Genomic DNA, 113,857 nt, shown 5'->3' on the forward strand with positions numbered 1-113,857 from the left:
GCGGACTGCCCAGCGTCTCCGGCGGCTACGGCCCCATGCACCTGGTCGACGCGCGCCTGATCGGGGCCCGTACGGCCGCCGCACCCGGAGGCCATCACGGCGGCGGGGAGGATCCGCGCGGCGACGAGACGCGGCCGCTGCCCCGGCCGCCCGCCCTCCCCGGGCCCGCCGCCGCCCCACCGGAGGACACCCTCCGGCTGGCGTCCCGGCTGACCGGCATCTCCCCCGGGCGGCTGCGCGACGACCCGGCCGCCAACATCCGGGGCGGCGCCGCGCTGCTGGCCGAGTACCGGCGGCGGGCGGGCGGCCCGGCCGGAGACGGCCCGGCCGGCTGGTACGGCGCGGTGGCCCGCTACTCCGGCTCGGACGACGCCGGGGCGGCGGAGTCCTTCGCCGGCGAGGTCTACGCGACGATGCGCACCGGGGCGGCGCGCACCACCGACGGCGGCGGGCCGGTGGTCCTGTCCCCCGACCCGTCGGCGGTCCCGCCCGGCCCCCTGCCGGCCCGCCTGTCCGGGCGGCTGGGCATGCGCCGGTCCGCCGCCGCGTCCGGCCCCGACTGCCCGGCCACCGTCTCCTGCTCCTGGCTGCCCGCCCCCTACCAGCGGCTCGGCAGGAAGGGCCGGTACGGCAACCACGACCGCTACCCGGGACGCAGGAGGATCGACTACATCGTCATCCACGACGGCGAGAGCAGCTACCGGTCCATGGTCAACTCGGTGCGCAACCCGCGCTACCTGAGCTGGCACTTCACCCTGCGCTCCGGCGACGGCCAGATCGCCCAGCACCTGCGCGCCCGGGACGTCGGCTGGCACGCGGGCAACTGGGACGTCAACTCCCGCTCCATCGGCCTGGAGCACGAGGGCTACCTGGCCAGGGGCGGCGCCTGGTACACCGAGGCGATGTACCGGGCCTCGGCCAAGCTGGTCCGCCACCTCGCCTGGAAGTACGGCGTGCCGCTGGACCGCGCGCACGTCGTCGGCCACGACAACGTGCCCGGCACCACCCGGGCCACGGTGCGGGGCATGCACACCGACCCGGGACCGTACTGGGACTGGGAACGCTACTTCCAGCTGCTCGGCCGCCCGCTGTCGCGGGCCGCCCGCAAGGGCGGGCGCTCGGTGCTGATCCTGCCCCGATACGCGGTCCAGCCCTTCACCGGCTGCCGCGGGTCCGGCGGGTGCCCGCCGCAGGGCGCCTCCACGGTCTGGCTGCGCTCCCGGCCCGCGCCCGGCGCCCCGCTGGTCAAAGACGTCGGCAGGCATCCGAAGGGCCGCTCCACCCAGAGCGTCTACGACCACGCCGCACGCGCCTCGGCCGGACAGCGCTACGCCCTCGCCGATCGCCGGGGCGACTGGACCGCCATCTGGTACCTCGGCCAGAAGGCGTGGTTCCACGACCCCCGGGGCGCCCGCACCTCGGAGCGCGCCTCCGGCCTCCTGGTGACGCCCCGGCCCGGACTGTCCTCGGTGAAGCTGTACGGCAGGGCCTACCCCGAGCCGTCGGCCTACCCGCGGGGGGTCAGGCGGCAGAAGCTCGCCCCGCTGCAGTACTCGTTCCGGGCCGGGCAACGCTACAGCGTCGGCATGACCCTCCGCGGGTCCTACCTGCGCGCCGTCACCTTCGACACGGCCAAGCACCGGATGATCGTGGGCGGCACGGTCTACCACCAGATCCAGTTCGGGCACCGCTTCATGTTCGTCCGCGCCGAGGACGTCGTCGCCCTGCGAAGCTGACGCCCCGTCCCGCCGGAGGACGGGTCAGAAGGTGATCAACGGGTCGCCCGCGAAGTCGGCGATGAAGTTGACGAAGAAGAAGCCGAAGAACAGGAAGTTGAGGACCAGGATGACGTAGTGCCACCAGCGGGGGCGGGCCGGGCGGGGCAGGCGGCTGTTGAGGTACATCAGCAGGAAGGGGTAGATCAGCGCGCCCAGGTTGGACATGTTCGCCGACCACTGGACCAGGCTGACCGGCAGCGCCTGGAAGATGATGACGCCGATGACCACCAGCAGCACGATCATGAAGGGGTAGTAGAACCGGCGCGGGTCGCCCTCGATCAGCGCGCGGAGCCGGGGGCTGGTGGCGTGGGCGGCGTCGGTGGTCACCCGGACCATCGCCTCGAAGATGCCCAGCTGGGTGGAGAACAGGATCAGCACGCCCAGGACCAGGACGATGGAGAACATCGCCGGGCCGTACTCGGCCCGCAGCACGCCCGCGACGAAGGTCGGGACGTTCGCCTGGGTGGGCCGCCGGCCGGAGAGCTCGACCGCGCGGGCCATCAGGATCGTGGGCAGCAGCATGCCGAGCATGGCGCCGACGAAGAACACGCCCCACATGTCGATCATCAGCAGGCGGTACCAGCGCTTCCACATGGCCGCGTTCCGCGCGTCCTCGGGGAAGGTGACGCCGCTGGCCAGCAACTCCCGGCGCTCGCCCCGCAGGCCGGAGATGAACCCGGCCCGGTGGCCCATGCCGTACCCCTTGTCCCGGTAGTGACCCATGACGTACCAGTTGAGGCCGGAGGCCAGCGCGGTGAACCCGGCCAGCGCGCCGATCTGGGTCGCGGTGATCCCGGCGGGTGGGGCGGCGGGGGTGACGAAGCCGCGGATCGCCTCCCACCACTGGCCGAACGGGACCACGAACAGGTCGATGAGGAGCAGGCCGGCGAGGATCGAGCCGACCATGACCCAGTTGGCCAGTTCCAGGGCGCGGCTGATCCGCCGGGCGGCCGCGGTGATGAGGAAGACGAGCACGAGCAGCGCGATGGCCCACCACTTGGGCTCCGCCGAGCCGGCGGGCGGCACCGCGCCGTGGATGAGCGCGTAGACGCCCTGTCCGGCGGCGCCCGCCCAGCCGCCCGCGATGAAGGCGAAGATCACGATGAAGACGGAGACCGGCACCCAGAGCAGGTAGCCGGGCGGCACCCGTCCCCAGCCGACGACCGGGACCTCGCCGGTCGCCATCACGTAGCGCGAGCACTCGACGTTGTAGAAGGTCTGCAGGATCGCGGAGACGACGATCACCCAGCCGACCCCGACGAACCCGTACTGCCCGACCGCCTGCGGGCCCAGCAGCCACTCGCCGCTGCCGATGGAGATGCCCAGGGCGATCAGACTGGGCCCGACGGCGAACTTGAACAGTTCCTTGGCACCGATCCTGCTGACGCCGAAGACCTCCTCGGGCGCGGGGAGGTCGGTGACGGCCAGCGGCGGGCGGCTGACCCCGAGCGGACGTTCGAGCATGGGTTCCGTCATGGGGCGCCTCCTGGTTCTCCAGCCGTTCCCCAAGGTCACTTCGAGCGTGCGCCCCCGTCTCCGGCTCATCAAGACCCAACCCGCGCGCACGCACCTCCGAAAAGGCGCTAGAGTTTTCCCGTGCCCCGGCGGATCCGCCGGGCAGCACGCGGAAGTGGCTCAGGGGTAGAGCATCACCTTGCCAAGGTGAGGGTCGCGGGTTCGAATCCCGTCTTCCGCTCCGGCAGGTCCTTCAGGGCCTGGCTGGTGGAGTGGCCGAGAGGCGAGGCAACGGCCTGCAAAGCCGTGTACACGGGTTCAAATCCCGTCTCCACCTCAGCGCACGGTCATCGGAGCCTCCGGGATCCGGTAAGGTGGTGCACACCGCGAAGGGGCGACCCGGAGCGGACACGCGGAAGTGGCTCAGGGGTAGAGCATCACCTTGCCAAGGTGAGGGTCGCGGGTTCGAATCCCGTCTTCCGCTCTGGGTTCACCCGAGGACGATTAGCTCAGCGGGAGAGCGCTTCCCTGACACGGAAGAGGTCACAGGTTCAATCCCTGTATCGTCCACTCACCGTCTCCCCAGGTCGCAAGGCCTGGGGTTTCGTGTTTCCCCACCCGGTTCTCCGGTTTTCCCACCCGGTTCTCCGGCCCGCTCCCCACCCGTTGCCCGGCCCGCTCTCCCGGCCGAAGCCGCGGCCCGCCCCGGCGGTTCCCCCCGAATGCCCGGTAAGGCGTCACGCATCTCCCAACACGAGGCACCATGGAAAGACGCATCGCCCGGAATCGGGTGATGCATGTGCTTTCGGCTTCGGCGAAGGGGGCAGGCCGTGCTGCGTGTGGTGGTCGATCCGGAGGTGCCCGCGGATGTGGCCAACGTCATGCGCCGGAACGGGCCGCTGCTCTCCCGGTTCCGCAACGGCTGGAACCCGGAGGCGGGAACCGGGATCCCCGGCCCGGTCCTGGGCGTGTTCGGCGCGACGCTGCTGCTGGCGATCACGACGCTGATCGCGGTGGGCGCTGTGCTCGCACCGCTGATGATCTTCTTGGCGGGGGTGGAGCTCTTCGTCCTCTTCCTGATGTACATCATCAGGAAGCCTCCTCCCGCGGACTCTCCGGAGCGCGTCCTGTACCGCCACGCGTCCCAGTGGCAGGGCCGTTTCCTGGTGCTGGAGGACTTCGACGTCCCCTCCCGGCAGCTGATGGGCCGGGTCCAGCGGGCGATCGACCAGATCCTGCGCTCGCGGGTCAACGTCATGGGCCTGCTCGACAGCGTGCGCAACTCGGTGATGCTCCCCGCCGAGGAGTGGGAGATCGCCAAGCTGCTGACGAAGCTGTCGGCGCTGCGGGCCAGGCACCACGACCTCGCCCGCGGCGGCAGGACTCCCGAGGTGGTCGCGGCGATGGAGCCGCTGGAGCGGGCGCTGGCCGCCAGCGAGGCCGCCGTCGTCGCCCGCGTCGAGGCCATGGAGCGCTACGCCGGTCACGTGGCCGACGCCGACCGCGCCCTGGTCTCGCACCACCAGATCGAGGCCATCCGCGCCCACCTGCCGGAGTACGAGCAACTCCTCGCGGAGGCGGGGGCCGGGACGCTGCTGGCCCCGGAGATCGGATACCTGGCGCAGGACGCCGACCAGCTGCAGAGGGCGCTGCGCGACAGTGTTCGCTCCGCACACGAGGCATTCCGCTATCTCGATGGATAGCCGAAAATATAAGCTTTCTTGACTACGGGCCTACCGCGAGGACCGGAGGAAGGGGGCGGGCCGGTGCACCATGTGGTGGTCGATCCGGAGGTGCCGGCGGAGGTCGCCGAGCTGTTTCGCCGGAACGGTCCCCTGCTGTCCCGAATCCGTGCCGGGTGGACCCCCGAACCGCACTCCGGCTCCTCCAAACTCGCCGTCCGCGCCCTGCAGGTCTGCGGAGCGCTCGCCGGGCTCCTCCTCCTGGGCGTCGTCCTCGTTGCGCAGGGCGGGCAGATCTTCCTGTTCGTCGCCGCGCTCTTCCTCTTCGTGGCCGTCATCGGGCACCTGGCCGCCAAGGAGCCGCTGGAGCCGGAGACCTACGAGTACGACGTCTACCGCCAGGCCCGCTGGTACGAGGGGCGCTACCTGCTGCCCGAGGACTTCGACCACTCCGCCGAGCTGTTGCGCGAGCGGACCCGGCAGGCGGTCGACTACGTGCTCGGCTCCGAGGTCAACGGCAAGGGGATGCTCGACGACGTGCGCAACTCGGTGATGCTCCCGGCGCAGGAGTGGGAGATCTCCCGGCTCCTGGCCAAGTTGTCGGCGCTGCGGGGTGAGCATCGCGACCTCGCCCGCGGCGGCGGCTCCCCGGAGGTGTTCGCGGCGATGGAGCCGCTGGAGCGGGCGCTGATCGCCAGCGAGGCCGCCGTCGTCGCCCGCGTCGAGGCCCTGGAACGCTACGCCGGTCACGTGGCCGATGCCGAGCGGGCGCTGCGCGCCCAGGAGCAGATCGAACTGCTCCGCTCCCGCCTGCCCCGTTACGAGGAGCTGCTCGCCGAGACGGGCGCCGACGCGTTCGCCGTACCGGAGATCGACGGCCTGTCCCGGGACGCGGCCAGACTGGAGCAGGCGTTGCGCGACAGCGTCCGCTCCGCGCAGGAGGCGTTCCGTTACCTGGACGGCCCCGCCGAGACCTAGGTCCCTTGCCAGGACACCGCAAGGAAGCGAGGATGGCTCACATTCCTTGAGGCATTCCTTGGCGGCATTCCTCGGAGGTGGGCATGCGGATCCGCCTGGACGTCACCCTGGGCGTGGTCGTACTGGCCGACGTGCTGCGGGTCTTCCTGCCGTCGCTGATCACGCTGTTCGGCCGGGCGGGCAGCACGCCCGCCGAGCTGATGGGCCTGTACGCCCTGGGCTGGTTCGCGGCGGCCTTCCTCACGGTGCCGCTGGCCCGCCTGGTGCCCGCGCCCCGGATCGCGCTGGGCGCCGGGATCCTGCTGCTCTCCGCCCGGGCCGCGCTGCAGCTGACCGGCGGCGGGAGCCCGCAGCTCTACCTGGCGAGCGCGGGGCTGCTGGCCGGACTGGCCTGGCTGGTCGCCACCGCGATGGCCGCCGGGGACGCCCGGCCCGCGATGGCCGGGGTGGCCGCGGGGCTCGCGGCCTCCACCGTGATCCACGCGACGCTGGACGGCGTCGACCTGATGTGGCGGGCGGGGCCGGTCCCCTGGCTGCTCCTGGCGATCGAGCTGGCGCTGTTCGCGGTGTTCCTGGCCCGCTCCCGGACCCCGGCCCCGGCCCCGGCCCCGGCTCCGGCCCCGGCAGGGGAGGGGTCACCCGCGGTCTCCCCCGGCGCCGCGGACGTCGGACGGCCGGAGGAGACCGCGGGCGGGCCGCGTGCCTGGCTGCTGGTCGGTCCCGCCCTGCTGCTGTGGGGCCTGTACACCGGCAACGGCGCCTACGCGCAGTCCACGGTCGACGCCCCCGGTTGGGTCGCGGCGGTCGTGGCGGGGTTCGCGGTGCTGTCGCTGCTGCCCGCCGTACCGCCGTGGCGGTGGCACCCGCTGGTCCCGGGCGCCGTCCTGGTCGCCTCCGCCGCCGCCTTCGCCCTCCTGCACCCGGCGATCGGCGGCATCCACGGCGTCTCACCGCAGGCGTTGATCGCCGCCCAGGCCCTCGGCCAGCTGTCCCTGGTCGCCTGCCTCGCCCACACGGCCGCGTCCCCCTCTCCGGCGTCCAGGGGCCCCGGCGCGCCCGCCCGGCGCGGCCTGGCCGCCGCCGGGGGCATGCTGCTGTTCGTCGTGCTCGTCTTCGCCTACTACGCCGCCTACGACCTCTACCTGCCCAACGACTGGGTGCCGATCGCCGCCGCGCTCCTGGTCGCCGCGCTGAGCCTGCCCGGGGCCTCCCGGCTGGCGGGCAGGGTCGGGTCCTCCCGACTGGCGGGCGGGGCCGGGTGGCGGACACCCGCCGCCGCGGTGGCCGCCGCGGCGGCGTCCGCCGCGCTCGTGGCGTCCGCCCCGCTCTGGCGGGGGCCGGTCCCCGCCTGGGAGCCCGCCGGGGAGGGGCTGCGGGTGGCGGCCTACAACATCCGGATGGGGTACGGCGAGTCCGGCCGGCTCTCGCTCGACCGGCAGGCCGACGCGCTCAGGGAGCTGCGGCCGCACGTGGTCGTGCTCAGCGAGGCCGACCGGGGCTGGCTGCTCAACGGCGGCCACGACGACGTGCGGCTCATCGCCGAGCGGCTGGGCATGCGGTTCGTCTGGGCCCCGGCGGCCGACGAGGTCTGGGGCGACGCGGTCCTGACGAACCTGCCGGTCACCTCGGTCCGCAACCACGTGCTCGTCCGGGGCGGGCCCACGGGCGCGCAGGCGCTGGAGGTCGGGCTGCGCTGGCGGGGACGGGACGTCACCCTGATCGGCACCCACCTGCAGCCCCCGCCGGGCTGGCGCGAGCTCGACCAGGTGGAACAGCTCGCCGGGATCGTCCGGGAGGCCGCGAAGGACCGGCCGGTGGTCCTCGCCGGCGACCTGAACATCGAGCCCGCCGACCCGGCCTGGAAGGTGCTGCTGGACTCCGGGCTGACCGACCCGATCGCCCCGGTGCGGCCGTTCCGGACGATCCCCGGCGGCTCTCCCGAGCAGATCGACCACGTCCTGGTCACCCCGGGCTTCACCGGCAGGGACCACGCGAACCCGGACGTCGACCACTCCGACCACCGCCCCATCGCCATCACCCTTGTTCCCGTTAAGTAGTGTTCGTCCTATGACGAACCAACCGGTGATGGTCGGTGATGGCGGCCCCGGGTTCCGCGGGGTGGCGGCCGGCTCCCTCCCGGTGGAGCGGCGATGAGGGCGCTGCTCACCGGGTTCGAGCCGTTCGACGGCTCGGCCGTCAACCCGTCGTGGGAGGCGGTCCAGCTGGTCGAGCGCGAGCAGGCCGTACAGCAGCTGGTCGTGCACTCCGTGCTGCTGCCGTGCGTGTTCGGCGAGGCGACCTGGCGCCTGCGCGAGGCGATCGTCGAGCACGAGCCCGAGGTGGTCATCTGCGTCGGGCAGGCGGGCGGGCGCGAGGCCGTCACGGTCGAGCGGATCGCGATCAATCTCGACGACGCCCGCATCCCGGACAACGCCGGAGAACAGCCGATCGACCAGCCGGTGGTCCCCGGCGGCCCGGCGGCGTACTTCTCCACGCTGCCGGTGAAGGCGTGCGTGGCCGCGGCGCGGAAGGCCGGGGTCCCGGCGAGCGTGTCGCACAGCGCCGGGACGTTCGTCTGCAACCACGTCTTCTACGGCCTCATGCACCTGATCGCCACCGAGTTCCCGGAGGTCCGCGGCGGTTTCGTGCATGTGCCGTACGCCCCGGAGCAGGTCCTCGACCACGCCGCGCCATCCATGCCGGTCCCGCTGGTCGCCGAGGCGCTGACCGCGATCGTGACGGCCGCCGTCCTGCTCCACGACGACCTGCGCCTGGTGGGCGGCGCCATCCACTGAGGCGCCATCCGCTGAGGCGCCATCCACTGAGGCGCCATCCGCTGAGGCGCCATGCCCCGGGGTGCCGCGCGGCTACAGCGGCACGGCGTAGATCACCCTGCGGCCGGGGAACTCGCTCACGCTCCACACCCGTCCGCCGACGAGGGTGAGGTCCTCCGGGCCGATCGGATACTGCCTGCGGACGAGCTTGTCACCGGCCACGATCAGGGTGCCGTTCCGCTGTGAGCCCGCGGACTGGCTGAGGTACCAGGTGCGACCCCGGGAGAGCGCCCCCTGGATCTTCTGCGCCGGCAGGTCGTAGGCGTCCATGGCCGCCGCGACGCCGTTCGCGTCGGCGCGCAGCGTGCCGTCGGCCTCCAGCGGCCAGCGCGCGACCCGCCCGGTCCGGGCCGGATCGCTGACGAACTCCCCGGAGATCAGCAGGTCGGGGTCCCCGGTACGGTCGACGGCGGCGAAGGAGAACACGGCGCCGGCGGCGGTGACGGTCCAGGAACCGACCTGCGGCATCACGTAGCGGTAGCCGAAGGCGTCGTACAGCCCGTCCTTGCGGCGGCCGATCGTCTCCTCGTCCGTGCCGTTGACCTCGTAGATGTGCCGGACGTCGAAGACCCGGAAGCCCTTGACGGTGTCGGCGACGTAGAGCAGGTCCCCGTACCAGGCCACGCCCCCGGCGTGGATGTTGATCGGGGCGATGCCCCCGTCCGGCCGGACCGCGACGAGCAGGACGTGCCGGTAGCGCAGAGCCGCGGCGTCCATGAACGACAGGCGTATCCCCCGCTCCGGGCCCTGGGCGTTGTCGGGATTGAAGTACCAGCTGACCACGAACACGTTCCCGGAGACGCCCGCGTCGGCGGCGCTGGTCAGGCCCTGCGGATACCAGGCGACGGCGCCGTTGTCGGCGGCGTTGAAGGTGTACCAGTCGGCCGGGCGGGGCCTCATCGAGCCGAACGCCCCGGTCCCCCTGGTTCCTTTGCGTTCCGTGACCCGGTTGGCCTTGGACAGCACCGCGCCCAGCGGCGCCTTGTCGAGCTCCCGCGCCAGCACCTCCAGCCCGGCCGGAGGGCCGTCGGCACCGCGCTTCAGCTGGAACGGCCCCGCCGGTACGGGCGTCATCGTACTCACACGAACTCCTTCCCCCTTTTCCACCAGTCTGGCGGATCATGGTGCGGAGTTCAGAAGTATGACGTTATTACCCTCCTGTCACGATCACCGGGGCCAGGTGTGCACCGGTTCCCCGGTCAGCGCCAGCTCCCGGTAGCGGGTCACCATCCGGGCCGCGTCCCCGCCCGCGGCGGCCAGCGCCTCCCGCTGCCAGACCGACCCGGTACGGCGCCGCATGGCCCGCTCCCGGACGATCTCCAGCATGCGTCCCGCCTCGCCGGACTCCACGCCGACCCGCTCAAGGCCGGCCGCGGCCACCGGCAGCAGGTCCTTGACCAGCTCGACCGCGGGCGCCTCCCCCTCCCTGCCGGGCCAGGCCAGGGAGGCGTCCAGGCCGTTGATCGCCGCCCGGTAGAAGTTCCGGTAGGCAGAGGCGAAGGGGAACTCCTCCACCGGCTCGACGGCCAGGGCGGAGGTGAGACCGAGCAGGAAGGCGGCGTTGGCCACCATGTCGACGGGAGTGGGCCCGGCGGGCAGGGCGCGCATCTCCACCCGCAGGTGGCCGCCGTCCCCCGGGTCGTACACCGGTCGGTTCCACTGCCACACCGTGCCCTGGTGCAGGCGGAGCTCGTCCAGCCGGGGGACGTCCTCGTCCCCGGCCGCCTCGTCCTCATGGAAGGTCATCGGCAGGATCGGCTCGTAGTCGCGCACGCATGCCGCGAACAGGTCCTCGGCGCTGCTCACCCAGCCGGACCCGAAGGCCACCCGCCGGTCCCTGCGCCCGAGCCGCTCCAGGTCACGGTCGTCGGCCGACTCCTCGAACAGGGCGATCCTGGTCTCCTCCCACAGGCGCCGGCCCAGGAAGCCCGGGGAGTTCCCGCTGACCGCCAGGACCGGGCCCATCGCCAGCTGGGCGGCGTTGTAGACGCGGGCGAAGTCGGCCGGGGGCGTGCGGAGGTGGATCTGCCAGGAGGTGTTGGCGCTCTCCAGGATCACGCCCTGGACCTCCAGCTCCAGCTTCTCCACCCCGTCGATGCGGACCAGGAACGGCTCGACCCGCAGCCGCCGCATGCCCCGGCTCAGCGCCCGGTAGCGGCTCTCGTCGCTCATCGTCTCGTGGGTGAAGTCGAGTTCGCCGAGCGTGGGCAGGATGCCGATCGCCACCGCCTGCCCGCCCTGCCCGGCCGCCGCGGCGTCCACCTTGGCGATGACCTCGCGCACCTCCCGCTCCAGCGCGGTGAACGGCCTGCCCGGCAGCGGCAGCGGGGTCAGGTTGGCCTCCAGGTTGAACCGGCCCAGTTCCAGGGTGAGCCGGTCGTCGGCGGCGGCGTCGCGCACCTCGTGGTTGCGCGGGAGAGGACGGCCGTCCGGAGTGATGAGGAACATCTCCAGCTCGGCGCCGATGGTCGCGGGCCCCGTCCCGAACCCCGGCCGGGCGAGCAGCTCGTGAAGCCGGGCGAGCTGCTCGGCCAGCCGTTCCCCGAAACGGGCGAACTCCGCCTCGGAGTAGCGATCCTTGTCGACTCTCTGCCCCATTACGCCTTCCGATCGATCGGCTCTCGTCCCTCCCCCTCTCTCCTGTAGGTGGCCTTCTAATCTGGGAGAGAGCTAAATCACCACGGGACGGGGCCGTCGTCCCCCAGGTGGGCTCCCGTCGGGCCGTCCGCGTCCAGCAGCGCCAGCCGTACGGCGACCGCCGCGCCCTGCTCGGCGGTGCGGGGGCCGCTGTGGCCGTTGATGTCGGTCGCGCAGTAGCCGGGGTCGGCGGCGTTGACCTTGATGGGGGTGCCGGCCAGTTCCTTGGCGTAGGACACGGTGATCATGTTCAGCGCCGCCTTGGAGGAGTTGTAGGCCAGGTAGTTGCTGGCCCAGAACTCGTCCTGCGGGTCGGTCAGGCGGGTCAGGGAGGCCAGCCCGCTGGAGACGTTGACGATCCGGGCCGCCGGCGCCCGGCGCAGCAGCGGCAGCATCGCGTTGGTGACGGCGACCACGCCGAAGACGTTGGTCTCGTAGGTGGCGCGCAGCGCCTCCACCGGGGTCGAGCTGGGGGCCGCCGGGTCGTCCTGCGGGACCATGACCCCGGCGTTGTTGACGAGGACGTCGAGCATGCCGTACTCCTCCTCGATCCACTTGGCGGCGGAGGCGACGGACTCGGCGGAGGTCACGTCGAGTTGGAGGAACCGGGCCCCCAGTTCGTCGGCGGCCCGCTGCCCGCGCCCGGCGTCCCTCGCCCCGACCAGGACGGTGACGTCCTGCTCGGTGAGCAGCCTGGCGGTCTGGTATCCGATGCCCTTGTTGGCACCCGTGATGAGAGCGATCATGCGTCTCACCGTGCCGGGACCCCCGGCTGGGCGGGAGAGATCCGCGGAGGCTGGGATCGGGGGTACCACCCTCCAAGCGGCGTGCCCGGCCGGATATCGGCCATGCTGGAGGCATGAACCGCAGCGAGCTCGCCGAATTCCTGCGCAACCGCCGCGCCCGCCTGACCCCGCGCGAGGCCGGGCTGCCCGAGGGCGGGCGCCGGCGCACCCCCGGCCTGCGCCGCCAGGAGGTGGCCCAGCTCGCGGGGATGTCGATCGACTACTACATCCGGCTGGAGCAGGCCCGGGGGCCGCGCCCGTCCCGCCAGGTGCTGAGCGCGCTGGCCCGCGCGCTGATGCTGACCGGCGACGAGCGCGCGCACCTGTTCCACCTGGCCGGGGAGGCCCCGGCCTCCGGCGGCGGGCCGTCCGGGGAGGTGCCGGAGGGTGTGCTGTACATGCTGGCGTCGCTGGAGGACACGCCCGCCTACGTGATCGACGCCAAGTACGACGTCCTCGCGTGGAACCGGCTGGCGGGCGTGCTGCACGATCTGGACGACGCCGCGCCGCAGGAGCGCAACGTGATCCGCCAGGTCTTCGGCTCCTCCGATCTGCGCATGGGGATCTGCGAGCCGGGGCGGGGCCTGTTCGCCCGGGCCGCGGTCGCCGATCTGCGCGCCGCCGCCGCGCGCCATCCCGGCGACCCGTCGATCGGTGAGCTGGTGGCGGAGATGCTGGCCGTCAGTCCGGAGTTCGGGGAGATGTGGGCGGCGCACGAGGTGGAGGTCCAGCGCGACCAGCGCAAGCAGATGCACCATCCGCTGATCGGCGTGATCGAGGTGTGGTGCCAGGTGCTGCACGTCCCGGACCGGGACCAGCGCGTGATCCTCTACACCACCGCCCCGGGCTCCCCGTCCCACGACGCGCTGCGCATGCTCAGCATGCTCCAGGACACCCCGCGCTGAGCGCACCGGAGGCGCCCCGCGCCCGAACACACCGCGCCTGATATATAGCGCTATGCCAGATGCGCCGTGCCGTACCGGACACGGGTGGGAGTCACGGGATCAGGCCGGGTCCCTCAACGGGCACGCGCAGGGTGTTCAGGACGACGGCGAGCATGTCGTAGTGGGCGACGAGCATGACGATCTCGATCCGGCCGGGTTCGTCGTAGCGGTCGCACAGCGCCCGCCAGGTGGCGTCGGTGAGATCGCCGCGCGCGTGGAGCTCGTCGGCGACGTCGAGGACGAGGCGGTCGGCGGGGTCCCACCGGTGCCCGCCCCCGGTCTCCCGGACCTCCGGCACAGCCGTCCCGTCCCCGACCTCCGCTCCCACCGTCCCGTCCCCGACCTCCGCTCCCACCGTCCCGGTCCCGCGGACGGCCTCGATCTCCGCGTCGGTCAGCCCCGCCTCGCGCGCCAGCCGTACGTGCTGGGCCCACTCGTAGGCGCTGCCCCGGTGGTGCGCGGTGCGCAGGACGGCCAGCTCCCGGTCCCGGGCGGGGAGCATGCCGTACAGCAGGGCGGCGCCGAAACCGATCCAGGCCTGGAACAGGGCCGGGTGGCGGGCGAGGGTGGTGAAGACGTGGTAGGGACCGGTGCCCTCGACCACCCTGGTGAGGAACGGGTCCCACTCCCCGGGCGGGAGCGGCTCGACTCTGGGATTCACGGATCAGAGATTACTTACTACGATCACCTGTGTGAACGATCGCTTGGTAGGCAAACGTGTGCTCGTCGTGGGAGCGGGCACCCGTCCGTCGTCCGACCCCGACCCGCCGGTCGGCAACGGACGCGCGATCGCGGTCGAGGCCGCGCGCCAGGGCGCCGCGGTCGTCTGCGCCGACGTGGACGAGAAGTCGGCGGCGGAGACCGCCGCGTGGATCACCCGCGAGGGCGGGCGGGCCGAGGTGCTCACCGTGGACCTCGCCGACGCCGCCGCCTGCGAGGCGCTGGCCGGACAGGCGGGGGCCGGACAGGCGGGGGGCGGGCTGGACGGCATCGTGCTCAACGCCGCGATCGGCGCCGGGCTGGCCCTGGCCGGGACCGGCGCCGACGACTGGGACCGGGTGTTCTCGGTCAACCTGCGCGGCCACTTCCTGGTCTGCAGGGGCGCGCTGCCGCTGCTGGGCACCGGCGCGTCGATCGTCTTCATCGGATCGGTGGCCGGGCTCCGGCCGGGCAGCCTGATCCCGTCCTACGACGCCTCCAAGGCCGGCCTGATCGGTCTGGCCAGGCACGTCGCCCTGGAGGGCGCGGGCCTGGGGATCCGGGCCAACCTGGTCGCGCCCGGCCTGATCGACACCCCGCTCGGCCGGGACGCGGCCAAGCTCTGGGAGCACCGCGACCGGGTGATGGTCCCGATGGGCCGCCAGGGCACCGCCTGGGAGGTGGCGAGCGTCGTGACCTTCCTGCTCTCGGCGGAGGCGAGCTACGTCACCGGCCAGGTCCTCGCCGTGGACGGAGGGCTCACCCTCCTGTGAACCCCGTCCGGCCCGCATGATCGACGCACGCCGGGTCCCGCCGTACGATGCCATGATCGCCGCGACTGCGAGGGAGAGCCCATGAGCCCCGACACCCCCGTCACACGGAGCGCCGTCACCGTCCTCGCGGCGCTGGCCGCCGGCCTCCTGCCCGTGAGCGCCGCCCACGCGCAGCCCGCCGCTCAAGCACGGCCCGCCGCCCACGCGCAACCCGGTGATCACGCACAGCCCGGCGCCCCCGGGTTGAAGATCAGAGAGAACCGGTTCCGGGTCACGGCGATCGGCCCCGGCTTCGTGCTGAAGCTGTCACCGCGCGCCGTCGGCGTGCGCATCGACGAGGAGAGGTTCGGCGACCCGTCCGGCGGCAACCCGATCGAGCGGCAGACGATCGACCTCACCGGGCGCACGCTGCGCCCCTTCGAGTGCGAGAACGGCACGTACACGATCAAGACCGGCACCTTCGAACGCACGTGGCGGATCTCGCAGTTCGCCAGGCGGCCGCTGCCGTACACCGAGGGCTTCGCCACCGGCTCGCCGGGCATCTTCACCCCGTTCGTCGGCGTGCTCGAAGGAACCGTCGCCGACGCCGAGGGCAGGACGCTGCGCTTCCTGATCTCCGATCTGGTGCAGGAAGTCCTGACCGAGGACGGCTTCTCCGCCACGGCGCCGATCCACGGCTTCTTCGTCGACGAGAAGGGACGGGTGCGGGACCGCATCTCGCTCATCGGCCGCTTCAACTCCGGGCGTGACGGCCGCAACGCCGTCTACGGGATCGAGGACCGCGGCACCTGCCGGCAGATCGCCGATCTCCCCTTCGGCCCGGGCAGCGAGCGCGCCGTGGTGACGGGACCGCTTTTCGTGCTCCCGTTCAGCGCGCCCGTGACGGTGCCCAGGCACCGCTGAGTCCTCCCGGGTCCTCCCGGGTCCTCCCGGTCCTCCCGGTCCTCCCGCCGCGCCGGGGAGACGGGTCGCGGCGCGCCGTACGGCGCGCCGCGACGGCCGCTCATCTAGGACTCGTGCAGGCGGCGGACCTCCAGGCCCGCGCCCCACCGCTCGATCGCCTCGTCGTCGGCGAAGGCCAGCGCGCGCAGCATGTTGCCGCCGTTGCCGGCCCTGACGCTCTGCCGCAGGCGCCGCCGCAGCGGCTCGGACAGCTTGGTGGTGCCCGCCTCGATGGTGTCTCCGTAGAAGGGCGCGAAGGCCACCCCGGCGAATCCGGTACGGCGCAGCAGCGCGGGCATGGTCTCCGCCGAGTAGAACATCAGGTGGTTCTTGGTGAACCCGTTCCACTTGCTGCCGACCGTCTTGAGCTGCAGGGACGCGGCGTTGACGGTGAGGATCAGCAGCACCCCCCCGGGCGCGAGCAGGCTGCGGAACTGGCGGAAGTCCTGGATCGGCCGGGGCAGGTGGGCCAGGACCGACCAGAGGGTGATCACGTCGAAGCCGCCCTCGGCGATCTCCGGGACCTCCGCCGGAGTGCCGTGGTAGGCCTTGGCCCGGGTGAGCCGCCGGTTGGCCTCGGCCACCGAGTCGGGCGACAGGTCGATGCCGAGCGCGTCGAACCCGCGCTGCTCGGCCAGCTCCAGGAAGAGCCCGGCTCCGCACCCGAAGTCCAGCAGCCGCCGCTGCCTCTCCCCGTCGTAGCCGCTGTCGAACACGGGGCTGAAGGCGTCCATGGTCAGCCGGTAGCGGCGCTGGCGGCCGGCGGCGTAGTTCCCGGTGAGGAAGCCGCTGTAGTTGTTGGAGTACAGGTCGCCCAGGCGCTCGGGCCGGATGTTGGGGTTGCGGTAGAGGAAGCCGCACGCCGGGCAGCGCACCACCCGGTAGGTCCACTTCTTCCCCTTGCCGCCGGTGGGCTCGAACAGCGGCTGCTGGCGCGTGTCGCCGCACATGTGGCAGGTGACGAACTCCTCGATCTCCCCGAGGTCCGTCCGTTTGCGGTAATCCTCCAGCGTGATCACCGGCGCGCGGCGGAGCCGCATCCGCCACTGGATCTCCCGGGCGATCCGCTCGCCCGGGCGGACGTAGATCCGTTGCTCCCAGGGGACCTTGTCGTAGCGGGAGCCGTACACGACGCGAGAGATCATCTGTTTCGCGGAGACCACTTGGTGTCCATTCACCGGCTTTATCCCAACGTGTCATGACTTCATCGATCACTCAAGCGGTACCCGGCACCCGTTCTGGACAGCCTCAGGACCCGGCATACCGTTCCCCACAGGAGACTCAAGATCGCGTATGCCTCCTGCCCTGCGGTGGTAGCCTCCCGGGGCATGCGTCCAGAAGATCTCGCCATGCTCCGCGTCCCCGGCGCCCTCGACCTCCACGACGATCTCCTCCTGGCCGACGTCGCCCATCCCGACCTGGAGGCCGACGCCTACCGCGGGAGCCTGTGGCGGATCCCGCAGGACGGCCCGCCCGTCCGCTTCACCCACGGCGACCACGACACCGCACCGCGGATCTCCCCCGACGGCGCCTGGGTGGCCTTCCTCCGGGCGAGCGGGGGCGGCAAGCCCCAGCTGCACGTGATGCCGACCGGCGGCGGCGAGCCGCGTCCGGTCACCGACCTGCCGCTCGGCGCGGGCGCGCCGGTCTGGGCCCCCGACTCGCGGCGGATCGCCTTCGTCGCGCGCGCTCCCGAGCCCGGCCGCTACGGCACCGAGGAGGGCGTGGGCGCCGCGGCCGAGGCCCCGCGCCGGATCACCGGTTTCCGCTACCGGGGCGACGGCGTCGGCTTCGTGCTGGACCGCCCCCAGGTGCTGTACGTCGTGAACGCGCTGGCGGACATCCCCCTGCCGGTGGCGCTGACCGACGGCCGCTGCGATGTCGAGGCCCCGTGCTGGTACGGCGAGCACGTGCTGGTCTCGGCCCCGCGCGACCTCGACCCGGAGAGCCTGCACACCGATCTCTACGCGGTCCCGGCGGGCGGCGGCGAGCCGGTCCCGGTGGTCCGCGGCGAGGGCTCCGCGGCCCTGCCGGCGGTGCTCCCCGACGGGCACGTGCTCTACCTCGGCACGGAGTTCACCGGGATCCACGCGGTGGCCCGCAACACCGGGCTCTACCGCGCTCCCCTGCGGACCGACGCCGATCCCGCGGCCGGGACCCGGCTGACCGAGGAGGAGTCGGTCGACTGCGAGGCGCTGCCGCCCGTACCGGTCGAGGACGGCACGCTGGTCGCGGTGCGCGTGCGCGGCGCGGTGGAGCTGCGCCTGGTGCCCCACGGCTCAGCCGGGACGCCGCTGGAGAAGCTGCCGGTGGTGCTGGGCGAGCGGGCGAGCGTGAAGGCGTTCGCGTCGTACGGCGGGCGCACCGTCGCGGTGGTCTCCTCCCCCGAGCATCCCGGCCAGATCGTCGAGACCGGATCCGGGCCGGACGATCCCGGACACGCCGTTCCCGGCGGAAGGGTGATCGCCGACTTCTGCGGGCCGCTGCCCGGCACCCGCCCGCTCCGGGAGATCACCGCCGTCGCCCCGGACGGCTACCCGGTGCACGGCTGGCTGGCCGTACCCGAGGGCCAGGGCCCGCACCCGGTCCTGCTGAACGTCCACGGCGGCCCGTTCCACCAGCACGGCTGGGGTTTCCTCGACGAGACCCAGGTCTACGCCGCCGCCGGATACGCGGTGGTCCTGCCCAACCCGCGCGGCTCCGCCGGGTACGGCCAGTCCCACGGCCGCGCCGTGATCGGCGCGTTCGGCACCGTGGACGCCGACGACGTGCTCGCGCTGCTGGACGCGGCGCTGGCCGAGCCCGAGTGCGACCCCGAGCGGGTGGGCGTGATGGGCGGCTCCTACGGCGGCTTCATGACCAGCTGGCTGGCCGCCCACCGCGGGGCGCGCTTCAAGGCCGCCTGGAGCGAGCGCGCGGTCAACGCCTGGGACTCCTTCACCGGTTCGTCCGACATCGGCTGGTACTTCGCCGAGGCCTACTGCGGCCCCGACGCCGAGACCCAGCGCGCGATGAGCCCGCTCTACCACGCCGACCGGATCACCCTGCCGTTCGCCGTGGTCCACTCGGAGGAGGACTGGCGCTGCCCGGTCGAGCAGGCCCAGCGGATGTTCGTGGCCCTGCGCAGGAACGGTGTCCCGGCCGAGTTCCTGCTGTTCCCCGGCGAGGGGCACGAGCTCACCCGGAGCGGGCGGCCCCGCCACCGGCTCCAGCGCTTCGAGGCCGTCCTGGAATGGTGGTCGCGCCACCTCGCCCCCTGAGGGGCGTCACGCCAGGCAGGTCAGCGGTCTGCCCCCGTTGAAGTCGATCATCTCCAGGATCGCGGTCACCACGTCGATCGGCGCTCCCGCAGGCAGGCCGTCGAGATCGGCGTAGGCACGGTGCAGGTTGCCGACGATGCGCTCGGAGTCGCGCATCCCGCCGTACTCCCCCAGGTCGGTCTCGCGCGCCGTCTCCAGCGGCGAGAGACCGGCCTTGCGGCCGCGTTCGGCGGTGTCCAGCACGAACCGCAGATATCCCCGCACCTGGCCGAGGGCGCCCGGCCCGCAGACCCCGCCGTGCCCCGGCACGATCGTCCGGGCGCCCAGGGCCTCAAGGTCGTCGAGCACCCTCAGCGCGCCCACGACCGAGCCCATCAGGACGAACGGCGTGCTCTCGTTGAAGACCAGGTCTCCGGAGAACAGCACTCTCCGCTCCGGGATCCACACGATCGAGTCGTTGGTGGTGTGCGCGGCGACGCCCACGTGCCGGACCTCGCAGCGCAGGTCGTCGGAGTAGAGGGTGACCCCGTCGGTGTAGGTGAGGAAAGGCGGGTCGGTCCTGAGGTCCCCCCATTCGACGGGGGTCCAGGCCACGTCGAGGTATTCCGAGATCCCCTCCTCGATGACCCGCTCCCGGGTCTGCTCGTGGCCGACGATGGTCGCCTCGGGGAACGCGAAGTTCCCGAAGGTGTGGTCACCGTGGTGATGGGTGTTGACCAGCGTGGTGACCGGCCGGTCGGTGACCGCCCTGATCGCCTCGCGGTAGGCCGTGGTGCGCCGCTCGGTGGCGCAGGAGTCGATGCTGATCACACCGCGCCGCCCGGCGAGGAAGCCGGTGTTGTTGATCCACCAGCTCCCGTCGGGCTGGATGTAGGCGTAGACGCCGTCGGAGACCTCTTCCACGCGGACCGGAGGCAGGGCGTGGTCGTGCCGCGATGAGCTCATACCCGGCATTCTCATCCTTGAGGCGGGGCAGACCACCATGGTTATAAAACTTTCCATTAAATGCCTAATCTCTTTCCCATATCGGATCTCCGATCAGCCCGATGGCGGACAGGAACGGTGAATCCGAAGGAATCCATCCACACCAGCACGGCGATGTCATGAGAGACTGGATGGAATCCCTTGATGCGCCCGCTTCGCCGGCAGGCTCCGTACGAGGGCCAGCGGACGCACAGATAAGGGTGATCGTATTTCCGGGCCAACCGTGATAACCCCACCGTCAGACGGCTCCACCGGACCGCCCGAGCCGGGGGCCGGTGTCGCGGCGACGATCCAGTCCGTGCTGGACGGCATCCCGGCCCAGGCGGCCTGGTCGGTGCCGATCCGCGGGCACGACGGCGAGATCCTCGACTTCGAGATACGGGCGGCCAGCCCCTGTGCCCAGGACGTCCACGGCAGGGTCGGCAGGCAGATGATCGGCACCCGGACGTTCGGCTCCTACCCCTCCGTCGCCGTCGGCCCCCTTCCCGCGCTCTACATGCGGGTCATGGAGACCGGCGAGTCGGGGGAGTTCACCCGTTATCTGCACACGGAGGTCACCCAGGGGGTCCCCCACCGCTCCGTCTACTCGGTCAGGGTGGTCAAGGCCCTCGGCGGGCTGCTCGTCACCTGGACCCGCGACGACGACGGCGACCGGCTGGCCACCCGGCTGGCCCACACCGAGCGCCTGGGCAACCTCGGCTGGGGCCGGTGGAACCTCATCACCGGCGACATCGAGTGGTCCGAGCAGCTGTACCGCATCCACGACCGGGATCCGGCCGGCGGGCCGCTCGGCCTGAAGCAGTACCGCGAGATCGTCCACCCCGACGACCTGCCGGTCGTCGACCGCGCGCTGGAGGACCTGGCCACCACCGAGGTCCCGTACGAGTACGAGCTCCGGATCCGGGTCGGTGACGAGTACCGCCTCCTGCGCAACATGGCCGAGGTCAGCCGGGACGGGACCGGCCGGCCCGTGGAGATCCACGGCGTGATCCAGGACATCACGGACTGGCGGCGCACCGCCGACCAGCTCGCCGCCGCCGAGCAGCGGCTGGCGGAGGAGTCACGCCTCACCGCGGAACTGCAGCACATCGTCCTGCCGGTGCAGGAGGAGTTCCTCACCCTGCCGGGCCTGCGGGTGGCCGTCCGCTACGACGCCGCGGCGACCGCCCCGCTCGGCGGCGACTGGTACCAGGCGATCGGGCTGGACACCGACGAGACGCTGCTCGCCGTCGGCGACGTCGCCGGGAGCGGCCTGGCCGCCGCCTCGGCCATGGCCAAGCTCCGCCACGCGATCACCGGCCTGGCCTTCGCGGACCAGGCCCCCGAGCAGATCCTCGTGACGCTCAACCGGCTGCTCCGCCGCATGCGTCCCGACGTGCTGGCCACCGCCGTCGTCGCCCGGTTCCGGCCGGAGGACCGCAGGCTGACGTTCACCCACGCCGGTCACCCGCCCATGCTCCTGGTCAGGGACGGCATGGTGCAGCGGCTGCTCCAGCCCGGCGTGCTGCTCGGCGTCTTCGACGACGTCGACTACGCCGCCGCGAGCATCCAGCTCGAACCCGACGACCTGCTCGTGATGTTCACCGACGGCCTGATCGAACGCCCCGGCCGCGATCTGTTCGAAGGCCTGGACGCTCTCAGCGCCACCATCACCGCCGTCCTGCGGACGGCGCCCGCCGACCGGCTGGCCGCGGTGATGAACGCCCTGGCGCCGAGCAACACCAGCGACGACACGTGCATCCTGATCGCCCACCTCACATTGAACATCCCGGAAGCGGCATGATGTCCGAACCTCACATCTTGACCACCGCCCTTCAGTTCGCCTCCACCGACGCGGGGAAGGCCGGGGTGCTGACCGTGAAGGGAACGCTCGACTACACGACGTACCAGCTCGCCATGGAGTTCTTCGACCAGGCGTTCGCCCGGTTCGGCCCGGACCTCGTCGTGAACCTCCTTGAGACCGACTTCCTCGACTCCCGTGCGACGGGCCTGCTCGTCTCCTGCTGGAAACGGGCCGAGGAGGAGGGCGGCCGGCTGTCGCTGGTGGCGGTGGAGCAGGGCACCACCCGCGTACTGTGGATCACCGGCGTGGTCTCCCGGATCCCGGTGTTCCCCACGGTCGAGGCCGCCCTGACGGCACCGTCCTCCGGCCTGACGGCACCGTCCTCCGGCCTGACGGGCACGACCACGGGCACGACCACCGCGGACACGACGCCCTCGGACACGACGCCCTCGAACGTGACACCCTCAGGCGTGACGACCGCGGACGCGGCGGCTCCGTTTCTGTCGGTGACGGATCCTACGATGACGGAATGATCATTGTTTCTGGGTGGATCACCGTCGATCCGGACGCCCGTGAGACCTACCTGAAGAGCTGCGCCGGTGTGGTCGAGCAGGCACGGGCCTTCGCCGGCTGCCTCGACTTCGCGCTCGGCGCCGACCTGGTCGACGCCGGGCGGATCAACGTCTACGAGCGGTGGGAGTCCGAGGAGGCACTCGCCGCCTTCCGGAGTTCCGGGCCGGAGGAGGGACAGACGGCGATGATCCGCAGCGCCGAAGTGCTCCGCTACCGGATATCCGGAGCCGGTCCGGCATGACGGTCATCTCGGTCCGGCCGTTTTCCGGCCGGGCCGGGGAGGGAGGCGCTCCAACCGGTCACGGAGATCGTCGATGTCCGGCACGAACCAGGTCTGGGTGCCCCGGTCGCACTCACGGACGAAGTCCCGCAGGGCGGTGCTGACGGCCGTGTGCGGGGAGACGTCCCCGAGGATCGCCAGGCCCACGCCGTACGTCACGAACTTCTGGACGATCTCACCGGCGACGCGGGTGCGCAGCCGGAAGAAGTCGGCGTTCAGCCGGCCGGCGGGGATCGCGACCCAGTCGGCGCCGCCGTACCAGGCCTCACCGATGAGGTCCACGGCGTCGCGCTCCCCGTGCACCTTCGGGCCGTCCGGCCCGCACACCAGGACCGTGGCGCCGCCGATGCTCCGAAGCACGTCAGGCATGGCGCGGGGCTCCCTTCGCCGCGTTCAGGAAAGCGGTGATCTCCTCGGTCCGCTCCGGCAGCAGGTGCCCGGCCTCGGGCAGGAACCGGACCTCGGCGTGGGGTACGGTCTCCTCCAGCCGGCGCCGGGTCTCGGCGGAGTCGATGATGGCATCCCGCCCGCCGGCGATCGCCAGCACCGGCATGGTCAGCCGCCGCAGGACGTCGTCACCGAAGACGGGGAGCTTCTCGCGGCGGGGCCGGAAATGCGCGTGGATGAGCATCATGTACTCGTCGCGGGCCACGGCCTCCGGCGTCGTGCCGGAGGCGGCGGGGTCCAGGACGAGGTGCATCGCCCGGCGGTCCGCTCTCCCGGGGCGCCGGGTGGCGTAGTCCACCGCCAGCCATCCGCCGAGCGGCACCCCCACGAACGACGCGCGCTCGACGCCGGGCACCGGCCACCGCTCCAGCAGCTCGCGGTAGCGTCGCTCGACGATGCGGGCGCCGTCCGCGGACGTGTAGCGGACGTCCCCGGCCCCGGCCGGGGTGCGGACGCCGGTCATGGGTGCTCCCTCACGAGCGCATTGATGATCTTGATCAGTTCCGCGGCGTCGCCCAGGCCCCCCAGGATGATGATCTTCATACTGGCTCTCCCCTCGTCGTAGACCGTCTCGACACGGAGGTTTCCATCCCCGTACGGCCGGACCGAGACGGCGGCCAGGAGCGTGTTGCTCAGCCGGGTCATCTCCTCGCGGCCGATCGCGTCGATCTGCACGATGCCGGACATCTCAACGTGCCGGCTGCGCCGTACCGTCTCGGCGACGGGCGGCTCCACCGGATGCCCGGTGAACGCCTCCAGATCCTCGCGCGCGATCCTGTACTGCTTGCCGATGCGGACGGCTTTCAGCCTCCCGTCGCGCACATAACCGCGTACCGTCTTGACGTGCAGGCCCAGCAGGTTGGCCACCTGCTCGACCGAGTACGGCTGCTGGGACACGATCCCCTCTCCGGAGTGTCGATGCATTCCCTAACGTACCCCATCATCCCCCTTCATGGGGGAGGTTAGGGAATCATAGGGAGTTTTCGTGAGGAGGAGACCGCGTCGCAGGGTCCGGCGGAGGCGTGCCCGGAGACGCGGCGAACTCCGGGAGAGCGGGCACACCGGGAGAGCAGGGACACCGGGAGCACCGGCAGTCCCTTACAAGTAATGATCAAGCGATCGACAAGCCGGATCCCGTAGCTTCCCCCGCATGGGCAAGCGATCCTCCATCCTCGCAGCGCTGGCGGCGGCCACCGCACTGGCCGCCCCGGCACCGTCCGCATGGGCCTCACCCGCCTCGGCGTCGAACGCCACGGCCTTCTCCTTCCGGGGCATGAACCTGAAACTCCCCTCTGGCTGGAAGGTGCACCGTGACGGGGACCGGATCGTGGTGGCGACCGGTAAGTGCGCGACACCGGCCCCCTTCGCCCCGGATTGCCGGGGATTCTGGATCTTCGGTCCGAAGGCGTTCACCAAGGTCCCGGTCGGGGGCGGTTCCTTCACCTACACGGGCAAGCAGCAGTTCTACCCCTTCAGCGGCCTGACGACCTGCCCCTTCAGCTCCAAGACCGCCTGGTCGCCCGGCGAGAAGGCCGCCTCGACGGGTCTGCGCGCGGTCGGGCGGGGGCACCGGGCGACGCACACCGCCTGGCCCACCACATGCGTGACGCACAACGGCGGACGGCACACGGCGAGCTTCACCCAGCGGGAGTGGTTCCTGCCCACGTCGAAGATCCTGGTGGTGGACGTGTGGAGCACCCGGCAGCTGCCGAGCGTGCTGAAGAACGCCACCTGGAGCCGACCTCCGAGCCCGCGCGATATCGGGACGCGCGACCGCCCGGGCGCACGGTAGCCTCTGGCGCCCCCGCAGCTCCGCGGGAAGCTCCGCACGCCCGGTCTCGACGGCTCGCGGACCGTCGCGGCCGGGCCGGCGTCCACTGATCGACAGACAGGAGAAAGCCCATGTCCACGCCCCCCGTCAGGTACAGGTCCGAGGACGAGGACAGCGGCCGGTGGGACCGGTTCCCCTTCCGGCAGGGCGACATCGTCATCAGCACGCGCTCGAAGAGCGGCACGACGTGGATGCAGATGATCTGCGCCCTGCTGGTCTTCCAGACCCCCGACCTTCCGGAGCCGCTGTCGGCGATGTCCCCCTGGCTGGACCACCTGGTCACCCCGGAGGAGGAGGTGTACGCGCGGCTCGCGGCCCAGCGGCACCGGCGGTTCGTCAAGACGCACACGCCGCTCGACGGGGTTCCGGTCGACGAACGCGCCACCTACATCGTGGTGGCACGCCACCCCCTCGACATGGCCGTCTCGCTCTACCACCAGGGCGACAACATCGACGGAGAGCGGCTCCGCGCGCTCACGGACCAGCCGGAGCCCGCCGGACCGCCGGCGCCGAAGCCGTCCCTGCGCGAGTGGCTGCTCCGGTGGATCGGCAAGGACGTCTCCCCCGCCGAGGAGATGGACTCCCTGCCCGGGGTGATGTGGCACCTGTCGGACGCCTGGGAGCGGCGCCTCCGGCAGCCGAACGTCCTCCTGGTCCACTACGACGACCTGCTGGCCGACCTGGAGGGCGAGATGCGCGGGCTTGCCCGGTCACTGGATGTCGACGTGCCGGAGGAGGTGTGGCCGGCGCTGGTGGAGGCCGCCACCTTCGACAGCATGAGGTCCCGCGCCGACCGGCTCGCACCGAACACCGCCGGCGTGCTGAAGGACACCTCCGCGTTCTTCCGCCGGGGCACGTCCGGCTCGGGCCGCGAGCTGCTCACCGGCGACGAGCTGGCCCGCTACCACGAGCGGACGCGCCGGCTGGCCCCGCCGGAACTGCTGGAGTGGCTGCACCGCTGATCTTCCATTTCCCCTGCAACCCGATATTCCATCTGAAATGAGGAAATGAAATGAAGAGCCTGACCGCCCGGCGGCTGAACCGTTCGGCACTGGTGGCGGCGCTGGCCGGAGGCGTGCTCCTGGCCGGGGCCGTCCCCGCCGCCACCGCCGAGACCACCGGGTCCGCCACGCGCGCCGCCCACGCGAAGAGCACGCTGGGCCCGTTCGGGTACGGCGGTGTGAAGCTCGGGATGAGCGCCAAGCAGGCCAGGGCCACCGGGAAGATCACCCGTACGGACAGCTCGGGGCCGTGCTCGGCCTGGGCCCTGAAGGCCCACCCGACGGGCCAGGGCCTGCTCATCTCCAGGCGGGTCGGCGTGGCCGTGATCTTCGCCCCCAGAGGCGTCGCGACCCCCCAGGGCATCAAGCTCGGCTCCACCGCCAAGCAGCTGAAGAAGGCCTACCCCCGCCTGAAGGAGTCCGCGAGCGGGTATCCCTACGCCTCCGTCCCGGGCAATCCGAAGGCCCACTACATCTTCCTGCTGAGGAACGGCAAGATCTACCAGCTGGGCCTGGCCCTCAACCGGCAGGACTGCGCCAACTAGCGCTCCCGCGGGCCCCGCCCCCGCCCTCGCTGTCCCGCCCCCCGGTCAGCCGCCCCGGCCGGGGGTACGGCCAGGCCCGCGCAGCAGGAGCACGACCAGCGCGGCGACGGCGGCCATCAGCACGGCGCCGACCCCCGCGGCGATGTGGAATCCGTGCACGAAGGCGGCACGGGCCACCCCGAGAAGCTGCTCCGCCGATCGCGAGGGAAGATCCTCCGCCACGGCGACGGCCGCGGCGAGATTGTCACGCGCGGCTTCGGGGACGCCCGTCGAGGAGGTCTGCCAGCGGTAGGCCGCGGTGATGATGCTTCCGATCACGGCGATGCCGAGCGCGCCACCGAGCTGGGGAGCCGTCGAGGAGATCGCCGCGGCGGCGCCGGCCCGGTGCGCGGGAGCCGAGCCGACGACCAGATCGGTGGCCAGCGCCATCATCGGCCCGAGCCCGGCCGAGACCACCACGGCACCGGTGACGAGCACCGCCAGCCCGCCGGTCTGGGTGAGCACCACATATCCGGCGGCGGAGACGGCGAGCCCGGCTGCAATGATCATCGGTGGACGCGCCACGCGCGTGAGCCTCGGGGCCAGCGTCGAGCCGGCGATGACGCCCACGGCCGACGGAGCCGTCCACAGGCCCGCCTCCAACGGCGACAGTCCTTGGACCAGCTGCAGATACTGGGCGATGGCGTAGTTGGACCCCCACAGGACGAAGATGCCCAGTGCCAGCGTGGCCGCCGCCGTACTGAACACCCGGTCGGAGAACAGCCGCAGGTCGACGAGGGGATCGGCCAGCGTGCGCTGCCTGGCCACGAACACCAGCGCCACCAGGCCGCCCGCCAGCACCGCGGCCGACGGCAGCGGCGCCGGGCCGTCGGCCGCGATCTGCTTGAGCCCGTACACGACGGGGAGCACCGCCCCCAGCGACAACAACGCGCTGAGCACGTCCAGCCGCCCGGGCTGCGGGTCACGGTGCTCAGGAAGCAGCAGAGGTCCCAGCACCAGCAGAACCGCCATCACGGGTACGGCGAGCAGGAACGCCGCCCCCCACCAGAAACGCTCCAGCAGCCACCCGCCCACCAGCGGGCCGATCGCCGTACCGCCCGACACACTGGCCACGATGACGCCGATCGCGACCGCCCGCTGCCGCGGATCGGTGAACATCGAGGTCACCAGCGACAGGACGGAGGGCATGAGCGTCGCCCCCGCGACTCCCATCAGCGCGCGGGCGGCGATCAAGCTGCCCGGATCCGGGGCATACGCCGCCAGCGCGGAGACGATCCCGTACGTCGCCGCCCCGATGAGCAGCAACCGCCGCCGGCCGATCCGATCACCCCAGGCTCCCATCGTGATCAGCGAGCCGGCCAGCAGGAAGGCGTACACGTCCACGATCCACAACAGCTGGGTGCCCCCGGCTCCCAGGTCGCGGCCGATGGCGGGCAGGGCCAGGTTCGTGACGGTCAGTTCCAGGGAGGCGAGCAGGGCCGGCAGGGTGAGCACGGCCAGGCCGATCCACTCGCGCCGACCGGCCGCCGCGGTCCTCGAAGACGTGATCATATAACCAAGGATGAAACCTCAACATAAATTGAGATCAAGATGCTGAAGGCGGCACCCCGGTAACCCGGCCGACGGGCGGGCCGTCCGTCGCGCGGCGCACGGCCGGTGGTCGCCGGGCCGTACGGCGGTCGTAGGCTGGGGCGGTCAGCAAGATCGGGAGGGTTTGCGATGGAGTACGTCCGTCTGGGCTCGACGGGAACGAAGGTCTCGCGGGTCTGCCTGGGCATGATGAGTTACGGCAGTCCGGACCGGTGGGGCGAGTGGGTACTGGACGAGGCCGCGGCCGAGCCGATCGTCCGGCGGGCCGCCGAGGCCGGGGTGACGTTCTTCGACACCGCCGACGTCTATTCCGGCGGGGCCAGCGAGGAGGTCACCGGCCGGCTGCTGAGCCGGATCTTCCCGTCCCGGGAGGACTACGTGCTGGCCACCAAGGTGTTCTTCCCGGTCGGCAAGGGGGTCAACGACCGGGGCCTGTCGCGCAAGCACATCATGGCCGGCATCGACGCCTCGCTGCGCCGCCTGGGCACCGATTATGTGGATCTGTACCAGATCCACCGATGGGACGACGAGACGCCGATCGAGGAGACCATGGCCGCGCTGCACGAGGTCGTGCAGGCGGGCAAGGCCCGCTATCTGGGCGCCTCCAGCATGGCGGCCTGGCAGTTCGCCAAGGCCCAGCACACCGCCGAGCGCAACGGCTGGACAAAGTTCGTATCGATGCAGAATCACTACAATCTGCTCTACCGCGAGGAGGAGCGGGAGATGATCCCGCTCTGCCGGGACCAGGGGGTGGGGCTGATCCCGTGGAGCCCGCTGGCCCGGGGCCTGCTCGCCCGCGCCGGGTCGGAGGAGACGACCGTCCGCACCGGCAGCGACGCGCGCATCGAGGCGCTCTACACCGACGCCGAGAACAACCGGCAGATCCTCGACCGGGTCGCGCAGGTGGCCCGCGAGCGCGAGACGCCCGCGGCCCGGGTGGCGCTGGCGTGGCTGCTCCACCAGCCGGGCGTGACCGCCCCGATCGTGGGGGCGACCAAGGACCGGCACGTGGACGACGCCGTCGCGGCGGTGGACCTGGCCCTGACCGAGAAGGAGATCGCGTTCCTCGCCGAGCCGTACCGCCCCCGCCCGATCGTCTACTGACGGATCACGCTCCGGATCCCCGCGTGGGACGGCCGGCCGATCGGTTTCCCGCCCGGCCGGCCGTCCCCGCGCGCAGGGCGGCCTTATTCCATTTCATTCTGTTTTATTCCGTTGAGGCGGCCGTACGGCGGGTCGTAGACTCGGCGGAGATTGCTTCCGCCGGGCGGTGTGCCCGGCCGATCACGAGAAGGCGATGCCATGGTTGCCCCCCGGTCACACCGGGGCGGATGACGGAGCGGCCGTTCCGGCGGCCATCGCGGCGCGTGCGAACGCGTCCGCTCTCCGGCGTGTGAACGCGCCTGCTCGTTGTGCCCCGGTTCGTTGAGGATCTTCTGTCTTCCCGCGCGGCGACGGTTCGCCGCGCACTCGATCTGGAGCACATCAAGTGTCGAACGACTCTCTGTCCGCGTGGTACGCGGACTTCTTCACCGAGCTGCCCAACGCCTTCTGGCGGGCGGCCGTCCCCGAGGCGGCCACCGCGGCCGAGGTCTCCTTCGTCTCCCGCCTCGCCGGGCTCCGGCCCGGGTCCCGGGTGCTGGACGTGGCCTGCGGCAGCGGGCGGCACGCCCTCGGACTCGCCCGGCGGGGCCACCGGGTCACCGGGCTGGACGTGTCGGCCGAGGCCATCGCGTACGCCCGTGACGCCGCCGCCCGGGAAGGGCTCGACATCGATCTCCGGGTGGGCGACATGCGGGAACTCCCCGCCGGCGTCCGGGCCGACGCGGCGATCTGCATGGGCAACGCCTTCGGCTACCTGGAGCACACCGGCACCCAGGAGTTCCTGTCCGATCTCGCCGGGATCGTCGTGCCCGGCGGCTCCCTGGTCCTGGACTACGCCTTCGTGGCCGAGTCGCTGCTGCCGAACCTGGAGATGGAGGAGCCGCCGATGACGATCGGCGGGGTGGAGGCGGTCTCGGTCAACGAGTACGACGTCGTCAACAGCCGCTGGCTGACCTCCTTCACCTTCCGCCGGGGCGGACAGGAGCACCGGGGGACGTCCGTGCAGCACGTCTACACGACGGCGGAGCTCGTCCGGCTGGTCACCGCGGCCGGGTTCACCGGTGCCGAGCTGTACGGCGACGCCGACGGCACGCCGTACCGGTTCGGCAGCCCCCGGCTGCTGCTGGTGGCCCGGCGGCCGTGACCCACCGGCCGGTCGGCCGTAGGGGCGCCGGCAGATCCTCTTGACCCCGCGGCCGGGATCCCGGAACCGGTCCTTCCGTCCGGGACCCCGGCCGCGGGCACTCCCAGGGAGTAAAAGGACACGGTGGTACGGGGCACCGCTCAGGACGCGGGCCCGGCCACCCGCTCGTCCCAGGAGATCCGGTAGTCGTGCATCCAGCCGAGTGCGTTCTTCTTCTCCACCCATCGCATGAACATCGGCATCATGAGATCACGGAAGAAGGCTCCGGCGGCACCGGGAGCCTTGCCGTCCCCGTTGCGCCTGCCCTGGACCACGATCCGCTCCACCCGGTCCCGCCGCAGCCGCTCGTAGGCGGTGAACGCGTCGCGGGTGCCGGGGACGTCGCGCAGGCACTTGGCCAGCACCACCGCGTCCTCGATCGCCATGGAGGCGCCCTGCCCCGAGGAGGGCGAGGCGGCGTGCGCGGCGTCGCCCACGATCACCATGCGCTCGTTGGACCACCTCGGCACGGTCGGGAGGTCGTAGGTGTTCCAGCCGGGCGGGATGTGCTCGGTGGCGGCGATGATGCCGGACATCGGCCCGGTGTCGCCGGCGAACAGCTCCGTCAGCCGGGCGCGCCACCGTTCAGGGGTGATCGCCGCGAGTTCCTCCCGGGTCGGCTCCTTGCGGCTGGGCGGGTTGGCGAACCACCACACCTCCCCGTCCGGGTGGATCAGATATCCGAAGAAGCACTTCCCGCCGAAGACGAAGTAGTACGTGCCCGGCTCGCCCGGGACCGTGACGCCGCGCGCGAAGCCCCCGGTGTTGAGCAGGCCGACGTGCCGGGCACGGGGCGCGGCGGGATCGATGATCGTGCGGGTGCGCGAGCGCAGCCCGTCGGCGCCGATCAGCAGGTCGCCCTCGGCGGCGTCCCCGTCGGCGAAGACCGCGCGCACGCCGTCCGGGGTGATCGAGGCGTCGTCGAGGCGCTTGCCGTAGTGGAACCGCACGCCGCGCCGTACGGCCTCGTCGCGGAGCACCCGGTAGAGGTCGGCGCGCCTGAGCGTGCGGCCGGGCTGCCGGAGGGAGGCCAGCCGCCTGCCGCGGCCGTTGAGCATCTCCATGCGCGGCGAGTCCATGCCCAGGTCGCGGACCGGGTCGTGCAGGTCGAGGACGCGCAGCGCCTCCAGCCCGTTGACCGCGAGGGTGAGGAAGACGCCGACGCCGTCGGAGCCGTGGTCGTAGGCCTCGAAGACCTCGCTGTCGATCCCCGCGCGCCGCAGGGCCATGGCGGTTACCGGACCGGCGATGCCCCCACCGATGATCAGAGCTTTTTTAGTCATGTCATGACTATACATATCATGACTAATAATGGGCCAGACCTACCATGGGACCCATGTCGACGAGGCGTTCTCCCCTGGCCGTGGCCCTGCTCTGCCTGGTCGCCGAGGAACCCATGCACGCCTACCGGATGCAGCAGCTGATCAAGGAGCGGCACAAGGACGACGTGGTCAACGTCGCCCAGCGCAACAGCGTCTACCAGACGATCGAGCGGCTGCTCCGCGACGGGCTCATCGCGGTCCGCGGGACCTCGCGCGAGGAGAACCGTCCCGAGCGGACCGTCTACGAGCTCACCGGGACCGGCCGCGAGACGCTCAAGCAGTGGATGCGGACGATGTTGTCCACCCCCGCCCGGGAGTTCCCCGAGTTCCCCGCGGCCCTCGCCTTCCTGCCGGGACTGGAGCCCGGCGAGGCCCTCGCGGCCCTCCGGGAGCGCCTGAACTCCCTGGAGGCACGGCTGTCCACGCTGGACGGCGAACTGGCCGAGGGCAGGACGTTCCTGCCCCGGGTCTTCCTCGTGGAGACCGAGTACCAGCGGGCCGTGGTGGAGGCGGAGCTCGGCTACGTCCGCGCGCTCGTCGACGACCTGCGGGCAGGCGAGGTCACCTGGGACTTCCGTTTCTGAACCGGCCGGGCGCCCGGCGGGCCGGCGCCTGGCCGGCCCGGCTCTCGCCCGACTCCGGCCCGGCTCTCGCCCGGTTCTCGCCCGGCTCTGGCCCGGTTCTCGCCCGGCTCTGGCCCGGTTCTCGCCCGGCTCTGGCCCGGACGCGGCGCCGGGCCGTACAGTCGGCTGGTGGACCCTCGCGACCGGGCGGTAGAGCTGTTCCATCGGGTGGCGGCCTCGGTGCCCGCCTACGGCGCGTTCCTCGCCGAGCACGGCGTGGACCCCCAACGAGTTCTGACATATCAGGATTTCGTACGGCTCCCGCTGACGTCCAAGGACACCTACATCCGCCGCTTCCCCCTTCCCGAACTCTGCCGGGACGGCGTCATCGGCGACATGATCGCGGTGTCGTCCGGTTCGACCGGGACGCCGTCGTTCTGGGCCCGGTCCGCAGCGGACGAACGGGTGATCGCCGACCGCTTCGAGGAGGTCTTCCGGGACGCCTTCGCCACCCGCGGGCGCCGCACCCTGGCCGTGGTCTGCTTCGCGCTCGGCACCTGGGTGGGCGGGCTGTTCACCATCGCCTGCTGCCGCCATCTGGCCGAGCGCGGCTACCCCGTCACGGTGGTCGCCCCCGGCAGCGACAGGCGGGAGATCCTGCGGGTGATCCCGGAGCTCGCCCCGCACTTCGACCAGGTGGTGCTGCTCGGCTACCCGCCGTTCCTCAAGGACGTGATCGACGCCGGGACCGCCGCGGGCGTCCCCTGGCGGGACTACGCGGTCAAGCTGGTGACCGCCGGGGAGGTGTTCAGCGAGGAGTGGCGGACCCTGGTGGCCGAACGCACCGGGATGACCGACCCGGCCCTGGACACCGCCTCCCTGTACGGCACCGCCGACGCGGGCGTGCTCGGCAACGAGACCCCGCTCTCCATCGAGATCCGCCGCTTCCTCTCCACCCGCCCCGAAACCGCCCGGGAGCTGTTCGGCTCCTCCCGCCTGCCGACCCTCGTGCAGTACGACCCGGACGTCCGCTTCTTCGAGGAACACGGGGGCACCCTGCTGTTCACCGGCGACAACGGCATCCCCCTGATCCGCTACCACATCGCCGACGAGGGCGGGCTGACGCCGTACGACCGGATGCTCGCCTTCCTCCGCGAACGCGGCTTCCAGCCCGCCGCCCCCGGACCGGAGCGCCCCTTCGTCCACGTCTTCGGCCGCAGCCACTTCACGGTGTCCTACTACGGTGCCAACGTCTACCCCGAGAACATCTCTGTCGGCCTGGAACAGCCGGAGGTCAGCGCCTTCGTCACCGGCAAGTTCGTCCTGGAGGCCGTCGAGGACTCCCGCCGCGACCGGCGCCTGGCCGTCACCGTCGAACTCGCCCCCGGCGTGACCCCCTCCGACAAGATCGCCCGAGCCGCCGGCGAGTCGGTCCTGACCCACCTGCTCCGCCTCAACAGCGAGTACGCCGCCTACGTCCCCCAGCACCGCCAGACCCCGGACATCCGCCTGCGCGAAACCGGCGACCCCGACTACTTCCCACCCGGCGCCAAACACCGCTACACCCGCGGCTGACGCCTGTACGCTCAGCCCAGCGGTTCGAAGGGATCGATCACGGACACGTCTGCTCCCGCGAAGTCCTTCACGTTTCTGCTCACCAGGGTCCAGCCGTGAACCCTGGCCGTCGCCGCGATCAGTCCGTCCATCGTCGGAAGCGGGCGGACGGCGTTCATCCGTCCCCATTCCTCCGCGACCTCCGGCGTGACGGGAACGATGCGATCGCCGAACTGCCGGTGGAGGGTGTGCAGCCAGCGTTCCAGAAGGGTCGCCTGGACGGGATCCTTGCGCCTGCGGAGCTCGACTCCGCAGCGGATCTCCCCGACCGTCAGGGCGCTGAGGTAGAGCGTGGGCCCGTGGGCTCCGCCGATCCAGTCCCGGACGTGCGGGCTCCCGTTTCTCCTGCGCACTTCGGAGACAACGTTGGTATCGAGCAGGTAGCCGACACCCATCAGTCGAAGTCCACTTCTCGGGGGAGGTCCCGGTTCCGGGAGAACTCGACGTCGTCATCCCAGTCGGGGTCTTCCAGGAGGAACCGCCCGAAGTCGGGAGTCTCCCCCTTGAGACGGCGGTACTCGGCGATGTCGATGACCACGGCCACTTCCTCCCCGTGCCGGGTGACCACCTGAGGGCCTTCGCTGACCGCTCGCCGTACGACCTCACTGAAGCGCTGTTTCGCCTCCTGCACTTGCCAGCCGCTCATGAAACCCCCTGTCTAGTCTGTCTAGATTGAGTGTAGGTCAATGCAAGATCACATGCGGCCATAGCGGCACATCAGCTCTGACCAGGCGAGTTACGCCCGCTTCAATCACTGCATCAACTCATGCTCTACCCGGAGAACATGTCCATCGGCCTGGAGCAGCCGGAGGTCAACGGGTTCGTCACCGGCAAGTTCGTGCCGGAGGTCGTCGAGGACTCCCGCCGCGACCGGCATCTGGCCGTCACCGTCGAGCTGGTCCCCGGCGTGGCACCGTCCGAGAAGATCACCCGGATCGCCGGGGAGGCGATCCTGACCCACCTGCTCCGCCTCAACAGCGAGTACGCCGCCTACGTCCCCCAGCACCGTCAGACCCCCGACATCCGCCTGCGCGAAACCGGCGACCCCGGCTGCTTCCCGCCCGGCGCCAAACACCGCTACACCCGCGGCTGACAGAACCCCTCCGCCCTTGGCCGCTGCACGTCCAAGGGCGCGGACACCGTGGTCGAAGGCGATGGCATCGATTTCGAGCGCGAGCGGAAGGAGAACGTGATGGGCTATCGTCCGATGACGCTTTCCGACCTCGCCGCGCGCCTGACGGCGGACACCGGTGACAAGATCCGCTGGAAACTCGTGTGGGAGTTCCTGGAGGAGTACCGCTGGGAGCCACCGGAGGTTCAGCCGTCGTTGCTGCAGGCCGAACCTGAATCCGTCGGGCAGGCCAGTGTCTACATCTCCGGTAAGGCCCCGGAAAGCTACGAGGCCGGGCTCTACCTCCGAGGCTCGGTCATGTGGCTGAAGCTCCTCACCTCAACCACATGATCCGAACCTCGAACAGCTCCTAGTCGGTGAGAAGCTCCACGGCGTCGGTGGTGAGACGGCTGAGGGTTCCGTCGGGGCGCAACAGGTTGCGGCAGCCGTCGAGCTCGACGTATGCCCGCGCGAAGTGACCGGTGTCGAGCACCGCGAACCGGGCGTGGCCGCCCCGGCAGTCACTGGCCGGCGCGGTGTCCAGGGCGGTGAGCAGGGCACGCAGGCGCTCGCCCTTCAGGATGCGCGAGGACTCGAACTTCCCTTCGACCATGCCGGAGGCTTTCTTCCCGGTGTGGAAGACGCACACCCGCAGGCCCTTCGGCGGAGGGTTCCAGATCGGCGCGGCCGTAGCCGGCCGGCCGAGGACGTGGAACAGGTCGGCGGCGCCGTCGCCGCAACCGGCGCGGAAGGTCTTCTCACTCTCGACCCGCCGGACGGGAGTCTCGCTCTCGACCCGGTACGGCAGGCGGTGAAGGGCGTCCAGCGCGGACTCGGACGGCTTGTCGCACGCGCCGGTCGGCACCTCGGGCAGCACAGCCCTCCCGGAGGAGTCCACCACGACGAAGTAGTCGACGATGACGGCCTCCAGCGTGCACATCTCGCCGAACAGGCCGAACAGTGAGAACGGCCGCTCGGACGGGCGGCGCAACTCGGCTGTCAGCTCGCTCGCCGGACCGTCGGCACGCTCCTCGATCGCGACCTCCCAGCGCCCCTTCCCCGGCAGGTAGCGGGTCTCCCAGCGGCAGCGGACGACCCGGACCGGGATGAACTCGTCGGGAAACTCCTGCCGCGTCATGGAAATCAGGTCCGGGCTCGTCCTCCGCGGGCACGACGCGGTGACGGCATGATCCGACTGCTCTCTCCCGCCTTCCTGCCGGTCGCACCCGGCGAGGGCGATGGCGGCGAGCAGAGCGAGGACCATCCGGAAAGAACGCACCTCATTGAGACGTATCGTTCGCCCTGCCCGGTTCACCATGATGCACCGGGATGTCAGGGAGGCGACGCGAGCGAGCGCAGGTAGCCGCCGGCGGCGGTGAGGGCGGCGCGCAGCCGTTGCGGATCGCGGGTCGTCTTGGCCAGCAGCAGACCGCCCTGGATCGTGGCGAGGGTGAACTGGGCCAGCGTCGCGGTGTCGGCCTCCGGCCGGATCAGGCCGCGGTCGCGCAGCCGGTCGAGCACCGCGCGAAGCTGCGCGGCCCAGCTGTCGAACGCGCGGGCCAGATCCTGGCGGGCCGGCTCGTCCGTGTCCGCGAGTTCGGCGGCGAGCGATCCGATCGGGCACCCGACGTGGCAGTCCAGAGACCGCTGGTGGGCGACGAGGGCGTCGAACCAGGCGTCGAGGCCGGCCCAGGAGTCGACCCCGGCCAGTTGCTCCGCCGTGCCGTCCACGACCGTCGCGGTCTGCCAGGCGATGACCGCGCGGACCAGCGCCTGCTTGTCGGCGAAGTAGTGGTACAGCTGGCTCTTGCTGGCCTGGGCCTCGGTCAGGACCTGGTCGAGGCTGGTGGCCTCGACTCCCTGGCGCTCGATGAGGCCCGCGGCGGCGGCCAGGATGCGTTCCCTGGTGCGCCGTCCGCGCTCGGTCTTGGGTTCCTCCGGCACGTTCCGACCCTACCATCCGATTGGACCGTATAGTCCAGTTGTGTTTAAAGTGGACCAAACAGTCCAGTCATTGTCCGGAACGAGGTCCTCATGCAACTCACCGACTCCCGCGCCCTCGTCACCGGCGCGACCTCCGGCATCGGCCGCGCCATCGCCGAGGCCTTCGGCCGCGAAGGCGCCCACGTGCTCGTCGCCGGGCGTGACGCGGCGCGGGCCGCCGAGGTCGTCGCCGGCATCGTCGCCTCCGGCGGTACCGCCGCACCGGTCATCGCCGATCTCGGCGCGCCCGACGGGATCGCCGTGCTCGTCGAGGCGGCGAAGGCGCACGGACCGATCGACGTGCTCGTCAACAACGCCGGGATCTATCCGATGAGCGGCACCGCGCAGACCGACGAGGCGACGTTCGAGGCCACCATGAACCTCAACGTGCGGGCCCCCTTCTTCCTGACCGCCGCGTTCGCCCCGCTCATGGCGGCGCAGGGCCGTGGCCGAATCATCAACATCAGCTCGATCGCGGCCCACCTCGGCACGACCGGCATGGCGCTGTACGGCGCCTCCAAGGCCGCGCTCGAACTGCTGACCAAGGCGTGGGCGGCGGAGTTCGGACCGGCCGGCGTCAACGTCAACGCGATCGCGCCCGGCCCGACCCGCACCCCCGGCACCGCGCCCATGGGCGCCGGGCTCGACGAGTTCACCAGCGGGTTCCCCGCCGGACGGCCGGGCGTTCCGGAGGAGATCGCCGGTGCCGCCGTCTACCTCGCCGGGCCGGGCGCGGCCTTCGTACACGGCGCCACCATCGTCGTCGACGGTGGCCGGATGGCCATCTGACGTCATCGACGACGGCCGGACGGCCATCCGGCCGAGGGCCCGGTACGGCGCTGGAGCGCCTGCCGGGCCCGAGCCTTTCCGCCACCACGGCCTTCCAATAGTGTGTGGCACACACTATTGTGTCAGTCATGCTGGACGATGAGCTGCTCTCGACGCACCTTCAGGAACTGCGGCGAGGGACCGTCGTGCTCGCCTGCCTGCTCGTCCTGAAGCAGCCGAACTACGGATACGCCCTGCTCGACCTGCTCGACAGGTCGGGTTTCGCCGTCGACGCCAACACCCTCTACCCGCTCCTGCGCCGCCTCGAGAAACAAGGGCTGCTGACCAGCGACTGGAACACCGAGGAGTCCAGGCCGCGCAAGTTCTACCGCACCAGCGACCTCGGCGCCGCGCTCGCCGACGCCCTCAACCGCGACTGGGACGAGCTCGACACCGCACTGCGCACCCTGAAAGGGGGGTCATGACCACCACGCGCACCCTCACCGACCGCTACGTCGAGGCGACCCTGAGCCGCCTGCCCGGCAGGCAGCGCCCCGACATCGAGAAGGAGCTACGCGCCTCGATCGCGGACGCCGTCGACGACCGCATCGACGCCGGAACCGATCCCGCCGAAGCGGAACTCGCGGTGCTCGCCGAACTCGGCGACCCGGTGCGGCTGGCCGCCGGCTACGCGCAGCGCCCGCTCCAGCTCATCGGCCCCGCGCTCTACCTCGACTACACGCGGCTGCTGACGGCCCTGCTCACGACGGTCGTGCCCGCGGTCGCCGTCGCCGTCGGGCTCGTGGGCGGCCTCCAGGGCACCCCCGCCCTCCGCGTGGTCGGCGACACGCTCAACGCGGCGCTCACGACCGGCGTGCACATCGCCGTCTGGACCACCCTGCTCTTCGCGATCATTGAACGCGCCGCCCCGCACCGGACGCCGGCCCGGCCGTGGACCCCGTCCGCGCTCCCGGAGCCGCCCAGCCGCCGCCTGCGGTACGCCGAGCTGATCACGGAGTCCGTCGCACTGGTCTTGTTCACCGCCTTCATATTGCTCTCACCGCTGGTGAGCACCCGGACCGACGCGGACGGCGCACCCATCGGCGTGTTCTCGCCCTGGTTGTGGGAGACCGGCGTCGTGTACGCGTTCATCGCCCTGCTGGTCGCGAGCCTCGGCTTCTCCTACGCCAAGTACTACCTGCGCTGGAGCGTTCCCCTCGCCGTCGCCGGGTCGCTCGTCGACATCGCCTGCCCGGTCACGTCGATCTGGCTCGCCGCCAACGGAAAGGTGCTCAACCCGGCCTTCGTCCAGGCGGCCGGCTGGCCGGCGGACGTCCCCCGGTGGATCGGCACCGGGATCGTCGTGATCTCCATACTCACCGTCGTCCACACCGTCACCGAGGGGATCCGCCGAGCGCGTCACCGCTGAGCTCACCGCTGAGCGAACGCCGGTCCCCGCTCCCGACGGCCCCCGCCCCCGACCACAACGCCGGACGAACCCCGCCGGCGCGATGCCCCCTGCCCGGAAACCGTCCCGTCCGTCACCGAAACGAGGAACGTCCATGAAAGCGATCATCCGCCAGGAGTACGGCTCGGCCGAGGTCCTGCGCTACGCCGATGTCGACAAGCCCGTCCCCGCCGACGACCAGGTGCTCGTGAGGGTCCGCGCCGCCTCGATCAACTACGGCGACCGGGTCGACATGCACGGCTCCCCCACCATCGCGCGCCTGGTGCTCGGGCTCCGGCGGCCCAGGCAGCCCGTCCTCGGCCGCGCCGTCGCCGGGACGGTGGAGGCGGCCGGGGCGGAGGTGACGGGCCTGCGGCCCGGCGACGAGGTGTTCGGCGAGACGAACCAGCAGGGTTTCGCCGAGTACGTGGCGGTGCCGGAGACGCGCCTGGCCGTCAAACCCCCGGAGGTGACCTTCGCCCAGGCCGCCACCCTGCCGATCGCGGCGACGACCGCGCTGCAGGGGCTGCGGCTCGCCGAGGCCGGGCCCGGCCGGACGGTGCTCGTCAACGGGGCCTCCGGTGCGGTCGGCACCTTCGCCGTACAACTCGCCACGCTGCTCGGCGCGGAGGTGACCGGCGTCTGCAGCACCCGCAACGCGGAGCTGGTGCGCTCGATCGGCGCCCACCACGTGATCGACTACACCCGCGAAGACCTCACAAGCGGCACGCGCCGATTCGACGTCGTCTTCGACCTCCTGGGCAACCATCCGCTCTCCGGCTTCCGCCGGATGCTCGCCCCCAAGGGCGTCCACATCGCCTCCCACGGCAACATCGGCACGTTCTTCGGGCCCCTGCCGCGGTTCGCCGCCATCGTCGCGATCTCGCCGTTCCTGAGCCGGCGGCTCCGCGTCCTGAACAACAAGCCCACCGCCGAGGACCTGGCCTTCCTCTCCGAACTCGTAGCGGCGGGGAAGCTCACCCCGGTGATCCAGCGGACCTACCCCCTGAGCGAGACCGCCGACGCCGTCCACCACCTCGAAACGGAACACGCCCGCGGCAAGATCGTCCTCACAGTGTGACCCCGGCCCGGCGGAGACCGGCGCGGGCGGGGAGGGCGTGCCGGGGCGGGTCACCCGACATCCGGGCGGGAGCCGTACCGAATGATCAGGCGACTTCGGTGCCGTGACCGGCCGATCGGTCTTCGCAGGGTCGTTCCGGCCGGCCAGCGGGGTCCCGGCGGCGAGCATCAGCGCAACGCCCAGCATGAGCGTCAGCCGGTGGCGCCTTGTCCGTCCCGACCTGAACCACAGCGGATCTTTCCTGATCATTCGTCCTCCCCGATGCGTGCGGGCAAGTTCGGCGTCTCATGATTCCCCACCATGATCATCGAAGTGGAGGGGCGGGAGGCCCGGACGTCATCGACCGGCGCGTGGTGGCCGTCCCGGCCCGGGCACGGGGGCCACTCACCGCCGTGACCTGCACGAGGACGGGCGACTGTGCCGGACCCCACGCGGCGGTGCGATCTCCATCGGACCTCTGCGAGATGTGGGCTGACTCCGCATGAGGCGGCCAGGTAGGCCGCCGGTTCGCGGAGGTCCTGCCCGGGCCGTCGGGCGAACGGATTCTCTTCCCCGGGACGGCCGTGCTCTACTGGCGCTCCCTGCCCCGTCACGGAGGTTGTCCATGGCTCGACTGCACCTTCGCCTCGGCCTTGACCCCGCCCGGCCGGACGCGCCCGTCGTGGCCCTTGTCGCCGATCGCGACGGCACGCCCGGCGAGCGCGCCCTCGATCGGCTCGGCGGCTACTGCCACGAGTGGGATGACGCGCTCTACCTGCTGCAGACCGATGGCTGGGCCGAGCGCACCCTTCTGGAGGACGACTGCCTGGTGGTCGACGTCGTGGTGTACCCGGTCGCCCTCCGGCATGGCGCACCCGACGTGGACGTCACCGCCTTCCCCTGCCGCTCGGCACTCGACCCGCGGGCGGTACGGGTCCTGCGGGCGCAGGCCGTGGTGGACCCGCAGCTGTATGCGCGAGCGGTGCCTGAGACCGCGGTGTTCATCGCGGCCCCGGAGCGCACGCTCGATGATGTGCTCGCTTGTGCCGAGGACCGGCCGATGGTGCTCGCTCCCCCGCCTGAGCGGTGAGCTCAAGCGACCTCGGCCACTGCCCGCCCGGCGCCGGACACCGCTGCATACGGGGATGACCGTCCGGGCCGACCGCCGGCGCGCGCCGGACGTCCGCCCTCGGCCAACACGGCGATGGCTCTGTCGGCGGGAGGGCAGAGTGTGGGACGAGGCGGATGTCGCGCCCATGCTCCCCGATCCGGAGGTACGGCGGATGGTCGTCCAGGAGCAGCCCGCCCTGCCGCTGTCCTACTACGAGCAGCACGTCCCGGTCCCCGACGGCTGGGACGACCACCCCTGCTCCTACCTGCTGTTCAGTCCACCGTACGACGACCTCGCCGCCGAGGCGCGCGATCGTGGCTGGCGCGTGGCGCACCTGCCCGGCACCCATCTCCATCAGGTCGTCGAGCCCGCCGGCACGGCCCGGCGCCTCGTCGAACTCGCCACCGAGCCGTAACCGCCCTCATGGTCAGGCGCGCCGGGTTCGATCTGCGTCAGCGGAGTGGGCCTCACCGCGGCGGGACCGTACCGGAAGATCACTCGTTCCGCCCCCGGCTGGCTAGGATCGGTTCAACGACCCCGTTCCGTGGAGACTGGTGAGCGAGCACACGCATCCGGACGGCCGCCCGCGTTCTTCCCTCGCGGCGGCCGCGGCGGCGCTGTCCCGGCTGGGCCGCCTGCGGGACCTGCCGGTCATTGTGATGCTGGTGTGGACGGGCTGGCTGGCCGTCCCGTGGCCGGCCGGAGGTCCCGGCCAGACGCGCGAGGCGTCCGTCACCGCGGCCTCCGGGACGGCTGCGGCGACGGCCTCCGGGACGGGCGGCGGAGCGGTCACCGGGACGGGATGCGGGGCTGCCGTCGCGGAGGCCGTACACCGGGGGCCGCTCACCGGGGCGGGCCGGCCGCCGGTCGGCGGGCCGGAACCGGCGGGCCTTCACGGAGCGGCGGACGTCCAGGAGCTGATCGCCGCGGAGCGGGCGCGCATCGCCGGTGAGGTGCACGACGCCGCCGGGCACGGCCTGGCGGCCATCGCCATGCAGGCCGGGATCGCCCTGCTCATGCTCGACGAGGACCCCGGCCGGGTCCGCGAGTCGCTGGAGGCGATCCGCTCGACCAGCACTCAGGCGCTCGGCCAGCTCCGCGCCGCGCTCGACCGCATCGACCCCGCCGCCCCCGATCACGATCTGCCCCGGCTGATCGACGGAGTGCGTGCGGCGGGGCTTGCCGTCGACGTCGAGCCCGCCGAGCCGGTCGTCCCCGCGCACCTTGAGGGCACGGTCTACCGGGTCGTCCGCGAGTCGCTGACCAACGTCCTGCGGCACGCCGGTTCGGCGAGGGCGGTGGTACGGCTGGCCGGCGGCCCGGGCGAGTTCGTCGTGGAGGTCGCCGACCGGGGAACCGGCGTCCCCGGGAACACCGTCTCCTCCGGTGCCGTCTCTCCCGGTGTCTCCTCCCCCGGCTCCCCGGACGCCGTCTCCGTGAACGGCGCTCCCGGTACGGCCGCTGGCCGGGGGCTGGCCGGGATCCGGGCCCGGGTGGCGGAGGCGGGCGGAGTGTTCAGCGCGGGGCCGCGGGAGGACGGCGGTTTCCGCGTCCGGGCCCGGTTCCCGGTGGACACCGCGTGACCACCGGACCGGACCCGTCCCCCGGGACGAGCCCATCCTCCGATCCGGATCCGTCTCCAGGGACGGGCACGGCCACCGGGCCGATCCGGGTGGCGGTGGCCGACGACCAGGCCATCGTACGCATGGGGCTGCGGGCGCTCATCGACCGCGAGCCCGGCCTGGAGTTCGCCGGTGAGGCCGTGGACGGCGCCGCGGCGCTCCGCCTGCTGCGCGACGTCCGTCCCGACGTCCTCCTGCTCGACATCCGCATGGACGGCATGGACGGCATCGACGCGCTCCGGGCCATCGCCGCCGATCCCGCGCTCGCCGCCACCCGGGTGATCATGGTGACCACCTTCGAGGTGGACCAGTACGTCTTCGCCGCCCTCCAGGCCGGGGCCAGCGGGTTCGTGCTCAAGGACAGCGCCCCCGAGGAACTCGCCCGGGCGATCAGGGTCGTCGCCTCGGGCGAGGCGCTGCTCTCCCCTTCCGTGACCAGGAAGGTCATCGGTCTGTTCGGCCGGCACGAGGGGACGCCGGTCGAGGGCCTGGACACCCTCACGCCCAGGGAGCGCGAGATGGTCGCCTGGGTCGCCACCGGCCGGTCGAACGGTGAGATCGCCGCGGAGCTGTCCATCAGCCCCGACACGGTCCGCACCCACGTCAGCCGGGCCATGGTGAAGCTGCACGCCCGCGACCGGGCGCAGCTGGTCGTCTTCGCCGTCAGGTCCGGCCTGACGATCCCCTGAGGACCTACGGCTTCCCGGGGGCCGGCGGCTCCCTGAGGAAGCCGCCGTAGGAGTGCTCCCCGGCCTGCGCCTCGATCCGCTTCACCGTGTCCAGCCCCACCCCGACCATGATGAGCAGGATCGTCCCGCCGAAGGGGAAGTTCTGCTGGGTCCCCGGGTCGCGCAGGATCACGAACGCGACGACGGGGATCAGCGACAGCACACCGAGGTAGGCCGCTCCGGGCGCGGTCAGCCGCGCGAGCACGTACCGCAGGTACTCCGCGGTGGGCCGCCCCGGCCGGATGCCGGGCACGAATCCGCCGTACCGCCTCATGGCGTCGGCCACCTCCACCGGATCGAAGGTGATCGACACGTAGAAGTAGGTGAAGCCCACGATCAGCAGGACGTACCCCGCCATGTGGACGGGGTGGTCGCCCGAGACGAGATGGCGCTGGATCCATCCCGCGACCGGCCCGGTCCCGCCCGTCAGCTCCACCGCCAGCTGCGGCAGCACCAGCAGGGACGAGGCGAGGATGAGGGGGACGACCCCCGCCTGGTTGACCTTCAGCGGGAGGTAGGCAGAGGTCCCGCCGTACGCCCTGCGCCCGGCCGTCCGCCGGGCGTACTGGACCGGGACGCGCCGCTGCGCCTGCTCGATGAAGACCACCGCCGCCACCAGGAGGACACCCGAGGTCAGCATCGCCACCAGCGCGAACGGGCTGCGCACGAAGATGCCCGACAGGTAGGAGGGGAAGACGGCGACCACCTGGGCGAAGATCAGGATGGACATGCCGCTCCCGACTCCCCGTTCGCTGATCAGCTCGCCCAGCCGCATGACCGCGCAGGTTCCCGCCACCAGGGTGACCACGATCATCGCGACCGTCGGCAGACTCTGGTCGTGCAGCATCTGCCGGTCGCAGGTGGGGAAGATCCGTCCCGCTCGGGCCAGTGACACGACCGTGCCGGCATGGGGCAGGGCCAGGGCCAGCGTCAGGTATCTCGTGTACTGGGTGATCTTCGCCTGTCCCCGCCGCCCCTCCTTCCTGAGCGCCTCCAGCCGGGGGATCACCGCGGCGAGCAGCTGGACCACGATGCTCGCGGTGATGTACGGCATGATCCCGAGGGCGAACACCGAGAGTTTCAGCATCGCCCCGCCGCTGAACAGCTGGAGCATCTCGACGAGCCCGGTGCGCTTCCCCCTCAGGCATTCCTGCACCGCGGCCACGTTCACGCCGGGCGCGGGCAGGACCTGCCCGAACCGGAACAGCACGATCATCGCCAGCGTGAAGAGCAGCTTCTTCCGGAGGCCGGGCACGCGGAAGGCACGGATGAGCACGGTGAGCATGCGCCCGAGTCTGGCCGCGCGGCCCCGGTCCGGAATCCGCTCGCCGGAGGCTTCGCCGTACGCAGATCCGCGTATCCCACACGGCGGAGCCTCCCGTGACGCCGGTCCGGTCAGAACGCGGCGGCCACCTCGCGGGCGCGGGTCAGGGCCCGCTTGCGCTCCAGGTCGGCGTCGCCGGTCACCGTCGGGTGGTAGCCGATGCCGGTGATGTCGGTGATCCCGGCCCAGCGGAGCCAGCCGTCGAAGAACGGCGCCTGGAAGTCGTCGCCGAAGCCGGGCGGCAGGCCGGGGGCCCAGACCGCGCTGGTGTAGACGACGGCGGCCTTCTTGCCCTTCAGCAGCGGGATGTAGCCGGTCTCCGGATCGAAGCCGAAGACCATGCCGGGCTGGCTGACGACGTCGATGAACTGCTTGAGGACGTACGGCACGCCGGAGTTCCACATGGGGACGCTGAACAGGTAGCGGTCGTGGGCGTTGAAGCGCTCGAACGTCCTGACCGCCGCGGCCCAGGCCTCTCCCTCGGGGGCCGCGCCGCCGAACACGGCCATCTTGGCCGCGACCGCCTCGGGGCCGAAGGCGGGCAGCGTGCCGTCCCACAGGTCGAAGTGGTCGATCTCGGCGCCGGGGTTGGCACGCCGGTAGGCGTCGAGGAACTCTCCGGCGATCGTCAGCGACTCCGAGGCGGAGCCGCGCGGCGAGGCGGAGATGTGCAGGAGTCTCATGGTCCGTCCTTCGAACGATGGTCTCGACATAATCGGACTGTAGTCCGTTTACTGGGCACGAATATACGGACCGGAGTCCGCTTAGTCAACGGCCCAGGGGCGGTACGAGCCCTGGAGAGGGGCGGGCTCCCGGAGGGGCCGCGGGCCGGAGCGGGCGCGAGCCGGGGCGGGCGCGGTGCCCGCGAGCGGCCCGGGAAACGTCGGTGCGATCTTCTAGGCTGGGGCGCATGGCGAGAGCGAATGACGGTGTGGCGGCGGCTCTGGAGGAATACGCCGAGCTGTTCGCGATGACGGGCGGCGACGCGTTCCGGGTCCGCAGCTACCAGAAGGCGGCCAAGGCCATCGCGGGCTTCCCCGAGGACATCGCGTCCGTGCCCGTGCGGAGCGTGCCCGGGGTCGGTGAGGCGATCGCCAAGAAGGTCGAGGAGTACCTCGGCAGGGGCAGCTTCCGGCAGCTCGACGACCTGCGCGGGAAGGTCCCGGAGGGGGTGCGGAGACTGACCCGGGTGCCCTCCCTGGGGCCGAAGAAGGCGGTCTTCCTCTTCCAGGAACTCGGCATCGACTCCCCCGAGGCCCTCGGCGAGGCGATCCGGCAGGGGCGGCTCAAGGGCGTCAAGGGCTTCGGCGCCAAGACGGAGGAGAACCTGCTCAAGGGCATCGAGCAGCTCGGCCGGACCGACGCCAGGGTGCACACCGGCGTCGCGATGGACCTGGCCGAGCGGATCATCGCCTCACTGCGGGACGGGGCCGAGCGCATCGCCTACGCGGGTTCGCTGCGCCGGATGAAGGACAGCGTGGGCGACATCGACATCCTGGCGGTCGCCCCGGAGACGCTGATGGACGTCTTCAAGGCGCAGCCGTACGTCGCGGAGGTCATCGCCTCCGGTGAGAAGAAGACCTCGATCCGCACCCCGCAGGGGGTCCAGGTGGACCTGCGGCTGGTCCCCGCCGAGTCCTGGGGCGCCGGGCTGCAGTACTTCACCGGCTCCCAGGCGCACAACGTGCACCTGCGCGAGATCGTCGTGAAGAAGGGCTGGAAGCTGTCGGAGTACGGCCTCTTCGACGGCGAGCGGGTGATCGCGGCCGAGTCGGAGGAGGACATCTACCGGGCCCTCGGCATGGAGTGGATCCCCCCGGCGCTGCGCGAGGACGGCGGGGAGATCCAGGCCGCGCTCAAGGGCGGACTGCCCGCCCTGGTCACCGTGGACGACCTGAAGGGCGACCTGCACACCCACACCGACCTGACCGACGGCATCGCCTCGCTGGAGGAGATGGTCGCCGCCGCCCGCGCGCGCGGCCACTCCTACTACGCGGTCACCGACCACGCCCCCGACTTGGCCATGCACCGGATGACCCTGGACAAGGCCCTGGCACAGCGGGAGGAGATTCGCCGACTTCAGGGTAGATACCCCGACATGCGGATCCTGCACGGCACCGAGCTCAACATCGGTCCCGACGGGTCGGTCGACTGGCCCGCCGAGATCCTGTCGGGCTTCGACGTGTGCGTCGCCAGCGTCCACTCGCACTTCGGCCAGCCGCGCGAGGAGATGACCCGGCGCCTCATCGCCGCCTGTGAGAACCCGCACGTCCACATCATCGGCCACCCCACCACCCGCCTGGTGGGCAGGCGCCCCCAGGTGGACGCCGACTGGGAGGCGGTCTTCCGCGCCGCGGCCCGGACCGGCACCGCGATGGAGATCGACGCCTTCCCCGACCGCGCCGACCTCCCCGCCGACCTCGTGCGGCTGGCGCGCCACCACGGTGTGCGCTTCTCCATCGACAGCGACGCCCACGCGGTCCCCCACCTGGCCAACCAGCGCTTCGGCGTCGGGACGGCCCAGCGGGGCTGGCTGACCGCGGACGATGTGATCAACACCTGGCCGCTGGAGCGGCTGCTCGACTTCCTGAACGGCTGAGGCGGCGCTTTCCCCTCCCCCATGTTTCATGCTTTTCAAGTAGGAAATAGATGGCAAAGGAGGGGGTGATGGCTCATGCCGTACAGGAAGCCGACCGGCACGGTGGCCGTCCCGCGGAGGACGGCCGCCCCGGGTGAGACGACGGACCGGGCAGCGGCCGCGGGGCCGGAGGCGATCCCGCCCGGGATCGTCAAGCCGCTGCCGCGTGAGCTGTTCGTCGCGCACGGCACCAACGCCGAAATGCGCTGGGAGGCCATGCGCGGCGCCGGGTACCACGTGCCCGACGACCGTTTCTTCGTGCGCAACCACACCTCGACCCCGATCATCGACGCGGCGGCCTGGCGGCTGCTGCTGCACGGCTCCGGCCTGCGCGCCCCGCTGAGCCTCGGCTACGGGGAACTGCTGGCGCTCCCGGCGGTGACGCGGGACGTGATGATCGAGTGTGCCGGCAACGGCAGGAGCCTCTTCCTCACCCAGCAGCACCAGGAGGTCTCCGGCACCCCGTGGCGGCTCGGCGGCGTCGGAGTGGCCCGCTGGCGCGGAGTGCCGCTGGCCACCGTACTGGAGCGTGCCGGGATGCTGCCCGAGGCCGTCGACGTGATGGCGCAGGGCCTCGACGCCGCCTACGTCGCCGAGGGCGTCGACCACGGCCGGGTACGGCGGCCGATCCCGATCGCCAAGGCGCTCGACGACGTGATCCTCGCCTACGAGATGAACGGCCGCCCGCTCCCGCCCGACCACGGCTACCCGGTCCGCATGGTCGTCCCGTCGTGGATCGGCCTGGCCTCGATCAAATGGGTGGGCGACATCGAGGTCTCCGCCTCCCCGCTGTCCTCCCCGTGGACCACGGAGTTCTATCGGATGTTCGGTGACGGCTACCCGCCGGGAGGCGGCGCCCCGCTGACCGTCCGGGGCATCCGCAGCGCCTTCGAGCTGCCGTGGGAGGCGAGGCTGGCCGCCGGGCGCCCGCACCTGCTGCACGGGCGGTCGTGGTCGGGCCACGGCCGGATCACGGGGGTCGAGGTCAGCTTCGACACGGGCGCCACCTGGCACCGGGCCCAGCTGCACGGGTCCCGTGTCGTCCCGGCCTGGACCCGCTGGCACATCTCCTGGAACCCCGGCGGCTCCCGGGCGAGCGGCGCGCGCACCCTCATGGCCCGGGCCCACGACGAGACCGGGAGGGTCCAGCCGATGGAGAGCCCGCACAACGAACTCGGTTATCTCTTCGACGCCGTCGTCCGCCATCCCGTCACGGTGATAAATGTCTGACGAAAACTCTTTGACGCTACAGAAATATCACCTCTCCACGCTCCGGGGAATCCCCTCCCCCGAGACGACGAACAACCGCTGATCAGGCACGATAAATTACCAAAACAGGCGTTTATGAACGCCGATTTCATCTGAAATACTCCTTCGGTCGCTCCGGGGAAACACGGGGGAAACGAAGCGGGGCGATGATGCCGGTGACCGTTCCCGACTCTTTCCGCAGGAGGTTCAGAGATGCGCCAGCTGACCCCGCTCGACGCGCAGTTCCTTCACGCCGAATCGGCGACCACCACCGCCCACGTCGCGGGGGTGGCGATCCTGGACCCGGCCTGCGCTTCCACGGGCGTGGTCACGCGGGAGGCCCTGGTCGGGCTGCTCCGCCGGCGGCTGCACCTGGTCCCCGCGCTGAGCATGCGCCTGGCGGACGTGCCGCTCGGCCTCGACCATCCGTACTGGACGGAGGACCGCGCCTTCGACGTCGCCGACCACGTGCACGAGACGGTCCTGCCGATGCCCGGCGACGAGGCCCAGCTCGCCGAGGCGGTCGCCGCCATCCACGAGCGGCGGCTGGACCGCGGCCGCCCGCTCTGGGAGATGCACCTGATCCACGGCCTGACCGGGGGCAGGACCGCCCTCTACGCCAAGGTCCACCACTGCGCCGTCGACGGCGTGTCGGGCGCCGAGACCCTGACCGCGCTGCTGGACCTCACCCCCGAGCCGCGCGCGGTCGAGCCCCCGCAGGAGCACCCGCCGACCGTCGCTCCCGGGCTCGCCGGGATGCTCGCCGGTGCCGTGACCCGGTCGGCGGCCCATCCGGCGCGGGTGCTGCGCTCCCTCGGCCGGACGGTGGCCGACCTCGACGTGGTCCCGGTGATCGCCACTCTGCCCGGGGCCCGGACGGTGGCCGCCGCGGCCCGCAGGCTCTCCGGCGACGGCCGGGACCTGCCGCCGGCGCCCTCGTTGTCTGCCCCGCGCACCCCGTTCAACGGCCCCATCAGCGCCCGGCGGCGCTTCTCCTACGGCTCGATCCCGCTGGCCGACGTCAGGTGGGTGGCCAGGTCCTCCGGGATCAGCGTCAACGACGTGGTCATGACGCTGTGCGCGTCGGCGCTGCGCTCCTGGCTCCTCGATCGCGGCGCGCTGCCGGACCGGCCGCTGATCGCCGCGGTCCCGGTCGCGGTCCGTAGGGCGAGCGCCCGGGAGGTGGTGGGCAACCAGCTCTCCGCCATGATCACTCCGATGCCGACGGACGTCGCCTGCCCCCTGGAACGCCTGCGGATCGCGGGTGAGACGATGCGCGCGGCCAAGCGGCGCTTCGCGCGCTCCCCCGCCACCTGGCCGAGCGAGCTGTCGTCGATGGTGCCCGCGGCGGTGACCGCGCTGGCGACCTCCGTCGTCCTCCGGCTGGCCTCGATGGCCGCGCCCCCGGTCAACCTGCTCGTCTCCAACGTGCCGGGACCGCAGTTCCCCCTGTACCTGTGCGGGGCCCGGGTGCTGGCCTACTATCCGATGTCGGTGCTGACCGACGCGAGCGGCGGGGTCAACATCACCTGCTTCTCCTACGACGGCTCGCTCGACTTCGGCATCGTCTCCTGCCCGGACCGGCTGGAGGACGCCTGGCGGCTGATGGGGCACATCCAGGAGGCGATGGACGAGCTGCTGACCCTCACGGAACAGGCCACGGGGACCGCGCCGCCCTCCGCCGGGCGCGTCGGACGGGCCGGGCCGCGCCCGGCGGCCGCGGCCCCGGTCCCGGTCCCGGTCCCGGCCTGAACGTACGGCCTCGGCCCCGGCCCGAACGTACGGCCTCGGACGGACGACCCGGGCGGACGGCCGCCGTCCTGGGGGTCAGCGGGCCCCGACCGCCTCCAGGAGCATGGGCAGGGCCCGGCGCAGTTCCCTGTTCCAGTAGGTCATGTTGTGGCGGCCCGCGTAGAAATGCGTCTCGACGGGGATGCCGAGCTCCTTGAGCCGGTCCGCGAACGCGGTGGCCGCCTTGTGGGCGAGTTCCTCGGTGATGTCGCCGAAGAGCTCGCCCTCCCGTTTGCTCCCGTCGCCGGCCGCCACGTAGAGGCGGACGCCCCGGAGCTCGGCCGCCCGGTGGTAGGGGTTGTGCTCCTCCCATACCCGCCGGTCGCCGCGCGGGTCGCCCCAGATGCGCTTCCAGTCGGTGCCGAAGCAGCCCGCGGAGGTGCCGAGCATCACGGCGATGTCCACCCCGGGCAGCAGGGTGTGCACGGCCCCGCTGAAGGAGGCGGCGGCCTTGAACTTCCCGGTCGCGGCGTAGAGCATCGCGCCCTGGCCGCCCATCGAGTATCCGGCGACCGCCCGTTCCCCGCTCGCCGCGTAGCGGCTCTCCAGCAGCGGCAGCAGCTCCTTCAGGTGGTAGGTGGCCCAGCGGGGCGGGCCGCCGTCGCCGCCGTTGTACCAGTCGGAGTAGCTGCCGCACCGGCCGCCGTCGGGCATCACCACGATCACCGGCGCGTCCTCGGTCAGCTTCTCGGCGTCCGATCGCGACCAGGCCCGGTAGTCGTCCAGGCCGCCGTGGAGCAGCCACAACGACGGCCAGGTCCTCCCCGAGTCCGCGGACCAGCCCTCGGGCAGCAGCAGCCGTACCGTGGTGAGGTCGCCGAGGGCGTCCGAGCGCAGGGTCAGCTCCATCCGGCGCTCGCCGAGCCGCCGTTCCCTGACGACCTCGACTCCCTTCGGGGGCTCCGGGGGCCGCGAGCTCTCGTCCGGCCGCTCGGAGGAGGTCCCGTCCGGCCGCTCGGAGGCCGGGGGCCGGGTCGGCTCGGCGACGGGGTGGCGCTGGTTGGCGATCAGCGCGATCGTGGCCGCCACCACGAGGACGAACAGCCCGGCCGCGACCACGGCTCCGACGATGAATCCGGATAGCCGTGAACCGGGTGCCATGGGAGCCTCCGACCGTCTTATTGACGCGGCACATAATAGTGTCCCATCGATCTCGGCGGCTGCCCCGAAAGTGAGTGACTATTCGCTAATAGAGTGGCGCCCATGAGCTTTTCTGAGCTGAACCTCTTCCCGCTCTGCCTCGGGGGCAACGTCTTCGGCTGGACCGCCGACCGTGACGCCTCCTTCGCGGTCCTGGACGCGTACGTCGAGGCGGGCGGCAACTTCATCGACACCGCCGACGTCTACTCCCGCTGGGTTCCCGGGCACGTGGGCGGGGAGTCGGAGACGATCGTCGGCGAGTGGCTGGCCGCCCGCCGCAACCGCGACCGGATCGTGCTGGCGACCAAGGTCGGCATGCTGGACAGCCGCCCGGGGCTGTCGGCGGCGAACATCCGCGCGGCCCTGGAAGACTCGCTCCGCCGCCTGGGGACCGACTACATCGATCTGTACTGGGCGCACATCGACGACGAGGAAATCCCGCTGGAGGAGACCCTCGGCACGTTCGACGAGCTGATCCGCGAGGGCAAGATCCGCAACATCGGCGCCTCCAACTACGAGGCCGACCGGCTGGCCGAGGCGCTGGCCGTCTCCGAGCGGGAGGGCCTGGCCCGCTACGGGGTGGTTCAGCAGCACTACAACCTGGTGGAGCGCGACTACGAGGGCGCCCTGCGGGAGGTGGTGGACGGAGCCGGGCTGACCAGCACGCCGTACTTCGGGCTGGCCCGCGGCTTCCTGACCGGCAAGTACCGGCCGGGCGCGGACGTCGACAGCCCGCGCGCGGCCAAGGCCTCCGAGTACCTGGCCACCGAGCGCGGCCCCCGCGTCCTGGACGCGCTGGAGAAGGTCGCCGCCGCCCACGACGCCGTCCCGGCGACGATCGCGCTCGCCTGGCTGGCCGCCCAGCCCACCGTGGCCGCGCCGATCGCCAGCGCCCGCAACGTCGAACAGCTCCGGCCGCTGCTCGCGGTCGCCGAGGTGGAGCTGACCGAGGACGAGCTCACCCTGCTGGACGAGGCGTCCCGCTGACCTCGGCGCACGGAGGGCTCCGGCCTGTCCCGGCCGGGGCCCTCCGCTCTATCGTCAGCGGCTTTGCCGTCTCTAGTGCTCGGCCGCCTTCTCGGCGCCGACGCCGGTGAGCGAGCGGACCTCGATCTCGGCGTACTTGGCCGCGTTGTACTCCTTGCTGAGCTTCGTGCCGATCCATCCGGCCAGGAAGCCGATCGGGATGGAGACCAGACCCGGGTTGCTCAGCGGGAACCAGGCGAAGTTCGCGTCCGGGAAGAGCGAGGTGGCCTTGCCCGACACGACCGGCGAGAAGATCACCAGGACGAGTGCGGAGACCAGGCCACCGTAGATGGCCGCGACCGCGCCCGCGGTGTTGAACCTCTTCCAGAACAGGCTGTAGAGGATCGCCGGCAGGTTGCCCGAGGCCGCCACCGCGAAGGCCAGTGCGACCAGGAAGGCCACGTTCTGGCCCTGGGCGAGGATGCCGAGGCCGATGGAGACCGCGCCGATGACGAAGGCGGAGATCCGGGCGACCAGAACCTCCTCCTTCTCCGTGACGTCGCCGCGCTTGAACACGTGCGCGTACAGGTCGTGGGCGAAGGAGGAACTGGAGGCCAGCGTCAGGCCGGCGACGACCGCCAGGATCGTGGCGAAGGCGACCGCCGCGATGATGGCCAGCAGGATCGTTCCGCCCACCTCGCCGAAGATCGCCTGGCCGATCGCCTGGGCGAGCTGCGGGGCCGCGGTGTTGCCCGCCGCGTCCTGCGCCGCGATCGTCTTGCTGCCCACCAGCGCCGCCGCGCCGAAGCCCAGCACGAGGGTGAGCAGGTAGAAGGTGCCGATGATGCCGATGCCCCACAGCACCGACTTGCGGGCGTCCTTGGCGGTGGGCACGGTGTAGAAGCGGATCAGGATGTGCGGCAGGCCCGCGGTGCCGAGCACCAGGGCCAAGCCCAGGCTGATCAGGTCGAGCTTGCCCGCCAGGCCCTGCGCTTCGGTGGCGTACCTGCCGCCGCCGCCCGTGTAGGTCGTGGGGTTGCTGCTCTGCGCGGCGGCCTCTCCCATCAGGGAGGAGAGGTTGAAGCCGTACTTGCCCAGCACCAGCAGCGTGACCAGGGTCGCACCCCCCATGAGCAGCACGGCCTTGACGATCTGCACCCAGGTGGTGCCCTTCATGCCGCCGACGACCACGTACACGATCATCAGGATGCCGACGGCGACGATCGTCCACGCCTTGGCCGCCGGGCCCTCGATGCCGAGGAGCAGGCCGACCAGCGCGCCCGCGCCGACCATCTGGGCCAGCAGATAGAAGATCGACACAGTGATGGTGGAGACGCCCGCCGCGGTGCGGACCGGGCGCGGGCTCATCCGGAAGGCCAGCACGTCGGCCATGGTGAACTTGCCGGAGTTGCGCATCAGCTCCGCGACCAGCAGCAGCGCCACCAGCCAGGCGACCAGGAAGCCGATCGAGTACAGGAAGCCGTCGTAGCCGTAGAGCGCGATGAGACCGGCGATTCCCAGGAAGCTCGCCGCCGACATGTAGTCGCCGCCGATCGCCAGGCCGTTCTGCGCGCCGCTGAAGGACCGGCCTCCGGCGTAGTAGTCGGCGGCCGTCTTGGTCTGGCGGCTCGCCCAGAACGTGATGCCCAGCGTCGCGGCGACGAAGAGCAGGAACAGGACGGTGGACAGTGCCTCGGAGCTCATTCCGGCCTTCCCTCGATCTCGTGGCGGATCTCGTCGGCGATCGGGTCGAGCTTCTTCTCCGCGTGCCGGGCGTAAGCCCAGGCGATCCCGAACGTGGAGACGAACTGGAGCACGCCGAAGATCAAGGCGACGTTGATGTTGCCCAGCACCTTGATGCCCATGAAGTCACGTGCGAAGCCGGACAACACCACATAGAGCAGGTACCACACCAGGAAGGCCGCGGTCATCGGGAACGTCCAGGAGCGGAAGTGACGCCTCAGTTCCTGGAAGCGTTCACTGGCCTGTACCTGTTCATAGACCGATGAGTCATGTTGTCTGGTCGTCACGAGGAGACCTCCCGCGCATGTGATCTGGATCACGAACACCGTAGGAGGGGACGCTACCCGCCGAGGAGACCTCCGGGCGGACTCTTCGCCCAGCCGCCGCCGAGCCGCGTTCAGTTGGGTGGCACTTGCGATGAAAGGTCCTTATCGTGCGACGAACGGTCCATCACGATCCGCCGAGCGGCCGAGCGGCCGGTCGGACGCGTCAGGTGTGGCGGGGCCGCCAGTCCCCGCGGTCGAGGTTGAGGTTCTCAGGGGTGTGCAGGCGGACCATCGTCCGGGCGACGCCCGGCGGGATGCGGCCCGGGGTGAGCAGCGAGACGACCACCATGACCGTGAAGGCGATCGGCACCGTCCAGGCCGCGGGCTGGGCCAGCAGGGCGCCGGTCAGGCCGGTGTGCGGGCCTCCGCCGATCGTCGTCAGGACCGCGGCGCAGGCCAGCCCGCCGCCGGTGAGCAGCCCGGCCGTCGCCCCCGCCGAGGTCAGCCTCCGCCACCAGATACCGAGCACCAGCAGCGGGCAGAACGACGAGGCGGCCACCGCGAAGGCCAGGCCCACCACGTCGGCGACCGGCAGCGTACGGGCCCCGATGGCCAGGGCCAGCGGCACGATCACCGCCAGCACCGCCGCCGTCCGGAACGAGCGCACCCCGCCCTTGAGGAGGTCCTGCCCGATCACGCCCGCCACCGAGACGGTCAGCCCCGAGGAGGTGGACAGGAACGCCGCGAACGCGCCCGCCGTCACCAGCGCCGTCAGCAGATCTCCCGCCACTCCCCCGATCAGCCGTCCCGGCAGGGTCAGCACCACCGTGTCGCTGCCCTCCAGCTCCGGCACGTAGATGCGGCCCAGCGCCCCGTACAGGGCGGGCAGCAGGTAGAACGCGCCGAGCAGGGACAGCACCACCAGTGTCGTACGGCGGGCGGCCCGGCCGTCCGGGTTGGTGTAGAAGCGCACCAGCACGTGCGGCAGGCCCATGGTGCCCAGGAAGGTCGCCAGGATCAGCGAGTAGGTCGAGTAGAGGCCGTACTCCCTGTCGCCCGAGAGGGGCAGCGCCCAGGTGACCGCGTCGTGCGCGCTCAGCCCGGGGGATCCGTCCGCCCGCCAGGCCAGCACCAGGAACACCAGCGGCACGGCGAGCGCGGTGAGCTTGAGCCAGTACTGGAAGGCCTGCACGAACGTGATCGAGCGCATGCCGCCGGACATCACGTTGACCGCGACCACCACCGCCACCAGCAGCGCCCCCACCCAGACCGGGGCGCCGGTGACGGTCCGCAGCACCAGGCCGGCGCTCTGGAACTGCGGCATCAGGTAGAGCCAGCCGATCAGCACGACCAGCACGCTGGCCACCCGCCGTACCGCCATCGACTCCAGCCGCGCCTCGGCGAAGTCCGGCAGCGTGTAGGCGCCCGAGCGGCGCAGCGGCGCGGAGATCAGGACGAGCAGCACCAGATAGCCGCCGGTCCAGCCGACCGGCAGCCACAACATGTCGGCGCCGTAGGTGAGGATCAGCCCCGCGATGCCCAGGAAACTCGCCGCCGACAGGTACTCCCCGCCGATGGCGGAGGCGTTCCACAGCGGGGAGACGGTCCGGGAGGCGACGTAGAAGTCGGAGGTGGTCCGCGACAGCCGGATGCCGAACGCCCCGATCAGCACCGCGGCCAGCACCACCAGCACCACCGCGGTCATGCCGTAGGCCGTGCTCATCGTTCGCGCTCCACCAGCTCCGCGAAGTCGCGCTCGTTGCGCTCGGCCTGCCGTACGTAGAGCCAGGCCCCGAGCACGAAGAACGGGTAGATCAGCCCGGCCAGCACCGCCCAGGGCAGCGGGATCCCCAGCAACCGGACCTCGCGCAGCTCCGGCACGAGCAGGAACAGCAGCGGCAACCCGCCGACCACGCAGCCGAGCACCGTGCAGACGAACAGCGCCAGCCGGAACTGGGTGCGGACCAGCGAGCGCATGTAGACCTCGCCCAGCCGGGTCTGCTCGTCGATCTCCCGGCTGGCCGGGTAGCGGGAGTGACGGGCGGCCGTCGTCCGCGGGCTGGTCACCACCTCCCTGCGCGGCCGTTCACTCTCCTTGCGGAGCCACTCACCGCGCGGCCGTTCACTCTCCTTGCGCGGGCGCTCGCTCTCCCTGCGGGGCCGCTCGCGTTCCCGGCTCACTCCGCCCGTCCCCTGCGCGCCCGGCGGACCAGCAGGTCGCGCAGCTCGCGCGTGTGGCGGCGGCTGACCGGGATCTCGGTCTCGCCGATGCGGACCACGCAACGTCCGGAGTCGATGTGCAGCTCGTCGATGTGCTTGACCGCGACCAGGTGGCTGCGGTGCACCCGGATGAAGCCGGCCGAGGCCCAGCGCTCCTCCAGCGTCGCCAGCGAGATGCGGACCAGGTGGCTGCCGGTCGCGGTGTGCAGGCGGGCGTAGTCGCCCTGCGCCTCGACGTAGCGGACCTCGGTGCTGGCCACGAACCGGGTCACGCCGCCGAGTTCGACCGGGATGGTCCCGGGGTCGGTACGGCTCGCGCCGTCGCCGTCCGGCAGCTCGGCCGAGACGCACACCCTGCGGATGGCCTCGGCCAGCCGCTCCGGCCGGACCGGCTTGAGCAGGTAGTCCTCCGCCTTGAGCTCGAAGGCGTCCACCGCGTGCTCCTCATAGGCGGTCACGAAGACCACCCTCGGCGGGTTGGCGAACTGCGACAGCAGCCTACCGAGTACCACCCCGTCCAGGCCGCGCATTCGGATGTCCAGGAAGACCGCGTCGATCGGCCGCCCGTCGGCGATGGCCCGGTCCAGGGCGCGCAGCGCCGCGGCGCCGTCCCTGGCGAGCGCGACCTCCCCGATGCGGGGATCGACGCGGAGCAGGTAGGCCAGATCCTCCAGCGCGGGGAGTTCGTCGTCCACCGCCAGGACGCGCAGGCCTGTCACGCTTACTCCTCCGGGTCCGTTCGCTACCGAGTCCCTAGAGGGTGATGAACCAGACATCAGGTGTCAACAGTATCCGAGCTGTTCAGCGTGTGCAGCAGGGCCCGGTGACGGTACAGGGTCAGCGCGAGCGGAACCATGAGCGCCAGCAGCAGGAGCCCTCCGGACACCGCGAGGGTCCGCAGCCCGAACGCGTCGGCGACCAGGCCGCCGGTCAGCGCGCCGAGCGGCATGAGACCCCACAACAGCGTGCGGATCGCTCCCAGCACCCGGCCGAACAGGTGCGCCGGGACCAGGGCCTGGCGCACCGACATGATCAGCACGTTCCACACCATGATCGATCCGACGCTGACCGTCAGTGCGGCCGCCGTCGCCACCGGGTACGGCAGGGCCCCGATGACGACGAAGCAGAGCGCCGGGATCGTCAGCGCGACACTCATGACCGCGGCCCGCGGCCACATGCGGACGAGCACCGGCACGACCAGCCCGCCCACCATGCCGCCGATCCCGGAGACCAGCACGAACACACCGAACGCGGCGGCGGGCAGCCCCAGCACCTCCGTCACGAACAGCACCATCACCGCCATGATGCCCTGGAACACCGCGCCCATCAGGGCCCCGATCACGGTGAGCCCGCGTAGCAGCCGGTGGTTCCAGAGCCAGCGCACGCCCTCGGCCATCTCCGCGCGCAGGCTCGCGGGCCGCTCGGTCTCCGTCTCGGCCCGGTAGCGGCCGGGCAGGAAGAGCAGGAGCACCCCGGCCAGCAGGAAGAGCAGCGAGTTCGCCAGGAACGGCAGCGCGGCGGCGGCCACGAACAGCGCGCTGGCCAGCGGGGCGCCGAGGAAGTTGTCGGCCACGACGCCCGCGGCCTCGACCCGGCCGTTGGCTTTCTCCAGCTGGTCACGCCGGACCACCACAGGCGTCACGGAGTGCACCGCGCCGTCGTAGACGGTTTCGACGGCGCCGAGTGCGAAGGCGGCGGCGTAGAGCATCCACAGCGCCGCCTGATCGGCCAGCACCGCCACCGCGAGCATCCCCACGATCACGGTCCGGGTGAGCTGCGCGGCGATCATCGCCCGGCGCCGGTCGACCCGGTCCACCAGGGTGCCGCTGACGATCGCGAACAGCAGCCACGGCAGGAAGGTGAGCGACGTCAGCGCCGAGACGAGCACGGGGTCCCGGGTGAGGGTCACCGCCAGCAGCGGCAGGGCCACCCGGCCGACGCCGTCGCTCAGGTTGGAGACGGTGCTGGAGGAGAAAAGCGTCCAGAACCGCCGTCCCAGCCCCCGTGGGGCCGGGGTCGCGCTCTTCGGGTCGGTCGCGGGGTCCGGGGCGTCCGTACGGCCGAGACTCATGATCCTCCAGGGGGCGGCAGGCACACGACAGGACAGCGGTCCTTCACATGACTTCCGATCTTCACAGGACTTCATGAAAGTTGTACAGCCCCTCCGGCGCTCCATTGACGTCACGGCCGCAGGCGCGGGATCACCGCGGACCGGCGGGCGCACGGGCCCGCCGGATGCCGACGGGGCCGGTCAGCGGGCGGAGACGCCGGGGCGGTACTTGGGCAGCCGGACGCTGACCTTCGTCCCCGCTCCCTTCCCGGTCTCCACCACCAGGCCGTACTCGTCGCCGTAGACCTGCCGCAGCCGCTCGTCCACGTTGGCCAGGCCCACTCCCCCGGTCCCGGACCGCTCGTCGGCGTCCCCGGCCAGGATGCGGCGGAGCCGGTCGGGGTCCATGCCGACCCCGTCGTCCTCGACGCCGATCCGGCACTCGGACCCGGCGTCCTCGGCGACGATGGAGATGCGGCCGACGCCGGGCTTGCTCTCCAGGCCGTGCCGTACCGCGTTCTCCACCAGGGGCTGCAGGCACAGGAACGGCACCGCCACGGCGAGGACCTCCGGCGCGATCCGGAGCGTGACCTGGAGCTGGTCGCCGAAGCGGGCGCGCTCCAGGGTGAGGTAGCGGTCGATGGAGCGCAGCTCCTCGGCGAGCGTGGTGAACTCCCCGTGCTGGCGGAAGGAGTAGCGGGTGAAGTCGGCGAAGTCCAGCAGCAGCTCGCGGGAGCGGTCCGGGTCGGAGCGGACGAAGCTCGCGATCGTGGTCAGCGAGTTGTAGATGAAATGCGGGGAGATCTGCGCGCGCAGGGCCCGCATCTCGGCCTCCATCAGCCGGGTCCGGGAGCGGTCCAGCTCGGCGAGCTCCAGCTGGGAGTCCACCCAGCGGGCCACCTCGTGGGCGGCCCGCACCAGGCCCGCCGAGGCGTTGCCGCCGTAGGCGGCCAGCGAGCCGACCACCCGGCCGTCGGTGGTCAGCGGCACCACGACCGCGTACCGGATCGGGCACTCGGGCAGGTCGCACGAGACGGCCTCCGGTCCCAGCACCTGGGTGCGGCCGTCGGCGAGGGTGCGGGCGGCGTTGGCGAACGCCTCGTGGGCGTGGTGGTCGCCCTCGCCGTCGTAGACCAGCAGCCCCTGCTCGTCGGTGATCGCCAGGGCCGGGGAGCCGAGCAGCGCGCGCAGGTGCCGGGAGGCCTTCTGCGCGCCGGCCTCGGTCAGCCCGGCCCGCAACGGCGGCGCGGCGAGCGAGGCGGTGTGCAGGGTCTCGAACGTGGCCCGCTCGGCCGGGCTGCTGCCCAGGTCCCGCCGCCCGTGCAGCACCCGCCACAGCACCAGGGCGGGAACGCCGACGAGGACGACGACCAGGAGCACGGCGACGACGGGTTCCACGCTCCGGACCTTATCCGCTCACCCCCCGATCCCGGGGCCGCGCCCCGCCGCCGTGGAGGCCGGCTTCCGGCCGGAGTCCCGCTCCGGCCGGGAACCGGATCACCAGCCGACCTTGGCCGCCTCCGAGATGAGGGCTCTGGCGATGACCATCCGCTGCACGTCGTTGGTGCCCTCGCCGATGGCCATGAGCGGCGCGTCGCGGTAGAGACGCTCGACCACGAACTCCTGGGAGTAGCCGTAGCCGCCGTGGACGCGCATGGCCTCCATCGTGGTGCGCAGCGCGACCTCCGAGGCGAAGTACTTGGCCATCGCGGCCTCGGCGTTCACCGCGCCCGCCTCCGAGCGGACGGCCGCCCAGTAGGTCAGCAGCCGGGCCGCCTGGATCTCGGTGGCCATGTCGGCGAGCTTGAGCTGGATCGCCTGGAAGTCGGAGATGGGCTTGCCGAAGGCGTGCCGCTCGCGGGCGTAGTTCAGCGCGGCGTCGTAGGCGCACTGGGAGACGCCGACGGCGCGGGCGGCGATGTTGACCCGGCCCAGCTCCAAGGCGGACAGGGCCTGCTGCATCCCCCTGCCCTCGACCCCGCCGAGCAGGTTCGCCACCGGCACCCGTACGTCCACCAGGGAGATCTCGCAGGTCTCGGTGCCCTTGTAGCCGAGCTTGGGCAGGTCCCGGCTGACGGTGTAGCCGGGGGTCCCGGCCTCGACGAGGAGCAGGGACATGCCCCGGTGGGCGGGCTCGGCGATCGAGGTCTTGACCAGGACGGGCATCGGGTCGGCGTGACGGGCGTTGGTGATCCACGTCTTGGTTCCGTTGATCACATAGTGGTCGCCGTCGCGAACCGCCCGGGTCCGGATGCCCTGCAGGTCCGTTCCCGCGCCCGGCTCGGTCAGCGCGATGCCGGTACGGCGGGCGCCGGTGGCCAGGTCCGGCAGGTAGGCCTTCTTCTGCTCCTCGGTCCCGTGCCGGGCGATCATCCACGCGGCCAGCGAGTGCGAGCCGAGCACCCCGGCCACGCCCATCCAGCCCCGCGCGATCTCCTCGAAGACCAGCGCGAACGAGACCCGGTCCAGCGCCAGCCCGCCGTACTCCTCCGGGACCGTCATCCCGAACAGCCCGAGCTCCTTGAACCGCTCGACGATCTCGGTGGGGTAGCGGCCGGTCCGCTCCCACTCCGGGGCGACCGGCACGATCTCGGAGTCGACGAACTCCCGCAGGGTCTGGCGGAACATGCGCTGCTCGTCGTTCAACTCGAAGTCCACCACTGGGTCCTTTCAGCCACGGGGGGTGGGGCGTCCCGGCTGGTCGCCGCGTTCCTTCAGGTAGGCCTCCGTCGGAACCATCACCCTGCGGCGGAAGACGCAGACCAGGGTGCCGTCCTGCTTGTAGCCCCTGGTCTCCACCAGGACGATGCCGCGGTCTTCCTTCGAGGCCGATCTCCTCTTCTCCAGTACGGTCGTCTCGCCGTAGATCGTGTCCCCGTGGAACGTGGGGGCGACGTGCCTGAGCGACTCGATCTCAAGATTCGCGATCGCCCTCCCGGAGACGTCCGGGACGGACATGCCGACCAGCAGGGAGTAGACGTAGTTGCCGACGACGAGGTTCCGGCCGTGGTCCGTGGTCGCCGAGTAGTTGTCGTCCAGGTGGACGGGGTGGTGGTTCATGGTCAGGAGACAGAACAGGTGGTTGTCGTACTCCGTCACCGTCTTGCCGGGCCAGTGCCTGTAGACCGCGCCGACCTCGAACTCCTCATAGGTGCGCCCGAACTGCATGCCTTCCCCTCCGCCGTGGGGCCACGCGCCGCCCGGCGCTTCGGCCGCACGGACTGGAACATTGTTCCACCGGAAGGACGTTACCCTGCGCCGTCCGGCGCGGTCTACAACGAGGCCGCCCGCGCCGGGGCCGGCGGGGCGTCACCCTTGCTCCGGGAGGTGGATGACGCCCCGACCCGCTCACCAGGTCTTCATCTGCGTGAAGCCACGACGGCCGCCTACGTCAGCACGCCGACCGGGACCGGGATCGACTGGTCTCCGGCCTTCCCGGGTTCCCGGCCCAGCCGCCTGACCGGCTTGATCAACAGCAGTGCCGCCACCACGCCGACCGCCACCAGAGCCGATCCCAGCATGAAGGCGCGCGGTTCGACCAGCGCGGTGACCGGACCGGCCAGCGCCTGGCCGACCGCCATGCCCGCGACCGACCCGGCCACCTGGTAGGCGTTGACCCGGTTCAGCACGTCCGGCGCGACCTGCGTCTGCACGCTGGTCGACCACATCACCGACCAGAACGCCCACGCGCACCCCCCGAGCAGGTGCCCGGCCATCAGCAGCGGCAGCGGCAGCCCCAGCGCGACCGTCAGCGGCACCGCCACGTACCCGCTCAGCGCCACCGCCCCGGCCGCCAGCGGCCTGCGCGGCCTGAGCCTGATCGCCACCAGCCCGCCCAGCACCGTGCCGAGGCCGAGCGCCGCCATCACCCAGCCGTAGTCGGCTCCGATGACCTGCGACGACAGCGGCACGTACGGCCCGACCACCAGAACGCCCCAGAAGACCCAGACCAGGATGACCGACCACATCCAGTTCCTGGCCCTGAACTCCTGCCAGCCCCTGCGCAGGTCGCTCAGCACGTCGGAGGGCTCCGGCATGGGGACGGCGACCCGCACCAGCAGCAGGCACACGCCGCTGACCAGGAAGGTCGCGGCGTCCACCGTGTAGACGACGACCGGCCCGGCGACGACGATGAGGACTCCGGCCAGTGCGGGACCCGCCAGATGGGTGACCGCCTCGGCGATCTTCAGCGTCGCGTTGGCCCGCTGCGGATCACCGGCGACCAGGGGGACCATGCCGTTGACGCCCGGTTCGAACACCCCGGCGGCCATGCCCGACAGGAACGCCGTCACCAGCAACAGGGCGTACGGCGGAGCGCCGTCCAGGAAGGCGACGGCCACGACCCCCTGGGTGACGACTCTGACCGCGTCCGCGCCGATCATCAGGCGCCGGGCGCCGATCCTGTCGGCGACGACTCCGCCGAACAACATGACCAGCACGGCCGACGCGGTCCAGAGCGCGAGCACGTAGCCGACGCCCGCGATCCCATAGACCTCCCCGATCGCCAGCGCCGAGGCGACGGGCATCATCGCGTCACCGAGCAGCGAGATCGTGCGGGCCCCGAAATAGAGGGTGAAGTTCCTCGTCCACATGAACCCCAATTCTGAATTTTTCCAGATCAGAGCGCCGGTGTCTCAAATGACATCATTGGGTACATTCGCGCCATGCCCTCGTCCCACCCGGAAACGCCCCCAGACCCCCCCGGCCCGCATCGCGTGGTCGCCCTGGTCGCCCCGGAGCAGGAGCTCTACCCGATCACCTCCGCCGCGGCCGTCTTCGGCTACCACGGCCCGGACATCGCCCGGCACTACAGCTTCAGCCTGTGCGCCGAGCAGCCCGGCTCCCTGCCCACCACCCTCGGCGGCCCCATTCAGGTGGACCGCGGCCTGGAAGCCCTCGACGACGCCGACACCGTGTTCATCGCGAGCTGGACCCTCATCCCCTCGCCCGCCGTACTGCACACGGTGTCCCGTGCCCATGCCCGGGGGGCCCGCATCGTCGCCGTCTGGGCCGGGATCTTCGTCCCCGCCGCCCTGGGCCTCCTGGACGGCCGCCGCGCCTCCGTCCACTGGGAACTGTCCGCCGAACTCGCCGCCCGCCACCCCCGCGTCATCCCCGACGACACCGTCATCTACGTCGATCACGGCGACGTCGCCACCGCCGGGGCCTCGGCCGCCACCCTCGACCTCTGCCTCCACCAGGTTCTCCAGGAGCATGGCGCGGCCCACGCCATGCGCATCGGCCGTCAGCTCGCCGCCGGGCCGCACCGCGAGGGCTGCCAGCGGCAGTACCCTCCGCTGCCCACCACCGGCCCCATGCCGGACTCCCTGGCCCCCCTGCTCGAATGGCTCCTGTCGCACCTGCCCGACCAGATCACCGTCGAGGACATGGCCGCCTACTCGGGCGTCTCCCCCCGCACCCTCACCCGCCAGTTCACCGACCAGCTCGGCGTCCCACCCGCCCGCTGGCTGCTGGAACGCCGCCTGGCCGCCGCCCGCGCCCTGCTGGAGGAGACCGACCTGCCCGTCGAGACCATCGCCGTCCGCGTCGGCCTCTCCTCGGCGGTCAACCTCCGCCGCCGCTTCCACACCGCCCTGCGCACCACCCCGGCCGCCTACCGCCGCTCCTTCCACTGAAGGTGCCGCGCGATTCCGCCACGGTCACGACCGGTGGCGGAACCCGACGCCGGCCGGCAGATCACCGCACCGCCGACGGCCGGTGCGGGCAGAACCGAGCCCGGTCCGGCGGAATTCCGCCGGACCGGGCTCAGAGGCGCTCTTATCGGTTCTCCGGTTCTCCGGGCGAACCCTCCCTCTTCCTCCGGCGGGCCTTCCGATCCGCCACCTACCGGACCTTCCGGATCCGGAAGGCGGGGCGCGGGTCGAGGGCGGCGCGCGGGTTACGGGCGGCGCTGCGCACCATCCAGAAGAAGGAGCCCGAGTCGTCGGCGGTGCCGCGCATCCTCCGGCGGCGCATGACGCGGACCACGAGCAGCGCGAGCGCGCCCGCCACGGCCATGGTCGCGACGGGCCGCTTGCCCGCCTCGGCCGAGACCCGTCCCGCCGCGTTCCTGACCTCGGTGGGGGTGGCGTCCCTGACCTTGTCCATCATCTCGGGAGCCGCTCCCTTGACGCGGTCCACGAGGCCGGTGGCGGTGGCGGTGGTGGCCGTGCCCATGCGCTTGAGGTCGTCGCCCACGTTCGCGGCGGTGTGCTGGACGCGCTCCTTGAGCTGGTCGCCCATGCTGGCGGCGGTGTGCTGGACGCGGCTCCTCACGTCGGTCTTGTGCACCAGCGCCTCCACGGTGTCGCCGAGCTCGCGGCGGGTCTCCTCGATGTCCCGCCGTACGGCCTCCTCCACCGTCATCCCGGCGGGCACTCCGGTCGGCCGGGACGTCCCGTCCCGCTGCTCGCGCGGGATCCCCAGGTCATCGGACGGCGTTCCGGCGTCTCCCGGCCCGGTGGCATCGGCGGACCCGGTGGACGCCAGGCCCGGATCGTTGGGCGGAAGGTTCAGCGAACCGCGTTCGTCGGCGGGCACGGGCGTGCCGACCTCCCGCCGGCGGGAACCGGCCGTCCCGGCTTCCGTCTGCTCCCGGTCGTGCCTGCCCGGGTCGGTCTCGGTCATCGGTGTGCTCTTTCCTTGACGGCGTTGATGTCGTTCTTGACGCTCTGGATGGTCCGCTCAGGAGTCGGCGAGCCCATCTCTGACACCTGGCGTTTGCCCATGAGCCCGAGGACAGCGGCCGCGATGAGCAGCACCGCGCCCACGACCGCCGCGGCGGCCCACGCGGGCATCACCATGGCGAGCAGCAGGATCACGGCGGCCACCATCGATCCGGCCCCCAGCAGGGCGATGACCCCGGCCCCGCCGAACAGCCCCGCGCCGATGCCGGCGTGCTTCCCCTTCTCCGCGAGCTCGATCTTGGCCAGGCGAAGCTCGTCCCTGACCAGACGGGACATCTCCTCCGAGACCTGCCGGATCAGCTCGGCGGTGGAGAGATGCTCCTTCGTACTGTGCGTCATGACACGCCTCCTCCCTACAGAAGTAGGCGTTTACCCGCTCTGGCCACGGCAAACCTCCTCCGGGCCGCGCGGGCTCCCCCCGAGGACCGCGCAAGTGCGACCCGGCCTGGCGCGGAGCGGGGAGGGAGGAGGACAGGAAATCAGGTGACGCGGCGTGGCCGGAGGGGTCCGGGGCGCGGCGAGGCTCGCTAGCGGCTCGACCTGAAGATGACCACCAGCACCCGCAGGCCCAGGATCGCGCTGATCAGCAGCAGGTTGTAGCCGATCAGCTGGAAGAGGCTGACGTCGGGGGTGATGGACGGGCCGCCGCCGGTGCCGAGCAGGAGCGCCGCCATGATCCCCGTGGTGGCGGCCAGGACGGTGAGCAGCACCTGGTGGAGGAGGCCGGTGACGTGCCGCCGGTCGCGTTCGTCGGCGAACAGCCGCACGTTGACGCCGAACCGGCCGTGCTCGGCCGCGCCGGCGATCCGCTCCAACCGGCGGGGCAGCCGCCGCACCATGGGCAGCAGGTGCAGCGCCTCCTCCATGACGGCCTCCCGGATCCGCCCGGGGCCGCTCCCCTCGGCGACGTGCCGGGCGGAGAAGGACCGCGCCTCCGCGACGATGTCGAAGCCGGGAGCCAGCCGGGCCAGGGTGCCCTCAAGCGTCGCCAGCGCCCGGAACACCGCCGCCACCTCCGGCGGGACGGACAGCCCGTGCCCGGAGACGATCCGGAACAGGTGGCCGAACATCTGCGCGTCGGGGGTGACGCCGGTGACCAGGTGGCGGGCCATGAAACGGCCGAGCTCGCGCTCCAGCGCGCGCTCGTCGATCTCGTCGGGCCGTGCCACGACCTCCAGCAGCGCGTCGCTCACGCCCAGCGGGTCACCCCGGTCCATCGCCAGCAGCAGGCGCTGCAGCGCCCCGCGGAGCGAGGCGTCGAGCCTGCCGACCGAGCCGAAGTCCAGCAGGGCCAGGCGGCCGTCGGTGAGCAGCATGAGGTTGCCCGGATGGGGGTCGGCGTGGAAGATCCCGTGCAGCATGATCTGGCGGAGCAGCGTGTCGAGCAGGGTCCCGGCGAGCCGGGCCCGGTCGGTCCCCTCCGGTACGGCCCCGCCGAGGGAGACGCCCTCCAGCCGCTCCATGACGAGCACCCGCCGCCCGGACAGCTCGGGGCGGGGCGCGGGGACCACGACCGGCTCGCCGGCGGAGGCCGCCGCCACCGCGGCCATGTTCGTGCTCTCGACGCGGAAGTCGAGCTCCTCCCGGAGCGCCTCGGCGAACCCGCGGGACAGTTCCACCACGCCGAGCGTCCGGCCCCAGCGGGTCCGCCGCTCCAGCGACCGGGCCAGCCGGGCCACGATGTCGAGGTCCCGCTCCACCACCTCGGCGACCCCCGGTCGCTGGACCTTGACCACCACGTCCTCGCCGGTCCGCAGCCGGGCCCGGTAGACCTGCGCGATCGAGGCCGCCGCGAGGGGTTCCCGTTCGAACGCGGCGAACACCTCCGTCACCGGCCCGCCGAGCTCGGCGGTGAGCACCGGCTCGACCTCCGCCCACGGCGCGGCGGCCACCCGGTCCTGCAGCAGCCGCAGCTCCTCGACGAACTCGGGGGGCAGCAGGTCGCTCCGGGTGGACAGGATCTGGCCGAGCTTGACGAAGGTGACGCCGCCGTCGTCCAGGGCCTCGCGCAGCGACCGGGCCAGCCGTGTCCGGCCGGAGGGACCGCCGAGGGCCGGGTCGCGCCCGCGGAGGTAGGGGCCCAGTCCGTGCCGGACCAGGATCCGGGTGATCGCCAGGTAGCGGCGCGACCTGACCAGCCGCCGCCGTACTCCCCTGACCAGCTCCAGCGGCCCGGGGACCGAGCCCGGCGGCACCAGCACCTCGGCCACCACCAGGACCACCATCCCGGCCAGCAGCGCGCAGACGACCGCCAGGATCAGGAACCAGAGCGGGGTGATCCCGGGATCGCCCGGATCGACGGCCCCGGCGAACGCCCGCATGAGCGGCCCGCCGATGGCGAGCACGAGGGCTCCGGCCAGCAGCGTGCGGACCAGCCCGAACCTCAGGTCGAGCAGCCGCCGGGCGGCCACCGCGAACCCGGTCAGCAGCACGGCGACCGTCACCAGGAGGACGACCGTCAGCGTGAAGTCCATGGCATCCCGTCTCGTCGTGGGCAACGGCGGTCAGACTAGATCATTCCGCCCCCGGCGGCACGGGCGCGGAATTCGCGCAAGGATGAGACCCTTGTTCCGTTGAGGACCGTGCGGCCCCGGGGGCCGGTGAGAGAGGCGGCGCGCTCGGATGGCACAGATCGTCGGTGGCGGACGCCCGGTCAACGACGCCGAGCGACGGGTCATCGCGCACCTGCGGGACAACGCGCCCGGCGACTGGCTGCTGCTGCACAACATCGAGGTCCCGAGGGACGGCGACGTCTTCGAGGTCGACCTGGTCGTGCTGACCGGCCACTCGTTGTGCGTCATCGACGTCAAGGGGACGCGCGGCCGGATCGAGGTCTCGGGGACGCGGTGGTTCCCGGCGCGGCGCGGCGCGTTCGGGTCCCCGGTGACCAAGCTGCGGGGCAACGGGCGGGCGCTCAAGGGCGTGCTCGTGGGCGAGCGCCGCGAGCTGGAGCGGGTCTACGTCGACAGCGTCGTCGTGCTGACCGGCCCCGACGCCGAACTGGTCGACCCGGCCGGGCGCGACTCCCGGCACGTCACCGACCTGGCGGGCCTGATCGGCACGCTGGGCGACGTCTCACGGGTACGGCGCGGCTGCACCACCGACGTCGCGCCGTACCGGACCGCGATCATCGAGGCGCTGAACGGCAGCGTGCGGCGCTCGACCGCGCCGCCCCGGTTCGGCAACTGGGAGGTCGAGGAGGAGCTCGGCGGCGACGCCCGGGTCACCGAGTACCGCGCGGTCAACGCGACGGTCCGGGGCGGCGAGACCGTGCTGCTGCGGGTGTACCGGGCCGACCCGCTGGCCGAGGAGGGGCCCCGGGAGGCCGAGCGGCGGCTGATCACCAACGCCTACCAGGCCCTGACCAGGATCCCGCCGCACCCGTGCGTCGTCCGCTCCCGCGACTTCTTCGCCGTCGACGACGAGAGCCGGTTCGTGCTCGTCCTGGACGACGTGCACGGCCAGGCCCTGCACCTGCACCTGCCCTCCCATCCGGGGGCGTCCGGCCGGCCCGCGCTCCCGGCCGGGACGCGGCTCGCCGTGGTCGAGGACATGCTGCGCGGGCTCGCCCACGTCCACGCCAACAACGTCATCCACCGGGCGCTCACCCCCGCGTGCGTGCTGGTGGCCGAGGGCGGCCACGCGATGCTGACCGGCTTCGACTACGCCAAGCCCGGATCCCGCCCGCACACGGTGGTCAACGAACTGCCCAACGTGCTCGACACCCACTACGTGGCCCCCGAGTGCCGCGCCCGGCCCGACCTGATGACCCCGGCCTCCGACGTCTACGCGGCCGGGGTGATCGCCTTCCAGCTGCTGACCGGCTCCCTGCCGCCCGCCGGCCCGGACGCCGAGCCCGCCGACGGGACGGCGGACGGCGTCGCGCCCGAGGTGATGGACCTGCTGCGCCGCATGCGCGACGACACGCCCGCCAAGCGGCCCTCCGCCGCCGAGGCCCTCGCCGCCCTGCTCCGGGCCCGCGGCGGCCCGCCCCCGGACGCCGCGCCGTTCCCGGCCCCGGCTCCGGTCAGCCCGGTGCCGGAGTCGCCCGTACGGCGGGAGCCCGGACGTCTCGACAGGTTCCGCAGGATCTTCCGCCGCGGCTCCGGCGACGGCTGACGACACCGGCCCGGACGTCCTGGCGGGGCCGTACCGGCCGGTGCCCGGCACGGCCCCGCTCCATAAAACCCTAATTACCTACCAATTGTGTTGACTTTACTCGCCGGCCGTCCTACGTTGAGAACGTGACGAACGCGGTTATGTTGACCACCCGCGGTCACGTGGACCTCTGTCGCGTGGCCAGCGCGCTGTGTCGCCCCTTCCAGTCGCAGATCCCCGCCCCGACTCCGGAAGGACCTCACCAGCCATGACCTCCTCGACCTCTCTGTCCATCACTCCCATCACCGGCCGGATCGGCGCCGAGATCGCCGGCGTGCGGCTCGGCGGCGACCTGCCCGCCGACGTGGCCGCCGAGATCCGCCTGGCCCTGCTCACCCACAAGGTGGTCTTCTTCCGCGGCCAGGAGCACCTCGACGAGGACGGCCAGACGGCCTTCGCCCGGCTGCTCGGCGAGCTGACCACCGCCCACCCGACCGTGCCCGCCCTCGACGGCAGGGCCCACATCCTGGACCTCGACTACAGCGGCGGGCAGAAGGTCGACCGCTGGCACACCGACGTCACCTTCGTCGACCGGCCGCCCGCGGCCTCCGTGCTGCGCGCGATCACCGTGCCCCCGGCGGGCGGCGACACCCTGTGGGCCAACACCGTCACCGCCTACGAGTACCTCCCGGCGGAGCTGCGCGACCTGGCGGACCGGCTGCGCGCCGTACACACCAACCAGTTCGACTACGCGCGCGTCGCCGCCTCGGAGAACCCGGAGCGGGCCCGGGCCTACGCCGAGGTCTTCTCCTCCACCGTCTTCGAGACCGAGCACCCCGTCGTGCGGGTGCACCCCGAGACCGGGGAGCGGTCGATCCTGCTGGGCGACTTCGCCCGGCGGCTGGCGGGCCTGTCCACCTCGGCCTCGGCGTCGATCATCCGGTTGATCCAGGAGGAGGTCACGGCGGTGGAGAACACCGTGCGCTGGCGGTGGGCGCCGGGCGACGTGGCCGTCTGGGACAACCGCGCCACGCAGCACCGGGTCGTGCACGACTTCGGCGACCGGCCGCGCCGCCTGCACCGCGTCACCATCGCCGGAGACATCCCCGTCGGTGTGGACGGCCGGCCCAGCTCCGTGCTGGCCGGTGACGCCGCCGCCTACTCTCCCATCGCTGCCTGACCCGCTTCACAAAAAACGTTTTAACAACGCGTGAGGAGGGGTGCTCCGGATATATACCAGATAATATATGACATCCCTGTGAAGAGGGATGTTTCATCTCACGGGTGTGGCGTGTGGGGTGGTGACACGTTTTAATGATCGTGTCACCACCTCTCCCCCGGAAGGGCGCCCATGCACCACGCCTCCTTCACCCTCGATCCCGCCTTCTCCATCGGAGCCGTCGACCCCCGGCTGTTCGGCTCGTTCGTCGAGCACCTGGGCCGCTGCGTCTACACCGGCGTCCACGAGCCCGGTCACCCGTCCGCCGACGAGCACGGCCTCCGTCGCGACGTGCTGGAGCTGGTACGTGAGCTGGGCGTCACGGTCGTGCGTTATCCGGGCGGCAACTTCGTCTCCGGCCACCGCTGGGAGGACGGCGTCGGCCCGCACCGCCGGGTACGGCTGGAGCCCGCCTGGCGGTCGATCGAGACCAACGCGTTCGGCCTGGGCGAGTTCGCCGCCTGGGCGCGCGAGGCCGGGGTCGAGCCGATGATGGCGGTCAACCTCGGCACCCGCGGCGTGCAGGAGGCCTGCGACCTGCTGGAGTACGCCAACCACCCGGGCGGCACGCACCTGTCCGACCTGCGGGCCGAGCACGGCGCGGCGGAGCCGTACGGCATCCGGCTGTGGTGCCTGGGCAACGAGATGGACGGCTCCTGGCAGATCGGGCACCGGCCCGCCGCCGACTACGGGAGACTCGCCTCGGCCACCGCCCGGGCCATGCGGATGATCGACCCGGGCCTCGAGCTGGTGGTCTGCGGCAGCTCCCACCACGACATGCCGACCTTCGGCGCGTGGGAGGCCGAGGTCCTGGAGGCGGCCTACGACGACGTCGACCACGTCTCGCTGCACGCCTACTACCGGGAGGAGGACGAGGACCCGGCGAGCTTCCTGGCCTCCGGCTCGGCGATGGAGGCGTTCATCGAGGACGTGGTGGCCACCTGCGACCACGTCCGGGCGAAGCTGAAGCGGCCCAAGCGGATCAACCTGTCGTTCGACGAGTGGAACGTCTGGTACATGCGGCCGGTGGAGGAGGAGGCCCGGCCCTGGGAGCACGCGCCCAGGCTGCTGGAGAACGTCTACTCGCTCACCGACGCGGTGGCCGTGGGCGGCATGCTGATCGCCCTGCTCCGGCACGCGGACCGGGTCAAGATCGCCTGCCAGGCCCAGCTGGTCAACGTGATCGCACCGATCATGACCGAGCCCGGCGGCCCGGCCTGGCGCCAGACGATCTTCTACCCGTTCGCCCAGGCCGCCCGGTACGGCCGCGGCGAGGTGCTGCGGGTCGAGCCCGTCTCCCCCGTCGCCGAGACCGCCAAGTACGGCGAGGCGCCGCTGCTGCACGCGACGGCCGTGCGGGACGGGGAGAGCGGAACGATCACGGTCTTCGCCGTCAACCGCGCGCTGGACGCGCCGATGGAGCTGACGGTGGACGTGCGGGCCCTGAACGCCCCGGGCGGTGCCCCGGGCGGGCTCCGGGTGCTCTCCCACGAGGTGCTCGCCGACGACGACCGGCACGCGGAGAACACCCGCGAGAACCCCGACCGGGTACGGCCCCGCACGCTGGACGGGGCCGGCGCGGCCACGCTGGACGGCGGCCGGCTCCGAGCCGTGCTGCCGCCCCTGTCCTGGAACGTCATCCGCCTCGGCAGCTGATCGCCGGCCGCCGGGAGCCGTCCCCCCACCCGCTCCGGGCGGGGGTCACGCGAAGGGGATCCTGTCTCCGGCGAGGGCGAGCTCCGCGGCGCAGGCGGCGATCCTGCTGTGCGCCTGGATCATCGAGACGCCGGGGAGCACCCGGCCCACGTCGGCGGCCGATGGAGAATAACGTTTCAATCCGGCACCGTCCCCCGAGGAGATCATTTTGTTCGTCGACATGCCGCTCGACCAGCTCCGCGAGTACCTTCCGGCCCGCCGGGAGCCCGCGGACTTCGACGAGTTCTGGAAGTGGACCCTGTCCGAGGCCCGCGAACACGATCTCGGCGCCGTCTTCACCGAGGTGGAGACCGGCCTGGCCGAGGTGCGCTGTGCCGACGCGACCTTCGCCGGCTTCGGCGGACACCCCGTCCGCGGCTGGCTGCTGACCCCGGCGCGGGAGGACTCCGGGCCGCTGCCGTGCGTGGTGCAGTACATCGGCTACAACGGCGGGCGCGGTTTCCCGCACGACTGGCTGCTGTGGCCGAGCGCGGGCTGGGCCACGTTCGTGATGGACTCGCGCGGCCAGGGGTCCGGCAACCGGCACGGCGACACCCCCGACCCGGCCGCCGCCGGCGGGCCCTCCGCGCCCGGGCGGCTCACCCAGGGCGTCTCCTCCCCCGAGGACTACTACTACCGGCGGCTCTACACCGACGCCGTGCGCGCCGTGGAGGCCGCCCGCTCCCACCCGCTGGTGGACCCCTCCCGGATCGTCGTCTCCGGCGGCAGCCAGGGCGGCGGCATCGCGATGGCGGTCGGCGCGCTCGTGCCGGACCTGCTCCACGCCTTCATCGACGTGCCGTTCATGACCCACATCCGGCGCGCCACCGAGATCACCGATGCCGAGCCGTACGCGGAGCTGGCCCGGTTCTTCACCGCCCAGCGGCACCGGGTGGAGGAGGTCTTCGCCACCCTGGACTACTTCGACGGGCTGAACTTCGCCGCGCGCGGCACGACGCCGGCGCTGTTCTCCGTCGCCCTGCGCGACGGGGTCACCCCGCCCTCGACGGTGTTCGCGGCCTACAACCACTACGCCGGGCCGAAGGACATCCGTGTCTGGCCGTACAACGGCCATGAGGGCGGCGGCTCGGCGCAGGTGGCCGAGCAGCTCGCCGTGGCCGCCAAGCTCCGCTGAGAACGCCCGGGCCGCTGAGGACCGCCCCGGCCTGAGCGCCGGGGCGGGGTCCTCTGATCATCGGGGCCGGGAGCGCGGCGACGGAGCCGGGGCCTCGGTAACGGGGCCGGGGCCTCAGTAACGGGGCCGGGACCGCTTGCCCGTCAGCCGGGCCAGCAGGGACCGCGCCCTCTGCTGGTTGCGCGGGTCGCGCGCCATCGTCTTGGCCTTCTCGAGGTTCCTGCGCCCCTGCGGAGTGCTCAGGTAGGCGCGGACGCGGGATATCAGGGATGCCATGTCTCCTCCATCGTCTGTGAAGGAATGGCTACCCCGCGGATCCCGGTCCAATCAGCGGCCCGGCCACGCCACGGCGCCGTCACCCACCCCGTCCGGCGCCGCACCCCGTCCGGCGCCGGCTTCCTGGTCCGGGTACGCGCCGTACGCCGGTCAGGAGTCGACGAAGCTCTGCGGGACCATGACACGCAGGCCGTTGGGGACGGTCCTGATCGTGATGGGGGTGCGCAGGCGGACCTCGCCGTCGACGTCGGCGGCCATCGGCGGGTCGGTCTCCAGGTACATCTCGGTGCCGATGACGAACGGGCCGCCCGCCAGGCTGCGCCAGCGGCCGGTGCTGGCCCGCACCAGGGTCTCCAGCAGCAGCCGCAGGCGCTTGCCCGAGCCCAGCTGGTAGGCGACCAGCATGCCGTCGTCGATGCTGATGTCGCGCGCGACCTGCCAGCCGCCGTGGAAGCGGCCGTTGGCGATGTTGAGCTGGTGGGTGAGCAGCTCGTGGCGCTTGCCGTTCACCGTGAGGAACGCCCGGAACGGCCGGTGGCCGGGCAGGACGGTCAGGGCGGTGAGCGGGTAGACGGCCCGGCCGAGGACCCGCTTGAGCCAGGGCTTGACCGTCCCGGCGACCTCCACCGAGACGCCGAAGCTGGTCAGGTTGGCGAACTCCCGGTCGCCCGCGATGCCCAGGTCGATGTCGGCGACCTTGCCGGTGCGGAAGACCCGGATCGCCCCGGTCAGGTCCAGCGGCAGGCCGAGGCTGCGGGCGAAGTTGTTGGTGGTGCCCAGCGGGAGCACCCCGAGGGCGACGTCGCGGTGGGCGACGTGCTTGACGGCGGCGCTGAGCGTGCCGTCTCCCCCGCCCACCACGAGCAGGTCGGGCTTGGCGTCCAGGGCCGTGTCCAGGGTGGCGCGCAGGCGCTTGGGGTCGTCCACGGGGAAGACCCCGAGCAGGTCGAAGCCCTCGGACCGGAGCGTGCTGACCACCCGCGGGTAGCGGTGGCGGCCACGCCGGGACCGCGTGTTGACCACCACGCACACCCTGCGCTCGGCATGGATGGCCGCGGTGTGCTCGGCCTTGCTGCGAAGCTCGCTCACACTTCACCTTTTCATGGAGATGTTCCCGGTAAATGGTAGAGCCCCGCCGTCGGTCGACGGCGGGGCTCCCTGCCCGGTCACATCACGGCCGCCCGGTCACGTCCCGGGTGCCCGGATCACGTCCCCAGGAGGTCGGGTTCGGGTCCCGGGCCCTACTTCGCGGGCGGGGTGACCTGGACGATCACTCCGAGGTTCCCCGGGAGCGGGGCGATGAGCTTCATCTGCACGCCCAGCGCCTTGCCCTCGTCCCCGGGGTTGCCGGTGCCGAGGACGTGGCCGCCGCCGATGTCCGTGCCGTACATCTCGGTGGCGGGGGTGCCGTCGGGGTTGACGACCCGCGTGCTGTACGGCTGGCTGCCCTTGGAGGGCACGACCGCCGAGGCGTCGCGGTGGCGGTAGAACAGGCTGCCGTCACGCACCTCCAGGCCCGGGTACCAGGTCTTGGCGTCGGTGAAGGTCTTCACCCCCGGGAGCGCCGGGAACTTCGTGCAGTACTCGGTGAAGGGCTCACCCTCGATGCACTCGGTGAACGGGTACGTCTTGCCGAAGGTGAAGGCCGCGTTGGAGGACTGCGGGCGCGAGGGGAGGTTCTTCAGCGCCGACGGGTCCTTCTCGGCGGCCTCGCCGGTCCGGCGCAGCGGCTCGTAGTGCGAGTCGACCACCAGGATCTCGCCCTTGGGGCCGACCGAGGGCAGCTCGAAGGTGTGGGCGTCGCCGTCGTTCTCCGGGTAGGCCGCGTCGCGGTACCAGACCAGCAGGCCGGGGGCGTTGTACTTGAGCTTCTCCACCTTCCAGGCGTTCTCGTGCGCCCAGGTGGTGTCGTAGGCGTACTGCAGGCCCCTGTCGAAGCCGTCGAAGGTGCGCCACTCGGCCAGGTAGTACTGGGCGCTCTGCACGCTGCCGCCGTGGATGTGCCAGCCGGTGCCGGTGGTGTCGGTGAAGGTGCCCTTGGCGGCGGTCCAGCCGTTCTCGCCGCCCTCGACGTCGTCGCTCCACACCGTGGCGCCGCCGGCGGTGACGGAGAAGTCGTCGGAGAACCAGCCGGTCTCCTCGGTGCCGGCGTCGGTGGCGTAGCGCAGCCGCAGCTGGACGGTCTGGCCGGCGAACGGGGCCAGGTCCACGTAGTCGTGGCGCCAGCCGGCGGTCGACCCGGTCAGGCCGTACTTCTTGTCGCCGCCCTCCGGGACGCCGTAGTCGTGCAACCGGCCGTTGGGGTCGGCGTAGTCGTCGCCGGTGGAGACCAGGGCGCCGGAGGAGTCGTAGACCTTCTGCTCGGCCCAGGTGACCCCGCCATCGGTGGAGACCTCGACGAAGCCGTAGTCCCAGTCGGCCTCGACGGCGTAGTGGTTCCACATCCAGAACCGGGCGTCGCCGCCGGCCGGGACCTGGATCGTCCGGGTCAGCTTGACGTCGGCCCAGGCCTGGTCGTTGCCGGACCACCACATCTTGCCGCCGCTGTGCGGGACGGCCATCGTGACGGTCTTGTCGGGGAGGTTGACGCGGATGCCGTCGGCGGTGTGCTTGGGCGTGCGCGAGGCCTGTCCGACGGTCACGGCCTTCCTGCGGTCACCCGGGTTGAGGACCGCCGGGTCGGCCCAGCCGAGCAGCCACTTGGCGTACAGGCCCATGTGGGTCGGCATCGACTGGATGAGCGGGCCGGCGTGCGATCCGGAGGACATCAGGTCCCAGAAGTCCACGCTGGTGTCGCCGCCGCCGGTGGCGTCGTAGAAGTCGGGGATGCCCAGGTCGTGCCCGTACTCGTGGGCGAAGATGCCGACCCCGGAGTCCTCCGGCTGCACGATGTAGTTGGAGATCTTCTTGTCGGTGCCGGGGACGGTGTAACCGCCGGCCACGGCGCTGGAGTGGGCCCAGATGGCGTAGGTGCCCTCGGCCCCGCCGCCGCCGGACTTGTCGGCGCCGGCGTGCACGAGCACGAGGTGGTCGATCACGCCGTCCGGCTCCTGGAGGTTGCCGTCACCGTCGGCGTCGGAGACGTCCTCGACGTCGTAGTCGGCCCAGGGGAAGTCCGGCCGCTGATGGGCGAGCACGTTGACCGCGTCGATGGGGAGCGCGCCGGGGCCGGCCGGGTTGTCGGGGTGGCCGGACATGTCCTGCGGCCGGGTTCCGCAGCGGCCGGCGCCGTACCACGCCTCCGAGTGCGGGACCTTGATCCAGCCGATCGCCTCGCCGGTGACGCTGTAGGCGCCCTTCGACATCTCCTCGTACATCTTCTTCATGGTGTAACCGGAGATGTCGATGCCCTTCTTACCGTCCCGGGGGTCGGTGAGGTCCATCCGGACGCGCTGGGTGATCCCCTTGTCCGAGTAGAGCATCTTGTTGTAGTGCTCCGGGCTGAAGTCCGGAACCCACATGGTGTTGTTGTCCTTGCCCGCGCCGGAGTCGGCGGGGTTGGGGATGTTGTTGTGCAGCGGGCCGTTGAGCTTGGTGCCCGGCGGCTCGGTCACGCAGTCGTTGACGTCGTCGATCGACTTGGGCCGGCTGAAGCCCGAGAAGTCGTCGTTGGCGTTCTCGTTGAACTCGACCAGGAGCGTCAGCAACTTCGCCTGCTGGGTCTGGCCCGCCTTCTTGAAGATGAAGTCGAAGGGGTTCTTGCCCGTCCTGATCGCCCGGGTCTCGCGTGAGGCGAGGACCTTCGCGGCGGCCGGGTTGCCCTCGGCGTGCTTGCGGTCGACCTCCTGGGCGTGGGCGAGCCCCGAGCGCGTGCGCTTGGCGGCCCCGGGCCGGAACCGCTCGTCGATCGTGGTGCTGTCACCCTGGACGTACGGGGGCGCGTAGTTGATGTAGTAGTCGCTCGGCGCCGGGACGTACCGTGCGACCGAGTCGTCGGCCTGGGCCGACGCGCCGTTCACGGACAGCCCCGCGGCTGCCAGCCCGAGCACGGGCACGAGCGCGAGCAGGCGCCTACCGGCGCCTCTGCCTCTGCTGGACAACGGAATACCCTCCCTGCCCGGGTTCGCCGGGCGCGGACGTTCCCCGGCACGCCGGTATAGGCGCGCCGTCCGGGACGTTAGAGGAGAAGGTAAAGGAGAAGTAAAGCATCCGACTTATGTTGTCAAAGTGTGATCGATCGTTTATGTCGGAGATAGCCGATTTGGCCGGTCGGAGCGATGCCGGCCCGGCCGGCCGGGGTGACGTCGTACAGTCCCTGTGTGACCGCTATCGCTGAGCTCGTCGCCGTTCTCGGCCCCGGGAAGGTGCTGACCGACCCCGACGTGACCGACTCCTACGCCCGGGACCGGACGTTCCTGGAACCCGGCAAGCCGCTGGCCGCCGTACTCGCCGAGAGCCGGGACGACGTGGTCGCCGTCATGCGCTGGGCGAGCGCGCACCGGGTGCCGGTGGTGCCGCGCGGGGCCGGCACCGGGCTGGCCGGCGGGGCGACGGCCGTCGAGGGGTGCGTCGTGCTGGCGCTGCACCGGATGGCGGCGATCAGGGAGCTCTCCCCCGCCGACGAGATCGCCGTGGTGGAGCCCGGTGTCATCACGGCGGACCTGGACCGGGCGGCCCGCGAGTTCGGGCTGATGTACGCCCCGGACCCCTCCTCCTACGAGATCTCCACGATCGGCGGGAACCTCGCCACCAACGCGGGCGGGCTGCGCTGCGTGAAGTACGGCGTGACCCGCGACTCGACGCTGGGCCTGGAGGTCGTGCTGGCCGACGGGCGCGTCCTGAACACCGGCCGGCGGACCGTCAAGGGCGTGACCGGCTACGACCTGACCGGGCTCTTCGTCGGCTCGGAGGGCACGCTCGGGGTGATCACGGCGGCCACCGTACGGCTGCGCCGGGCTCCGCTGGTCTACCCGGCGACGATCGCGGCGGAGTTCGGCTCGCTGCGGGACGCGGCGGCGGCCGTGGCGGCGATCATCGCGGCCGGCTGCCAGCCCTCCCTGCTGGAGATGCTCGACCGGGCCACGCTCAAGGCCATCGACGACTGGAAGAACATCGGCCTGGAGCCGTCCGTCCAGGCGATGCTGATCGCCCAGTCCGACGCGGTGGACGGGCAGGCGGTGGCGGAGCGGATGCGCGAGCTGTGCGAGGACAACGGGGCGTCGTTCGTCGCGGCCTCGGCCGACCGGCGGGAGGCCGAGGAGCTGATCGGCCTGCGGCGGATGGCCTACCACGCCAAGGAGCGGCTCGGCTCGTGCCTGGTGGAGGACGTGTGCGTGCCGCGCTCGGCGCTCCCCGACATGATCTCCGCCATCGAGGACATCGCAGCCCGGCACGGGGTGCCGATCTGCACGGTGGCCCACGCCGGGGACGGCAACCTGCACCCGGTCTTCGTCTTCGACCGGGGGCTGCCGGAGCCGCCGCCGGAGGTGTGGGCCGCGGCCGACGAGGTCTTCCGCGAGACGTTGCGCCGGGGCGGCACGCTCACCGGCGAGCACGGGGTCGGGCTGCTGAAGCAGCGCTGGCTGGCACTGGAGACGGGGCCGGTCACCGAGGAGATCCACCGGGGCGTCAAGCAGGTGTTCGACCCGCTCGGCATCCTCAACCCGGGCAAGGCCGTCTGATCTCCGGCCCGCGCGACGGACCGGGACCCTCACCGAATAGATCTCCGCATCACGGCTCACGCTGGTAGCGTGCTGCCCCACGTGACCGAATTTTGTAGGTTTGCCGGGGGTTAACGTGGTACAGCCGCTCGTGGCGGGGGATCCTCAGCGGTTGGGCGCATTCGAGCTGACGGGGCGGCTCGGCGAGGGCGGCCAGGGCATCGTCTATCTGGGGCGGGGCCCCGGCGGCGAGCAGGTCGCCGTCAAGCTCCTCCACCACGGGCTCGCGGCGGACGCCGAAGCCCGCACCCGCTTCCTGCGGGAGGTGGCGGTCGCCCAGCGGGTGGCCCGGTTCTGCACCGCACCGGTCCTCCACGCCGACCTGGAGGGCAGCCAGCCGTACATCGTCAGCGAGTACGTGCCGGGCCCGTCCCTGCGCCAGCTCGTCGACCGGGAGGGCCCGCGGCGCGGAGCAGCGCTGGAGCGGCTGGCCGTCAGCACGGCGACCGCCCTGGTGGCGATCCACCGCGCCGGGATCCTGCACCGGGACTTCAAGCCCGCCAACGTGCTGATGGGTCCCGAGGGCCCCGTCGTGATCGACTTCGGTATCGCCAGGGCGCTGGACGCCCCCGGCATGACCGCGACCGGGATGGCCATGGGGACGCCGTCCTACCTGGCTCCCGAGCAGCTCGGCGGGGGCGAGGTGACGCCCGCCGCCGACGTGTTCGCATGGGGCGTCACGATGGTCTTCGCCGCCACCGGCGCGCCCGCCTTCGGCCAGGACTCGATCCCCGTGGTCATGAACCGGATCCTGACCGTGGAGCCGGAGCTGGGCGGCCTGGACGGGCCGTTGCGCGACGTGGTCGCGGCCTGCCTGGCCAAGGACCCGGCGGCACGGCCGACCGCCGAACAGCTCGTCGCCCACCTCATGGCCGGTACGGCCCCCGCCGCCCCGGCTCCCCGGGACGCCTCCGCCCTGCCGCCCGCTCCCGGCTCCACCTCTCCGTCCGCCTCTGCTTCCGCTCCCGCATCCGCCTCCGGCCCCACCTCCGCCTCCCCCGCGCGGCGGGAGCCGGCGCGCGGGCGCCGCCGCCCGGCGGGCCTGCTGCTGGCCGCGGCGGCGGGAGTGGCCGCGCTCGCCGTGTCCGCCGGGGCCGTGGTCGTCCTCCAGGACGACCAGAAGGCCTCCGCCGCGCAGGCTCCCGCCTCGGGTGAGGCGTCCGTGCGGGAACAGCAGCAGCGGGCCGGGACCCCCGAGCCCGGGCTCATCCCCGACGACCCGCCCGCGGTGGAGGAGCCGGCCGCGTCCGGCGGGGAGAGTCCCGCGCCGGAGGAGGGCTCCCTGGTGGCCAAGCCCGCATACGACGCGGAGCCGGAACCCGAGCCCGAGCCGAGTCACCGCCCGACGGAGAAGGCCTCCCCGGACGAGGACGGCTCCGGGGACGATGCCGGGGAAGAGCCGCCGGACCCGGACGGCACGCCCTCGGAGAGCCCGACGTCCAGGCCGAGCGTCGAACCGACGCCCACGCCGACCGTCAAACCGACCGTGAAGCCCACCGTCAAGCCCACCGTCAAGCCGACCGTGAAGCCGACGCCCACGCCGACCGTCAAACCGACCGTGAAGCCCACGGTGAAGCCCACGGTGAAGCCCACCAAGCCCACGGTGAAGCCCACCGTCAAGCCGACGCCCGCGCCGAAGCCGAACCCGTACCAGGCGGCGGCGCTGTGCGGGTCGGGGTTCAAGCAGATCAACGCGCACGCCCTCGGCTCCGGCGCGACCGTCTACCTCTTCTACAGCGCCGCGAGCGGGAAGAACTGCGTCGTCACCATGTCCAGGTACGTGGTCCCCCAGAAGGTCAAGATGAACGCGATCCTGCAGGTGCAGGGCGGATCGACGGCGAGCAACCCGGGTGCCTTCACGGCCTACGCGGGCCCGGTACGGCTCGCCGCCACCAAGAAGTGCGTCATCTGGGGCGGCACGTACGGCACGGTGTCCTGGAAGAGCGGCTGGAGCCACTGCGGCTGACCCGGGCGTTCCCGGCGCCGCTTCCGCCGCCGGGACGGCCGGCGGGGGACAATCCCAGGGACATCCTCTGACAAGGGAGGCGGTTGGTGAGCCGGTTGGACACCTCCTCGGACGAGTACCGGGCCCGGCGTGAGGCGATGCTCGCCAAACTGGCCGAGCTGGAGACCGAGCAGGCCAAGGCGGTCGCGGGCGGCGGCGAGAAGTACGTCGAGCGCCACCGGCGGCGCGGCAAGCTGCTCGCCCGCGAGCGGATAGAGCTGCTCCTCGACCCCGACTCGGCGTTCCTGGAGCTCTCGCCGCTGGCCGGGTGGGGCAGCGACTTCCCGGTGGGGGCGAGCGTGGTCACCGGCATCGGCGTGATCGAGGGCGTCGAGTGCGTGGTCGTCGCCAACGACCCGACCGTGCGGGGCGGCACGTCCAACCCGTGGACCCTGCGCAAGACGCTCCGGGCCGCCGACATCGCGCTGGAGAACCGGCTGCCGCTGGTCAACCTGGTCGAATCGGGCGGGGCGGACCTGCCGACGCAGAAGGAGATCTTCATCCCGGGCGGCCGGATCTTCCGCGACCTGACGCGGCTGTCGGCCGCCGGGATCCCGACGATCGCCCTGGTGTTCGGCAACTCCACCGCCGGAGGCGCCTACGTGCCCGGGATGAGCGACCACGTGGTCATGGTGCGGGAGCGCGCGAAGGTCTTCCTGGGCGGCCCGCCGCTGGTGAAGATGGCCACCGGCGAGGAGGCCGACGACGAGTCGCTGGGCGGCGCGGAGATGCACGCCCGCGTCTCCGGGCTGGCCGACTACCTGGCGGCCGACGAGCACGACGCGCTGCGGATCGGGCGGCGGATCGTGCGCGGGCTCAACTGGGTCAAGCGCGGGCACGCGGCGGGCGCCGTGCGCGAGCCCCTGTACGACGAGGACGAGCTGCTCGGAATCGTGCCGGAGGACCTGCGGATCCCGTTCGACCCGCGCGAGGTGATCGTGCGGCTCGTGGACGGCAGCGTGTTCGACGAGTTCAAACCCCTGTACGGCGCCAGCCTCGTGACCGGGTGGGCACGGCTGCACGGCTACCCGGTCGGGATCCTGGCCAACGCGCGGGGAGTCCTGTTCAGCGAGGAGGCCCAGAAGGCGGCGCAGTTCATCCAGCTGGCCGGCCGGGCGCGCACACCGCTGATCTTCCTGCAGAACACGACCGGTTACATGGTCGGCCGGGAGTACGAGCAGGGCGGCATCATCAAGCACGGCGCCATGATGATCAACGCGGTCTCCAACTCGGCGGTCCCGCACCTCACGGTCGTCATGGGGGCGTCGTACGGCGCGGGCAACTACGGGATGTGCGGCCGGGCCTACGGCCCCCGGTTCCTGTTCAGCTGGCCGAGCGCGAAGTCGGCCGTCATGGGGCCCGCGCAGCTGGCGGGGGTGCTGTCCATCGTGGGCCGGGCCGCGGCGCAGGCGCGCGGGCAGGTCTACGACGAGGAGGCCGACGCGGCGATGCGCGCGGCGGTGGAGGCGCAGATCGAGGCCGAGTCCCTGCCGTTCTTCCTGTCCGGGCGGCTCTACGACGACGGGGTCATCGATCCCCGAGACACCCGTACCGTCCTGGGCCTGTGCCTGTCCGCCGTCAACAGCGCCCCCGCCCCGGAGCCCGCGGGCTTCGGCGTCTTCCGGATGTGACCGTGTCCTTGATCACCCGTCTGCTCGTCGCGAACCGGGGCGAGATCGCCCGCCGTGTCTTCCGCACCTGCCGCGCCCTCGGCATCGAGACGGTCGCGGTCTTCTCGGACGCCGACGACGGCGCGCCGCACGCCGCCGAGGCCGACCACGCCGTACGGCTGCCCGGCGCCCGGCCCGCCGACACCTACCTGTCGATCGAGAAGATCGTCGAGGCCGCCCGGCGCGGCGGCGCGGACGCCGTCCACCCCGGTTACGGCTTCCTGTCGGAGAACGCCGCCTTCGCCCGCGCCGTCCTCGACGCCGGCCTGGTCTGGGTGGGCCCGAGCCCGGAGTCCATCGCCGCGATGGGCTCCAAGATCGAGGCGAAGTCCCTGATGGCCGAGGCCGGAGTCCCCGTCCTGCCCAGCCTCGCCCTCCCCGCCACCGGCACTCCCGGCGCGGCCGGGGACTGGCCGTACCCGCTGCTGGTCAAGGCGTCGGCGGGCGGCGGGGGCCGGGGCATGCGGATCGTCCGCGCCCCCGGCGACCTCGGCCGGGAGATCGAGGCGGCGCGGCGGGAGGCGGAGGCGGCCTTCGGGGACGGGACGGTCTTCGTCGAACCGCTGCTGGAGCGCACCCGGCACATCGAGGTGCAGATCCTGGCCGACGCGCACGGGACGGTCTGGGCGCTGAGCGAGCGGGAGTGCTCGATCCAGCGGCGGCACCAGAAGGTGGTCGAGGAGGCCCCCTCCCCCGCGGTCTCCCCCGCACTGCGGGCCCGGCTGTGCGAGGCGGCGGTACGGGCGGCCCGGGCCATCGGATACGTCGGCGCGGGCACCGTCGAGTTCCTGGTCAAGGACGACACGGTCGCGTTCCTGGAGATGAACACCCGCCTGCAGGTCGAGCACCCGGTCACCGAGTGCGTCCACCGGATCGACCTGGTCGAGCTCCAGCTCCGGATCGCCGAGGGCGAGCCCCTGCCCCCGGCTCCCCCGGAACCGGACGGCCACGCCATCGAGGTGCGCCTGTACGCCGAGGACCCGGCCCGCGACTGGCGCCCGCAGAGCGGCGTGCTGCACCGCTTCGATGTCCCCGGCGTGGACGCCCGCTTCTCCCCCGTCACTCACGGCCTGCGGCTGGACTCCGGCGTCGAGGACGGCTCCGAGATCGGCGTGCACTACGACCCGATGATCGCCAAGGTCGTCGCGCACGGCGCGAGCCGTGCCGACGCCGCCCGCAGGCTCGCCGCCGCCCTCGCCCGGGCGCGGATCCACGGCCCCGTCACCAACCGGGACCTGCTGGTGGAACTCCTGCGCCACCCCTCCTTCCTGGCGGGCGAGACCCACACCGGCTTCCTGGACGAGCACGCCCTCGCCACCCGTCCTTCCGGAGGGCACGCCCCCGGGGCGTCCGGCCGGGCCGTCGCGGGTCCCGGGGCGCCCGCAGGACCGTCCCTCCTCGCGCTCTCCGCCCTCGCCGCCGCCCTCGCGGAGGCCGCCGCCAACCGGGCGGCGGCGACCGTGCAGGCCACGCTGCCCTGCGGGTGGCGCAACGTGCCGTCCCAGCCGCAGCGCGTCTCCTTCCGGATCGGCGGCGGATCCCCGGAGGGAGCCGGGACGGGCACGGACGCGGACGTGTGCACGATCGCCTACCGGCTCACCCGGGACGGCCTGCGGGCCGACGGCTTCCCGGACACCGTCCTGGTCGGCGCCTCGCCCGCAGCCGTGGTGCTGGAGACCTCCGACGTACGGCACCGCTTCTCGGTCGCCCGCCACGGCGGCGTGACATACGTGGACTCGCCGCTCGGCCCGGTGCGGCTCACGCCCCTGCCGCGCCTGCCCGAGCCGGTCGAGAGACTGGCCCCGGGCTCCCTGCTGGCCCCGATGCCCGGTACCGTGCTGCGCGTCGAGGTGAAGCCCGGCGAGCCGGTCGCCGCGGGCCAGGTGGTCGTGGTGCTGGAGGCCATGAAGATGGAACATCGGATCACCGCGCCCGCCGGGGGCACGGTGAGGGAGCTGAACACGGCGCCGGGCCGTCAGGTCGAGGCGGGGGCCGTACTGGCCGTGATCGAGGAACGGGAACAGGGATGAACGCCGCGCGGAGGCCCGGAGCCTCGCCCGCGGGGCGCCGAGGAGCGGAGTGAGCCAGGTGAGTCAGGTGAGCAGAGACGGCGGCTGGCCGATGGAACGGCTGGTGCACAAGGAGGTGTCCGGCGGGGTCGCCACCATCACCCTGGACTCCCCGCGCAACCGGAACGCGCTGTCGGTGCGGTTGCTGGGCGACCTGGAGGACCGGCTCAACTGGGCGCTGGCCGAGGAGGGCGTACGGGTGATCGTGCTCACCGGGACCGGGCCGGTGTTCTGCGCCGGGGCGGACCTGAAGGAGCAGCGCGTCGAGCCCGGCACGGCGCACGAGGCGCCGGTCACCGCGTCGTTCCCGGAGATCATGAGCATGATCTGGAACAGCCCCAAGCCGGTCATCTGCCGGCTGAACGGCACGGCGCGCGCCGGAGGGCTCGGCCTGGTCGCGGCCTGCGACTTCGCCATCGCCCCGGATTCGGCGTCGTTCGCGTTCACCGAGGTCCGGCTGGGCGTGGTACCCGCGATGATCTCGGTGACCGTGCTGCGGCGGCTCGACCCGCGCGCCGCCGCCGAGTACCTGATGACCGGGGAGACCTTCGACGCCGCCCGCGCCCAGGAGATCGGCCTGCTGACCCGGGCCGTTCCCGCCGGGGAGCTGGACGCCACGGTCGCCCACTACGCGGACATGCTGCTGCGCGGCGGGCCCGAGGCGCTGGCGCTGACCAAGCAGCTGGTCCGGCAGGTGCCCGCGCTCACGGTCGAGGAGGGCATGCGGCAGATGGCCGAGCTGTCCGCCCAGCGGTTCACCTCGGCCGAGGGGCAGGAGGGCATCGCCGCCTTCATGGAGAAACGCCCGCCCGCCTGGGTCCCGTCCCCGGAGAAGACCGCCGGTCCGGAGTGAGCCTCCCGTCCCGGGAGGCCCGGTCCCGCAAGGACGACACGGCCGAAGGAGGCCCGATGCTCCGCATCGCCAACTGTTCCGGCTTCTACGGCGACCGGCTCTCGGCCGCGCGGGAGATGGTCGAGGGCGGGCCGATCGACGTGCTCACCGGCGACTGGCTCGCCGAGCTGACCATGTTCATCCTCGCCGGGAACCGGCTGAAGGGCCGGCCCGGGTACGCGCCGACGTTCCTGAAGCAGCTGGAACAGGTTCTGGGGACCTGCGTGGACCGGGGCATCAAGATCGTGTCCAATGCCGGCGGGCTGGATCCCGGGGGGTGCGCCGCGGCGGTGTCGGAACTGGCCGGCCGGCTCGGCCTGGCGGTGCGGGTCGCCCACGTGACCGGGGACGACCTGCTCGGCGGAGGGCCCGGCGGCCCGGGAGGCTCCGTGCCCCCCGGAGGGCGATCCTGGCGGGACGTCCTGGGTGAGGCGGTCAACGCGGACACCGGGGAGAGGCTGCCCGCCGATCCCCTGACCGCCAACGCCTACCTCGGCGGGAGGCCGATCGCGGCCGCCCTGTCCGCCGGGGCCGACGTGGTGGTGACCGGGCGCGTCACCGACGCGGCGCTGGTCACCGGGCCCGGCATCTGGCGGTACGGCTGGCGCCCGGACGACTACGACGCGCTGGCCGGATCGGTGGTCGCCGGGCACGTCATCGAGTGCGGCTGCCAGGCGACCGGCGGCAACTACGCCTTCTTCGGCGAGGTCCCGGACCCCGCGAACTGCGGTTTCCCGCTGGTGGAACTGGCGGCCGACGGATCCGGCGTGATCACCAAGCATCCCGGGACCGGGGGCCTGGTCTCGGTCGGCACGGTCACGGCCCAGCTGCTGTACGAGATCGCCTCCCCCCGCTACCCCGGGCCCGACGCGGTGGCCCGCTTCGACACGATCCGGCTGGAGCAGCAGGGCCCCGACCGGGTCCGGATCTCCGGCGTGCGCGGGGAGGCCCCGCCGGACACCCTCAAGGTCGCGGTCAACTACCTCGGCGGCTACCGCAACACCATGACCCTGGTCCTGACCGGCCTGGACATCGAGGCCAAGGCCCGCCTCGCGCAGGACGCCGTCTGGGCCCGCGTCCCGAAGGAGTCGTTCGAGCAGGTCCACACCGAGCTCACCCCCCTCGGGGACACCGCCCTGCTCCGGATCACGGTGATGGACCCCGACCGCGCGAAGGCCGGTCGCCTGTTCTCCTCCGCCGTGGTCGAGACCGGCCTGGCGAGCTACCCGGGCTTCTACGGGCTGACCCCTCCGGGTGACGCCTCGCCGTACGGCGTCTACTGGCCCGTCCTCGTACCCGCCGCCTCCGTCCGCCCGCGCGTCCATCTCGACGGCCACGAGCTCCCCGCCCCCCAACCCGCCCCGGCTCCCGCCCCGCGCCCCTCCACCACCGCATCCTCCTCCGGCACCGCCGCCCCCTCCGCGCACTCCGTCCCGGCGTCCGCGGACGGCGAGCCACCGGTCGTCCGGGCCCCGCTGGGGACGATCGTGGGGGCGCGCTCCGGGGACAAGGGCGGCAACGCCAATCTCGGTGTCTGGGTCCGGACCGCCGAGCAGTTCGCCTGGCTGGCCGGTTACCTGACGGCCGAGCGGATCAGGGAGCTGCTGCCCGCGACCGCCGGGCTGGAGATCGGGCGCTTCGAACTGCCCAACCTGCTCGCCCTCAATTTCGTCGTCCACGGACTGCTCGGCCGGGGAGTCGCCGCCAGCCCTCGTCTCGACGCCCAGGCCAAGGCCCTCGGCGAGGAACTGCGCGCCAGGACCGTGCCCATTCCCCGGGACCTCCGGGGCTGAGGGGCTGAGCCGCCGGATTCCGCCTCCCGGGCCCGCACGGTTGACATCGCGGCGACGCGCCGGAAATGATCTACGTACACAAGTGAATCCGAGAAGTCAGCGCCGTGGTGGCCGGTGGGTGCGCTGGCGTGTTCGCGCATGCCGCGAACACGACCGACACCCCAGGAGATGACATGTCCCACCAGTACCCCGACGTCGACGTCGACGTCGACGTCGACGTCGTCGTGGTCGGTGCCGGTATGGCCGGCCTCGTGTGCGCCGACCGCCTCCGCCGCCGCGGAGCCGGGGTCCTTCTGATCGAGGCCCGCGACCGGGTCGGCGGCCGCACCGCCGGCACCGAGGTCGAGGGCGAGATCGTCGACCTCGGCGGCCAGTTCGTCGGACCGGGCCAGGAGCGGGTGTACGCGCTGGCCGCCGAGTTCGGCGTGGACGTCGTCCCGACGCACACCGCGGGTGCGAGCGTGCTGGAGACCGCGACCGGACGGCTGCGCCGGTTCCGCGGCACGGTGCCGAGACTCGGGCCGGTGGCCCTCGCAGACGTAGCTCATGCCCAGTTCCGCCTCAACCGGCTCGCCGGCGCCGTCGACGCCGAAGCCCCGTGGCGCGGCCCGAACGCCGCCGCGCTCGACGGCCAGACCATGCAGTCCTGGATCGACCGCACGGTCAGGACCCGGGACGGGCGCCGGTTCCTCGCCCTCGCCTGCCGGGCGATCTGGGCCTGCGAACCGAGCGAGTTGTCGTTGCTGCACGCGCTGTTCTACGTGAAGGCCGCCGGCGGCCTGGCGGCGGTGACCGACTTCGAAGGAGGAGCCCAGCAGGACCGGCTGGCCGGCGGGGCATACGGCCTGGCCGCCAGGCTCGCCGAACGGCTGGGCGCCGCGGTCCGGCTGAACGCGCCGGTCCGCCGGATCGAGCAGGACGGTTCCGGCGTCGCGGTCACCGCCGAGGACGGAACCACCTGGCGGGCGCGGCATGCGGTGGTCGCGGTCCCCCCTCCGCTCGCGGCCCGGATCGCCTACCGGCCGCCGCTGCCGGCGGCGCGCGACAACCTGCTGCAGCGGCTCCCCATGGGCAGCGTGATCAAATACATCGCCGGCTATCCCGAACCGTTCTGGCGGCGGGCCGGCCTGAGCGGCATCTCCCTCAGCCTGCACGGCCCGGTCACCATGACCGTGGACAGCAGCCCCCCATCCGGCCGGCGCGGCACGCTGATCGCCTTCGTCAACGGCGCGCCCGCCCGGGACCTGGCCGCCCGCTCCCCCGAGAACCGCCGGACGGCCGTCCTCGACGCGCTCGGCCGCCTGTTCGGTCCGCGGGCCGCCGCGCCGGTGAGTCTCGTCGAGCGGGCCTGGAACGAGGAGGCGTTCACCCGCGGCGCCTACGCGGCGGTGTTCCCGCCGGGTGCGTGGACCCAGTTCGGCACGGCGCTGCGCGCTCCGACGGGCCGCGTCCACTGGGCGGGGTCGGAGACCTCACCACGCTGGTACGGCTACATCGACGGTGCGGTGCGGTCCGGAGAGGCCGCCGCGGATGCGGTGGCACAGGCCCTCCGCGCCGAACCGGCGCCCGGAGTCCCCCTGAGTCCCCCCGAGTCCCCCTGAGTCCCCCTGAGTCCCCCGAGGCACCCGAGGCACCCGAGGCACCCGTCACCGAGGGGGCCAGGGTCATCGAACCCGCACAACGATCACCGTTAGAATTCCTCAATCGGACTTACAGCACAATAAGGGATGTATTTTCGCTTCATAAGCGACAAAGTCTCTTTGAGGATGGACACAATTGGGTGATTGTTAGCATCTCCCACCCCGCAGCCCCTAAGATTGCGCGCAATTGCAAGGCGAGGCTGGCTCGGGGAAGGAACAGTCATGCGTTTGCGGTTTCTCGGCTCCACGTCGGAGGCGGGCGCCTGCCCCTCCCTCTACGAGACCGATCGCGGCACCATCGTCGTCCAGGGACTCCACGTCACCGACACCGAGGCCCTGTCCGACCTCCGCCACGTCCTGGACGGAGAGACCGCCGTCGAGGTCCCCCGGGAACTCCTGATGGACATCGCCCGCCAGGTGCTGCGATAAATATCGATCACGATTAGGGTCATCCCTATGGCTTGATCGGCGCGTGTCGGTCTACTCTCGTGCGGCACCGTACGGGAGGTCGCGTTGAGTGGGTTCCAGCAGGCCCGGGCAGAACTCGGCATGCAGCTCAGGCAGTTGCGGGAGACCTCCCGCCTGTCGGGCAAGGATCTCGCCGAACGCCTCGGATGGCAGGCCTCGAAGGTCTCGCGGATCGAGAACGCCCGGCAGACCGCCACCGAGGACGACATCATCCAGTGGGGGCGGGTCACGCAGACCCCCTCCGAGGTCGTCGAGGACCTGGTCGAGCAGCTCAGCGCGCTGATGGAGCGGCAGGACTCCTGGCGGCAGCGGCACCGCAGCGGCCTGGCCGCCCTCCAGGAGGACATCCGCGACCTGGAGGCGCGGACGACGACGTTCCGCGTGTTCGAGCCGGGTGTGGTCATCGGCCTGCTGCAGACCACCGAGTACGCCCGGAGCATCTTCACCCGGATCAAGCGCCTCTACAACGCGCCCGACGAGGTCGACGCGGCCATCCTGGTCCGCATGCGGCGCCAGGAGATCCTCTACGACCAGCGCAAACGGTTCCGCTTCATCCTGCCCGAGGCGGTGCTGCGCTACCGGCTGGCCCCGCTGGACGTGATGCGGGGCCAGCTCGACCGGCTGCTGGCGGTGACCGCGCTGCCGAACGTGGAGTTCGGCGTGGTGCCCTTCGAGGCCCCCCTCCCGTCCGCCCTTCTCAACGGCTTCTGGATCTACGACCAGGACCACGTCGCGGTGCCCACCCGCACCCGGGACCTGATCCTGCGCGACCCCGAGGACATCGTCTTCTACGAGCGGGCCTTCGACGAGTTCTGCGAGGTCGCGGCCTTCCGCGAGGACGCCAGGGCGGTCATCATGCGGGTGCTCGACGATTTCTCCCGACAATCAAGGGAAGAATCTCCGCAATTGCTTGATTAAGTCCACAAGATCATGCAATCCTCATCCGAGACGGAGGTGACGCACGATGCTGGACACGCTGTCTTGTCTGGAGAGGTTTGCCACGGCGATCCGTTCGCACGCCGATCTGTCCCTTCAGCACATCTCCTTCGGGGATCCCGCGTACGTACGCATTCGCAACCGCTTCAGTGAGACCCTCAACGAGACCGTGACGTGCTCACCCGACGGAGGTTTCATCACCTCCTGGGGTTACCGCCTCGGCAGCGCCGACAACGTCGAGGACGCCGCCGCGCGCCTGGCCTACCTGCTCGCCGCCCTGCCCGCCTAGATCTGCCCGCTCAGCTCTGCCCGCTCAGCTCTGCCCGCCTGGATCCCGCCGGGCCGGCTGCGCACGACGGGCCGGGATGACCGGGCCACCGGGAACGAGCGGCCACGGAGGGAGAGCGGCTACGGGGCCGCCTCGGCGGGGAAAGCGGACCGCTCCAGACCGACCTCCCGGGCGGCGGCGACACGCGCGTGCTCCAGGAGCCGGTCGCGGGACATGTTCCCCGCCTCCAGGGTGTAGCGGATGGCCAGGCCGTCGAGCATGCCGTCGAGGCGCTCGGCCGCGCCCTGCGGGTCGTCGCAGACGAACTCGCCCGCGGCCACGCCCAGGGCGATCACGTCCCTGAGGATCTCGATCCAGGCGCCCTCGAACTGCAGCAGAATCGTCCGGACGTGCTCCTCGCGCATCCCGACCGCCCAGGCGTCGAGCCAGAGGATCCAGCCCTGGTCGTCCCGGGAGGCGGGGATGCACAGGCGGAGGATGTGGTCCAGCCGCTCCACCGTGCTCCCCGGGCCGTCCGCGATCTCCCGCAACCGCTGGATCTCCGCCTCGCTCGTGCTGCGGAGCATCTCGGTGATGAGATCGTTCTTGGTAGCGAAGTGATAGTGGATCAGCCCGCCGCTCACGTTGGTCGCCTTGGCGATGTCGGCCACGCGGGTGCTGGCCAGTCCTCGCTCGAGAACGACCTTCCGGGCCGCTTCGAGCAGTTCGGCCCGCCGCTGGTCTGCCTGGTCGGCGCGGCTGCCGCGCGATCCTCCTCCGCTGTGCACGGCGCAAGACTACAGCAGCACGCCCTTCCGCCCCCGTCGTGAGTGACCGGCTGTGCGATCGGTGACACGAGGAGACGGAAGGGACATGGGTGAGCGGATGGGAGGGGAGATGTCAGCCGCAGCGGTAGAGGGACTGCCCGCTCCCCTGGCCGCCGTACTCCGAGGGGGCGACCACGGCGCAGTTGGCCCGGACCCACTCGCTCACCTCGGAACCGCCGCCGCCACCGGGACCGCCGCCACCGGGACCGCCCCGGCCGCCGCCGGGCATCACGTACGTGAGCCTGCCCGACGAGACCAGCCCCTTCAGCCGGTCCACGGTCATCGCGGGGTCGCTCCCGGTGAAACCGCCCATCGCGATGACGGGCAGGCCGGTCGAGAGGATGATCGACGAGGCGCTCTGCGCGCTGCCCACCGCCACCAGCCAGGTCGCACCGTTCCGGTTCGCCGTCAGGTATCCGATCATCCGCTCGCTCACGGTCCCGCCGGGGCCGTCCCGCATGGAGCCGCGGGCGCCGGCCCCGCCGCCCTGCCGTGTCCCGCCGGGGAAGGCCCCGCCGGGGAAACCCTCCCGTGTGCCGCCCGGCATCGCACCGGGGCCGCGCATACCGCCGGAGCCGCCGCTCCCGGCCGGGCCCGCGGTCGGGTTGGTGCCGTTGACGGCCGAGCCCAGCGGGGTCAGGGCGTAGGCGGTGGGCCCGGCGAGCCCGGCCACCAGCCCGGCCGCCAGGGCGACGGCTGCGATCCGCAGCCTCACCCGGCGCCCGATCCGCGCCGCGACCAGCCCGGCGGCGGCCACCGCGCTCACCCCGGCCACCGCCCAGGCCAGCCAGGGCACGAACTCGGGAGTACGGCGCAGCACCGTGAACGCCCACGCCCCGGTGGCCACGACCCCCACCGGCAGCGCCCACATCCAGGCGCGGGACTCCCGGTGGGCCCGCCACATCAGCGCCCCGCCGACACCGGTGAGGGCGGCGACGGCAGGAGCCATCGCCGTGGAGTAGTAGGGATGGAACGTTCCACGCGAGAAGCTGAAGACCACGTAGTGCACGGCCAGCCAGCCGCCCCACAACCACAGGGCCGCACGCGCGCCGGAGAGCTCGTCACGGGCCGCCGGGGCGAGCTCTCCGGACGGCTCCGGCGCTCCGGAGGGCGCGGGCGTCCCGCCCGGCCGGGACCGGCGGGTGACCAGGACCAGGCCGCAGACCAGAGCGAGGACCGCGAAGGGCAGAAGCCAGGAGATCTGTCCGGCCATGACGTCGTTGAACAGGCGTCCCGCGCCGGACTCGCCGCCGAACCCTCCCCCTCCTCCGTCGCGTCCCCCTCCGCCGCCGAAGATCCGGCCGAGGCCGTTGTAGCCGATGACCAGGTCCCAGACGGAGTTGTCGGTGCTGCCGCCGATGTAGGGGCGGTCGGCGGCGGGCCACAGATCGACGACCAGCATCCACCACCCGCTGGAGGCCACCAGTGCCGCACCCGCCGCGAGCAGCCGACCGAGGCGCCGGAGCACCGCGCCGGGGGCCATCGCCAGGTAGACCAGGGCGAAGGCGGGGACCACCAGGTAGGCCTGGAGCATCTTGGTGGTGAAGGCGAGCCCGACGAGGACCGCGGAGACCACCAGGGTGCGGGTCCGGCCGTCGCGCACCGCCTCCAGGCAGAACCATCCGGCCAGCACCAGCAGCAGCACCAGGACGGTGTCGGGATTGTTGTCCCGGTTGATGGCGACGGTGATCGGGGTCAGGGTCATCACCAGCGCGGCCACCAGCCCGGCCGCGTGACCCGTCGTCCCCGGGAGCGAGCGCCGTACGGCCGAGTGGACCGCGGCGACGGACGCGACGCCCGCCACCGCCTGGGGCAGGAGCATGCTCCACGTCCCGAATCCGAAGATCCTGGCCGACAACCCCATCACCCACAGCGCCATCGGCGGCTTGTCCACGGTGATGAACGACCCCGCGTCCAGTGCGCCGAAGAAGAACGCCTTCCAGCTCTGGGTTCCGGACAGGACGGCGGCGGCGTAGTAGTCGTTGGCGTAGCCGTTGTTCCCCAGCGCCCAGGTGTACAGCACGGCGGCCAGTGCCAGCACCGCCCAGAACGCCGGGCGGGCCCAGCGCGGGGCCGCCGGGCAGACGTGGACGGTCATCGCGCGCCCCCCTTCACCCGGCGCGGGTTGAAGACCCAGCCGCGCAGCAGCAGGAAGCGCACCAGGGTGGCCAGGGCGTTGGCGGCGATGACCGCGGCGATCTCGGCGGCGGTGGACGCGCCGGGGACCAGGGAGGTCAGCAGGGCCAGTCCTCCGGTGCTCAGCACCAGGCCGAGGAGGAAGGCCAGGCCGCTCTCGAGCTGCTGGCGCAGGGCTCCCGCGCGGCCGGTGACGCCGAAGGTGAAGCGCCGGTTGGCCGCGGTGTTGGCGACCGCGGTGACGAACAGGGCCAGGGCGTTGGCCGCGACGGCGGGCATCAGCAGCCGCAGGAACGTGAACAGGGTCAGATGGGCCAGGGTGCTGATCACCCCGATGATCGCGAAGCGGGGCAGCTGGCGGGCCATGCCGGCCGGGAGCCGGGCCTCACGCACCCGCGGCGGGACCGGGATCCCGGCCGGACCCGAGAGGGTCTTGCGCGCCACCCGGGCCATGCCCTTCAGGTCGTCCTTGATGGTCCTGACGATGTCCACCCGGCTGTCGGGGTCGTCCACCCAGTCCACCGGGACCTCGTGGATGCGCAGCCCGTGCCGCTCGGCGAGCAGCAGCAGCTCGGTGTCGAAGAACCACTCCTCGTCCTCGACCGCGGGGAGCAGCGCCTGGACGATCTCGGTGCGGGCCGCCTTGAAGCCGCACTGGGCGTCGGAGAAGCCCGCGCCCATCGCTCCGCGGAGCAGCAGGTTGTAGGAGCGGGAGATGAACTCCCGCTTGGGCCCGCGCACCACGTTCGCGTTCCGGGACAGGCGGGTGCCGATGGCCAGGTCGCTGTGGCCGGACAGCAGCGGGGCCACCAGCGGCAGGAACGCGTCGAGGTCGGTGGACAGGTCCACGTCCATGTAGCTGACCACGTCGGCGTCGCTGCCGGACCAGACCCGGCGCAGCGCCCGGCCCCGGCCCTTGGCGTCCAGGTGGACCGCCCGCACGTGCGGCAGCCGGCGGCTCAGCTCCACGGCGATCGGCCAGGTCCCGTCGGTGCTGGCGTTGTCCGCGATCGTGATGCGGAAGCCGTACGGGAACGTGCTGGTGAGGTAGGAATGGAGGCGGTCGACGCTCCCGGCGAGAACCCGCTGCTCGTTGTGGACCGGGATCACGACCTCGACCAACCGGGTACGTACCGGCGCCGTCGGCTGGCTCATGCTGCCCCCCGGGGACCGTCGCTCTGATCTGTCATGACCCCAGGTTCGGCAGGCGTTCTTGAGCGATCCTGAGGCGATCGTTAATAAGGGGTGAGAAAATGAGGATTCTAAGCATGATCCATTGATCTTGTAAATGACTTGCGTGTCAGCGTGCGGCCGCGGAGCCGGACAGGTCCTCCAGGGTGCCGGCGCCCGGGAGGCGCAGCCGGGCCAGGGCGCCTCCGCCCGGGGCGTTCTCCAGGACGACCTCTCCCCCGGCGTCCCGTACGGCCTGCGCCACGATGGCCAGGCCCAGACCGGAGCCGGGCATGCTCCGGGCCGACGACGAACGCCAGAAGCGGTCGAACACATAGGGCAGCTCGTCCTGGGCGACGCCGGGGCCGTGGTCGCGCACGGTCAGCTCGCCGCCGCGGAGCCGTACGACCACGGGGCCCCGGCCGCCGGAACCACCGTCCGCCGAGTCCCTCCCGGTCGCGTTTCCCCCGGTCGCACTCTCCCCGGCCGTGTTCTCCCCGGCCGTGTTCTCCGTGTTCTCCCCGGCCGGGCCGTCCGCCGGCGCCCGGGAGAACTTCACCGCGTTGTCGAGCAGGTTGACCACGGCGCGCTGCAGCGCCGCCTCGTCCCCCCGGACGTACCAGGGCCCGACGTCCACCTCGATCGGGATGTCCCCGGCGCGCAGCCTGGCCCGGTCCACCGCCGACCCGACCACCTCGTGGAAGGCGAGCTCGGCGTGCGGCCCGTGCTCCTCCTCACCGCGGGCCAGCTGGAGCAGGTCCCCGATCAGCGTGGACATCTCCTCGAACTGCGCCTTGAGGCTGCCCAGCAGCCGGTGCCGGGCGGCCGGGGCCAGCGGCCGGCCGGTGTTCTCGCTGCGCAGCAGCAGATCGACGTTCGTGCGCAGACTGGTGAGCGGGGTGCGCAGCTCGTGCCCGGCGTCGGCCACCAGCCGGCGCTGCCGTTCACGGGACCCGGCCAGCGCGGCGGTCATCGCGTTGAAGGAGGCGCCCAGCCGGGCGATCTCGTCGGTGCCCTCGACCGGGATCCGGGTGCCGAGATCCTCGGTCCTGGCGATGTGCTCCACCGCGCCGGTCAACCGCTCCACCGGCCGCAGCGTCGTACGGGCGATGAGCCTGCCGGCCGTCGCGGCGCCCACCACGCCGAGCCCGGCGACCCCGGCGAGGATCCCGGCTAGCCCGGTCAGCGTGGTCTGGAACTCTCCCAGCTCACGGGCCTCCATCACCGCGTAGCCCGACCCGATGGAGCGGGTCATCACCCGTACCTCGGCCCCGTCCTCGGTCACCCCGTCCCGGGGTGCGGCGTACGCGCCCTTCGGGGCCTTCGCCAGGGCGAGGTCCGCCGGGACCACCTCGATGGCGGTGTCGCCGACGGCGCACACCCTCCCTGCGGCGTCGACCAGCTGGATCGGCGGGAGGTTCGGCGGCAGCCCGCGCGGGAGGACCCGCTCACCCAGCCCCGGACGGGCCTCGCCCGGTGGAGGGATGTCACGCGGCGGAGGGGTGTCGCCGATCGCGGTGTCTCCCAGGCAGCGGTCGATGATCCACGCGCTCTCCCGGAGCCTCGGCCCGTCGAGGGAGCGGTCCACCTGCTCCAGGAGCGCCGACCGGACGATGAACCAGCAGGCCCCCGCGCACACCGCGATCGCCACGGCCACCGTCGCCGCGACCAGCACGGTCAGCCGCGCGCGCAGGGAGCGGCGGCCCTTCACGGGGCGTTCCGCAGCACGTAGCCGACGCCCCGGACGGTGTGGATCAGCCGGGGGAGCCCGGAGACCTCGGTCTTGCGCCGCAGGTACATGACGTAGACGTCCAGGGAGTTGGACGACGGCTCGAAGTCGAAGCCCCACACCTCGCTGAGGATCTGCTCGCGGGTGAGCACCTGGCGGGGGTGGACCATGAACAGCTCCAGCAGCAGATACTCGGTCCGGGTGAGCTCCAGCGGGACGCCCGCCCGGGTGACCTCCCGGGCGGCGGCGTCCATCCGCAGGTCCCCGAAGACCAGCACGCCGGGGTCCGCGTCCGCCGGGGCGGCCATGGCGCCGCGCCGCAGCAGGGCCCGCACCCGGGCCAGCAGCTCGTCCAGCTCGAACGGCTTGACCAGGTAGTCGTCGGCCCCCGCGTCCAGCCCCGACACCCGGTCGCCCACGGCGTCGCGCGCGGTCAGCATGAGCACCGGCACCCGGTTCCCCGCCGCCCGGAGCCTGCGGCAGGCGGTCAGCCCGTCCAGCCGGGGCATCATCACATCGAGCAGCACCAGCTCGTACGGCTCCCGCTCCAGGGCCTCCAGCGCGGCCTGCCCGTCGACGGCCAGGCCGACCCGGTAGCCCTCGAACTCCAGGCTGTTCTGCAGCGCCTCCCTGAGCGCCGGCTCGTCGTCCACGACCAGCACCCGCACCATCTCACCGTCCCCCATGGTCACCACGGTAGGCGCCCTTCATGAGAGCCTCATGAAGGGACCCGTGCGTTCCCGGTGAGACATGAAGGGACCCGTGCGTTCCCGCTGGGAGACGCCCGCGGGCGATCCTGACGGACGCCTCCCGGACGCGCTCCCGGTGAGCCGCGCAGGAACGCTTCCGGGCATGCTCCCGAAGGCCGCTCAGAAACGCCGAAGGCCGCTCAGGAAACTCCCAGCACCGCCATCGCGGCGTTGTGCCCGGGGATCCCGCTGACCCCGCCGCCGCGCCGGGCGCCCGCCCCGCACAGCAGGATCCGCTCGTGGCCGGTCTCCACCCCCCACGTGCCGGGCTCACCGAACGGCCACGACAGGTCACGGTGGAAGATGTGCCCGCCGGGCAGGCCCGCCTCGTCCTCCAGGTCGACGGGGGTCTTGGCCTCCAGGCAGAGGCTCCCGTCCGGGGCGCGCAGCAGGCACTCCTCGATCGGCTCGGCGAGGACCGCGTCCATCGAGGCGAGGGTCGCGCGCAGCGCCCGCTCCCGGGAGGCGGCCGGATCCTCGCGGAACAGCCGGGCGGGCATGTGCAGGCCGAACAGCGTCATCGTCTGCGCCCCGGCCGCGCGCAGGTCCGGCCCCAGGATCGACGGGTCCGTCAGCGAGTGGCAGTACACCTCGGCCGGGGGCAGGGCCGGGATCCGTCCCCGGGCGGCCTCGGCGTACGCGCGGGCCAGCTGGTCACGGCCCTCGTTGATGTGGAAGGTCCCGCTGAAGGCGGCCACCGGATCGACGTCCGGGTCCCTCAGCCGGGGCAGCCGGGACAGCACCATGTTGACCTTGAGCTGGGCGCCCTCGGGCGCGGGCTCCTCCGTCCCCAGCAGCCGGGCCAGTACGGCGGGCGGCACGCTGGCCAGCACCCGCTCCCCGGTGACCGTGTGCTCCCCGGTCGCGTCGCGGAAGACCACCTCGCCCGCCGGATCGACGGCCACGGCCTCGGCGCCGGTCACGATCTCGGCCCCGGCCGCCCGCGCGATGTCCGCCAGGCCGCCGGAGACCGCGCCCATGCCGCCGACCGGGACGTTCCAGTCCCCGGTGCCGTCGCCGATCACGTGGTAGAGGAAACACCGGTTGGCCAGCAGGTCGTCGCCGCACGGGTCGGCGAAGGTGCCGATGAGGGCGTCGGTGAGCACCACGCCGCGGACGGTGTCGTCGGCGAACCGTTCGTCCACGACCTCGCCGATCGGCCGCTCGAACAGCTCCCGCCAGGCCTCGCGGCCCACCAGGTCGCGCATCGCCGTACGGTCCGCGAGGGGTTCCAGCAGCGTCGGCGCGACCGCCGCCGCCACCTCGGAGGTCATCGCGTAGAACCGGCGCCAGGCGTCGAGGTCGGCGGTGCCGCCGGTGACCCGGGCGAACGACGCGGCGGTGCGGGCGGCGTCGTCGTTGTCCACCAGCAGCCCGGTCTCCCCCGCCGGCGTGTAGGAGGCGTACCGGCGGCGGCGCAGCTCCACCCCGAGCCCCAGATCTTTGACGATCTTGGATGGCAGCAGGCTGACCAGGTAGGAGTAGCGCGAGAGCCGGGCGTCGACCCCGGGGAACGCCCGGGCCGAGACGGCGAGCCCGCCGGTGTGGTCCAGGCGTTCGAGCAGCAGGACCCGGCGGCCGGCCCGGGCGAGATAGGCGGCGGCGACCAGGCCGTTGTGGCCGCCTCCGATGATCACAGCGTCGTAGCGGGAACGCATCATGGTCACATCCAGGGTGAGACGTACGGTGCGACGGACAGCTCCATCGTCACCGAGGTGACGCGGTCAGGCTGATGGCCAGCAGGGTCGCGGCGGGACCGGTGGGGGGACGCCCCCTGCGCCAGACCGCGCGCAGGCTGCGCTCCAGGTCGATGCCCCGGGTGGCCACCTCGGCCAGGCGCCCGGTGGCCAGCTCCGCCTCGACGGCGTAGCCGCTGAGCACCGCCGGGGCGGCGCCCTCGCCGGTGGCCCCCTTGACCGCCGCGTTCGAGCCGAGCTCCAGCCGGGGGGCCGCCGCGTCGTGGCCGGCCAGCGCCCGGTCCAGCGTCTCCCGCGTGCCGGACCCCCGCTCCCGGACCACCAGCGGGGTCGCGGCCAGCTCGGCGGCGAGCAGCGGGGTACGGCGGCGCGCCCACGGATGGCCCGGCGCGACCACGACCACCAGCCGGTCGGCGGCCACCACCCGGGAGACCAGACCCGGCGGCACCGACGGCCCCTCCACGAACCCCAGCTCGATGCCCGCGGCCTCCTCGCCGACCAGCCGGGCCACCTCCGCCGAGTTCTGCACGTCCAGCCCGACCTGCACCTGCGGCTCGCGGCTCTGCAACTCCCCCAGCCAGCGCGGCAGCAGGTACTCGGCCACGGTCATGCTCGCGGCGATGTGCAGGTGCGCCGTCCGCGCGTGCCGTACGGCCTGCGCCCCCCGCATCAGCTCCTCCGCCGCCGCCAGCACCTGCGCCGCCCAGGCCACGACCATCGTGCCCTGGGAGGTGAGCGTGGAGCCCCGGGGGGTGCGCTCCAGCAGCGGCAGGCCCAGGCGGCGCTCCAGAAGCGCGATCCGCTTGCTCGCCGAGGGCTGGGCGATGCCCGCGGCCCGGGCCGCCTGCCCGAGGCTGCCCAGCCGGTCGACGTCGACGAGCAGCCGGAGGGACTCCAGGTCGGGCAGATTACTCATAGCTCTAGGCTATGACGTCCCGATGTCTTTACGTTGTAGATTCGTTTCTTCCGCTCGCTCCGGGGACGGTCCCGGCGGCGGCGCGCCGCGGTCATCGGCGTCTTCCCACCACTGAAGGCGTCCGTCATCGGCCGATCTTCCGATGGACACCTTTCGAGCGGAAACCCTAGCGTGCTCTCTTTAGAACGAAGATCTCTGTTTACACCGTTCTAATCAGGCAAGCATACGGTCCTGACCGAGGAGACAGAACCAGCCCATGCGTACCACCCAGCAGTCGACCGGCACCCCTCTCCGCCCGTCCCAGGAGGTGTCGGCGGCGCTGGCACAGGGTGCGCCGGTCGTGGCACTGGAGTCCACGATCATCTCGCACGGCCTCCCGCAGCCGCGCAATCTTGAGGTGGCGCTCGAACTGGAGGAGATCGTCCGCGAGGCCGGCGCGGTCCCGGCGACGATCGCCGTGCTGGACGGGGTCGCGCGCATCGGCCTGGACCCGGGCGAGCTCAAGCGGATCTCCACCGAGCCCGGCCTGCGCAAGCTGGGCTTGCGCGATCTGCCCGCCGCGACGGCGCTGCGGGCCAGCGGGGCGACCACGGTCTCGGCCACCTCGTTCCTGGCCGCGCGGGCGGGCATCCGCGTCTTCGCCACCGGCGGTCTCGGCGGGGTGCACCGGGGATGGGCCGACAGCCAGGACGAGTCCGCCGACCTCGACACGCTCAGCCGTACCCGCATCACCGTCGTCTGCGCGGGGGTGAAGTCGATCCTGGACGTTCCCGCCACCCTGCAGCGGCTGGAGACCCGGGGCGTCACCGTCGTCGGGTTCCGCACCGACGAGTTCCCCGGGTTCTACCTGCACAGCTCCGGCGAGCGCCTCGACTGGCGGATCGAGGCCCCGGAGCAGGCCGCCGCGATCATGCGGGCCCAGGACGCCCTCGGCGGCCCGGGGACCGCGCTGATCGTGGCCAACCCGGTGCCGCCGGCCGAGCAGCTGGACCCCGCTCTGCACGATCGGGTGCTCGCCGAGGCGCTGGCCGCCGCGGAGCGCGAGAAGGTCACCGGCCAGGCCATCACCCCGTTCCTCCTCGACTACCTGGTGCGCGGCACCGACGGCGCCTCCCTGGAGGCCAATCTCGCTGCCGTACGTGGAAACACCCGCATCGCAGGACAGATCGCGACATCATGGAGCAAGGAAAGCTGAGGCATCCGTGACCGAGATGGGGCTCCTGGTCATCGGCGACGTGGTCACCGACGTCGTCGCGCTTCACGGCGGGGCGGGCCTCTCGTGCCTGGAGGCCGGGACGGACACCGCCGCCGACATCGTGCTCCGTCCGGGCGGCTCGGGGGCCAACACGGCCTCGTGGGCCGCCCGCCTGGGCGCCGACGCCCGGATCCTGACCAGGGTCGGCTCCGACACCGGCGAGTGGCACCGCGCGGAGCTGCGGCGCAGCGGGGTCCGGCCGCACCTGCGGGTGGACCCCGAGCGGCCGACCGCCGTGGTGATCGCCATGGTGGACGTGACCGGGGAACGGTCCATGCTCACCAACCGGGGCGCGGGCGGGCACCTCGGCACCGACGACTGGGAGGAGAACTTGCTCGACGGTGTGGCCCACCTGCACCTGTCGGGCTACACCCTGTTCGCCGAGCCGGGCCTGCGGCTGTCCCGGCTGGCCGTGGCCGAGGCGGCGCGGCGCGGGGTGACGACCAGCGTGGACCCCGCCTCCGCCGGTTTCCTGCGGGCCTTCGGGCCCGAGCGGTTCGTCCGGGAGACCCGCGCGGCCCGGCTGATCATCCCGAACCAGGACGAGGCGCTGCTGCTGGCGGGTGAGACCTCCGTCGAACGGGCGGCCGAGCGGCTCAGCCTCGCGTACGGCACGGCGGCCGTGAAGCTCGGTCCCGGGGGCGCGCTGATGGCCCGGGACGGGCACGTCGTCGCCCGGAGCCCCGGGCTGCCCGCCGAGGTGGTCGACTGCACCGGGGCCGGCGACGCCTTCGCCGCCGGGCTGCTGACCGCCCTGCTGACCGGGGCGGACGACGAGGCCGCGATAGCCGCCGGATGCCGGGCCGGAGCCGAGGCCGTTACCGTCATCGGGGGTCGGCCGCGTATCCTTCAGTCGGATTTGGGTTCCAAGCAGCTTTACCCTCTTACTACCAATTGATAGCTTGCGGCGTAGGCTGCACCATTAGCCACATGCGTCACTTTGGGGAGGTTGCGGTCCGCCGATGGATGCCGAGTCATCGATCTGCCTGAGTGATCTGGTACCGGCCCTGCGCTGGAGTCGTCAGCAGCAGGTCGCCGAAGCCCTCGCCGATCCCCGCCTGCCCGCGGGCTGGTGGTCCTCCGTCACCCTGCCCAAAGCCCTCGGCACCGCGGGCCTGGACTGGATCTGCGACCGGCTGGCCCGGCTCTCGGTGTCCCGCTGGGACCACCTGCCGCTGAGCGACGTCCTGCCCGCCCTGCACGTGCACACGGTCGACCCGACCCTGCCCGGCTGGCCCGAGCCCGCGCGCTCGGCGATCAACGGCCTGGGCGGCTGGTCCCGGCTGCGCCGCCTGACGGCCGGGGACCTCACCGGACCCTCCGTGCCGGCCTCCCCCGAGGTTCTGGTCACCGCGATGTTCCGCGAGGTGCTGGGCCAGATCCCGCAGACCGTCGAGCAGCCCGCTCCGGCCGCGCAGGCCGCCCCCGCGACCGCACCGGCGCAGGCCGCCCCCGCCCCCTCTCCCGCCGGTGCACCCGCGCAGGCCGCCCCCGCGGGCGCACCCGCGCAGCCGGTCCCGGGTACACCCGGCCAGGCCGTCCCGGGCGCGCCCGCCACCCGGCCCTTCCCCGCCGCCTCCGAGCCCCAGGCGCCGCCGCTCCCGGCCCGGCAGTCCGGACCGCCCGCCGTCCCGGCCCAGCCCGACCTCAGCGAATACCCGCTGGTCCGCCTGGTGGACACCATGTTCCGCGACTGGGACCCGCTGGAGCGCGCGGTCGCCGTGGACCGCCTGTTCGCCGTCGACCCGATCAGCCTGCGCGCCCTCGCCCACAAGCTGAACGCCGACCTCGGCGCCCTGTCCGCGGCCCAGCGCGCCGCCGAGGAGCGCCTGCTGCTCTGGCTGCGCTCCTCGGAGTCCGCCCCGCTCACCGGGCACATGTTCGGGCTCACCGAGTGGCTGGGCGCCGCCGCCACCGAGGAGCAGCTCATCGGCGCCGACCCCGCCCACCCCGTCGAGGTCCCCACGCTCCGCACCCCGCTCTGGCGGGTCCTGGTCACCCTGATGCCCGACCGGAGGCTCCAGGACGGCTGGCTCGTCGTCGGCGACCTGACCGGCCTGCGCGAACGCACCCGGCAGCTGCTGGCGGCCAAACCGGCCGACGCCGACATCGTCGTGCTCATGGAGCACCAGCTCGGCATCCGCGCCCGCTCGGCCCAGGCCTGGCTGGACGCGCTCGCCGCGAGCACGAAGCCCGAGACCGCCCCGGCCGCCGAGACCACCCGGCAGCTGCCCCGCCGTACGCCCGGCGCCAACGGCCACCACCGCGGCGGCCAGCCCGTCCCCCAGGTCAACACCTCCACGATCGACCCGCGGGCCGCCCTGGCCACGCTCTCGGCGCTGTCCGGCAACAGCCGTCCGCACCTGATCACCAGTCAGCGCGCCCCGATGCCCCCGCAGACGAGCCCGGCCACCGATCCCAGCCGCTGGCAGCGGATCGAGGTGACCAGCGAGCACCTGCGGGGCGCCCCGGTGGCCGTCCCGGAGGGCTACGCGACCCAGCTGGGCATGCGTCCCGGCACCCTGCTCTCGGTGACCGGCCCGGGCGACAACGCGGTGGTCCTCGTCTGGCGGGACCACCCGGTCTTCGACTCGCTCCAGCCCGTGCTGATGCGCCTGAACGCCCGCCCGGGCGACCAGGTCTACGTGACCGTGGACGGCTACCGCCTGGACGCCCAGCTGCCCAGCTGACGCCCGCCGGGGGCGGGCCATACCGCCGGAACACGGTAACGGCCCGCGCCCGGCGGAGAGGCGCCGGGCACGGGCCGTACCGGATCGAGGGAGGTCAGGCGGCCGAGCAGCTCACCGGGGACGGGACCCCGTTGCTCCCGGACGAGCCGCCGGTGAAGCCGAAGGACGACGAGGCCCCGGCGGAGAGGTTGCCGTTGTGGTCGGCGTTCCGCACCGTGACGGCCGCTCCGCTCTGGCTGTGCCGGCCGTTCCAGAGCTGGGTGACGGTCTGGCCGTTCGGGAAGGACCAGCTCACCGTCCAGCCGGACAGGGCCGCGCCGCCGGTGTTCCTGACCGTCACCTCGGCCTGGAACCCGCCCTGCCAGGAGTTGAGGACCTTGTAGGAGGCCGTGCACTCCTTACCGCCGGTCGGCGTCACCGTGGGGGTCACGGTGGGGGTCACGGTCGGCGTCACGGTGGGGGTCACGGTGGGCTGGGGCGCCGCCATGGCCAGGTCGTAGGCCCGCTGCGGGACGAACTGCCCGGCCCCGGCGATGCAGCCGTCGGCCTCGCCCGGCAGCTTGATCCAGAGGAAGGCGTCGATCATGGAGTCGCCCGTGGCGGTCGTGCTCGGGGTGCCGATGGCCCGCCCGGCGGGGTCGCACCACTCGCTGCCCAGCGGACCGTTGCCGTTGCGGCTGGTGTCGACGACCGCGCGGAGCCGGGAGACTCCGGTGGCGGAGATGACGCTCTTGGCGTACGCCACCTCGGTGGAGGTCCACCGGTAGTTGGAGACGTTGAGCGAGATGCCGTCCGCGCTGTCCGCGACGCCGGCGGCCCGAAGGCGGTTGGCGGCCTCGCCCGCGCCCAGCCAGCCCGAGTGCCCGATGTCGAAGTAGACCTTCGCCTGCGCCGAGGCGGCCTTGAGCTTCTTGCCCGCGTAGGCCATGGAGGCGTTGACCTCCTGCTGCTGGGAGGAGCTCATGCAGTTGGTCATGATCGGAAGCACATCCGGTTCGAGGATGATCGAGGCCGGGCGTCCCTGGAGACCCGCGGCGAGCTCGTCGATCCACTGCCGGTAGGCCGTGTGGCTGGGGGCGCCGCCGGTGCTCGCGCCGCTGCAGTCGCGGTTGGGGATGTTGTAGACGACCAGGATGGGGGCCTTGCCCGCGTTCGCCGCCGCGCCGACGAACGCCGACACCTGGGAGCGGACCGTGGAGGTGTTGGTCGTGGTGAACCAGCGGGCCTGGGGCACCGCGGCGATCCGGTCGCGGATGACCGGGGCCCGGTGGTCACCGGGGTTGGCCGCGACCCACTTGGCCGCGCTGGTCTCCGGGTCGACGTAGAAGGACGAGTCGGCCGCGGCGGCGCCGGCGGCTCCGGCGGTCAGCGACACCGCGGCGCCGGCCGCGACGACCAGCGCCGCGCACACCGTCGCCAGAACGGACTTTCGTGACATGGGATGAACTCCTCGGGGGGCTGCAGAGAGCGCTCCCACGCTAACCGCCCACCCCCCCGCCCCGCCTAACGCGAGCGGCCTCCCTCAGGGGCGCGGAAGCCCTCGAACTGCGCGAACGCCGTGCCCGGCCGGTGAAAGTTTCACGGCGTCCCGGCTGCGGGACCGCGCCGACGCCGGCCGGCTCCGACCGCTGACCGGCTCCGTCCGCCGGCCGCGGTGACGAGGACTGCGGCTCCGCGGCGTACGGCGGGCCTGCCGGGGAGGCGGGCGCGACCGGCGCGGGAGACCAGCCGGAATACTTCTACCTGCGGATATATCGGTTATGTCGACTCGTCGAGTGGGTAGGGGAACCCCTGGTCCGGAGTCCGGCCAGTGCGGCTGTAGCGGGGCGTCACCCACCACGACCGTTCCACGGCAATCATGAGCGTGAGTGGAGGATCCCATGGTTTCCATCCCGATACCGTCCGACGAAGCCGAGCGCGTGGCGGAACTGGCCACCCTGCGTTCCCTGACCGCCATGCCCGAGCCCGACTTCACCTCCATCGCACGGCTCGCCGCGACCCTCTGCCAGGCGCCGCTCGCGCTCGTCACCCTCATCGACAGCGAAGGCCAGGACTACAAGGGCCGCGTCGGCATCACCGTGACCCGCGGCGGCCGGGAGGCGACGGCGTGCTCGTACGTCATCTGCAGCCGCGACGTCCTGGAGATACCCGACGCGCTGTCCGACGAGCGCTTCATCGAGAACCCGTGGGTGACCGGTGAGCCGTACGTGCGGTTCTACTGCGGCGCGCCGATCGTCACCAGCCACGACCACGCCCTGGGCGCGGTGTGCGTGATGGACCACATGCCGCGCCATCTGACCGAGGACCAGCACCAGGCGCTGACCACGCTGGCCACCGCCGTCGCCGGTCTGATGGAGGCCCGTTACTACACCCAGCGCGCCGACGAGATCGTCACCCGGCTGCGGGAGACGGAGGAGCTGAAGAACCAGTTCCTGAGCACCGTCAACCACGAGCTGCGCACCCCGCTGACCTCGATCTCCAGCTACCTGCAGCTGATCCGGGACGGCGAGCTGGACGAGGTGACCGAGCAGAAGTTCCTGCGGGTGATCGAGCGCAACAGCCAGCGCATCCTGGCGCTGATCGACGACCTGCTGCTGATGGCCAGCCTCAACGCCCGCACCGCCGCCCACCGCCCGGGTGAGGTGGACCTGTCCGAACTGGCCCGGCGCGCGGTGGAGAAGGTCATGCCCGTCGCCCGCGAATGCCACCTGCTCGTGGACGTGCGCGCCCCCGGCCCGGTGATGGTGTGGGCCGACGCCGCCCGGCTGGAGCACGCGCTGGCCCAGGTCCTGGACAACGCCATCAAGTTCACCCCGCCCGGCGGGAGCGTCATCGCCGTCGTCGAGGACGGACCGGTCCCGACGATCGAGGTGCGCGACACCGGCATCGGCATCACCCCGGCGGACCTGGAGCACGTGCTGGAGGACTTCTACCGCGGCGGCGAGGCGGAGGAACGGGCGATCAGCGGCACCGGCGTGGGGCTGTCCATCACCAACAAGATCGTCCAGCTGCACAGCGGGCGGGTGCACATCGACAGCAGGCCCGGCCGCGGCACCAGGGTGCGCATCAGCCTGCCCGGCAGGGCCGACGGCACGCTGTCGGAGGCCGCCCGGGGCAACGGCCGGGCCGTGCGCCGCTAGAGGCGGCTGGGAAGGGGCTGGAGGGCGGCGAGGACCCCGGCGGGGGCTTCGGCGAAGAAGCGGACCTCGGTGACCTCGGCGCTCTCCCCCAGGGGCCGGACGACGGTGACGGGCTCCGACAGCGTCACGACCACGTTCGTCTGGGAGGAGACCGCCACGCCGAGCCGCCCGTCCCGCACGCTCACCATGCCGGGCTCGTTGTAGTTGCGAGCCGTCCGCACCGAGGAGATCAGCTCGCGGGGGATGCGCAGGTCGAGGTAGACGCCGTAGCGGACGCGCAGCTCGTCGGCGGAGACCACGTGGGGCCGGGTGACGCAGGCCGCGGCGAGCGCCAGGCCGTACAGGATCCCGTAGACGTCGAGCACCAGCACCGTGATCCGCACCCCGTCCGGCACCTCCAGCGCCCGCAGGAGGATCTCCACGCCCACCGTCTCCACGACCATCGCGAACATCAACATCACCCACATCGTGGCCTGCCCTCCCCAGTACGGCACCGCGGTGGCACCGGGCGACATCCCGGCGCGGTGGCGCACGGCCCACTGGAGAAGACTGAGCACGCTCCTCAGCTCGAACTCCATGATCCTGCGCACCTTCACCGGCACCAGCCGGTGGACGGTCGCCCGCAGCGCCGCCCGCCGGCCCGCGCCGCCGCGGCGCTCGGCCCGGAACAGCCGCCAGGCGACCGCCGTCTCCAGGAGGAACACCGCCGCCACGAGTGTCTCAGCCGCCACGATCACCGGGAGGGGAAGCGACACCCCCGACACCAGCAGGACCGCGACCAGCAGTTCGACGGGCAGGACGGCGAACAGCGCGGCACGGGCGACCTTGAGCATCACGCACTCTCCTTCACAATGGTCATGGCCTGCACGAACACCTCGATCTGAGCCGGGGACAGCTCGGTGGCCAGCGCCTCCAGCCACGCCCCGCCCCCGGACTCTCGCGGGCCGGGCGGAGAGGTGGCGGCAACGGGCTGGGATCCGAGATCCCGGGGCATGTGCTCGACCATCGCCGCCGCCATCTCCCCGGGAAGGTGGGCGACGAGGTCGGCGGCGAGCGGGGGGATGCGGGGATCGTCGAGCTCTGCGCCGGCGAGCTCGTCGATCCGCCTGTACAGCTCGTGCCCGCGGGCCAGGGCCTCGGGCTCGGTGAGCGGGCGCAGCATGCCGATCATCCGCTCCCGCTCGACCGGGTCGGCCGCGGTGTCCACCAGGGCCAGCATCTCCCGGTCGATCGCGGCGACCGCCGTGCCCCCGGACGACAGATCGCGCAACAGCGCCGCCACGTCGGGAGAGACCGTCGAGTCCGGGTGCAGATCCGCCTCCGCCAGCAGCGCGGCCAGCCGGGCCCGCCGCAGGGCGATCGCCTCCTGCTGCCTGGCCAGGTCGGCGTCCAGCTCCGCCAGCACCTCGCGAAGCTCCTTGCCCTGGTCGTCGGCGAGCACGTCGCGGATCTCCTCCAGGGACAGGCCCAGCTCGGCCAGCCTCCGCACCCGCGCCAGGACGACCGCGTCCCGGAGCCGGTATTCGCGGTAGCCGTTGGGCAGCCGTACCGGCTCGGGGAGAAGACCCAGCTGGTGGTAGTGGCGCACGGTCCGGGTGGACACCCCGACCAGCGCGGCGAGTTCGCCGATCCGCATGCCCTCATTAGAAACGTTGACGCTACGTCAAGGTCAAACACGCCACGGGATCGCCGGGCGCGGAACCGCGGCGACAGGCCGGCTGGATGTCCGCCGCCCGCGCGACCGGCGGACCGGGCTGCGGAGGGAAGTCACAGAGGGTAGCGGATCCCGGTCAGGCGCTCGGACTCGTCCCACACCTTCGCCTGCAGGACGGCGTCGCGCGAACGGCCGCTGGAACGGGCCCGGACCGGATGTCCGCCCACCCCTGCCGGTCCGGAGGGGCCGTAGTAGTCGCCTCCCCGGGCTCCGGGGTCGGTGGCGGCGCGTAACGTGGGCAAGGCGCCCATGGGTGCCGTCTGGAACAGCAGCGGCCCGGCGGTGCGGTTGAGGAAGCGGATCACCCCGGGCAGGGAGCGGGAGATCGCGGTGCCGCCCACCAGCCCCGGGTGGGCCGCCAGTGCCGCCGTCTGAACGCCTCCGGCGCTCAGACGGCGCTGGAGCTCATAGGTGAACAACACGTTGGCCAGTTTCGCGCGGCCGTAGGCGGCGAAGCGGTTGTAGGAGCGCTCGGAGTTCAGGTCGTCCAGCCCGATCCAGCCCCAGTGGTGGGCGAGGCTGGCGACGGTGACGACCCGGGAGCCGGGCACCGGCATCATCAGATCGAGCAGGAGGCCGGTCAGCGCGAAGTGCCCCAGATGGTTGACGGCCAGTTGCAGTTCGAACCCGTCGACGGTCCGGACCGGCGGCGTCGCCATCACCCCGGCGTTGTTGATCAGCAGATCGATCCGGCCGTACCGGTCCCGCACCTGCCCGGCCGACCGCCGTACGGAGGCCAGTGAGGCCAGGTCCACCGGGACGACCTCGGCACGGGGACCGACGAGTTCGGCCGCGCGCGCGGCCTTGACCGTGTCGCGGCAGGCCAGCACCACCGTGGCGCCCTTGACCGCCAGTGCCCGGGCGGTCTGGAGGCCGATCCCGGAGTCCGCCCCGGTGACCACCGCGATCCGCCCGTTCTGATCGGGGATGTCGTCATAGCTCCAGCGGCCTGTGCTCATGACTTCTGCCCTTCCCCGGATCGGGAGAGTTTCTCCGCCTGCACGGCGGCGGCCCGCGGCGTCACCCCCTTTCCGGCTCCATCCCGCCCGGGCAGAAGTACTCCATGAAGGTCTCCGTCGACGCCGACGGAAAGATCGACTACATGCTCTTCGAGCCCAAGTAGCCGACCGGGCGAAACAGCCGACCGGGGCGGCACCGGCGTCGGCACGGGCGGCGCCGACGACGGCGCCGCCCTCGCCGGCGCGCCCGGCTCCGGATCAGAGGTCGCCCAGGCCGAGCTGGCGGGCGATCAGCATGCGCTGGACCTCGCTGGTGCCCTCGCCGATCTCCAGGATCTTCGCGTCGCGGTAGAAGCGGCCGACCGGGTACTCGTTCATGAACCCGTACCCGCCGAAGATCTGGGTGGCGTCGCGGGCGTTGTCCATCGCGGCGTTGGAGGAGACCAGCTTGGCGATGGCCGCCTCCTTCTTGAACGGCTCGCCGGCCAGCATCTTCTCCGCCGCGTGGTAGTAGGCCAGGCGGGCGGTGTGGGTGCGGACCTCCATGTCGGCGATCTTGAACTGGATGGCCTGGTAGTGGCCGATCGGGTGACCGAACGCCTGGCGGTCGCGGACGTAGCGCAGGCACTCGTCCACGCAGCCCTGGGCCAGGCCGACCGAGAGCGCCGCGATCGCGACGCGGCCCTCGTCGAGGGTCTGCAGGAACTGCGCGTAGCCCCGGCCGCGCTCGCCGAGCAGGTTCTCCGCGGGCACCCGGCAGTCGGTGAAGGACAGCTCGCGGGTGTCGGAGCAGTTCCAGCCGACCTTGGAGTACTTCTTGGCGACGGTGAAGCCGGGCGTGCCCGCCGGGACCAGGATCGTGGAGATCTCGGGACGGCCGTCGGCGCGCCGCCCGGTGATCGCGGCCACGCCGACGACGCCGGTGATGTCGGTGCCGGAGTTGGTGATGAACGCCTTCGAACCGTTGATCACCCACTCGTTCCCGTCGAGCACGGCCGTGGTCCGCATGCCGCCCGGCACGTCGGAGCCGCCGCCCGGCTCGGTCAGGCCGAAGGCGCCCAGCATCTCGCCGGTGGTCAGCTTCGGCAGCCACTCGGCGCGCTGCTCGGCCGTGCCGAACCGGTAGATCGGCATCGCGCCCAGCGAGACCGCGGCCTCCACGGTGATCGAGACGCTGGAGTCGACCCGGGCCAGTTCCTCCAGGGCCAGGCAGAGCGCGAAGTAGTCGCCGCCCATGCCGCCGTACTCCTCCGGGATGGGCAGGCCGAACAGGCCCATCTGGCCCATCTGGCGGACGATGTCGTAGGGGAACTCCTCGCGTTCGTACAGCTCGCCGATCACCGGGGCCACCACGTCGCGGGCGAAGGCCTCGACGGTCTTGCGCAGGTCCTCGTACTCTTCGGTCAGCTTCATGGGTTCGAACTCCTAGGAGAGGGCCTGGACGACCCGGGAGGGACTGGGGCGGCCGAGCCGGGCGGCCAGCCAGGTGCTGGTCTCCACCAGCGTGTTCAGGTCGAGGCCGGTCTCCACGCCGAGGCCGTGCAGCATCCAGACCAGGTCCTCGGTGGCGAGGTTGCCGGTGGCGCTCTCGGCGTACGGGCAGCCGCCGATGCCGCCGGTGGAGGCGTCCACCACGGTCACGCCCGCGCGCAGCGCCGCCAGCGTGTTGGCCAGGGCCTGGCCGTAGGTGTCGTGGAAGTGCACCGCCAGCTTCTCGGGGCCGCCGAACGCCTCGATCAGGGCGGTCACGTGCCCGGGGGTGCCGACGCCGATGGTGTCGCCGAGCGAGAGCTCGTAGCAGCCGAGGTCGAGCAGCCTGCGCCCCACCTCGACGACCTGGGCGACCGGGGTCGGCCCCTCCCACGGGTCACCGAAGCACATCGAGACGTACGCCCTGACCTTCAGCCCGTGCTCCAGCGCCCGTGAGACGACCGGCGCGAACATCTCGAACTGCGAGTCGAGCGTGCGGTTGAGGTTCTTGGCGGCGAACGTCTCGGTGGCGCTGCCGAAGATCGCGATCTCCGTGACACCGTGTTCGAGCGCCCGGTCGAGGCCGCGCTCGTTGGGCACGAGCACCGGGTAGCGGACCCCGGGCGCCCGCTCCATCGACGTCAGCAGCTCGGCGGCGTCGGCCAGCTGCGGCACCCATTTGGGGTGGACGAAGCTCGTCGCCTCGATCACCCGGTGCCCGGCCGCCGCCAGCCGGGCCACGAACTCGGCCTTGACCTCGACGGGGACCACCGCGGACTCGTTCTGCAGCCCGTCGCGCGGCCCGACCTCGTAGACCGTGACCCGCTCCGGCAGGCCCTCCATCCGGTACGGCTCCCGCGTCACACCCTCCACCCGGTCCTCCATCCGGCCCTCCGTCCGGCCCTCCGTCCGGTACGGCTCCCGCCGCGCGCCCCGGCCATCACGCCTCCCCGTCCCGCCGGACGACGGCCAGGACCGCGTCCATGTCGACCGCCTGGCCCGCGCGGACCGGCAGCTCGGCGACCGTTCCCGCCGCGGGGGCGGTCACGGTGTGCTCCATCTTCATCGCCTCGACGATGACCAGCGGCTGGCCCTCCTCGACCCGCTCCCCGGCCGTCGCCTTCACCACGAGCACGGTGCCGGGCATCGGGCTGCGGACCACGCCGTCCCCGGTCCCGGCCGCACCCGCCCGGTCCCCCGGGTCGCCCAGGTGGTGGCGGGTGAGCGCCCAGGCGTTCCCGTCGCGGCCGAGCCAGACCGTGTCGCCGTCGCGGGCGACCGCGTAGCGCCGCCGTACCCCGTCGAGGGTGACCAGCAGCACCGATCCGTCTGTCTCCAGGCGTGCCCGTACGGTCCTGCCCGCTCCCGGTTCCGCGGCGTCACCGGTCTCCCGCGGGGGGAGCCGGACCTCGGCGCCGGAGGCGGGCAGGCCCCGCACGCCGATGTCGGCGGCGCCGTCGCGGCTCTCCAGGCGGCAGGTGGTCCAGGCGGCCGGGGAGCCGGGCCGCCAGCCGTCCGGGACGTCCCACGGGTCGGCCGGGGCGGCGGGCACCCACTCGTGCTGGAGGACCAGGGCGGCGGCGGCCAGGACGTCCTCGGGCGCCCCCGTCCCCGGGACCAGGGCGTCGAGGTGCCGCTCGACCAGGCCGGTGTCGAGGTCTCCCGCGGTCACCCCGGGGTGGGTGATCAGTGCCCGCAGGAACGCGATGTTCGTCGTCACACCGAGGACGGTCGTCGCGGCGAGGGCGCCGTCGAGGGTGCGCAGCGCGCTCGCGCGGTCGGGCCCCCAGGCGATGACCTTCGACAACATCGGGTCGTAGTCGCTGCCGACCGTCCCGCCGACCATGAGACCGGAGTCCACCCGGACCTCGCCGGGGGTGCCGGGTTCGTGGAGGGCGAGGATGCGGCCGCCGGTCGGCAGGAAGCCGCGGGCGGGGTCCTCGGCGTAGACGCGGGCCTCGACGGCGTGGCCGTGGAGCCGTACGCCGTCCTGGGTGAGCGGGAGCGGCTCGCCCGCCGCCACCCGCAGCTGGAGCTCGACCAGGTCCAGGCCGGTGACCATCTCGGTGACCGGGTGCTCGACCTGCAGGCG

General features: G+C 72.2%; 103 protein-coding genes and 4 tRNA genes (2 of these 107 running past the window's edge). 57 read left to right on the top strand and 50 right to left on the bottom strand.

What is annotated here, in order from left to right; all coding sequences use genetic code 11:
- Positions 1-1,736, top strand: partial view of an N-acetylmuramoyl-L-alanine amidase gene (locus IEZ08_RS15130; protein WP_068924367.1) — the 3' portion only. Its footprint begins 196 nt before the window's first position; the window shows 1,736 of its 1,932 coding nt (coding positions 197-1,932); its start codon lies beyond the left edge, outside the window; the stop codon is at positions 1,734-1,736.
- Between the two features lie 24 nt (positions 1,737-1,760).
- Here the strand turns inward: IEZ08_RS15130 and IEZ08_RS15135 are convergent, their stop codons facing one another.
- Entirely contained in the window at positions 1,761-3,254 is a 1,494-nt protein-coding gene (locus IEZ08_RS15135; protein WP_189242345.1) for an Nramp family divalent metal transporter, read from the bottom strand.
- Positions 3,255-3,402: 148 nt separating this feature from the next.
- Between IEZ08_RS15135 and IEZ08_RS15140 the strand changes: the two genes are divergently transcribed.
- The 8 genes from IEZ08_RS15140 to pcp all read left to right on the top strand — a co-directional run bounded on the left by IEZ08_RS15140 (position 3,403) and on the right by pcp (position 8,688).
- Positions 3,403-3,474: transfer RNA gene (locus IEZ08_RS15140), tRNA-Gly, on the top strand.
- Positions 3,475-3,499: 25 nt separating this feature from the next.
- Positions 3,500-3,570, top strand: a tRNA-Cys gene (locus tag IEZ08_RS15145).
- A 75-nt stretch (positions 3,571-3,645) separates the two neighbouring features.
- Positions 3,646-3,717: transfer RNA gene (locus IEZ08_RS15150), tRNA-Gly, on the top strand.
- A gap of 14 nt (positions 3,718-3,731) precedes the next feature.
- Positions 3,732-3,803, top strand: a tRNA-Val gene (locus IEZ08_RS15155).
- Between the two features lie 260 nt (positions 3,804-4,063).
- A complete protein-coding gene (locus tag IEZ08_RS15160) occupies positions 4,064-4,936 on the top strand; it encodes a hypothetical protein (protein ID WP_068924369.1) in 873 nt (290 codons plus the stop codon).
- Positions 4,937-4,999: 63 nt separating this feature from the next.
- Entirely contained in the window at positions 5,000-5,893 is an 894-nt protein-coding gene (locus IEZ08_RS15165) for a hypothetical protein (protein WP_229803130.1), read from the top strand.
- An 83-nt stretch (positions 5,894-5,976) separates the two neighbouring features.
- Complete coding sequence (locus IEZ08_RS15170) at positions 5,977-7,950, top strand: endonuclease/exonuclease/phosphatase family protein (protein WP_189242346.1); 1,974 nt, start codon at positions 5,977-5,979, stop codon at positions 7,948-7,950.
- Positions 7,951-8,043: 93 nt separating this feature from the next.
- Positions 8,044-8,688 carry a pyroglutamyl-peptidase I gene (gene pcp / locus IEZ08_RS15175; protein WP_189242347.1) on the top strand — a complete coding sequence of 215 codons (645 nt, stop codon included), beginning with the start codon at positions 8,044-8,046 and terminating at the stop codon, positions 8,686-8,688.
- A 72-nt stretch (positions 8,689-8,760) separates the two neighbouring features.
- Here pcp and IEZ08_RS15180 read toward each other — a convergent pair whose 3' ends face one another.
- From IEZ08_RS15180 to IEZ08_RS15190, 3 genes are all read right to left on the bottom strand, one after another.
- Positions 8,761-9,810, bottom strand: coding sequence for a hypothetical protein (locus IEZ08_RS15180; RefSeq protein WP_189242348.1), 1,050 nt, complete (start codon positions 9,808-9,810; stop codon positions 8,761-8,763).
- Positions 9,811-9,894: 84 nt separating this feature from the next.
- A complete protein-coding gene (locus IEZ08_RS15185; RefSeq protein WP_068924374.1) occupies positions 9,895-11,325 on the bottom strand; it encodes a glutamate-cysteine ligase family protein in 1,431 nt (476 codons plus the stop codon).
- Positions 11,326-11,402: 77 nt separating this feature from the next.
- Entirely contained in the window at positions 11,403-12,110 is a 708-nt protein-coding gene (locus IEZ08_RS15190; RefSeq protein ID WP_068924375.1) for an SDR family oxidoreductase, read from the bottom strand.
- A gap of 113 nt (positions 12,111-12,223) precedes the next feature.
- On the opposite strand from IEZ08_RS15190, the gene IEZ08_RS15195 reads away from it, so the two are divergent.
- Positions 12,224-13,054, top strand: a complete 831-nt coding sequence (locus tag IEZ08_RS15195) for a helix-turn-helix transcriptional regulator (protein WP_068924376.1) — start codon at positions 12,224-12,226, stop codon at positions 13,052-13,054.
- A gap of 91 nt (positions 13,055-13,145) precedes the next feature.
- Here IEZ08_RS15195 and IEZ08_RS15200 read toward each other — a convergent pair whose 3' ends face one another.
- A complete protein-coding gene (locus IEZ08_RS15200) occupies positions 13,146-13,754 on the bottom strand; it encodes a carboxymuconolactone decarboxylase family protein (protein ID WP_189242349.1) in 609 nt (202 codons plus the stop codon).
- Positions 13,755-13,785: 31 nt separating this feature from the next.
- Between IEZ08_RS15200 and IEZ08_RS15205 the strand changes: the two genes are divergently transcribed.
- On the top strand, positions 13,786-14,565 hold the full coding sequence (locus IEZ08_RS15205; protein ID WP_189242350.1) for an SDR family NAD(P)-dependent oxidoreductase: 780 nt from the start codon (positions 13,786-13,788) through the stop codon (positions 14,563-14,565).
- Between the two features lie 81 nt (positions 14,566-14,646).
- Positions 14,647-15,468 (top strand): hypothetical protein, encoded by an 822-nt coding sequence (locus tag IEZ08_RS15210; protein ID WP_068924379.1) that lies wholly within the window; start codon positions 14,647-14,649, stop codon positions 15,466-15,468.
- 104 nt (positions 15,469-15,572) lie between these two features.
- On the opposite strand, the gene IEZ08_RS15215 is transcribed toward IEZ08_RS15210, so the two are convergent.
- Positions 15,573-16,652 (bottom strand): class I SAM-dependent methyltransferase, encoded by a 1,080-nt coding sequence (locus IEZ08_RS15215; protein WP_141704122.1) that lies wholly within the window; start codon positions 16,650-16,652, stop codon positions 15,573-15,575.
- Between the two features lie 183 nt (positions 16,653-16,835).
- Here IEZ08_RS15215 and IEZ08_RS15220 point away from each other — a divergent pair, with 183 nt between their 5' ends.
- Positions 16,836-18,767, top strand: a complete 1,932-nt coding sequence (locus IEZ08_RS15220; protein WP_189242351.1) for a S9 family peptidase — start codon at positions 16,836-16,838, stop codon at positions 18,765-18,767.
- Between the two features lie 6 nt (positions 18,768-18,773).
- On the opposite strand, the gene IEZ08_RS15225 is transcribed toward IEZ08_RS15220, so the two are convergent.
- Positions 18,774-19,712 carry an MBL fold metallo-hydrolase gene (locus tag IEZ08_RS15225; protein ID WP_189242352.1) on the bottom strand — a complete coding sequence of 313 codons (939 nt, stop codon included), beginning with the start codon at positions 19,710-19,712 and terminating at the stop codon, positions 18,774-18,776.
- Between the two features lie 337 nt (positions 19,713-20,049).
- Here IEZ08_RS15225 and IEZ08_RS15230 point away from each other — a divergent pair, with 337 nt between their 5' ends.
- The 3 genes from IEZ08_RS15230 to IEZ08_RS15240 are packed head-to-tail and all read left to right on the top strand — an operon-like array spanning position 20,050 to position 22,348.
- A complete protein-coding gene (locus tag IEZ08_RS15230; RefSeq protein ID WP_189242353.1) occupies positions 20,050-21,534 on the top strand; it encodes a PP2C family protein-serine/threonine phosphatase in 1,485 nt (494 codons plus the stop codon).
- A gap of 17 nt (positions 21,535-21,551) precedes the next feature.
- Complete coding sequence (locus IEZ08_RS15235; RefSeq protein ID WP_189242354.1) at positions 21,552-22,067, top strand: STAS domain-containing protein; 516 nt, start codon at positions 21,552-21,554, stop codon at positions 22,065-22,067.
- Positions 22,064-22,348 carry a putative quinol monooxygenase gene (locus tag IEZ08_RS15240; RefSeq protein ID WP_068924385.1) on the top strand — a complete coding sequence of 95 codons (285 nt, stop codon included), beginning with the start codon at positions 22,064-22,066 and terminating at the stop codon, positions 22,346-22,348. The genes IEZ08_RS15235 and IEZ08_RS15240 overlap by 4 nt, the downstream gene beginning before the upstream one ends.
- A gap of 3 nt (positions 22,349-22,351) precedes the next feature.
- Here IEZ08_RS15240 and IEZ08_RS15245 read toward each other — a convergent pair whose 3' ends face one another.
- Genes IEZ08_RS15245 through IEZ08_RS15255 form a run of 3 tightly spaced genes read right to left on the bottom strand, consistent with a single transcriptional unit; the run spans position 22,352 to position 23,731 of the window.
- Complete coding sequence (locus tag IEZ08_RS15245; RefSeq protein WP_068924386.1) at positions 22,352-22,756, bottom strand: DUF4180 domain-containing protein; 405 nt, start codon at positions 22,754-22,756, stop codon at positions 22,352-22,354.
- Entirely contained in the window at positions 22,749-23,297 is a 549-nt protein-coding gene (locus tag IEZ08_RS15250) for an alpha/beta fold hydrolase (RefSeq protein ID WP_189242355.1), read from the bottom strand. The genes IEZ08_RS15245 and IEZ08_RS15250 overlap by 8 nt, the downstream gene beginning before the upstream one ends.
- Entirely contained in the window at positions 23,294-23,731 is a 438-nt protein-coding gene (locus IEZ08_RS15255) for a helix-turn-helix domain-containing protein (protein ID WP_068924388.1), read from the bottom strand. The genes IEZ08_RS15250 and IEZ08_RS15255 overlap by 4 nt, the downstream gene beginning before the upstream one ends.
- A 253-nt stretch (positions 23,732-23,984) precedes the next feature.
- Here IEZ08_RS15255 and IEZ08_RS15260 point away from each other — a divergent pair, with 253 nt between their 5' ends.
- The 3 genes from IEZ08_RS15260 to IEZ08_RS15270 all read left to right on the top strand — a co-directional run bounded on the left by IEZ08_RS15260 (position 23,985) and on the right by IEZ08_RS15270 (position 26,211).
- Complete coding sequence (locus IEZ08_RS15260) at positions 23,985-24,626, top strand: hypothetical protein (RefSeq protein ID WP_068924389.1); 642 nt, start codon at positions 23,985-23,987, stop codon at positions 24,624-24,626.
- Between the two features lie 110 nt (positions 24,627-24,736).
- Positions 24,737-25,627 carry a sulfotransferase domain-containing protein gene (locus tag IEZ08_RS15265; protein ID WP_068924390.1) on the top strand — a complete coding sequence of 297 codons (891 nt, stop codon included), beginning with the start codon at positions 24,737-24,739 and terminating at the stop codon, positions 25,625-25,627.
- Positions 25,628-25,677: 50 nt separating this feature from the next.
- Complete coding sequence (locus tag IEZ08_RS15270) at positions 25,678-26,211, top strand: hypothetical protein (RefSeq protein ID WP_084780327.1); 534 nt, start codon at positions 25,678-25,680, stop codon at positions 26,209-26,211.
- A gap of 45 nt (positions 26,212-26,256) precedes the next feature.
- Here IEZ08_RS15270 and IEZ08_RS15275 read toward each other — a convergent pair whose 3' ends face one another.
- Positions 26,257-27,762: an MFS transporter gene (locus IEZ08_RS15275; protein ID WP_068924391.1), complete on the bottom strand. Its 1,506-nt coding sequence runs from the start codon at positions 27,760-27,762 to the stop codon at positions 26,257-26,259.
- A gap of 168 nt (positions 27,763-27,930) precedes the next feature.
- Here IEZ08_RS15275 and IEZ08_RS15280 point away from each other — a divergent pair, with 168 nt between their 5' ends.
- Complete coding sequence (locus tag IEZ08_RS15280; protein ID WP_068924392.1) at positions 27,931-28,905, top strand: aldo/keto reductase; 975 nt, start codon at positions 27,931-27,933, stop codon at positions 28,903-28,905.
- 385 nt (positions 28,906-29,290) lie between these two features.
- On the top strand, positions 29,291-30,049 hold the full coding sequence (locus tag IEZ08_RS15285; protein WP_068924393.1) for a class I SAM-dependent methyltransferase: 759 nt from the start codon (positions 29,291-29,293) through the stop codon (positions 30,047-30,049).
- Positions 30,050-30,189: 140 nt separating this feature from the next.
- Here IEZ08_RS15285 and IEZ08_RS15290 read toward each other — a convergent pair whose 3' ends face one another.
- Positions 30,190-31,371, bottom strand: coding sequence for an FAD-dependent oxidoreductase (locus tag IEZ08_RS15290; RefSeq protein ID WP_068924394.1), 1,182 nt, complete (start codon positions 31,369-31,371; stop codon positions 30,190-30,192).
- Positions 31,372-31,424: 53 nt separating this feature from the next.
- Here IEZ08_RS15290 and IEZ08_RS15295 point away from each other — a divergent pair, with 53 nt between their 5' ends.
- Positions 31,425-31,994 carry a PadR family transcriptional regulator gene (locus IEZ08_RS15295; protein ID WP_229803132.1) on the top strand — a complete coding sequence of 190 codons (570 nt, stop codon included), beginning with the start codon at positions 31,425-31,427 and terminating at the stop codon, positions 31,992-31,994.
- 168 nt (positions 31,995-32,162) lie between these two features.
- Positions 32,163-33,548, top strand: a complete 1,386-nt coding sequence (locus IEZ08_RS15300; RefSeq protein WP_068924396.1) for a phenylacetate--CoA ligase family protein — start codon at positions 32,163-32,165, stop codon at positions 33,546-33,548.
- An 11-nt stretch (positions 33,549-33,559) separates the two neighbouring features.
- Here the strand turns inward: IEZ08_RS15300 and IEZ08_RS15305 are convergent, their stop codons facing one another.
- Together IEZ08_RS15305 and IEZ08_RS15310 are read right to left on the bottom strand one after the other, a co-directional pair.
- The gene (locus tag IEZ08_RS15305) at positions 33,560-33,982 is read right to left on the bottom strand and encodes a type II toxin-antitoxin system VapC family toxin (protein WP_068924397.1); all 423 of its coding nucleotides are present in this window, start codon (positions 33,980-33,982) and stop codon (positions 33,560-33,562) included.
- Positions 33,982-34,233: a type II toxin-antitoxin system Phd/YefM family antitoxin gene (locus IEZ08_RS15310; RefSeq protein ID WP_189242356.1), complete on the bottom strand. Its 252-nt coding sequence runs from the start codon at positions 34,231-34,233 to the stop codon at positions 33,982-33,984. The genes IEZ08_RS15305 and IEZ08_RS15310 overlap by 1 nt, the downstream gene beginning before the upstream one ends.
- A gap of 120 nt (positions 34,234-34,353) precedes the next feature.
- Here IEZ08_RS15310 and IEZ08_RS15315 point away from each other — a divergent pair, with 120 nt between their 5' ends.
- The gene (locus tag IEZ08_RS15315) at positions 34,354-34,680 is read left to right on the top strand and encodes a hypothetical protein (protein WP_189242357.1); all 327 of its coding nucleotides are present in this window, start codon (positions 34,354-34,356) and stop codon (positions 34,678-34,680) included.
- Between the two features lie 48 nt (positions 34,681-34,728).
- Positions 34,729-35,049 (top strand): hypothetical protein, encoded by a 321-nt coding sequence (locus IEZ08_RS15320; protein ID WP_068924400.1) that lies wholly within the window; start codon positions 34,729-34,731, stop codon positions 35,047-35,049.
- A 19-nt stretch (positions 35,050-35,068) separates the two neighbouring features.
- Here the strand turns inward: IEZ08_RS15320 and IEZ08_RS15325 are convergent, their stop codons facing one another.
- Positions 35,069-35,836 carry a hypothetical protein gene (locus IEZ08_RS15325; RefSeq protein ID WP_141704124.1) on the bottom strand — a complete coding sequence of 256 codons (768 nt, stop codon included), beginning with the start codon at positions 35,834-35,836 and terminating at the stop codon, positions 35,069-35,071.
- A gap of 194 nt (positions 35,837-36,030) precedes the next feature.
- Positions 36,031-36,642, bottom strand: coding sequence for a TetR/AcrR family transcriptional regulator (locus IEZ08_RS15330; RefSeq protein ID WP_068924402.1), 612 nt, complete (start codon positions 36,640-36,642; stop codon positions 36,031-36,033).
- Between the two features lie 90 nt (positions 36,643-36,732).
- On the opposite strand from IEZ08_RS15330, the gene IEZ08_RS15335 reads away from it, so the two are divergent.
- The 8 genes from IEZ08_RS15335 (at position 36,733) to IEZ08_RS15370 (ending at position 43,378) form a co-directional block, all read left to right on the top strand.
- The gene (locus IEZ08_RS15335) at positions 36,733-37,470 is read left to right on the top strand and encodes an SDR family NAD(P)-dependent oxidoreductase (RefSeq protein ID WP_068924403.1); all 738 of its coding nucleotides are present in this window, start codon (positions 36,733-36,735) and stop codon (positions 37,468-37,470) included.
- Between the two features lie 128 nt (positions 37,471-37,598).
- The gene (locus tag IEZ08_RS15340; RefSeq protein WP_068924404.1) at positions 37,599-37,934 is read left to right on the top strand and encodes a PadR family transcriptional regulator; all 336 of its coding nucleotides are present in this window, start codon (positions 37,599-37,601) and stop codon (positions 37,932-37,934) included.
- Positions 37,931-38,878 carry a permease prefix domain 1-containing protein gene (locus IEZ08_RS15345; protein WP_189242358.1) on the top strand — a complete coding sequence of 316 codons (948 nt, stop codon included), beginning with the start codon at positions 37,931-37,933 and terminating at the stop codon, positions 38,876-38,878. The genes IEZ08_RS15340 and IEZ08_RS15345 overlap by 4 nt, the downstream gene beginning before the upstream one ends.
- Before the next feature lie 133 nt (positions 38,879-39,011).
- A complete protein-coding gene (locus IEZ08_RS15350; protein WP_189242359.1) occupies positions 39,012-39,977 on the top strand; it encodes an NAD(P)-dependent alcohol dehydrogenase in 966 nt (321 codons plus the stop codon).
- A gap of 604 nt (positions 39,978-40,581) precedes the next feature.
- A complete protein-coding gene (locus IEZ08_RS15355; RefSeq protein WP_068924407.1) occupies positions 40,582-41,046 on the top strand; it encodes a hypothetical protein in 465 nt (154 codons plus the stop codon).
- Positions 41,047-41,185: 139 nt separating this feature from the next.
- Positions 41,186-41,482 (top strand): hypothetical protein, encoded by a 297-nt coding sequence (locus IEZ08_RS15360; protein ID WP_203863257.1) that lies wholly within the window; start codon positions 41,186-41,188, stop codon positions 41,480-41,482.
- 139 nt (positions 41,483-41,621) lie between these two features.
- Entirely contained in the window at positions 41,622-42,650 is a 1,029-nt protein-coding gene (locus tag IEZ08_RS15365; protein WP_189242360.1) for a sensor histidine kinase, read from the top strand.
- Positions 42,651-42,733: 83 nt separating this feature from the next.
- Positions 42,734-43,378 carry a response regulator gene (locus tag IEZ08_RS15370; RefSeq protein ID WP_084781038.1) on the top strand — a complete coding sequence of 215 codons (645 nt, stop codon included), beginning with the start codon at positions 42,734-42,736 and terminating at the stop codon, positions 43,376-43,378.
- Positions 43,379-43,382: 4 nt separating this feature from the next.
- Here IEZ08_RS15370 and secY read toward each other — a convergent pair whose 3' ends face one another.
- Both secY and IEZ08_RS15380 read right to left on the bottom strand, forming a co-directional pair.
- Complete coding sequence (gene secY, locus IEZ08_RS15375) at positions 43,383-44,702, bottom strand: preprotein translocase subunit SecY (protein WP_068924409.1); 1,320 nt, start codon at positions 44,700-44,702, stop codon at positions 43,383-43,385.
- A gap of 110 nt (positions 44,703-44,812) precedes the next feature.
- Positions 44,813-45,424: an FMN-dependent NADH-azoreductase gene (locus IEZ08_RS15380; RefSeq protein ID WP_068924410.1), complete on the bottom strand. Its 612-nt coding sequence runs from the start codon at positions 45,422-45,424 to the stop codon at positions 44,813-44,815.
- Between the two features lie 227 nt (positions 45,425-45,651).
- On the opposite strand from IEZ08_RS15380, the gene polX reads away from it, so the two are divergent.
- The 3 genes from polX to IEZ08_RS15395 all read left to right on the top strand — a co-directional run bounded on the left by polX (position 45,652) and on the right by IEZ08_RS15395 (position 50,379).
- Entirely contained in the window at positions 45,652-47,340 is a 1,689-nt protein-coding gene (gene polX, locus IEZ08_RS15385; RefSeq protein ID WP_068924411.1) for a DNA polymerase/3'-5' exonuclease PolX, read from the top strand.
- Between the two features lie 75 nt (positions 47,341-47,415).
- Positions 47,416-48,609, top strand: coding sequence for a sulfite oxidase (locus IEZ08_RS15390; RefSeq protein WP_068924412.1), 1,194 nt, complete (start codon positions 47,416-47,418; stop codon positions 48,607-48,609).
- A gap of 231 nt (positions 48,610-48,840) precedes the next feature.
- Entirely contained in the window at positions 48,841-50,379 is a 1,539-nt protein-coding gene (locus IEZ08_RS15395) for a WS/DGAT/MGAT family O-acyltransferase (protein ID WP_189242361.1), read from the top strand.
- Positions 50,380-50,454: 75 nt separating this feature from the next.
- On the opposite strand, the gene IEZ08_RS15400 is transcribed toward IEZ08_RS15395, so the two are convergent.
- Positions 50,455-51,519 (bottom strand): alpha/beta hydrolase, encoded by a 1,065-nt coding sequence (locus IEZ08_RS15400; RefSeq protein ID WP_068924413.1) that lies wholly within the window; start codon positions 51,517-51,519, stop codon positions 50,455-50,457.
- 102 nt (positions 51,520-51,621) lie between these two features.
- Between IEZ08_RS15400 and IEZ08_RS15405 the strand changes: the two genes are divergently transcribed.
- Positions 51,622-52,545, top strand: coding sequence for an aldo/keto reductase (locus tag IEZ08_RS15405; protein WP_068924414.1), 924 nt, complete (start codon positions 51,622-51,624; stop codon positions 52,543-52,545).
- A 72-nt stretch (positions 52,546-52,617) separates the two neighbouring features.
- Here the strand turns inward: IEZ08_RS15405 and IEZ08_RS15410 are convergent, their stop codons facing one another.
- The 10 genes from IEZ08_RS15410 to IEZ08_RS15455 form a co-directional block, all read right to left on the bottom strand.
- A complete protein-coding gene (locus IEZ08_RS15410; RefSeq protein ID WP_068924415.1) occupies positions 52,618-54,228 on the bottom strand; it encodes a monocarboxylic acid transporter in 1,611 nt (536 codons plus the stop codon).
- Positions 54,225-54,554, bottom strand: coding sequence for a DUF485 domain-containing protein (locus IEZ08_RS15415; RefSeq protein WP_068928931.1), 330 nt, complete (start codon positions 54,552-54,554; stop codon positions 54,225-54,227). The genes IEZ08_RS15410 and IEZ08_RS15415 overlap by 4 nt, the downstream gene beginning before the upstream one ends.
- A 202-nt stretch (positions 54,555-54,756) precedes the next feature.
- Entirely contained in the window at positions 54,757-56,256 is a 1,500-nt protein-coding gene (locus IEZ08_RS15420; RefSeq protein ID WP_068924416.1) for a sodium/solute symporter, read from the bottom strand.
- A complete protein-coding gene (locus tag IEZ08_RS15425) occupies positions 56,253-56,714 on the bottom strand; it encodes a hypothetical protein (protein WP_203863258.1) in 462 nt (153 codons plus the stop codon). The genes IEZ08_RS15420 and IEZ08_RS15425 overlap by 4 nt, the downstream gene beginning before the upstream one ends.
- Positions 56,711-57,472: a LytR/AlgR family response regulator transcription factor gene (locus IEZ08_RS15430; protein ID WP_189242362.1), complete on the bottom strand. Its 762-nt coding sequence runs from the start codon at positions 57,470-57,472 to the stop codon at positions 56,711-56,713. Before IEZ08_RS15430 ends, IEZ08_RS15425 begins: the two co-directional genes overlap by 4 nt.
- 56 nt (positions 57,473-57,528) lie before the next feature.
- Entirely contained in the window at positions 57,529-58,824 is a 1,296-nt protein-coding gene (locus tag IEZ08_RS15435; RefSeq protein ID WP_176728547.1) for an MFS transporter, read from the bottom strand.
- A 180-nt stretch (positions 58,825-59,004) separates the two neighbouring features.
- Positions 59,005-60,201, bottom strand: coding sequence for a sensor histidine kinase (locus IEZ08_RS15440; protein ID WP_068924418.1), 1,197 nt, complete (start codon positions 60,199-60,201; stop codon positions 59,005-59,007).
- Between the two features lie 99 nt (positions 60,202-60,300).
- Positions 60,301-61,461, bottom strand: coding sequence for an acyl-CoA dehydrogenase family protein (locus tag IEZ08_RS15445; RefSeq protein ID WP_068924420.1), 1,161 nt, complete (start codon positions 61,459-61,461; stop codon positions 60,301-60,303).
- Between the two features lie 12 nt (positions 61,462-61,473).
- Positions 61,474-61,971, bottom strand: a complete 498-nt coding sequence (locus IEZ08_RS15450) for a MaoC family dehydratase (protein WP_068924422.1) — start codon at positions 61,969-61,971, stop codon at positions 61,474-61,476.
- A 218-nt stretch (positions 61,972-62,189) separates the two neighbouring features.
- Positions 62,190-63,395 carry an MFS transporter gene (locus tag IEZ08_RS15455; protein WP_068924423.1) on the bottom strand — a complete coding sequence of 402 codons (1,206 nt, stop codon included), beginning with the start codon at positions 63,393-63,395 and terminating at the stop codon, positions 62,190-62,192.
- Positions 63,396-63,467: 72 nt separating this feature from the next.
- On the opposite strand from IEZ08_RS15455, the gene IEZ08_RS15460 reads away from it, so the two are divergent.
- Positions 63,468-64,439 carry a GlxA family transcriptional regulator gene (locus IEZ08_RS15460; RefSeq protein WP_084780334.1) on the top strand — a complete coding sequence of 324 codons (972 nt, stop codon included), beginning with the start codon at positions 63,468-63,470 and terminating at the stop codon, positions 64,437-64,439.
- 208 nt (positions 64,440-64,647) lie between these two features.
- On the opposite strand, the gene IEZ08_RS15465 is transcribed toward IEZ08_RS15460, so the two are convergent.
- From IEZ08_RS15465 to IEZ08_RS15475, 3 genes are all read right to left on the bottom strand, one after another.
- Positions 64,648-65,430, bottom strand: a complete 783-nt coding sequence (locus IEZ08_RS15465; RefSeq protein ID WP_068924427.1) for a DUF3618 domain-containing protein — start codon at positions 65,428-65,430, stop codon at positions 64,648-64,650.
- Entirely contained in the window at positions 65,427-65,828 is a 402-nt protein-coding gene (locus tag IEZ08_RS15470; RefSeq protein ID WP_068924429.1) for a phage holin family protein, read from the bottom strand. The genes IEZ08_RS15465 and IEZ08_RS15470 overlap by 4 nt, the downstream gene beginning before the upstream one ends.
- A gap of 188 nt (positions 65,829-66,016) precedes the next feature.
- Complete coding sequence (locus tag IEZ08_RS15475; RefSeq protein WP_068924431.1) at positions 66,017-67,963, bottom strand: ABC1 kinase family protein; 1,947 nt, start codon at positions 67,961-67,963, stop codon at positions 66,017-66,019.
- A gap of 148 nt (positions 67,964-68,111) precedes the next feature.
- Here IEZ08_RS15475 and mads6 point away from each other — a divergent pair, with 148 nt between their 5' ends.
- The 4 genes from mads6 (at position 68,112) to arfA (ending at position 72,462) form a co-directional block, all read left to right on the top strand.
- Positions 68,112-69,608 carry a methylation-associated defense system protein kinase MAD6 gene (gene mads6 / locus IEZ08_RS15480; RefSeq protein WP_084780336.1) on the top strand — a complete coding sequence of 499 codons (1,497 nt, stop codon included), beginning with the start codon at positions 68,112-68,114 and terminating at the stop codon, positions 69,606-69,608.
- A gap of 125 nt (positions 69,609-69,733) precedes the next feature.
- Complete coding sequence (locus IEZ08_RS40630; protein ID WP_373294353.1) at positions 69,734-69,859, top strand: putative leader peptide; 126 nt, start codon at positions 69,734-69,736, stop codon at positions 69,857-69,859.
- On the top strand, positions 69,856-70,767 hold the full coding sequence (locus IEZ08_RS15485) for a TauD/TfdA dioxygenase family protein (RefSeq protein WP_189242363.1): 912 nt from the start codon (positions 69,856-69,858) through the stop codon (positions 70,765-70,767). The genes IEZ08_RS40630 and IEZ08_RS15485 overlap by 4 nt, the downstream gene beginning before the upstream one ends.
- 171 nt (positions 70,768-70,938) lie before the next feature.
- Positions 70,939-72,462 (top strand): arabinosylfuranosidase ArfA, encoded by a 1,524-nt coding sequence (gene arfA / locus IEZ08_RS15490; RefSeq protein WP_068924435.1) that lies wholly within the window; start codon positions 70,939-70,941, stop codon positions 72,460-72,462.
- Positions 72,463-72,507: 45 nt separating this feature from the next.
- On the opposite strand, the gene IEZ08_RS40255 is transcribed toward arfA, so the two are convergent.
- Positions 72,508-72,642: a hypothetical protein gene (locus tag IEZ08_RS40255; RefSeq protein ID WP_268249332.1), complete on the bottom strand. Its 135-nt coding sequence runs from the start codon at positions 72,640-72,642 to the stop codon at positions 72,508-72,510.
- Positions 72,643-72,670: 28 nt separating this feature from the next.
- Here IEZ08_RS40255 and IEZ08_RS15495 point away from each other — a divergent pair, with 28 nt between their 5' ends.
- Entirely contained in the window at positions 72,671-73,636 is a 966-nt protein-coding gene (locus tag IEZ08_RS15495) for an acetylxylan esterase (RefSeq protein WP_068924438.1), read from the top strand.
- A gap of 114 nt (positions 73,637-73,750) precedes the next feature.
- Here the strand turns inward: IEZ08_RS15495 and IEZ08_RS15500 are convergent, their stop codons facing one another.
- The 3 genes from IEZ08_RS15500 to IEZ08_RS15510 all read right to left on the bottom strand — a co-directional run bounded on the left by IEZ08_RS15500 (position 73,751) and on the right by IEZ08_RS15510 (position 77,952).
- Complete coding sequence (locus tag IEZ08_RS15500; protein WP_176728549.1) at positions 73,751-73,912, bottom strand: hypothetical protein; 162 nt, start codon at positions 73,910-73,912, stop codon at positions 73,751-73,753.
- Positions 73,913-74,062: 150 nt separating this feature from the next.
- Entirely contained in the window at positions 74,063-75,001 is a 939-nt protein-coding gene (locus IEZ08_RS15505) for a diacylglycerol/lipid kinase family protein (RefSeq protein WP_068924439.1), read from the bottom strand.
- A gap of 152 nt (positions 75,002-75,153) precedes the next feature.
- Positions 75,154-77,952, bottom strand: coding sequence for an immune inhibitor A domain-containing protein (locus IEZ08_RS15510; RefSeq protein ID WP_189242364.1), 2,799 nt, complete (start codon positions 77,950-77,952; stop codon positions 75,154-75,156).
- Between the two features lie 219 nt (positions 77,953-78,171).
- Here IEZ08_RS15510 and IEZ08_RS15515 point away from each other — a divergent pair, with 219 nt between their 5' ends.
- From IEZ08_RS15515 to IEZ08_RS15560, 10 genes are all read left to right on the top strand, one after another.
- Positions 78,172-79,533, top strand: coding sequence for an FAD-binding oxidoreductase (locus tag IEZ08_RS15515; protein ID WP_229803134.1), 1,362 nt, complete (start codon positions 78,172-78,174; stop codon positions 79,531-79,533).
- 151 nt (positions 79,534-79,684) lie between these two features.
- Positions 79,685-81,538, top strand: a complete 1,854-nt coding sequence (locus IEZ08_RS15520; protein ID WP_229803136.1) for a serine/threonine-protein kinase — start codon at positions 79,685-79,687, stop codon at positions 81,536-81,538.
- Positions 81,539-81,675: 137 nt separating this feature from the next.
- Entirely contained in the window at positions 81,676-83,208 is a 1,533-nt protein-coding gene (locus tag IEZ08_RS15525) for an acyl-CoA carboxylase subunit beta (RefSeq protein ID WP_229803144.1), read from the top strand.
- Positions 83,209-83,216: 8 nt separating this feature from the next.
- The gene (locus tag IEZ08_RS15530; RefSeq protein WP_189242378.1) at positions 83,217-85,277 is read left to right on the top strand and encodes an acetyl/propionyl/methylcrotonyl-CoA carboxylase subunit alpha; all 2,061 of its coding nucleotides are present in this window, start codon (positions 83,217-83,219) and stop codon (positions 85,275-85,277) included.
- 91 nt (positions 85,278-85,368) lie between these two features.
- A complete protein-coding gene (locus tag IEZ08_RS15535; protein WP_068928937.1) occupies positions 85,369-86,169 on the top strand; it encodes an enoyl-CoA hydratase-related protein in 801 nt (266 codons plus the stop codon).
- Positions 86,170-86,225: 56 nt separating this feature from the next.
- A complete protein-coding gene (locus IEZ08_RS15540; protein ID WP_068924446.1) occupies positions 86,226-88,001 on the top strand; it encodes an acyclic terpene utilization AtuA family protein in 1,776 nt (591 codons plus the stop codon).
- A 173-nt stretch (positions 88,002-88,174) separates the two neighbouring features.
- The gene (locus IEZ08_RS15545; RefSeq protein ID WP_189242365.1) at positions 88,175-89,602 is read left to right on the top strand and encodes a flavin monoamine oxidase family protein; all 1,428 of its coding nucleotides are present in this window, start codon (positions 88,175-88,177) and stop codon (positions 89,600-89,602) included.
- Between the two features lie 261 nt (positions 89,603-89,863).
- Complete coding sequence (locus IEZ08_RS15550; RefSeq protein WP_068924449.1) at positions 89,864-90,070, top strand: hypothetical protein; 207 nt, start codon at positions 89,864-89,866, stop codon at positions 90,068-90,070.
- An 84-nt stretch (positions 90,071-90,154) separates the two neighbouring features.
- The gene (locus tag IEZ08_RS15555) at positions 90,155-91,027 is read left to right on the top strand and encodes a helix-turn-helix domain-containing protein (RefSeq protein WP_084780342.1); all 873 of its coding nucleotides are present in this window, start codon (positions 90,155-90,157) and stop codon (positions 91,025-91,027) included.
- A 46-nt stretch (positions 91,028-91,073) separates the two neighbouring features.
- Complete coding sequence (locus IEZ08_RS15560; RefSeq protein WP_068924453.1) at positions 91,074-91,334, top strand: hypothetical protein; 261 nt, start codon at positions 91,074-91,076, stop codon at positions 91,332-91,334.
- A gap of 119 nt (positions 91,335-91,453) precedes the next feature.
- Here the strand turns inward: IEZ08_RS15560 and IEZ08_RS15565 are convergent, their stop codons facing one another.
- The 7 genes from IEZ08_RS15565 to IEZ08_RS15595 form a co-directional block, all read right to left on the bottom strand.
- Positions 91,454-92,101 carry a TetR/AcrR family transcriptional regulator gene (locus IEZ08_RS15565; protein ID WP_068924455.1) on the bottom strand — a complete coding sequence of 216 codons (648 nt, stop codon included), beginning with the start codon at positions 92,099-92,101 and terminating at the stop codon, positions 91,454-91,456.
- Positions 92,102-92,213: 112 nt separating this feature from the next.
- A complete protein-coding gene (locus tag IEZ08_RS15570) occupies positions 92,214-94,238 on the bottom strand; it encodes a glycosyltransferase family 39 protein (protein WP_189242366.1) in 2,025 nt (674 codons plus the stop codon).
- Positions 94,235-95,431: a bifunctional glycosyltransferase family 2/GtrA family protein gene (locus IEZ08_RS15575; protein ID WP_068924459.1), complete on the bottom strand. Its 1,197-nt coding sequence runs from the start codon at positions 95,429-95,431 to the stop codon at positions 94,235-94,237. Before IEZ08_RS15575 ends, IEZ08_RS15570 begins: the two co-directional genes overlap by 4 nt.
- Positions 95,432-95,576: 145 nt before the next feature.
- A complete protein-coding gene (locus IEZ08_RS15580; protein WP_068924461.1) occupies positions 95,577-97,157 on the bottom strand; it encodes a sensor histidine kinase in 1,581 nt (526 codons plus the stop codon).
- Positions 97,154-97,861, bottom strand: a complete 708-nt coding sequence (locus IEZ08_RS15585) for a response regulator transcription factor (RefSeq protein ID WP_068928938.1) — start codon at positions 97,859-97,861, stop codon at positions 97,154-97,156. Before IEZ08_RS15585 ends, IEZ08_RS15580 begins: the two co-directional genes overlap by 4 nt.
- A 203-nt stretch (positions 97,862-98,064) precedes the next feature.
- Positions 98,065-99,585, bottom strand: a complete 1,521-nt coding sequence (locus IEZ08_RS15590) for a phytoene desaturase family protein (RefSeq protein ID WP_068924463.1) — start codon at positions 99,583-99,585, stop codon at positions 98,065-98,067.
- A gap of 46 nt (positions 99,586-99,631) precedes the next feature.
- On the bottom strand, positions 99,632-100,537 hold the full coding sequence (locus tag IEZ08_RS15595) for a LysR family transcriptional regulator (protein ID WP_068924465.1): 906 nt from the start codon (positions 100,535-100,537) through the stop codon (positions 99,632-99,634).
- 256 nt (positions 100,538-100,793) lie between these two features.
- On the opposite strand from IEZ08_RS15595, the gene IEZ08_RS15600 reads away from it, so the two are divergent.
- The 3 genes from IEZ08_RS15600 to IEZ08_RS15610 all read left to right on the top strand — a co-directional run bounded on the left by IEZ08_RS15600 (position 100,794) and on the right by IEZ08_RS15610 (position 104,482).
- The gene (locus IEZ08_RS15600; RefSeq protein WP_068924466.1) at positions 100,794-101,732 is read left to right on the top strand and encodes a pseudouridine-5'-phosphate glycosidase; all 939 of its coding nucleotides are present in this window, start codon (positions 100,794-100,796) and stop codon (positions 101,730-101,732) included.
- A 16-nt stretch (positions 101,733-101,748) separates the two neighbouring features.
- Complete coding sequence (locus IEZ08_RS15605; protein WP_068928939.1) at positions 101,749-102,690, top strand: carbohydrate kinase family protein; 942 nt, start codon at positions 101,749-101,751, stop codon at positions 102,688-102,690.
- Positions 102,691-102,754: 64 nt separating this feature from the next.
- Positions 102,755-104,482 (top strand): serine/threonine-protein kinase, encoded by a 1,728-nt coding sequence (locus IEZ08_RS15610; RefSeq protein WP_189242367.1) that lies wholly within the window; start codon positions 102,755-102,757, stop codon positions 104,480-104,482.
- Between the two features lie 94 nt (positions 104,483-104,576).
- Here IEZ08_RS15610 and IEZ08_RS15615 read toward each other — a convergent pair whose 3' ends face one another.
- On the bottom strand, positions 104,577-105,920 hold the full coding sequence (locus tag IEZ08_RS15615; RefSeq protein WP_189242368.1) for a glycoside hydrolase family 6 protein: 1,344 nt from the start codon (positions 105,918-105,920) through the stop codon (positions 104,577-104,579).
- Between the two features lie 442 nt (positions 105,921-106,362).
- Between IEZ08_RS15615 and IEZ08_RS15620 the strand changes: the two genes are divergently transcribed.
- Positions 106,363-107,622 (top strand): GAF domain-containing sensor histidine kinase, encoded by a 1,260-nt coding sequence (locus IEZ08_RS15620; protein ID WP_068928941.1) that lies wholly within the window; start codon positions 106,363-106,365, stop codon positions 107,620-107,622.
- Here the strand turns inward: IEZ08_RS15620 and IEZ08_RS15625 are convergent.
- From IEZ08_RS15625 to IEZ08_RS15650, 6 genes are all read right to left on the bottom strand, one after another.
- Positions 107,619-108,455 (bottom strand): hypothetical protein, encoded by an 837-nt coding sequence (locus IEZ08_RS15625; RefSeq protein WP_068924468.1) that lies wholly within the window; start codon positions 108,453-108,455, stop codon positions 107,619-107,621. The two genes, IEZ08_RS15620 and IEZ08_RS15625, sit on opposite strands and share 4 nt — an antisense overlap.
- Positions 108,455-109,258 carry a MerR family transcriptional regulator gene (locus IEZ08_RS15630; RefSeq protein ID WP_068924469.1) on the bottom strand — a complete coding sequence of 268 codons (804 nt, stop codon included), beginning with the start codon at positions 109,256-109,258 and terminating at the stop codon, positions 108,455-108,457. The genes IEZ08_RS15625 and IEZ08_RS15630 overlap by 1 nt, the downstream gene beginning before the upstream one ends.
- A 131-nt stretch (positions 109,259-109,389) precedes the next feature.
- Positions 109,390-110,295 (bottom strand): oxidoreductase, encoded by a 906-nt coding sequence (locus IEZ08_RS15635; RefSeq protein WP_068924470.1) that lies wholly within the window; start codon positions 110,293-110,295, stop codon positions 109,390-109,392.
- 258 nt (positions 110,296-110,553) lie between these two features.
- Positions 110,554-111,708 carry an acyl-CoA dehydrogenase family protein gene (locus IEZ08_RS15640; RefSeq protein ID WP_068924471.1) on the bottom strand — a complete coding sequence of 385 codons (1,155 nt, stop codon included), beginning with the start codon at positions 111,706-111,708 and terminating at the stop codon, positions 110,554-110,556.
- Positions 111,709-111,720: 12 nt separating this feature from the next.
- Positions 111,721-112,650 carry a hydroxymethylglutaryl-CoA lyase gene (locus IEZ08_RS15645; RefSeq protein ID WP_068924472.1) on the bottom strand — a complete coding sequence of 310 codons (930 nt, stop codon included), beginning with the start codon at positions 112,648-112,650 and terminating at the stop codon, positions 111,721-111,723.
- A 55-nt stretch (positions 112,651-112,705) separates the two neighbouring features.
- A protein-coding gene (locus tag IEZ08_RS15650) for an ATP-binding protein (protein ID WP_068928942.1) crosses the window boundary here: on the bottom strand, positions 112,706-113,857 show its 3' portion. Its footprint extends 846 nt past the window's final position; the window shows 1,152 of its 1,998 coding nt (coding positions 847-1,998); the start codon falls outside the window, past its right edge; the stop codon is at positions 112,706-112,708.

It is taken from the genome of Planobispora rosea (assembly GCF_014648175.1).
Lineage (GTDB): Bacteria > Actinomycetota > Actinomycetes > Streptosporangiales > Streptosporangiaceae > Planobispora > Planobispora rosea.

Excerpts from the sequence above, each read along its gene's own strand:
- IEZ08_RS15345 (WP_189242358.1), top strand. The coding sequence starts at position 37,931 with ATGACCACCACGCGCACCCTCACCGACCGCTACGTCGAGGCGACCCTG.
- IEZ08_RS15585 (WP_068928938.1), bottom strand. The coding sequence starts at position 97,861 with ATGGGGGACGGTGAGATGGTGCGGGTGCTGGTCGTGGACGACGAGCCG.
- IEZ08_RS15400 (WP_068924413.1), bottom strand. The coding sequence starts at position 51,519 with ATGGCACCCGGTTCACGGCTATCCGGATTCATCGTCGGAGCCGTGGTC.
- IEZ08_RS15600 (WP_068924466.1), top strand. The coding sequence starts at position 100,794 with ATGCGTACCACCCAGCAGTCGACCGGCACCCCTCTCCGCCCGTCCCAG.
- IEZ08_RS15170 (WP_189242346.1), top strand. The coding sequence starts at position 5,977 with ATGCGGATCCGCCTGGACGTCACCCTGGGCGTGGTCGTACTGGCCGAC.
- IEZ08_RS15570 (WP_189242366.1), bottom strand. The coding sequence starts at position 94,238 with ATGACCGTCCACGTCTGCCCGGCGGCCCCGCGCTGGGCCCGCCCGGCG.
- IEZ08_RS15420 (WP_068924416.1), bottom strand. The coding sequence starts at position 56,256 with ATGAGCACGGCCTACGGCATGACCGCGGTGGTGCTGGTGGTGCTGGCC.
- IEZ08_RS15260 (WP_068924389.1), top strand. The coding sequence starts at position 23,985 with ATGGGCAAGCGATCCTCCATCCTCGCAGCGCTGGCGGCGGCCACCGCA.
- IEZ08_RS15325 (WP_141704124.1), bottom strand. The coding sequence starts at position 35,836 with ATGACGCGGCAGGAGTTTCCCGACGAGTTCATCCCGGTCCGGGTCGTC.
- IEZ08_RS15615 (WP_189242368.1), bottom strand. The coding sequence starts at position 105,920 with ATGTCACGAAAGTCCGTTCTGGCGACGGTGTGCGCGGCGCTGGTCGTC.
- pcp (WP_189242347.1), top strand. The coding sequence starts at position 8,044 with ATGAGGGCGCTGCTCACCGGGTTCGAGCCGTTCGACGGCTCGGCCGTC.
- IEZ08_RS15315 (WP_189242357.1), top strand. The coding sequence starts at position 34,354 with ATGCTCTACCCGGAGAACATGTCCATCGGCCTGGAGCAGCCGGAGGTC.
- IEZ08_RS15630 (WP_068924469.1), bottom strand. The coding sequence starts at position 109,258 with ATGCGGATCGGCGAACTCGCCGCGCTGGTCGGGGTGTCCACCCGGACC.
- IEZ08_RS15210 (WP_068924379.1), top strand. The coding sequence starts at position 14,647 with ATGAGCCCCGACACCCCCGTCACACGGAGCGCCGTCACCGTCCTCGCG.
- IEZ08_RS15195 (WP_068924376.1), top strand. The coding sequence starts at position 12,224 with ATGAACCGCAGCGAGCTCGCCGAATTCCTGCGCAACCGCCGCGCCCGC.
- IEZ08_RS15590 (WP_068924463.1), bottom strand. The coding sequence starts at position 99,585 with ATGATGCGTTCCCGCTACGACGCTGTGATCATCGGAGGCGGCCACAAC.
- IEZ08_RS15395 (WP_189242361.1), top strand. The coding sequence starts at position 48,841 with ATGCGCCAGCTGACCCCGCTCGACGCGCAGTTCCTTCACGCCGAATCG.
- IEZ08_RS15240 (WP_068924385.1), top strand. The coding sequence starts at position 22,064 with ATGATCATTGTTTCTGGGTGGATCACCGTCGATCCGGACGCCCGTGAG.
- IEZ08_RS15350 (WP_189242359.1), top strand. The coding sequence starts at position 39,012 with ATGAAAGCGATCATCCGCCAGGAGTACGGCTCGGCCGAGGTCCTGCGC.
- IEZ08_RS15390 (WP_068924412.1), top strand. The coding sequence starts at position 47,416 with ATGCCGTACAGGAAGCCGACCGGCACGGTGGCCGTCCCGCGGAGGACG.
- IEZ08_RS15135 (WP_189242345.1), bottom strand. The coding sequence starts at position 3,254 with ATGACGGAACCCATGCTCGAACGTCCGCTCGGGGTCAGCCGCCCGCCG.
- IEZ08_RS15545 (WP_189242365.1), top strand. The coding sequence starts at position 88,175 with ATGTCCCACCAGTACCCCGACGTCGACGTCGACGTCGACGTCGACGTC.
- IEZ08_RS15270 (WP_084780327.1), top strand. The coding sequence starts at position 25,678 with ATGAAGAGCCTGACCGCCCGGCGGCTGAACCGTTCGGCACTGGTGGCG.
- IEZ08_RS15475 (WP_068924431.1), bottom strand. The coding sequence starts at position 67,963 with ATGGACTTCACGCTGACGGTCGTCCTCCTGGTGACGGTCGCCGTGCTG.
- IEZ08_RS15245 (WP_068924386.1), bottom strand. The coding sequence starts at position 22,756 with ATGCCTGACGTGCTTCGGAGCATCGGCGGCGCCACGGTCCTGGTGTGC.
- arfA (WP_068924435.1), top strand. The coding sequence starts at position 70,939 with ATGCACCACGCCTCCTTCACCCTCGATCCCGCCTTCTCCATCGGAGCC.
- IEZ08_RS15605 (WP_068928939.1), top strand. The coding sequence starts at position 101,749 with ATGGGGCTCCTGGTCATCGGCGACGTGGTCACCGACGTCGTCGCGCTT.
- IEZ08_RS15290 (WP_068924394.1), bottom strand. The coding sequence starts at position 31,371 with ATGACTAAAAAAGCTCTGATCATCGGTGGGGGCATCGCCGGTCCGGTA.
- IEZ08_RS15410 (WP_068924415.1), bottom strand. The coding sequence starts at position 54,228 with ATGAGCTCCGAGGCACTGTCCACCGTCCTGTTCCTGCTCTTCGTCGCC.
- IEZ08_RS15275 (WP_068924391.1), bottom strand. The coding sequence starts at position 27,762 with ATGATCACGTCTTCGAGGACCGCGGCGGCCGGTCGGCGCGAGTGGATC.
- IEZ08_RS15380 (WP_068924410.1), bottom strand. The coding sequence starts at position 45,424 with ATGAGACTCCTGCACATCTCCGCCTCGCCGCGCGGCTCCGCCTCGGAG.
- IEZ08_RS15335 (WP_068924403.1), top strand. The coding sequence starts at position 36,733 with ATGCAACTCACCGACTCCCGCGCCCTCGTCACCGGCGCGACCTCCGGC.
- IEZ08_RS15225 (WP_189242352.1), bottom strand. The coding sequence starts at position 19,712 with ATGAGCTCATCGCGGCACGACCACGCCCTGCCTCCGGTCCGCGTGGAA.
- IEZ08_RS15485 (WP_189242363.1), top strand. The coding sequence starts at position 69,856 with ATGACCTCCTCGACCTCTCTGTCCATCACTCCCATCACCGGCCGGATC.
- IEZ08_RS15525 (WP_229803144.1), top strand. The coding sequence starts at position 81,676 with ATGCTCGCCAAACTGGCCGAGCTGGAGACCGAGCAGGCCAAGGCGGTC.
- IEZ08_RS15435 (WP_176728547.1), bottom strand. The coding sequence starts at position 58,824 with ATGAGTCTCGGCCGTACGGACGCCCCGGACCCCGCGACCGACCCGAAG.
- IEZ08_RS15295 (WP_229803132.1), top strand. The coding sequence starts at position 31,425 with ATGTCGACGAGGCGTTCTCCCCTGGCCGTGGCCCTGCTCTGCCTGGTC.
- IEZ08_RS15640 (WP_068924471.1), bottom strand. The coding sequence starts at position 111,708 with ATGAAGCTGACCGAAGAGTACGAGGACCTGCGCAAGACCGTCGAGGCC.
- IEZ08_RS15355 (WP_068924407.1), top strand. The coding sequence starts at position 40,582 with ATGGCTCGACTGCACCTTCGCCTCGGCCTTGACCCCGCCCGGCCGGAC.
- IEZ08_RS15500 (WP_176728549.1), bottom strand. The coding sequence starts at position 73,912 with ATGGCATCCCTGATATCCCGCGTCCGCGCCTACCTGAGCACTCCGCAG.
- IEZ08_RS15450 (WP_068924422.1), bottom strand. The coding sequence starts at position 61,971 with ATGCAGTTCGGGCGCACCTATGAGGAGTTCGAGGTCGGCGCGGTCTAC.
- IEZ08_RS15190 (WP_068924375.1), bottom strand. The coding sequence starts at position 12,110 with ATGATCGCTCTCATCACGGGTGCCAACAAGGGCATCGGATACCAGACC.
- IEZ08_RS15560 (WP_068924453.1), top strand. The coding sequence starts at position 91,074 with ATGCTGGACACGCTGTCTTGTCTGGAGAGGTTTGCCACGGCGATCCGT.
- IEZ08_RS15595 (WP_068924465.1), bottom strand. The coding sequence starts at position 100,537 with ATGAGTAATCTGCCCGACCTGGAGTCCCTCCGGCTGCTCGTCGACGTC.
- IEZ08_RS15620 (WP_068928941.1), top strand. The coding sequence starts at position 106,363 with ATGGTTTCCATCCCGATACCGTCCGACGAAGCCGAGCGCGTGGCGGAA.
- IEZ08_RS15265 (WP_068924390.1), top strand. The coding sequence starts at position 24,737 with ATGTCCACGCCCCCCGTCAGGTACAGGTCCGAGGACGAGGACAGCGGC.
- IEZ08_RS15460 (WP_084780334.1), top strand. The coding sequence starts at position 63,468 with ATGCCCTCGTCCCACCCGGAAACGCCCCCAGACCCCCCCGGCCCGCAT.
- mads6 (WP_084780336.1), top strand. The coding sequence starts at position 68,112 with ATGGCACAGATCGTCGGTGGCGGACGCCCGGTCAACGACGCCGAGCGA.
- IEZ08_RS15645 (WP_068924472.1), bottom strand. The coding sequence starts at position 112,650 with ATGGAGGACCGGGTGGAGGGTGTGACGCGGGAGCCGTACCGGATGGAG.
- IEZ08_RS15625 (WP_068924468.1), bottom strand. The coding sequence starts at position 108,455 with ATGCTCAAGGTCGCCCGTGCCGCGCTGTTCGCCGTCCTGCCCGTCGAA.
- IEZ08_RS15635 (WP_068924470.1), bottom strand. The coding sequence starts at position 110,295 with ATGAGCACAGGCCGCTGGAGCTATGACGACATCCCCGATCAGAACGGG.
- IEZ08_RS15470 (WP_068924429.1), bottom strand. The coding sequence starts at position 65,828 with ATGACGCACAGTACGAAGGAGCATCTCTCCACCGCCGAGCTGATCCGG.
- secY (WP_068924409.1), bottom strand. The coding sequence starts at position 44,702 with ATGCTCACCGTGCTCATCCGTGCCTTCCGCGTGCCCGGCCTCCGGAAG.
- IEZ08_RS15220 (WP_189242351.1), top strand. The coding sequence starts at position 16,836 with ATGCGTCCAGAAGATCTCGCCATGCTCCGCGTCCCCGGCGCCCTCGAC.
- IEZ08_RS15310 (WP_189242356.1), bottom strand. The coding sequence starts at position 34,233 with ATGAGCGGCTGGCAAGTGCAGGAGGCGAAACAGCGCTTCAGTGAGGTC.
- IEZ08_RS15340 (WP_068924404.1), top strand. The coding sequence starts at position 37,599 with ATGCTGGACGATGAGCTGCTCTCGACGCACCTTCAGGAACTGCGGCGA.
- IEZ08_RS15405 (WP_068924414.1), top strand. The coding sequence starts at position 51,622 with ATGAGCTTTTCTGAGCTGAACCTCTTCCCGCTCTGCCTCGGGGGCAAC.
- IEZ08_RS15550 (WP_068924449.1), top strand. The coding sequence starts at position 89,864 with ATGCGTTTGCGGTTTCTCGGCTCCACGTCGGAGGCGGGCGCCTGCCCC.
- IEZ08_RS15465 (WP_068924427.1), bottom strand. The coding sequence starts at position 65,430 with ATGACCGAGACCGACCCGGGCAGGCACGACCGGGAGCAGACGGAAGCC.
- IEZ08_RS15455 (WP_068924423.1), bottom strand. The coding sequence starts at position 63,395 with ATGTGGACGAGGAACTTCACCCTCTATTTCGGGGCCCGCACGATCTCG.
- IEZ08_RS15185 (WP_068924374.1), bottom strand. The coding sequence starts at position 11,325 with ATGGGGCAGAGAGTCGACAAGGATCGCTACTCCGAGGCGGAGTTCGCC.
- IEZ08_RS15250 (WP_189242355.1), bottom strand. The coding sequence starts at position 23,297 with ATGACCGGCGTCCGCACCCCGGCCGGGGCCGGGGACGTCCGCTACACG.
- IEZ08_RS15305 (WP_068924397.1), bottom strand. The coding sequence starts at position 33,982 with ATGGGTGTCGGCTACCTGCTCGATACCAACGTTGTCTCCGAAGTGCGC.
- IEZ08_RS15280 (WP_068924392.1), top strand. The coding sequence starts at position 27,931 with ATGGAGTACGTCCGTCTGGGCTCGACGGGAACGAAGGTCTCGCGGGTC.
- IEZ08_RS15535 (WP_068928937.1), top strand. The coding sequence starts at position 85,369 with ATGGAACGGCTGGTGCACAAGGAGGTGTCCGGCGGGGTCGCCACCATC.
- IEZ08_RS15540 (WP_068924446.1), top strand. The coding sequence starts at position 86,226 with ATGCTCCGCATCGCCAACTGTTCCGGCTTCTACGGCGACCGGCTCTCG.
- IEZ08_RS15215 (WP_141704122.1), bottom strand. The coding sequence starts at position 16,652 with ATGATCTCTCGCGTCGTGTACGGCTCCCGCTACGACAAGGTCCCCTGG.
- polX (WP_068924411.1), top strand. The coding sequence starts at position 45,652 with ATGGCGAGAGCGAATGACGGTGTGGCGGCGGCTCTGGAGGAATACGCC.
- IEZ08_RS15610 (WP_189242367.1), top strand. The coding sequence starts at position 102,755 with ATGGATGCCGAGTCATCGATCTGCCTGAGTGATCTGGTACCGGCCCTG.
- IEZ08_RS15575 (WP_068924459.1), bottom strand. The coding sequence starts at position 95,431 with ATGAGCCAGCCGACGGCGCCGGTACGTACCCGGTTGGTCGAGGTCGTG.